This window comes from Mesorhizobium sp. USDA 3734 (assembly GCF_056279665.1).
Map to the genome: position 1 here is coordinate 910625 of NZ_JBWCCW010000001.1, position 115343 is coordinate 1025967.

General features: G+C 56.6%; 86 protein-coding genes and 7 pseudogenes (1 of these 93 cut by a window edge). 68 read left to right on the forward strand and 25 right to left on the reverse strand.

The window, feature by feature from the left end; all coding sequences use genetic code 11:
- Nucleotides 1-502: 502 nt before the first annotated feature.
- From ACZ89F_RS04400 to ACZ89F_RS04460, 13 genes are all read left to right on the forward strand, one after another.
- Nucleotides 503-2068 carry an ABC transporter substrate-binding protein gene (locus tag ACZ89F_RS04400; protein WP_476090567.1) on the forward strand — a complete coding sequence of 522 codons (1566 nt, stop codon included), beginning with the start codon at nt 503-505 and terminating at the stop codon, nt 2066-2068.
- A gap of 36 nt (nt 2069-2104) precedes the next feature.
- Nucleotides 2105-4207: an acetate--CoA ligase family protein gene (locus ACZ89F_RS04405; RefSeq protein ID WP_476090568.1), complete on the forward strand. Its 2103-nt coding sequence runs from the start codon at nt 2105-2107 to the stop codon at nt 4205-4207.
- A gap of 5 nt (nt 4208-4212) precedes the next feature.
- Nucleotides 4213-4692, forward strand: coding sequence for a thioesterase family protein (locus tag ACZ89F_RS04410; RefSeq protein ID WP_476097205.1), 480 nt, complete (start codon nt 4213-4215; stop codon nt 4690-4692).
- A gap of 122 nt (nt 4693-4814) precedes the next feature.
- A complete protein-coding gene (locus tag ACZ89F_RS04415) occupies nt 4815-5732 on the forward strand; it encodes a LysR substrate-binding domain-containing protein (RefSeq protein WP_476090569.1) in 918 nt (305 codons plus the stop codon).
- A 138-nt stretch (nt 5733-5870) separates the two neighbouring features.
- Nucleotides 5871-6788, forward strand: coding sequence for a beta-keto acid cleavage family enzyme (locus tag ACZ89F_RS04420; protein ID WP_476090570.1), 918 nt, complete (start codon nt 5871-5873; stop codon nt 6786-6788).
- A 4-nt stretch (nt 6789-6792) separates the two neighbouring features.
- The gene (locus tag ACZ89F_RS04425) at nt 6793-7797 is read left to right on the forward strand and encodes a 3-hydroxyacyl-CoA dehydrogenase NAD-binding domain-containing protein (RefSeq protein ID WP_476090571.1); all 1005 of its coding nucleotides are present in this window, start codon (nt 6793-6795) and stop codon (nt 7795-7797) included.
- A 101-nt stretch (nt 7798-7898) separates the two neighbouring features.
- Nucleotides 7899-8726: an enoyl-CoA hydratase-related protein gene (locus ACZ89F_RS04430; protein ID WP_476090572.1), complete on the forward strand. Its 828-nt coding sequence runs from the start codon at nt 7899-7901 to the stop codon at nt 8724-8726.
- 81 nt (nt 8727-8807) lie between these two features.
- The gene (locus tag ACZ89F_RS04435) at nt 8808-9764 is read left to right on the forward strand and encodes an ABC transporter permease (RefSeq protein ID WP_476090573.1); all 957 of its coding nucleotides are present in this window, start codon (nt 8808-8810) and stop codon (nt 9762-9764) included.
- Nucleotides 9765-9774: 10 nt separating this feature from the next.
- The gene (locus tag ACZ89F_RS04440) at nt 9775-10599 is read left to right on the forward strand and encodes an ABC transporter permease (protein WP_476090574.1); all 825 of its coding nucleotides are present in this window, start codon (nt 9775-9777) and stop codon (nt 10597-10599) included.
- A complete protein-coding gene (locus ACZ89F_RS04445) occupies nt 10592-12229 on the forward strand; it encodes an ABC transporter ATP-binding protein (RefSeq protein ID WP_476090575.1) in 1638 nt (545 codons plus the stop codon). Before ACZ89F_RS04440 ends, ACZ89F_RS04445 begins: the two co-directional genes overlap by 8 nt.
- Nucleotides 12230-13353: 1124 nt before the next feature.
- The gene (locus ACZ89F_RS04450; RefSeq protein WP_476090576.1) at nt 13354-14421 is read left to right on the forward strand and encodes an ABC transporter substrate-binding protein; all 1068 of its coding nucleotides are present in this window, start codon (nt 13354-13356) and stop codon (nt 14419-14421) included.
- A gap of 293 nt (nt 14422-14714) precedes the next feature.
- On the forward strand, nt 14715-15449 hold the full coding sequence (locus tag ACZ89F_RS04455; protein WP_476090577.1) for an SDR family NAD(P)-dependent oxidoreductase: 735 nt from the start codon (nt 14715-14717) through the stop codon (nt 15447-15449).
- 393 nt (nt 15450-15842) lie between these two features.
- The gene (locus ACZ89F_RS04460; protein ID WP_476090578.1) at nt 15843-16019 is read left to right on the forward strand and encodes a hypothetical protein; all 177 of its coding nucleotides are present in this window, start codon (nt 15843-15845) and stop codon (nt 16017-16019) included.
- 985 nt (nt 16020-17004) lie between these two features.
- On the opposite strand, the gene ACZ89F_RS04465 is transcribed toward ACZ89F_RS04460, so the two are convergent.
- The 4 genes from ACZ89F_RS04465 to ACZ89F_RS04480 form a co-directional block, all read right to left on the reverse strand.
- Nucleotides 17005-19056, reverse strand: coding sequence for a 3-hydroxyacyl-CoA dehydrogenase NAD-binding domain-containing protein (locus ACZ89F_RS04465; protein ID WP_476090579.1), 2052 nt, complete (start codon nt 19054-19056; stop codon nt 17005-17007).
- A 183-nt stretch (nt 19057-19239) separates the two neighbouring features.
- The gene (locus ACZ89F_RS04470) at nt 19240-20349 is read right to left on the reverse strand and encodes an ABC transporter ATP-binding protein (RefSeq protein WP_476090580.1); all 1110 of its coding nucleotides are present in this window, start codon (nt 20347-20349) and stop codon (nt 19240-19242) included.
- Between the two features lie 8 nt (nt 20350-20357).
- Nucleotides 20358-21173 carry an ABC transporter permease gene (locus ACZ89F_RS04475; RefSeq protein ID WP_476090581.1) on the reverse strand — a complete coding sequence of 272 codons (816 nt, stop codon included), beginning with the start codon at nt 21171-21173 and terminating at the stop codon, nt 20358-20360.
- Complete coding sequence (locus tag ACZ89F_RS04480) at nt 21173-22132, reverse strand: ABC transporter permease (protein ID WP_476090582.1); 960 nt, start codon at nt 22130-22132, stop codon at nt 21173-21175. The genes ACZ89F_RS04475 and ACZ89F_RS04480 overlap by 1 nt, the downstream gene beginning before the upstream one ends.
- Before the next feature lie 871 nt (nt 22133-23003).
- Here ACZ89F_RS04480 and ACZ89F_RS04485 point away from each other — a divergent pair.
- Entirely contained in the window at nt 23004-24800 is a 1797-nt protein-coding gene (locus ACZ89F_RS04485; protein WP_476090583.1) for an NAD(P)-binding domain-containing protein, read from the forward strand.
- Nucleotides 24801-24934: 134 nt separating this feature from the next.
- Here ACZ89F_RS04485 and ACZ89F_RS04490 read toward each other — a convergent pair whose 3' ends face one another.
- Complete coding sequence (locus tag ACZ89F_RS04490) at nt 24935-25888, reverse strand: LysR family transcriptional regulator (protein ID WP_476090584.1); 954 nt, start codon at nt 25886-25888, stop codon at nt 24935-24937.
- A gap of 510 nt (nt 25889-26398) precedes the next feature.
- A complete protein-coding gene (locus ACZ89F_RS04495; RefSeq protein WP_476097206.1) occupies nt 26399-27826 on the reverse strand; it encodes an aldehyde dehydrogenase family protein in 1428 nt (475 codons plus the stop codon).
- 799 nt (nt 27827-28625) lie between these two features.
- Between ACZ89F_RS04495 and ACZ89F_RS04500 the strand changes: the two genes are divergently transcribed.
- The 4 genes from ACZ89F_RS04500 (at nt 28626) to ACZ89F_RS04515 (ending at nt 33925) form a co-directional block, all read left to right on the forward strand.
- A complete protein-coding gene (locus ACZ89F_RS04500; RefSeq protein ID WP_476090585.1) occupies nt 28626-29528 on the forward strand; it encodes an amidohydrolase family protein in 903 nt (300 codons plus the stop codon).
- Between the two features lie 83 nt (nt 29529-29611).
- Complete coding sequence (locus ACZ89F_RS04505; RefSeq protein ID WP_476090586.1) at nt 29612-30472, forward strand: SDR family NAD(P)-dependent oxidoreductase; 861 nt, start codon at nt 29612-29614, stop codon at nt 30470-30472.
- A 112-nt stretch (nt 30473-30584) separates the two neighbouring features.
- Complete coding sequence (locus tag ACZ89F_RS04510; RefSeq protein WP_476097207.1) at nt 30585-31763, forward strand: acyl-CoA dehydrogenase family protein; 1179 nt, start codon at nt 30585-30587, stop codon at nt 31761-31763.
- Entirely contained in the window at nt 31760-33925 is a 2166-nt protein-coding gene (locus ACZ89F_RS04515; RefSeq protein WP_476090587.1) for an acetate--CoA ligase family protein, read from the forward strand. The genes ACZ89F_RS04510 and ACZ89F_RS04515 overlap by 4 nt, the downstream gene beginning before the upstream one ends.
- A 90-nt stretch (nt 33926-34015) precedes the next feature.
- Here the strand turns inward: ACZ89F_RS04515 and nikE are convergent, their stop codons facing one another.
- The 4 genes from nikE to ACZ89F_RS04535 form a co-directional block, all read right to left on the reverse strand.
- Nucleotides 34016-35656 carry a nickel ABC transporter ATP-binding protein NikE gene (gene nikE / locus ACZ89F_RS04520; protein ID WP_476090588.1) on the reverse strand — a complete coding sequence of 547 codons (1641 nt, stop codon included), beginning with the start codon at nt 35654-35656 and terminating at the stop codon, nt 34016-34018.
- Complete coding sequence (locus ACZ89F_RS04525) at nt 35653-36330, reverse strand: ABC transporter permease (RefSeq protein WP_476090589.1); 678 nt, start codon at nt 36328-36330, stop codon at nt 35653-35655. The genes nikE and ACZ89F_RS04525 overlap by 4 nt, the downstream gene beginning before the upstream one ends.
- 276 nt (nt 36331-36606) lie before the next feature.
- The gene (locus ACZ89F_RS04530; protein WP_476090590.1) at nt 36607-37557 is read right to left on the reverse strand and encodes an ABC transporter permease; all 951 of its coding nucleotides are present in this window, start codon (nt 37555-37557) and stop codon (nt 36607-36609) included.
- Between the two features lie 37 nt (nt 37558-37594).
- The gene (locus ACZ89F_RS04535) at nt 37595-39169 is read right to left on the reverse strand and encodes an ABC transporter substrate-binding protein (RefSeq protein ID WP_476090591.1); all 1575 of its coding nucleotides are present in this window, start codon (nt 39167-39169) and stop codon (nt 37595-37597) included.
- A 167-nt stretch (nt 39170-39336) separates the two neighbouring features.
- Between ACZ89F_RS04535 and ACZ89F_RS04540 the strand changes: the two genes are divergently transcribed.
- The 5 genes and pseudogenes from ACZ89F_RS04540 to ACZ89F_RS04560 form a co-directional block, all read left to right on the forward strand.
- Nucleotides 39337-40686 (forward strand): aminotransferase-like domain-containing protein, encoded by a 1350-nt coding sequence (locus ACZ89F_RS04540; protein ID WP_476090592.1) that lies wholly within the window; start codon nt 39337-39339, stop codon nt 40684-40686.
- A 592-nt stretch (nt 40687-41278) separates the two neighbouring features.
- Entirely contained in the window at nt 41279-42013 is a 735-nt protein-coding gene (locus tag ACZ89F_RS04545) for an SDR family NAD(P)-dependent oxidoreductase (protein WP_476090593.1), read from the forward strand.
- Between the two features lie 763 nt (nt 42014-42776).
- Nucleotides 42777-44405, forward strand: a complete 1629-nt coding sequence (locus ACZ89F_RS04550) for a class I adenylate-forming enzyme family protein (RefSeq protein WP_476090594.1) — start codon at nt 42777-42779, stop codon at nt 44403-44405.
- 162 nt (nt 44406-44567) lie between these two features.
- A complete protein-coding gene (gene pcaF / locus ACZ89F_RS04555; protein ID WP_476090595.1) occupies nt 44568-45770 on the forward strand; it encodes a 3-oxoadipyl-CoA thiolase in 1203 nt (400 codons plus the stop codon).
- Between the two features lie 231 nt (nt 45771-46001).
- Nucleotides 46002-46557, forward strand: a pseudogene (locus ACZ89F_RS04560) (conjugal transfer protein TrbE); the annotation flags it as partial.
- 208 nt (nt 46558-46765) lie between these two features.
- Here the strand turns inward: ACZ89F_RS04560 and ACZ89F_RS04565 are convergent.
- Nucleotides 46766-47237: pseudogene (locus tag ACZ89F_RS04565) on the reverse strand (DUF2083 domain-containing protein); the annotation flags it as partial.
- A 138-nt stretch (nt 47238-47375) separates the two neighbouring features.
- On the opposite strand from ACZ89F_RS04565, the gene ACZ89F_RS04570 reads away from it, so the two are divergent.
- Entirely contained in the window at nt 47376-48164 is a 789-nt protein-coding gene (locus ACZ89F_RS04570; protein ID WP_476090596.1) for an SDR family NAD(P)-dependent oxidoreductase, read from the forward strand.
- Nucleotides 48165-48321: 157 nt separating this feature from the next.
- Here ACZ89F_RS04570 and ACZ89F_RS04575 read toward each other — a convergent pair whose 3' ends face one another.
- Nucleotides 48322-49047: a GntR family transcriptional regulator gene (locus tag ACZ89F_RS04575; RefSeq protein ID WP_476090597.1), complete on the reverse strand. Its 726-nt coding sequence runs from the start codon at nt 49045-49047 to the stop codon at nt 48322-48324.
- A gap of 305 nt (nt 49048-49352) precedes the next feature.
- On the opposite strand from ACZ89F_RS04575, the gene ACZ89F_RS04580 reads away from it, so the two are divergent.
- The 12 genes and pseudogenes from ACZ89F_RS04580 to ACZ89F_RS04635 all read left to right on the forward strand — a co-directional run.
- Nucleotides 49353-49985 (forward strand): VOC family protein, encoded by a 633-nt coding sequence (locus ACZ89F_RS04580; RefSeq protein ID WP_476090598.1) that lies wholly within the window; start codon nt 49353-49355, stop codon nt 49983-49985.
- Between the two features lie 8 nt (nt 49986-49993).
- The gene (locus ACZ89F_RS04585) at nt 49994-50785 is read left to right on the forward strand and encodes an aspartate/glutamate racemase family protein (RefSeq protein WP_476090599.1); all 792 of its coding nucleotides are present in this window, start codon (nt 49994-49996) and stop codon (nt 50783-50785) included.
- A 36-nt stretch (nt 50786-50821) separates the two neighbouring features.
- Entirely contained in the window at nt 50822-51853 is a 1032-nt protein-coding gene (locus ACZ89F_RS04590) for a quinone oxidoreductase family protein (RefSeq protein ID WP_476090600.1), read from the forward strand.
- Entirely contained in the window at nt 51850-52266 is a 417-nt protein-coding gene (locus ACZ89F_RS04595) for a PaaI family thioesterase (RefSeq protein WP_476090601.1), read from the forward strand. The genes ACZ89F_RS04590 and ACZ89F_RS04595 overlap by 4 nt, the downstream gene beginning before the upstream one ends.
- A gap of 40 nt (nt 52267-52306) precedes the next feature.
- A complete protein-coding gene (locus tag ACZ89F_RS04600) occupies nt 52307-53878 on the forward strand; it encodes a class I adenylate-forming enzyme family protein (RefSeq protein ID WP_476090602.1) in 1572 nt (523 codons plus the stop codon).
- A gap of 792 nt (nt 53879-54670) precedes the next feature.
- Nucleotides 54671-56596 carry a hydantoinase/oxoprolinase family protein gene (locus ACZ89F_RS04605; protein WP_476090603.1) on the forward strand — a complete coding sequence of 642 codons (1926 nt, stop codon included), beginning with the start codon at nt 54671-54673 and terminating at the stop codon, nt 56594-56596.
- Nucleotides 56597-56612: 16 nt separating this feature from the next.
- On the forward strand, nt 56613-57020 hold the full coding sequence (locus ACZ89F_RS04610) for an acetone carboxylase subunit gamma (protein ID WP_476090604.1): 408 nt from the start codon (nt 56613-56615) through the stop codon (nt 57018-57020).
- A 73-nt stretch (nt 57021-57093) separates the two neighbouring features.
- Complete coding sequence (locus ACZ89F_RS04615) at nt 57094-59235, forward strand: hydantoinase/oxoprolinase family protein (RefSeq protein ID WP_476090605.1); 2142 nt, start codon at nt 57094-57096, stop codon at nt 59233-59235.
- A 56-nt stretch (nt 59236-59291) separates the two neighbouring features.
- A complete protein-coding gene (locus tag ACZ89F_RS04620; RefSeq protein WP_476090606.1) occupies nt 59292-61553 on the forward strand; it encodes a hydantoinase B/oxoprolinase family protein in 2262 nt (753 codons plus the stop codon).
- Between the two features lie 101 nt (nt 61554-61654).
- A complete protein-coding gene (kce, locus tag ACZ89F_RS04625; RefSeq protein WP_476090607.1) occupies nt 61655-62587 on the forward strand; it encodes a 3,5-dioxohexanoate:acetyl-CoA acetone transferase in 933 nt (310 codons plus the stop codon).
- A 142-nt stretch (nt 62588-62729) separates the two neighbouring features.
- The gene (locus tag ACZ89F_RS04630; protein WP_476090608.1) at nt 62730-63578 is read left to right on the forward strand and encodes a hypothetical protein; all 849 of its coding nucleotides are present in this window, start codon (nt 62730-62732) and stop codon (nt 63576-63578) included.
- A gap of 160 nt (nt 63579-63738) precedes the next feature.
- Nucleotides 63739-64590 (forward strand): annotated as a pseudogene (locus tag ACZ89F_RS04635) (IS701 family transposase); the annotation flags it as partial.
- A gap of 344 nt (nt 64591-64934) precedes the next feature.
- Here the strand turns inward: ACZ89F_RS04635 and ACZ89F_RS04640 are convergent.
- From ACZ89F_RS04640 to ACZ89F_RS04650, 3 genes and pseudogenes are all read right to left on the reverse strand, one after another.
- Nucleotides 64935-65519: pseudogene (locus ACZ89F_RS04640) on the reverse strand (ABC transporter ATP-binding protein); the annotation flags it as partial.
- Nucleotides 65520-65769: 250 nt separating this feature from the next.
- Nucleotides 65770-66561 carry a creatininase family protein gene (locus tag ACZ89F_RS04645; RefSeq protein WP_476090609.1) on the reverse strand — a complete coding sequence of 264 codons (792 nt, stop codon included), beginning with the start codon at nt 66559-66561 and terminating at the stop codon, nt 65770-65772.
- A gap of 554 nt (nt 66562-67115) precedes the next feature.
- Nucleotides 67116-67808: a DJ-1/PfpI family protein gene (locus ACZ89F_RS04650; protein WP_476090610.1), complete on the reverse strand. Its 693-nt coding sequence runs from the start codon at nt 67806-67808 to the stop codon at nt 67116-67118.
- A 520-nt stretch (nt 67809-68328) separates the two neighbouring features.
- Here ACZ89F_RS04650 and ACZ89F_RS04655 point away from each other — a divergent pair.
- On the forward strand, nt 68329-69276 hold the full coding sequence (locus tag ACZ89F_RS04655; RefSeq protein ID WP_476097208.1) for a GlxA family transcriptional regulator: 948 nt from the start codon (nt 68329-68331) through the stop codon (nt 69274-69276).
- A gap of 220 nt (nt 69277-69496) precedes the next feature.
- On the opposite strand, the pseudogene ACZ89F_RS04660 reads toward ACZ89F_RS04655, so the two are convergent.
- Nucleotides 69497-69595, reverse strand: a pseudogene (locus tag ACZ89F_RS04660) (transposase); the annotation flags it as partial.
- Nucleotides 69596-70074: 479 nt separating this feature from the next.
- Here ACZ89F_RS04660 and ACZ89F_RS04665 point away from each other — a divergent pair.
- From ACZ89F_RS04665 to tdh, 11 genes are all read left to right on the forward strand, one after another.
- Nucleotides 70075-71478: an aldehyde dehydrogenase family protein gene (locus ACZ89F_RS04665; RefSeq protein WP_476090611.1), complete on the forward strand. Its 1404-nt coding sequence runs from the start codon at nt 70075-70077 to the stop codon at nt 71476-71478.
- A 238-nt stretch (nt 71479-71716) separates the two neighbouring features.
- Nucleotides 71717-72979: an urea ABC transporter substrate-binding protein gene (locus ACZ89F_RS04670; protein ID WP_476090612.1), complete on the forward strand. Its 1263-nt coding sequence runs from the start codon at nt 71717-71719 to the stop codon at nt 72977-72979.
- A gap of 47 nt (nt 72980-73026) precedes the next feature.
- Nucleotides 73027-73893 carry a branched-chain amino acid ABC transporter permease gene (locus ACZ89F_RS04675; protein ID WP_476090613.1) on the forward strand — a complete coding sequence of 289 codons (867 nt, stop codon included), beginning with the start codon at nt 73027-73029 and terminating at the stop codon, nt 73891-73893.
- Nucleotides 73893-74933 (forward strand): branched-chain amino acid ABC transporter permease, encoded by a 1041-nt coding sequence (locus ACZ89F_RS04680; protein WP_476090614.1) that lies wholly within the window; start codon nt 73893-73895, stop codon nt 74931-74933. Before ACZ89F_RS04675 ends, ACZ89F_RS04680 begins: the two co-directional genes overlap by 1 nt.
- On the forward strand, nt 74930-75649 hold the full coding sequence (locus ACZ89F_RS04685; RefSeq protein WP_476090615.1) for an ABC transporter ATP-binding protein: 720 nt from the start codon (nt 74930-74932) through the stop codon (nt 75647-75649). The genes ACZ89F_RS04680 and ACZ89F_RS04685 overlap by 4 nt, the downstream gene beginning before the upstream one ends.
- Nucleotides 75642-76325 carry an ABC transporter ATP-binding protein gene (locus ACZ89F_RS04690; RefSeq protein WP_476090616.1) on the forward strand — a complete coding sequence of 228 codons (684 nt, stop codon included), beginning with the start codon at nt 75642-75644 and terminating at the stop codon, nt 76323-76325. The genes ACZ89F_RS04685 and ACZ89F_RS04690 overlap by 8 nt, the downstream gene beginning before the upstream one ends.
- Nucleotides 76326-76548: 223 nt before the next feature.
- Nucleotides 76549-78141, forward strand: a complete 1593-nt coding sequence (locus ACZ89F_RS04695; RefSeq protein ID WP_476090617.1) for a GMC family oxidoreductase — start codon at nt 76549-76551, stop codon at nt 78139-78141.
- A gap of 133 nt (nt 78142-78274) precedes the next feature.
- Entirely contained in the window at nt 78275-79387 is a 1113-nt protein-coding gene (locus ACZ89F_RS04700; protein WP_476097209.1) for a pyridoxal phosphate-dependent aminotransferase, read from the forward strand.
- Nucleotides 79388-79813: 426 nt separating this feature from the next.
- Complete coding sequence (locus ACZ89F_RS04705; RefSeq protein ID WP_476090618.1) at nt 79814-80413, forward strand: helix-turn-helix domain-containing protein; 600 nt, start codon at nt 79814-79816, stop codon at nt 80411-80413.
- Nucleotides 80414-80488: 75 nt separating this feature from the next.
- Entirely contained in the window at nt 80489-81691 is a 1203-nt protein-coding gene (locus tag ACZ89F_RS04710; RefSeq protein WP_476090619.1) for a glycine C-acetyltransferase, read from the forward strand.
- Nucleotides 81691-82743: an L-threonine 3-dehydrogenase gene (tdh, locus tag ACZ89F_RS04715; protein ID WP_476090620.1), complete on the forward strand. Its 1053-nt coding sequence runs from the start codon at nt 81691-81693 to the stop codon at nt 82741-82743. Before ACZ89F_RS04710 ends, tdh begins: the two co-directional genes overlap by 1 nt.
- An 84-nt stretch (nt 82744-82827) precedes the next feature.
- On the opposite strand, the gene ACZ89F_RS04720 is transcribed toward tdh, so the two are convergent.
- Nucleotides 82828-84012 carry a M20 aminoacylase family protein gene (locus ACZ89F_RS04720; protein WP_476090621.1) on the reverse strand — a complete coding sequence of 395 codons (1185 nt, stop codon included), beginning with the start codon at nt 84010-84012 and terminating at the stop codon, nt 82828-82830.
- 273 nt (nt 84013-84285) lie between these two features.
- On the opposite strand from ACZ89F_RS04720, the gene ACZ89F_RS04725 reads away from it, so the two are divergent.
- The 9 genes and pseudogenes from ACZ89F_RS04725 to ACZ89F_RS04765 form a co-directional block, all read left to right on the forward strand.
- A complete protein-coding gene (locus tag ACZ89F_RS04725) occupies nt 84286-85308 on the forward strand; it encodes a helix-turn-helix domain-containing protein (RefSeq protein WP_476090622.1) in 1023 nt (340 codons plus the stop codon).
- 91 nt (nt 85309-85399) lie between these two features.
- Entirely contained in the window at nt 85400-86827 is a 1428-nt protein-coding gene (locus ACZ89F_RS04730; protein ID WP_476090623.1) for an aldehyde dehydrogenase family protein, read from the forward strand.
- A gap of 291 nt (nt 86828-87118) precedes the next feature.
- Nucleotides 87119-87706: a GMC family oxidoreductase N-terminal domain-containing protein gene (locus tag ACZ89F_RS04735; protein WP_476097210.1), complete on the forward strand. Its 588-nt coding sequence runs from the start codon at nt 87119-87121 to the stop codon at nt 87704-87706.
- A 14-nt stretch (nt 87707-87720) separates the two neighbouring features.
- The gene (locus ACZ89F_RS04740; protein WP_476090624.1) at nt 87721-88713 is read left to right on the forward strand and encodes an ABC transporter substrate-binding protein; all 993 of its coding nucleotides are present in this window, start codon (nt 87721-87723) and stop codon (nt 88711-88713) included.
- A complete protein-coding gene (locus tag ACZ89F_RS04745; RefSeq protein ID WP_476090625.1) occupies nt 88643-89287 on the forward strand; it encodes an ABC transporter substrate-binding protein in 645 nt (214 codons plus the stop codon). Before ACZ89F_RS04740 ends, ACZ89F_RS04745 begins: the two co-directional genes overlap by 71 nt.
- Nucleotides 89288-89347: 60 nt before the next feature.
- Nucleotides 89348-90334, forward strand: a complete 987-nt coding sequence (locus tag ACZ89F_RS04750) for an ABC transporter permease (protein ID WP_476097211.1) — start codon at nt 89348-89350, stop codon at nt 90332-90334.
- Entirely contained in the window at nt 90334-91242 is a 909-nt protein-coding gene (locus tag ACZ89F_RS04755) for an ABC transporter permease (protein WP_476090626.1), read from the forward strand. Before ACZ89F_RS04750 ends, ACZ89F_RS04755 begins: the two co-directional genes overlap by 1 nt.
- Complete coding sequence (locus tag ACZ89F_RS04760) at nt 91242-93155, forward strand: dipeptide ABC transporter ATP-binding protein (protein WP_476090627.1); 1914 nt, start codon at nt 91242-91244, stop codon at nt 93153-93155. Before ACZ89F_RS04755 ends, ACZ89F_RS04760 begins: the two co-directional genes overlap by 1 nt.
- A 67-nt stretch (nt 93156-93222) precedes the next feature.
- Nucleotides 93223-94372 (forward strand): annotated as a pseudogene (locus tag ACZ89F_RS04765) (IS3 family transposase); the annotation flags it as partial.
- 476 nt (nt 94373-94848) lie between these two features.
- Here ACZ89F_RS04765 and ACZ89F_RS04770 read toward each other — a convergent pair.
- From ACZ89F_RS04770 to ACZ89F_RS04785, 4 genes are all read right to left on the reverse strand, one after another.
- A complete protein-coding gene (locus ACZ89F_RS04770) occupies nt 94849-95307 on the reverse strand; it encodes a MarR family winged helix-turn-helix transcriptional regulator (protein ID WP_476090628.1) in 459 nt (152 codons plus the stop codon).
- A 298-nt stretch (nt 95308-95605) separates the two neighbouring features.
- The gene (locus tag ACZ89F_RS04775) at nt 95606-96655 is read right to left on the reverse strand and encodes an ABC transporter substrate-binding protein (protein ID WP_476090629.1); all 1050 of its coding nucleotides are present in this window, start codon (nt 96653-96655) and stop codon (nt 95606-95608) included.
- A 67-nt stretch (nt 96656-96722) separates the two neighbouring features.
- Nucleotides 96723-97643: a CobW family GTP-binding protein gene (locus ACZ89F_RS04780; protein ID WP_476090630.1), complete on the reverse strand. Its 921-nt coding sequence runs from the start codon at nt 97641-97643 to the stop codon at nt 96723-96725.
- A complete protein-coding gene (locus ACZ89F_RS04785; protein WP_476090631.1) occupies nt 97633-99273 on the reverse strand; it encodes an amidohydrolase family protein in 1641 nt (546 codons plus the stop codon). The genes ACZ89F_RS04780 and ACZ89F_RS04785 overlap by 11 nt, the downstream gene beginning before the upstream one ends.
- 199 nt (nt 99274-99472) lie before the next feature.
- On the opposite strand from ACZ89F_RS04785, the gene ACZ89F_RS04790 reads away from it, so the two are divergent.
- Genes ACZ89F_RS04790 through ACZ89F_RS04830 form a run of 9 tightly spaced genes read left to right on the forward strand, consistent with a single transcriptional unit; the run spans nt 99473 to nt 109084 of the window.
- Nucleotides 99473-100975, forward strand: coding sequence for an aldehyde dehydrogenase family protein (locus tag ACZ89F_RS04790; RefSeq protein ID WP_476090632.1), 1503 nt, complete (start codon nt 99473-99475; stop codon nt 100973-100975).
- Between the two features lies 1 nt (nt 100976).
- Entirely contained in the window at nt 100977-101513 is a 537-nt protein-coding gene (locus ACZ89F_RS04795) for a hypothetical protein (RefSeq protein WP_476090633.1), read from the forward strand.
- Nucleotides 101510-103147: a GMC family oxidoreductase gene (locus ACZ89F_RS04800; RefSeq protein WP_476090634.1), complete on the forward strand. Its 1638-nt coding sequence runs from the start codon at nt 101510-101512 to the stop codon at nt 103145-103147. Before ACZ89F_RS04795 ends, ACZ89F_RS04800 begins: the two co-directional genes overlap by 4 nt.
- Before the next feature lie 36 nt (nt 103148-103183).
- Nucleotides 103184-104059 carry a branched-chain amino acid ABC transporter permease gene (locus ACZ89F_RS04805; protein ID WP_476090635.1) on the forward strand — a complete coding sequence of 292 codons (876 nt, stop codon included), beginning with the start codon at nt 103184-103186 and terminating at the stop codon, nt 104057-104059.
- Nucleotides 104060-104074: 15 nt separating this feature from the next.
- Nucleotides 104075-105304 (forward strand): substrate-binding protein, encoded by a 1230-nt coding sequence (locus tag ACZ89F_RS04810; protein ID WP_476090636.1) that lies wholly within the window; start codon nt 104075-104077, stop codon nt 105302-105304.
- A complete protein-coding gene (locus ACZ89F_RS04815; protein ID WP_476090637.1) occupies nt 105292-106428 on the forward strand; it encodes a branched-chain amino acid ABC transporter permease in 1137 nt (378 codons plus the stop codon). The genes ACZ89F_RS04810 and ACZ89F_RS04815 overlap by 13 nt, the downstream gene beginning before the upstream one ends.
- A complete protein-coding gene (locus ACZ89F_RS04820; protein WP_476090638.1) occupies nt 106409-107143 on the forward strand; it encodes an ABC transporter ATP-binding protein in 735 nt (244 codons plus the stop codon). The genes ACZ89F_RS04815 and ACZ89F_RS04820 overlap by 20 nt, the downstream gene beginning before the upstream one ends.
- A gap of 4 nt (nt 107144-107147) precedes the next feature.
- Nucleotides 107148-107834, forward strand: coding sequence for an ABC transporter ATP-binding protein (locus ACZ89F_RS04825; protein ID WP_476090639.1), 687 nt, complete (start codon nt 107148-107150; stop codon nt 107832-107834).
- Between the two features lie 35 nt (nt 107835-107869).
- Complete coding sequence (locus ACZ89F_RS04830; protein WP_476090640.1) at nt 107870-109084, forward strand: NAD(P)/FAD-dependent oxidoreductase; 1215 nt, start codon at nt 107870-107872, stop codon at nt 109082-109084.
- Between the two features lie 88 nt (nt 109085-109172).
- Here the strand turns inward: ACZ89F_RS04830 and ACZ89F_RS04835 are convergent, their stop codons facing one another.
- The 4 genes and pseudogenes from ACZ89F_RS04835 to ACZ89F_RS04850 form a co-directional block, all read right to left on the reverse strand.
- Complete coding sequence (locus tag ACZ89F_RS04835) at nt 109173-109649, reverse strand: Lrp/AsnC family transcriptional regulator (protein ID WP_476090641.1); 477 nt, start codon at nt 109647-109649, stop codon at nt 109173-109175.
- A 43-nt stretch (nt 109650-109692) separates the two neighbouring features.
- Nucleotides 109693-109800: pseudogene (locus ACZ89F_RS04840) on the reverse strand (quinolinate synthase NadA); the annotation flags it as partial.
- Nucleotides 109801-109867: 67 nt separating this feature from the next.
- On the reverse strand, nt 109868-110839 hold the full coding sequence (locus tag ACZ89F_RS04845) for an NUDIX hydrolase (RefSeq protein ID WP_476090642.1): 972 nt from the start codon (nt 110837-110839) through the stop codon (nt 109868-109870).
- Nucleotides 110840-111265: 426 nt separating this feature from the next.
- Nucleotides 111266-112678 (reverse strand): helix-turn-helix domain-containing protein, encoded by a 1413-nt coding sequence (locus ACZ89F_RS04850; RefSeq protein WP_476090643.1) that lies wholly within the window; start codon nt 112676-112678, stop codon nt 111266-111268.
- A gap of 213 nt (nt 112679-112891) precedes the next feature.
- Here ACZ89F_RS04850 and ACZ89F_RS04855 point away from each other — a divergent pair, with 213 nt between their 5' ends.
- Nucleotides 112892-114424: an acyl-CoA carboxylase subunit beta gene (locus tag ACZ89F_RS04855; RefSeq protein WP_476090644.1), complete on the forward strand. Its 1533-nt coding sequence runs from the start codon at nt 112892-112894 to the stop codon at nt 114422-114424.
- Nucleotides 114425-114653: 229 nt separating this feature from the next.
- Nucleotides 114654-115343, forward strand: partial view of an acetyl-CoA carboxylase biotin carboxylase subunit gene (locus ACZ89F_RS04860; RefSeq protein WP_476090645.1) — the start only. 1332 nt of this gene lie beyond the right edge of the window; 690 of the gene's 2022 nt are visible here — the first part of the coding sequence; the start codon lies at nt 114654-114656; its stop codon lies off the right edge, out of view.

Consider the following 115343-nt stretch of genomic DNA (forward strand, 5'->3'; position numbering starts at 1 on the left):
TTCGCCCGACATTCCTCGCTCGACACTCAGCACTCGACCGTAGCGCTCGAACTTTTATCGGTTTCCTTCAATGTCGTTGAATGAGTAAAGGGATGCGTCTCATAAGGCAAAGTTATTCAACCATCGTCTCGTGAGCTGCCGTCGCCTTTAAAAGCTTGCTCGGAGAATTCCGCAGTTGCGCCTTGCAGGTGGGTGGCAGGCTTGGCAGCGACGGTGATTCGGCTGCTATTTGAGCGTCGGCATGCCCTGATGTGGCGTGCTCCTCATCGCGAAGATCGGGAGCTTTCGGCTCGTAAACCAGACTTGCCAGGTAGCCGCGCGCCGCCGAAAACTTCCAGTTGTCATCTTGTCTCAAAAACCGCCGGTCGTTCGCTGTAATAGTCACTGCGCCGAATTAGAGTCACATAAAGAAAAGTTATTAAGCGGCAAATATTAACGACTGTACGGGCTGCGCAAACTTATGGTCTCGTTGCGGGAAGAACATAAAAAATCGGAAAAGGGGATGGCTGTGAAACGGTTGACGCTCACTCGCAGAAACGTACTCAATCTTTTGGCCGCTGCTGGAACTGCGGCGGGTATGCAGGCGTTGGCGCCGAACAGGTCATTTGCCAGCACGGGTGGTCTTTGCAAATTCGGAATCGATGGCGCCAATTCGACGGACGATCTCGACGCGGCGAACGCCAGGTGGCCGTTCGTCTACCTGTTGCAGACCGGCATGCGGAATTGCCTTGTCGAAATCGACGGCCAGGGCTCCTTGATACCTGAATTGGCCGAGTCTTGGGAGAGCAACTCCGACGCATCAGTCTGGCGGTTCACCATGAGGAAGGGCGTGGAGTTCCACTCGGGCAAATCCCTCACGGCAGAGGACGTTGTCGCGACGTTCAATCATCACAGGCGCCCGGGATCGACCAGCGCGCAACTCGCAGTCGTCGGGTCCATCGAAGACGTGACGACTGACGGGCAAAATGTTGCGGTCATCAAATTGAAGGACGGCAATGTCAGTTTCCCCGGCCTGCTGACGCACCCGAATTTTGCGATCTGCCCCGCCAAGGACGGCCAGCTTGCCTGGCAGGAGGGCGACGGTACTGGAGGTTACAAACTCGAAGACTTCGCGCCTGGAATTCGCGCAAGCCTGTCGCGGCATAAAAACTACTGGAAGGCGGATCGGGCACATTTCGAAGCCGTGGAAATCCTCGGCATCAACGATGCTCAAAGCAAGCTGTCCGCGCTCCAGTCGGGCCAGGTCCACATCGTCAATCGACTATCGCCAAAACTGGCGAAGCTTATCAGCGCGATGGGAGCCGGACCCGTCAAGCTCGCCGCCACGAAGGGGTCGATGCACTACAATTTTTCGATGAGCATGGGCAGCCCACCCTTCAATGACAACAATCTCCGGCTGGCGATGAAATACCTCATCGACCGGCAGAAAATCATCGATATCGCGCTCCAGGGCTATGGCACGGTGTCCGATGACAATCCGATAGCGGCCTCATATCGCTTTCACAACAACAGTCTGCGCGATCCGCACGTCTACGATCCGGAAAAGGGCAAATTTTACCTGAAGAAGGCCGGCTTGACGTCACTCGACACGACCATCCATGTCTCGGACGTCGGCTTTCCGGGATGCGAGGATGCCGCGACGCTCTTTGCGGAGTCGGCCGCGAAGGGTGGGGTGTCTCTGAGCGTGGTGCGATCTCCGAGCGACGGCTACTACAGCGAGACGTGGGGCAAGGTCCCGCTTTATGCGGAGTGGTGGTCTGGTCGCTCCACCGAGGATTCGCTGCTGACCCAGGGATACTCGAAAGCATCGGCCGAGAATGTCACGGGCTGGTCCAGCGACAGGTTCGAAAGCCTTCTTACGCAGGCGCGGCGGGAACTGAATGAAAAACGGCGACAGGAAATGTATTTCGAGTTGCAGCAAATCCTGCATGACGACAGCGCCACGATCGTGATCGGTTTCGTCGATCATCTGATGGCGACCTCACAGAACGTGGTTTTCGGCCCGCTGGCACCAAGCGGCTACGAGCTTGAAAACTTTCGCGCCATCGAGCGCTGGAGATTTTCCTAAGTCTCGCCTCGGAAATCATACTGGATCAAGTGCAAGATGGACATTTTGAAACGGCTTCTCTCGCCGCGCAGCATTGCAATCGTGGGTGCGTCGCCACGCATTGGGTCGGTCGGCCAGAGAACGCTTGAAATATTGATGGACGGCGGGTTTGACGGCGATATTCATCTGGTCAATCCAAAGTACGACGAAATCGCTGGGAGGGTTTGCGTTGACTCGCTGGACGACATCGGCAAGCCCGTCGACCTCGCTGTCGTTGCCGTTGGAGGCAAAAACATCCCCGGCACGTTCGACCAGATATTCCACACCGGCGCAGGCAGCGCTGTCGTGTTCGACCGCTTCGAACTGGAAGACCCAAGGTTTTCCCGGATCGTGGATGTCGCTAGGGAGAGAAGGCTTTTTATTCTGGGCGGCAATTGCATGGGGTTTCGGAACTTTGACGCCGGAACCTCCGTCACCTTCACGCCAGGTAGACCCCGTCAGCCGGGCGGCATAGCGGCAATCATGCACTCCGGGTCGATATTTACCCACTTTTCGACCAGTTCAGCCCGCCATCACTTCAATATGATGGTGTCCACAGGGCAGGAGGTGAATGGCACTGTCGCGGACTATATCGAGTTCGCGCTGCAGATGCCTTCTACAAGGGTCATCGCGCTGTTCCTTGAAACGGTCCGGGATCCAGTGGCCTTTGAGGCCGCCCTCGAGAAGGCACGCAGCAAGCGTATCCCTATCATCGTGACGCGCGTCGGCAAGACCAGTGAAAGCGCCGCTGCCGCCGCAAGCCATACTGGTGCCATCGCGGGCGATAGCGCGGGCTTTGAAGCGCTGTTCCAGCACTATGGCGTAATGGAAGTCGATTTCCATGACGACCTGCTCGCTTGTGCGGATGTGCTGTCGCATTGCCGGGATTACAGAAGAGGCGACCTGCTTTCGGTCATAGATTCTGGCGGTCTGCGCGAACTGCTTATCGACACGGCGCACGATATGGGCGTGAAGTTCGCGCCGCTTGGGCCGCGTTCTCAGGACATGTTGAGAAAGATACTCCCCCCAAGCCTCAGCCCCGGCAATCCGCTTGATGCGGGAGGGCCTGTCGATGACAACTACACGAGAGCCTTTGAAAGCTGCGTGGATGTTCTCACGGAGGAGCCAAGCGCTGCGATCGCCATGTGCGAATTTGATGAAAACGACTTTTTCTCGATCTTCCCGGATTTGCCGGACGCTGCACGGCGCGCCGGGAACCGCAGCAAGATACCGTTCTTCTTCTCCAACAGTCTGTCCGGCACGCTGAACGAGCAGTTTGCAGTCGCCTCGTCTCGCGCAGGTATACCATGCGTAAATGGGATGCGGTCTTCGCTGCAGGCCGTAAAATGTTTCAACCTCTATCGTGATTTCCGGCTGCGTGAAAAAACGCCCGACGATCTGCCCGTCGACCAGGCAATCGTCAGAAAGTGGAGGACGCGCCTTTCGGCAGGTCACGCTCTCGACGAAAGCGACGGACTGAATCTGCTTGAGGATTTCGGCATTCCGGTGGCGAGGAGTGCGAAGGCCGGCAGTCGCGAGAGCGTGGCCGCAGCGGCGGCGGAACTCGGCTTTCCCCTTGCCTTGAAGACGGCGGAAGTTGGCATCCAGCACAAATCGGACGTCGGCGGCGTGATTTTGAACATCACGGGTCAGGACGAGCTTGAACGAGCCTATCAACGGTTGGAAAGCAAGCTGGGGCCCAATGTCATCGCTCAGCAGATGGTGTCGGGACGGGTCGAGCTTGCCTTGGGCCTGACGCACGATCCCTTGTTTGGACCCCTAATGATGCTCGCTCACGGAGGCGAGTATATCGAAGCGCTTCGAGATCGACGGTTTGCCCTTTCGAAGGCTTCGAATGGCGAGTTCTCCACCATGGTTGAGAATCTAAAGGTAAGCCGTCTTTTCCCGGCCATGCGAGGCAGGGAGGCCATTGATGTTTCGGCAATCGTCGATGTCTGCGGACGGTTCTGCACGATAATCAGAACGCTCGGCGATCTGATCGCAGAATTTGACGTAAATCCTTTGAAGATCGAGGGCGACAGATGCGTGGCAGTGGACGCGCTGGTCGTCGCACGCGACAGCCAGGCAATTTCCATCAACGCTCAGATGGCGGCCCAATGACTGTGATGGATGGGAGCCTGTTTAGATCGCAGCCTCAATCGGTGCCCACGGAGTGGCTGGATGAGAACCGCCACATGAACGTGGCGCGTTATTTGAAAGCCTTTGACGACGCATTCTACGAAGTCCACGATGCCTGGGGCGTAAGGACGCAAGATATTGAAAAGACGGGAAAATCGATATTTGTGGCGGAGTGCCACCTTCGTTATCTGGCCGAAATGGTCGAGGGGGAGACGTTCACGATAACGACCCAACTGATTGGCCATGACAGGAAGCGGATGCATTTCTACAACGAGATGCTCAAGGAAGATGACACTGTCGCTGCAACTTGCGAGTGGCTGATGCTATTTGTCGATCTCCATCAACGCAAAGTCGATACGATGCCGGACGAGCAGTTCGACGCGTTGCGGAAGATCGCAGTCAGTCAAGGCCGTCTTCCCGGGCCAACGCAGATCGGTCGTAGCATCTCGCTTGGAAACCGACGGTAGGCGGACGCTGATATGAGTCAAGAAAAACGGACTGGGTCTTTCGGGAAAGAACCGCTTCTTCGGTAGGATTTGCGCAGCGCGACATGGTCAATTTACGCCACAGTGTGCCATCGGATCGAGCGATGATCGTGTTTGAGGCTGCGTCGCGGTTGCTCAGCTTCACGGAGAGCGCAGCGGAACTCAATGTGACACAGGCTGCCATAAGTCGACAGATAAGGGAGCTTGAAACCTTCCTGGGAGTGAAGCTCTTCAATCGCGGATATCACGCGGTAACGCTCACGGCGGCCGGCCAGGCGCTTAGCGAGGAATTGCCAACATATCTGAAATCCATCGCCTCGCTTTGCGAGAGAATTCGATATAGCGGACGACAAAAAAGCATTGTGATCGGGACGACCGGGGCCTTCAGCACTTACTGGCTTCTTCCTCGCATCGAGGAGTTGAAGCAGATCAACCCCGACGTGAACATAAAGCTGGCGATGGATGACCATCTTGTCGATCTGGCGGAGGAGGGGATCGACGTTTCTGTCCGATACGGTGACGGAGTCTGGCCAAGGGTCTCATCACAGTTTCTGGTCGCTACCGACGTGAAGCCGCTGTGTTCCCCATCTTATTTGAAGGTTAGAAAGAAGAGGCCAAAGTATCCCGAAGATTTGCTAGACGAGAACTTACTTTTTATCGAGGGGCCGACATCGCGAGGAGCGGATTGGCAAGATTGGTTCGGGAGCGTCAATGTTCGCGACATCGATGTCAGAAGTCGTACCACGTTTAATAATTACCATCTCATGATCCAGGCGGCGATTAACGGGGTTGGTGTCTGCCTCGGAGGCTCTCCGCTGCTTGATGACCTGATAGCGAGTGGGGCCTTAACACCGGTTTTTACTGAAGGCTCTTTTCGGGTCAAGGGTGCATATTTTCTCGTAAAGCCCTTAAGGGAAAGACATTCAACGCAGGTAGAGGTATTTTCCCAATGGATATTAAAAAAGATGAACGATGATCTAGGAAATTCCACAAAAGAGTCCCTCCTAGAGGCCGAAGTATAGGCGGGTTTTTTGATGAAATTAGATTCGGGAATTTCGTGGTTGGGATCGCAGCATCAGTAATATTAGCGAATAGTCTCAACGCCTAAGAATGAATGAGTGGATCCTGCGCCAAGATCAGGTGCAAGGTAGGGAGTTGTCATGCCGTTAGAGCCTTCTAGGGAAGTGTTCATCACATGTGCAGTAACCGGTTCTGCTGACACTCAGGACCGCAGCCCGCACGTCCCGAGGTCACCGAAGCAGATTGCGGATGCATCCATCGAAGCCGCCAAGGCTGGTGCGGCGATTGTTCACTGCCACGTTCGTGATCCTGTGACCGGCACACCTTCCCGGGAGCTCTCGCTTTATAGGGAGCTCACCGAGCGGATACGCGAGGCAAGTATCGATGTCATAATCAACTTTACTGGAGGGATGGGTGGGGACCTGGTTTTGGGCGGGGTCGAGAGCCCGTTACCAATAAACACGAGCGAGTCGGACTTGATCGGTGCGTCTGAGCGCGTGGAGCATGTCCGCCAGTGCCTGCCCGAGATCTGCACGCTCGACTGTGGCTCGATGAACTTTTCTGACTCCGGCAACATCATGACGAACACGCCGGGCACGCTGCGCGCCATGGCCCGTTACATGACCGAACTGGGTGTCAGGGCCGAAGTTGAAGTGTTCGATACGGGACACCTTTGGTTCGCCCAACAGCTTGTGGCGGAAGGCATACTTGAGGGGGACCCGCTTGTGCAATTTTGCATGGGGGTTCCATGGGGCGCTCCCAATGATCTGAACACGTTCATGGCAATGATCAACAACGTTCCACCCAAGTGGAACTGGTCCGCTTTCTCCCTCGGTCGACATCAGATGGCGTATGTGGCCGCGGCTGTTCTCGCAGGTGGAAATGTTCGAGTTGGCCTTGAGGACAACCTGTGGCTCGACAAGGGCGTGCCGGCAACCAACGCACAGCTGGTCGAGCGGGCGGCGACGATCGTTTCGAATATGGGCGCTCGCGTGATGTTGCCCAGTGAGGTTCGCACAAAACTCAAGCTGAAAAAGCATGCCATCGGAAAGGAATGACGCAATGAAGATTTCGAAAGTGGCGTGTGTCGGAGGTGGACTGATAGGCGGGGGTTGGGCAGCTCGGTTCGCGTTGCACGGCGTGGATGTTGCGATCGCGGACCCTGACCCGCATGCCCAGCGAAAAGTAGAAAGCGTGGTTGATAACGCCAGGCGTGTTTATCAACGAATGTATCCCGACGCTCTCCAGAAAGAGGGCTCCATCTCATTCACCAAATCTATCCCTGCTGCGGTTGAGGGAGCTGAACTCGTGCAGGAAAATGTGTCTGAGCGTATGGAGCTCAAGCACCGTGTCTTATCTGAGATTGACCAGCACGCGCCACAACGAACCCTGGTCGGATCATCCACATCGAGTTTGAAGCCGACCGCATTGCAGTCCTCGATGAAACGTTATCCGGAGCGATTTCTTGTAAGCCACCCCTTCAATCCGGTTTACCTTCTGCCTGGCATAGAAATTGTGCCTGGACAGCTCACAAGTCCGGCAGTCGTTTCGGACGCCGTCGGCATATATGAAGCCGTTGGCATGAAGTGCATCGTGGTCCGCAAGGAGATAGACGGCTTCATTGCGAACCGCATCATGGAAGCTGCGTGGCGCGAAAGCCTCTGGCTAATCAATGACGGTGTGTGCACCACGGAAGAGCTGGATGACATTGTGCGCTTCTCGGTCGGTCTGAGGCTGGCGCAGATGGGGATATTTCAAACCGTTCATTGCGCGGGCGGGGAGACGGGTATCGACCATGTAATCGAGCAGTTTGGGCCGTGCCTGACATGGCCCCTGACGAAACTGATGGATGTGCCCAAGCTGGATGAAAAGCTTCAGCGTAAAATCAAGAGCCAACTGGAAGCGCAGTCGGCCGGGCACTCCGTGGCCGAACTCGAGCGAATACGCGACGACAACCTGGTCGCCATTGTTGAAGGGCTTTCCAGGCAAATGGGAGGACGGGGCTGGGGAGCTGGGCATCTGCACAATAGGTACAAGGCCGGCCTGCGCGGAACTTCCGATTCATGACAGGCAGGCTTCGTCAAACATCAAACCAGGATAGCTACCAAGCATTGTGAGAAAAAAACGAGCTTGATGCTTGCTGGGCACAGGATCAGAGGAAATTGGCTGTGTATGAACTCGTAAAGACCAAGATAGTTGGAAATGTACTTGAAATTTCGCTGGACAGGCCGCCGGTCAACGCTATCAACCGTCAGTTTGCGCATGAGCTTCACTCGGCGCTTCGGCACCTGCAAGAGACCGACGAGTTGCGGGCCGGAGTGATTACCAGCACAGGGCCGAAAGTGTTTTGCGCAGGATGGGACCTCAAGGAAGTCGCGGCAAGCGAAAGCAACATGGCGGTCGCCGACGACGCCCTGTCGACGCCAGGCGGCTTCGCCGGAATTACCGAGTATTGGGGATTATACAAACCGCTTGTAGCAGCCATGAGCGGCGCCGCTGTTGGTGGCGGGGTGGAAATATTGTTGTGCTGCGATGTGATCGTAGCCAACGACCAGGCCCAGTTCTTCTTACCAGAGATGCAACGTGGGTTTCTTCCGGATGCTGGGGCAGTTCAGAGGCTTCCGCGGAAGATACCTTACAATATTGCGATGGAGCTGATGCTGACGGGCAGAAAAATGGGCGCGGAAGAAGCTCATCGATGGGGTCTGGTGAACGAAGTGGTTTCTGCGGGATGTGAGTTGGCTCGTGCCCACGAAATCGCGGCCGAGATCGGACGCGGCGCACCACTGGCTGTCCAGGCCCTCAAGGAAGTTGTTCCAACGATGATGGCAATCAGTGTCGAGGAAGGCTTCGCACTTACCAGGAAGGCCATCGCGAGCCAGGGTTCAGGCGAGAGCGGTTTGGCAGTCTACGAGAAGCTGTTTCAGTCTGATGACTATCTTGAAGGCTCGCGTGCGTTCGTCGAGAAGCGAGAGCCGAACTTTAAAGGCGCATAATTCAGTCGGCGCCGGTCCCAGAAATAGCGCTGCTGCAGCGTCACACACGGTACGGCGGCTCGCCAGAAGTGGAAGGCTTGAATGTCATCTGTAGCGGCGCTCGTCGGCCAGCGGATGGCCTGGGGAATATTGCTCCTGGTCGCGGTCTCGATTCTGATCTTCGTGGGAATGCAAATACTCCCAGGAGATGTAGCGCAGGCGATTCTGGGGAAAGGCGCAACTCCGCAGGCGCTGGCGGCTCTTCGTGACAAGCTGCATCTCAATGATCCAGCCTACCTTCGTTACCTTCGATGGCTTGGGGGCGTGATTACGGGTGATTTGGGGAGATCAATGTCTAGCGGGCAGGAAATCGCTTCCGTGTTGATGCCGCGGCTTCTGAATACCTTGTTCTTGGCGCTTTGGGCGGCAACCGCGGCAATCCCTATCGCCATTGGTCTGGGTCTTGTTGCCGTGCGCTATCGGTACACGTTCATCGATAAAGCGCTATCCGTCATAGCTCTTACGTCGACGTCATTTCCTGAATTTTTTGTCGGATATGTTCTTGTATACTTCTTTGCAGTCAAATGGCAAATATTTCCAAGCTTGTCTATTGTGTACGACGGGATGCCGTTTGCGGAGCGACTATATGCGATGGCCTTGCCAGCGACAGCGCTGGCGGTGGTAGTGCTTGCGCATATGATGCGAATGACACGGGCGGCGCTTCTCAATGTCATTCAATCCCCATACATCGAAACCGCAGAGCTTAAGGGCATTTCTCCGTCCGCAATCATCCTCAGGCACGCGCTGCCCAATGCGTTGGCTCCGATAATCAATGTCGTCTTTCTAAACCTGGCGTATCTCGTCGTCGGCGTCGTCGTTATAGAAGTCATATTTGCATACCCTGGGCTGGGACAGTTTCTCGTAGATCACGTCTCCAAGCGAGACGTCCCGGTAATACAAGATGTTAGCCTGATCTTTGCGTCGGTCTACATCTTTTTGAATGTAGTAGCCGATATTGCCTCGGTGCTTGTCAATCCGCGCCTCCGCTATAAGAGATAAGGACAATTCGATGTTCGATCGTATCTATCTCAGCACAGCCCTCGGGACATTACTGACTTTTATGTTTCTAATGACTGCGCTGTTGGCGCATTGGATTGCCCCCTATGGTTTAACTGAAATTGTAGGCGGAGTGTGGGAGCCGATGTCATCTCAGCATTTGCTTGGTACGGACAATTTGGGACGAGACCTGCTGTCGAGATTGATCTACGGGGCACAAATCACAATTTTTGTGGCCGTTGTTGCAACCTCTCTTTCCTTCTTTTCTGGAGCAACCTTAGGCTTTGCATCCGCGGTGGTCGGGGGATGGTTCGAAACAATTCTTTCTCGGCTTGTAGATCTGGCTATGGCGGTACCGGCGCTTATTCTGGCATTGGTAGTGTTGTCGGTGCTTTCCCCCTCTCTCACGACTCTGATTTGCGTCATGGGGCTGCTGCATGCCACCCAGATTTTTCGGCTGGCACGTGCTGTGGCAGCAGATATCAACGTTATGGAATTCGTTGAGGCAGCGAAAGTTCGAGGGGAGGGGAAAATTTGGGTGATCTTTGCGGAAATTCTTCCCAATGCCCTGTCTCCACTCGTTTCGGAGTTCGGCCTTCGGCTTGTGTACGCGATACTGTTTCTGTCGGCATTGTCATTCCTGGGGCTCGGCGTCCAACCACCCTTCGCTGATTGGGGTGGCATCGTCCGTGAGAATAAGGAAGGAATAGCATTCGGGGTTCCCGCTGCGCTTATCCCCGCTGGCGCAATTGCGGCGCTTGCAATCTCAGTCAACCTCGTCGCCGACGCGATAGTCAAGGGTACCGCAGACCGGAGGGGAGGCCGTGGGAATGTCTGACGCATTACTTGAAATTCGCAATCTTCGTGTCGAGGCAACCTTGAACAGGCCCGGCACGGCTTCCAGCAGCGTGACCCTCGTAGACGATGTGTCGTTGAGTATCGAAAAAGGCAAGGTTTTGGGGCTGATCGGTGAATCCGGTGCGGGGAAGTCGACGATTAGCCTCTCGGCGCTTGGATACTGGCGCGGCGCCGCGAGGATCACCAGTGGTGAGGTGTGGCTCAACGGCCGAGACGTTCTCAGGCAAAACGTTGCGGCAGTTCGCCAGCTTCGAGGGAAGGAGATTAGTTACGTTGCGCAGTCGGCTGCAGCTGCATTCAATCCCGCACAGCGCCTGATAGACCAAGTGGTGGAATCCAGCCTCGAGCATGGTCTTGCGACGCGGCGCGAGGCAGAGGATCGGGCAAAAGAACTCTTCCGCGCACTTAAGCTTCCCGATCCTGAAAATATCGGATTTCGATATCCCCACCAGGTATCTGGGGGGCAGTTGCAGCGTATTATGACGGCAATGGCGCTTTGCCCGAGGCCTGATCTAATTGTCTTTGACGAGCCAACAACGGCACTGGATGTCACCACACAGGTCGACGTTCTTGCAGCCATAAAGGACTGTATCAAGTCTACCGGTGTAGCAGCTATCTATGTAACACATGATCTTGCCGTCGTAGCGCAGGTTGCTGATGAAATCATGGTGCTAAAGGATGGGAAGTTAGTGGAAAGGGGAACCACGTACGACATACTGAAAACGCCGAAAGAGGAATATACCCGTGCACTTGTTTCAAACCAACATATAGAGGGTGGTGGAAACAGGCCTGAACCAGGCAGGCGGATACTCTCGATCAGGAACGTCACCGCCGGTTATGGATCGGCGACAGTGTTAGACAATGTAAGTGTAGACCTTCACGCTGGCCAGACGCTCGCTGTTGTCGGCGAGTCTGGTTCAGGGAAGTCGACGCTCGCGCGTACCGTAGCCGGTTTGCTCGCCCCTAGCGCAGGTGAGATCGTATTCGACGGCAAGGCTCTGCCTGTCGCCTACCAGGGGCGGAGCCGAGAAGAACTGCGGCAGATGCAAATCATATACCAAATGGCGGACGTCGCAATTAATCCTCGCCATACTGTTGGAACGATCGTCGGACGCCCCCTTACACTCTATTTGGGCCTACGAGGACGTAAGCGTACCGAGCGGGTCGTTGAGCTACTTGAGGAAGTCGAATTGGATGACAGTTTTCTAAACCGTTATCCTGGCGAGTTGTCTGGTGGCCAGAAACAGCGTGTATGTATAGCAAGAGCGCTTGCAGCAAAACCGACGGTTATCATATGCGACGAGGTGACCTCCTCGCTCGACCCGCTCGTTGCGAGCGGTGTCCTCAAATTGTTGCTGAGGCTCCAGAAGCTTGAGCAAGTATCTTATCTTTTTATCACCCACGACATCGCGCTAGTGAGAGTGATCGCGGACACAGTCGCCGTTATGCATCGCGGAAAAGTCGTTCGCTACGGACGGAAAGACGACGTGCTTCTACCGCCATATGACGGTTACACCGGACTATTGCTATCATCCGTTCCCGAGCTGGAGGTTGGGTGGCTTGAAAACGCGCTGATGGAGCGTTCGAGAATGAAAGACAGAACAGTATAATCTTCTGTCATGCTGGACTGGTGAATACTCATTGGCGAAGTGGTTATTTGCTCCCTAGAAAACCACGCTCGTGGAATGGTCAACGCCAGTTTCAAGATCTGGGTGCCTTTTGTCCGATATGCGGCGCGTGATCTACGATCTTTTACTCGAATAGTGATCGATCTTCAGGCGATCGACCCGATTTTCTTTAATTGGGGTCAGATGGTGCTCTTAGCGCGCTGCATTCGACCAAAATGAAGGTGGGCAGGTGAACGGTTCGTATGACGAAAGATGGATGCGACGGCAGGGAGGAGTGGGTGCTGGCATATCTTGCGAGGGCATGGGAGAAGTGCAGGAAGGCATATCATCTCATATTCATTTATGAGGAACAGACGGCGCGCCGTGCTTCACCGAGATTAATTCTTAGCGGCCCATTCACCTGGATTGACGTTTATGAAGCGCCATTGAAATCTGGCTCTGGGCAAGAGTGTCCGCCGGGCGGGCGCTCCTGACGCGCTGGTAAATTCGCCTGCTTCATCGAAACGCCAAATAGTGGGACCGGCGCAGAAGGTGAAGTAAGCTGTACCACGTGCTCTGCCGATTGGAACGTCTGGCGTTCGCCATGAATTCGGTCGTGCAAGATCTTTGGCGCTGTGCCGGACTTGTGGCAGCAGCCCTCTGGGCATCGATGCGGCCATGTGGGTATTGGGAGAAGAGCCCTCTCTCCCCCCGCTGAATAGCGCCACAATCGTTTTTGCCAGCGCCTGATCCGGTTTCTCCGGGATACCGCATTCTCACCATGTCCGTTCCGAGGGCTCGCGCAGGAATGCGACGGCACATGTGCCGTCCAGGTGACACGCCATTTCACCGGCATGCAGAACAATTGCTTATGGGCAGCGTCAAATTTCTCATTTTCGCGCGTATACCCTTTAATATAGAGAGAGGGCGAGACTCAAGGATAATACGGTCTCGGTGGAATTTGTTCCAGGTATTCATCGGGAAAATAAAAACTACGTATGGATTAGTAAGTAAAAATTTGCCGACTTGCCGAGTAGTTACGTCAAATTTGCTGAATAATATCATTTATGCCAAGTAAATAATCATATCATACTGTGAAGCGACCTGAAAAAAATAGGGAGGAACGTATGAACATCACCAATCTTACGAATGCGTCACTTGATCGCCGGTCGTTTCTGAGGGCGAGCCTGGGCACGCTGGCGTTGCCACTTGTCGGAGGTGTATCTGTCGCGCGGGCGTCTGATAAGACCCTCACTATAGCGATGGGGGGTGGCATTCTGGAAGATGCATATAGAAAGGCCTATTTCGACAGTTTCGAGCAGAAGACTGGCTACAAGGTGCTTACGGCGCCCTACGTCGAGTCGGCGCGCTTCAAGGCCATGGTTCAATCAGGCGTTATCGACATCGATATTGCAGAAATTGATGCGAGCGAATCCGTCGTGATGGCGAAGGAGGGGCTCCTGGATGAGATCGACATACCAAGCGTATCGAATACGTCGCTGATACCGGGCTCCGTCGAGCAGTATGCGGTACATGACTACGTTGTTGCCTGCGTTAACTCCTGGAACACCGATGCCGTTGCGAAGCTGGGTGGTCCACCCAAAAACTGGGGCGAATTCTTCGATCCCAAATACAACGCGCGGCGATCGTTCTGGAAGAATGCAGGTCAGACGATCGATCTGGCGGCTCTTGCGACGACGACGAAAGAGAAACTCTATCCGCTGAACGTCGACAAGGCTTTTCGGACGCTGGACGCAATCCGCCCTTCCATAACGTGGTGGAGCGGTGGCGCGCAGAGCGCGCAGTTGCTGGCTGACAATGAAACGGACATTGGTGTCTGCTGGAATGCGCGCATCGACGCCCTAAAGCGCCAGGGTGCGCCCGTCGACTACTCATTCGACAATTCCCTTCTGGTTTTGGGGAATCTTGTCCTGCCCAAGGGCGGGGCAAAGCGAGAGATCGCAATGCAATTCTTTGCACACATGCTCCAGCCTGAATCGCAGTCTATTTTTTGCCAGGCTATCCCCTATGGCCCGGTTAGTACCGAGGCGTTCAACCATCTAACCGAAGAGCAAAAGGCGGTGTTGCCCACAACTCCAGACAACCTGTCGAAAAGCATCTGGTCCGACTATAAATACTGGGCAGATAACGGCAGTGTCAACTATGACCGGTTCAACAAGTGGCTAAGTATCTGATTGACCTTTGGCAATCCCTGTTGCGATTTGTCGACTTGAAGTGCGCGGATGCATTTGTGACTTAGGCCGCTCCCCGGGTCCTCATGCTTCCAACGAAGCCGTCCAGGCGAAAGTCTTCGCCCGGACGCGCCCATTGCGCAACCGCTCCGTCGTCTGAGGTTGAGTCTTGGCCTAGCCTCTCGCGCAGCCCACGGCACGGCTTGTTTCGTTCCGCCGAACAAAGGTGGCGGTCTGCGCGAAATCACGCCTCGGTGCGAGACGTCAGTAATCTGAAATGTAAGGGAATAGTCACGATGACCCAATTGGCCGGAAAAGTGGCGATTATCACGGGAGCGGCCGCGGGCCAAGGTGAGGCCGAGGCTCGGCTTTTCGTCGCGCGAGGCGCCAAGGTGCTGCTTACGGACATTAGCACCAAAGGACAGTCGGTTGCCGACTTGCTCGGTCGAGATGCCGCTTTTGTCCCGCATGATGTGTCAGAGGAAGCTGACTGGAAGACGGTCGTCGACGAGGCGGTCCGTCTTTTCGGCGGAATCGATATCCTGGTCAACAACGCGGCGGTATACGAGCCAATGTCGTTGCAGGACACGACTGCGGATGATCTGCTTTTTACCTACCGGGTCAATGTTCTTGGGCCGTTGCTGGGGATGCAGGCCGTAGTCCCCTACATGCACCAAAGAAAATCGGGTTCGATCGTGAACATCTGTTCGATATCGTCGACCCGGCACAGGAAACACGAGCTGGCCTATGCAACGTCAAAGTGGGCCTTGCGCGGCATGAGCGGGTGTGCGGCGACCGAGCTCGGCAGGATGGGCATCAGGGTCAACGCGGTTCACCCTGGCCTGATCGACACCCCTATGGCAGCAAAGGCATCGCCGGAGGCCATCGAGCGATCCCTTGCACGCAATCCGCTGGGCCGAATGGCAGCGCCATCCGAGGTTGCCGAAGTGGTGGCATTCCTGTCATCCGATGCGGCAAGCTATCTGAACGGCGCCGAGATAGTCGTTGATGCCGGCACCAATTTGGCTTGACGGGCAGCTAGTTGAGGACAAAACAACGCTATCCGCTCCAACGCTGACTTGCCCATCATTGCCTAATGACATTTGCCTCCCAAGGCAGAACCGTGCTCCGCGAACTCGTATCATTTGAGGGCGCGGAGCACTCCAGTGTTGGCTCGTGCAAGGTAACCATTCGGCCAGGGCCGAGAGGCGACCTGATTTCGGGCGATGCAGCCTTCGGTGAAGACGACAATAGGTTGCTTTGAGCATCAATCATTCTGACTTTGGATAGCCTTCGTGTATCGACGAGATGCTGTGAGAATTTGAATATCACGCAGGGAGAAGTTGTTTGTCTACAGAGCGATATCGCGGCTTGGAACTTCCGCTGGCATTCGTCGTGCTTGATTGCTCAAACGGATGACGGACATGGTTGCCGGAGAACCGAATGACGTGCGATTGAAAAACGTCGACAGCCAATGGATTGTCCAGGTCGTCGAAAATGGCAAAGTAACTGGGCATTTATTTAGCGCTCAAGCCGTTGCCGAGAGCTACGCCGGAAAGCCACCAATTTGGGAGGAGAACCCGGTGGATGAAGCGCCCTAAGCACGAAATACCAGACTTCATCATCAACGATGTTCTCGACCTTGCCGAGTTCGCCATTCGACGAACGCGACCGCTACGGGTCGGCACGCAGGAATCGGCGTCGCAGGGGTGGCCGGCGATGCTTGGGAGGTTAGCGTCGGCCAGGCGGAATCAGAGTTCGCCGCAGGCCAAGGAAGCCGGCGCTTAGCGCGATCACGGATATTGTCGATCCCCGCAGCAGGCTGTCCTCAGATCGGTATTCGCCTTACCGGCGCTCCAGAGCGTTGGCAATTCCCCTCGCAAAGCAATTCAGAGGTCACGGCTGTGAGGTGGAGACGAAGGCGAACTCCGTATGCATCTATCAGGGGAGTGACAATACCGCGATCAGAGTCGCCGCCGGCTCACCTTGCGCCGAAGCTAATTCGGATGCGGGATAGTCTTCGTAGGCGCTCAGGCAATCGTCTTCCGAGAGCATCCCGATCGAGCAATCGCCGTCTCGTCGCCGACACGCTCGAAGGCGAATGGAACGAGAGGCCCCGTATTTTGACCAAGGCCCCCGAAGGCGGCTCCGCCGGCGTCGGCGGCGCTGGTAGCGCCGCGGCGACCTCCACTGGGACGAGTTTCGGAATGGAGGGCCCGGGGGATTCCTTGCGCCACCGAAATCACTGGCTCACATAGATACCGGCCGACCGCGTGACCTCGGAAACACTGCCCCCCAGACTCAAACGTCGCCGCGACCACACGCTCCTTCTCCTCGCGAGACCAACACCGACGTCGCTCGGCCAACGTGACCACCTCAATCTGATGTTTCGTCATAGGGCTAGTCGTGGTGCTTGCACTAGGACTTGCAGCCTTCAGCCTACCTCAGCAACCGCAGGGATACCGTGCAAGCACGAAGCGTGGAGTTTGTCGGGCCATGTCTTTGGTCGCATCCGCGACTCTGCGCGGTTGGGGTGCCGAACTCCCAACGATAACGGCTTCGTCCATTGATCCCTCGTGACGGACGTCAGGCAGCCAGCTTTCCGGCCGCTAGTTTCGTGAGGTAGGACGCTGGGAGCAAGGTGTCGTCGCATGTACTTGCCGCAAGTTGCTTGAGGCGCGCTGCGATTTCCGCGTAGCCGCGCCTAGCCGCATAGAACATCGGACCGCCGCAATGACGCGGGAAATTGTAGCCATGCACCCAGATCACGTCGATGTCGCCAGGCTTGGTGGCAATGCCTTCGTCCACAATACGTGCAGCCTCGTTGATCATGGGGAGAAGCAGGCGATCGAGGATCTCATCGCGATCGATTTTCCGTCGCTTGATCCCCATTCCGGCGGCCACGCTTTCGATGATCTGGACGGCCATCGGGTCCGCCGAAGGCGTTCTCCCATCCGATCCGTAACGATAGTAACCGCTGCCCGTCTTCTGTCCGAGCCGGCCGGCTTCCACCAATGCATCGGCTGCGGGAGCCGAGCGTCCCGTGGCTATGCGCATTCGCCAGCTGATGTCGAGGCCGGCCAGATCGCTCATGGCGCACGGACCCAGCTTGAAGCCGAACCCGGTAAGCACAGCATCGATCTCCTCGGGCTTTGCGCCTTCAAGTAGCAATCTGTCGACCTGCTCGCTACGACGCGCTAGCATACGGTTGCCCACAAAGCCGTGGCAATTGCCGACAATGACCGGAAGCTTGCCGATCTTCCTAGCCGCGGCCGCCACCGTCGCCAACGTTTGCCACGACGTCTTCGCGCCCCGTACGACTTCGACCAGCTTCATGACATTTGCCGGACTGAAGAAATGCATTCCGACGACTCGCGACGCGTCCTCGACCACCTCGGCGAGGCGATCAATATCGAGATACGATGTATTGGTGGCCATGATCGCCTCCTGTCGCGTCACAGCAGCCAAGCCCTTGAAGATCTCCCGCTTGACATTGATGTCTTCGAACGCGGCCTCGACGACGAGTTCTACATCGTGAAGCGATCCGAGGTCCTGCGCTGGAACGATGCGCGCCATGATCTCGTCGCGAATGACAGGACTGAGCGACCCCTTCGCAACTGAACGGTTATAGGAGCCAAGGATCCGCGAAACTGCCTGCTGCGCAGCCTCAGCCGTCGTTTCCTTGAGCACGACGGAAATGCCACTGGCCGCGAACGCCATGGCGATCCCGCACCCCATAGTGCCGCCCCCTATCACCCCCACCTTCTGGATATCGGAAGGTACGACCAGACCTGCGGCTTCGGGCAAGCTGGACGCCTGTCTGTCCGCAAAGAACATGTGACGCAGTGCGCGCGACCGGTCGTCGACCATAAGGGCTTCAAAGTGAGACCGCTCGACCTTTAATCCAGTGTCGAAATCTGCCGAAAAACTGGCCCTGACGCTATCGATGAGCGCCTCGATCTGCGGCTCACCGGATCGCGACTTCACCAGCTTTGCGGCGGCCGCGTCGAAAGCCTCGGCGGCTTCGGCGTTCACCACGAGGTCGCGGATTCGTCTCCGATTTCCTCGTGCGAGTTCGAGGGCGCGCGTAGCGGCGGCATTGAGCAGTGCGTCGACATGCACGCATTCATCCGCCAGCCCGCATTTCAAGGCACTGTCCGCCTCCCGAGGCTTCCCGTCAGCCATGAACGCAAGCGCTTCGACCGGCCCGATCAGGCGGGGCAGGCGTTGCGTGCCTCCCGCTCCCGGCAGCAGGCCCAAATTCGTTTCGGGCAGTCCCAGGCGCGCCGCCTGGGTTACGACGCGTTGATCGCAGGCAAGGGCAAGTTCAAGGCCGCCGCCAAGCGCCGCTCCGTCGATCGCCGCGACGACAGGTTTGCTGCCTTCTTCAACGATGGCGATCACGTCGCGGAGTGTCGGAGCAAGCTGCGCTTTGCCCAGATCCTTTATGTCGGCGCCGGCGCTGAAAATCTGGGATCGAGAAGCGAGCACGATCGCCTCTATGGAATGGTCTTTGAGGGCCTGAGCCAAGGCATCGGCCAGTTCCTTTCGCACCTCGAAGCCAAGCGCATTCACCGGTGGATTGTTTATCCGAATAATGGCTACACCCGCCCGCTCTTCAAATTCGACGACAGCCATCCAATCCTCCTTTGCCAAAAGTCCAACCTTTGTCCTTGGCCGCGAAGCATGTCGCGGTCGCTCGCAAGTCGTTTGAAATGCCGGATACCTTGTCGCCATTCGAACGTCGCTCTAGTGACGCGCCATAAGTCACGTCACACTCGGCGTCTGTAACCCTGAAAAACCCGCGAATGTAATCTCGTCCTAGACGTCGAGAACTGTGGCGTCATTTCTCGACCAGCCGATATCGACCAGGTCACCCTTGGCGAATAGCTCAATCTTCGAGGTGGCGGCGACTCGGGCCTTAACAGCGTGTGTTGTGCCCGCAATTTCGAGCCCATAGCGTATGCTGCCGGGTGTATAGACGACGCTTGTTACGACTGCGCGATAGGCATTGTCCAACGCCTTTGCAGCCGATCCGACCGTTACTCGTTCCGGTCGAACGCTTATGAGCCTTGCGTTGTCCGTGGAGTGGGCGGCTTGTATCGATATCCCAAGGTCCGGGCCTAACTCCGCCCTTACCATCCCGTCTTCAACCTTACGGATAGATTGGGCCGTCAGGACCGACGTTTCTCCAAGGAACTCGGCGATAAAGCGGCTGTTGGGATTTTCATAAAGGTAGCGAGCCTCCCCGACCTGAGCGACCCTGCCATCGCGCATGATAGCAATCCGATCGCCGAGAAATGCCGCTTCCTGCTGGTCATGCGTCACATAGATCACCGTCGTACCGAGCTCTTCCTGGAAGCGCTTGATTTCTTCCTGCATCTCATCCCGCAAATTCTTGTCCAGGGCGCCCAGCGGCTCGTCCATCAGAAGCAACGTTGGCTGATAGATGGAGGCCCTCGCCAGAGCCACGCGCTGTTGCTGGCCGCCGGAAAGTTGGGCCGGCAAGCGCGAACCGAGGCTCTCAAGGCGCACCATCGCCATGGCGCGCTCCACGCGTGACCGCATCTCTGCTTTGGTGACGCCTCTTACCTTCAGAGGATAGGCGATGTTCGCTGCGACAGTCAGATGGGGGAACAAGGCGTAGTTCTGGAACACCATTCCAATGCCACGTTGGTAGATGGCTTTCTCGACCAGATCGGTGTCGTCGACAAGAATCTGGCCGTTGCTGGGTTTGATATACCCCGCGATCATCCCGAGAAGCGTCGATTTTCCCGATCCGCTTGGACCGATAATGCAGAAAAACTCGCCACTCGCGATTTTAATGGATGTGGGGTGTAAGGCGGTGTGTCGTCCGTAGTTCTTTTCAAGACCGATCAAGGAGACCGCTGCGCCCCTGCTGCCTTTGAGAGTGTCAATGCCGGAAGTCATGTCTATACTCACTGTTTTTCTTCAAGCATCTTCGGGCGAAGCAGCCTGTTGATGATAATCAGCATAACGACTGCAAATAAAATCAGAATCGTCGCGCCAGCCGCTAACTCTGGAGTGACCTGATATCGGAGTTGCTCCCATAGTTGCAGGGGTAGCGTCCTAGTGCTGGGTCTGCTTAGAAACATTGCCAACACAAGTTCATCCAGGGAGGTGGCAAACGCGAATATAAATCCCGACAGTAGAGCTGGGGCAATCATGGGAAGTGTAACCCACCGGAATGTCTGTAGTGGATTTGCACCAAGCACCATTGACGCCACCTCGAGACGATCGGAGTAGCCTCGGAGAGCGCCGGATACTGTTATGAATGGATAGGGCACGCCAATCACAGCATGAGCTGCGATGACTGCATACAGCGTACCGGTGAGAGATAACGAGGTGGATATCGGGAACAAGCCAATCGCTAGAATGATTGGGGGCAGAATGGCAGGTGCTATGGCCAGAACGGTAATTATCGCGCGGCCAGGTGAGCGCCCATAGCGCACCGTACCGATTGCAGCAAAAGTCCCGACGAGCGTGGCGATGGTGGCGGCTGAAACGCCAATGATCATGCTGTTTACAATAGAGTCGTGATATTTGTAATTCGTCAGAAATAACTGGTACCATTTGATAGAAAAAGATGAGGGCGGGAAGGAAATATAGGATCTGGCGTCGAAGGATAATAAAATAACGGTGACAATCGGAAAGGACATGGCGATGAGCGCTGCCCATACAGCCGATCGCAGAAGATTGTATCCCGCTGTCCAGGCCACTTGACTCTGATTCATCAGGATTGTCCTTCGACCCGTTGACCGACCGCCCGGCTCGCCAACCTCTGAGCGAATTTCAAAAGCACGAAAACGAGTGCGGTAAATCCGAGCAGTACGAACGCCAACGCCGAAGCCAGTGGCCAATTCAGCAACCGGTTTGCTTGATCGCTAATCAGGATCGACATCACGACGCTGCTACCGCCGAGCAAGGACGGGGTGACAAAGAAACCGAGAGACATCACGAAAACAACCGTGGAGGCCACAGCAACGCCCGGCAACGACAGAGGCAGCGTAACGACGAGAAATTGGCGGATTGGGTTGGCGCCTAGCACCGCAGCGGCGTGCTTCAGGTTCACATCAATTGTACGAAGTCCATTGAGAATTGGCATGATCGCAAATGGCAGCATGATGTAGACCATCGCGATTATGAGGCCGATGCCGTTGTCGAGAAATCGTATCGGTTCCGATATCGCACCCAGCGAGACGAGAGAAAGGTTCACGGGCCCGTTCCGCCCGAGGATAAGCATCCAGGCGAAAGACTTAATCACGGCGCTTGTCCAGAAGGGGAGCAATACGAGAAATATCCCGATCCCTAACGCTTTGCGCGACATTTGCGAAAGCAGCAAGGCGCACGGATACCCAATTAAAATCGACAGCAGCGTCGTTATGAAGGCGGTGTAAAACGTGTTGTAAATTACAACTCTGATGCCGGGGTTTGATATGACCTTGAAGTATTCACCATACCAACCGTCCGGGCCGTTAAAACTGTAGTATGCCACTATGGCCAGCGGCGCAAAAAAAAATGGAGCAAAAAGCAGCCAAAACGGCGCATACAAATATGAACTAGGTTTCACAATATTATGCATAACATTAAGCAAGTAACTCTGGCGGTTGTTCGCTGGATTCGCGAATGGATTGTGACATGAGACCGGGTTTTGGCGCAGGAGTATCAGATATGCTCGGATGCCAACCCGCATTCAACACAATCTATCAAGCGAAAAGAATGTTGGAAAATGAGAAATTCGACGTTGTCCATGAGCAAATGTTCCTCTTAGTCGGGCGGTCTGCCCGACTCTTCGCGCCGTGTCCAGCCAGAGATTTACGGGTCTGCTGTCGGGCAATGCAGGGGTAACTCGCGAACGGACTTAGGATAATTGGGTCTCTCCATTGCTGGATCTGAAACTGACGCGGCGGCGTCCCGCCGGTTTTTGGAGCGCGGCCACTCGTCACGCAGGCAAAGCGGGTCAAAACATTGCGTTATACTTCCAGAGGCCGTTCTCATTTGCCAAGCAGACCACGTGCTGGCAATCAAGAAAAAGACATCAAGAAATCGCTAGTAGCGCGTCAGGTTAGTGCTCCATGGCAATGGTATGGGTTTTGCAGGTTGGAACGCCGTGGATCTCGTGGTTCGCCCGCGTGGCGGCGGGTGCGCTGACGTATGTGCGGCTATGCGTGCGGGTTCTCTCTGCGATGATAGGTGCAGGAACGGAGACTGCGTGGCGCCGGCAGCATGGCTCCGGCGTGGCTGCCGGTGAGGCACTTTTCTGCAAGGCGTTCGCCGATGGAGCCTTCAGTTCGAGCTGTGGCGCTGCCTCAGGACGTGGATCGAATTCCCGCCAGAATTGGCAGCCATTGCTGCCTTTGGGAGCATATGTGACCGCAGTTGCTCGCACGAGCGGCGGCGCCCAGGACTTGCGGGCGACAGGTCGTCAATGCAGGCAATGTCCCCATTTGCCGGCGCATGGCAGCCGCCCGAGACAATTATCGTAGATACTGACTGCCTAGATTGCCTCGCTGTCGCACCATCGGGTGCGAACGAGATCATTGGTATGGAAGAAGGAGAGTAAGATGGGGCATGGATCGGCCAAGGCGCGTGTTCAGGAATGGCTCGACGCATTAAACTGTACTCTCACGTCAGGAGACACAAAGGCCGCCTCCGAGTTGTTTGGGGATGAATGCTACTGGCGAGATTTTCTGGCCTTCACCTGGAACATAAAGACCATGGAAGGTCGGGCTGCCATCGTCGCGATGCTCGACGCTACGCTGAACCATACCAAGCCTGGAAACTGGACCGTAGAAGGTGAGCCTGCCGAGGATGCCGGCACAATTCAGGGTTGGTTCAAATTTGAAACCGGGGTTGGCTGGGGAAAGGGCATCGTTCGTCTCAGGAACGGACTTTGCTGGACCCTCCTGACGACCATAGAGGACCTGAAAGGCTTCGAGGAAAAGAAACGCACCACCCGGCCGTTTGGAACTGTTCATGAGGCAGTTTCGAATCGACTGACCTGGGGTGAGGCGCGTGCCAGAGAGCTCAAGGAACTTGGGCATCAGGAGCAGCCCTATTGCCTGATAATCGGCGGAGGCCAGGGCGGCATAATGCTTGGCGCCCGTTTGCGGCATCTAGGCGTGCCTACGCTCGTCATTGACGAGAACAAACGCATCGGCGACTCGTGGCGATTGCGATACAGGTCGCTTGTTCTCCACGACCCCGTTTGGCACAACCATTTCCCATATATCCCCTTTCCCGAGACCTGGCCGATCTACACCCCGAAAGACAAAATGGGCGACTGGCTGGAAGCGTACGCTCTGGCGATGGAACTGACCTGTTGGACTGAAACCCGTTGTGTGTCGGCATCGTTCGATGATGCGACTGCGACATGGCGCGTCAAGTTGGATCGCGCGGGCGAGGTCGTGGAGTTGACTCCCAAGCAACTGGTATTCGCAACCGGGTCCTATGGTCCCGCTCGTCAACCAGATCTGCCCGGCCTGGAAGTGTTTCAGGGGGATGTCATTCACTCAACCCGGTACGATAGTCCTGAAGGATTTGCAGGCAAGAAGGTTGCCATAATCGGCGCAGCCGGCTCCGCGCATGACATTGCCCTGGACCTTTGGGAGGAGGGGGCGGATGTTACCATGATCCAGAGGTCGCCGATCTCCGTGGTACGTGCATCGACCATCAGGAGCACTGGGTTCGGCTCTTATTCGGAGGAGGGAGCGGCGGCCGGAATTACCACCGAGCAGTCCGATATGTTGGCCGCGTCCGTGCCATTTGCTATCATCACCGAGTTGCAAAAAGCGGCGACCGCACAAATTCGGGAGCGTGACGCCGAATTCTACCAAAAACTTGAAAAGTCGGGAATGCTCGTCGATTTCGGGCCAGATGAAACCGGACTGCTGATGAAGGCAATCCGTACTGGAGCCGGATACTACATAGACGTCGGCGCCTCCGATCTTATCATTGATGGCAAGGTCAAAGTGTACAACCAGTCGCCGATCAAGGCGCTCAACAAAACCGGTATCCTGTTCGAGAACGGCGATCACCTGGAGGTGGACGCAATCGTCGTATGCACGGGGTACCACAACATGAGCGAAACCATAGCCGCGACAATCTCGCGCGAAATGGCAGACAAGGTCGGCGATGTCCGCGGCTTGGGTTCGAATGTGAAGGGTGATCCTGGTCCGTGGCTCGGCGAGCCACGCAATCTCTGGAAGCCGACGGCGCATGAGTCCCTGTGGCTTCACGGTGGCAGTCTACAAATGTCCAGGTTCTACTCGAAGTACGTCGCAAGACAGATCAAAGCCAGGATGGAGGGTATTCCGACGCCGGTGTACGGGCGTCCCGAACCCGGGAGCTTGAAAACCTAGTATAGCTTTTCAAGGAATTGGCCGGGGTCTGTAAAGCACATCGAAAACGTAGCTGTCCGGCCACTAGGAGCAATCGAATTGAATGTCTTGATGGCGCTGTCGATGAGGCCGCGCCTGTGCAGGACGATAGGCCACTAATTTGGAGAATTCGCTTTCAGCGCGTGTCGCATGTTCTCCATATCGAATTGTTCACGAGAAAGAACACCCACCGCTTTTCGGACAAGGCCCGTCAGTTGCTCCACCGACCTTGGTCGAGCGACGCCCTTTGGATAAATGATTGCAACCGAGTACTCGACTGTCGGAACTATCTTCTTCACCACGATTGACTTGGTTGCGATGCCGAACGCCGTAAAGGGTTCTAGTATAGCAATTCCGTGCCCCAAAGACGCCAGCGTACACAATGTTTCGGAGGCGCTGGCCTCGCAGACCACATGCGGAGTCCCCCCGACACTTTGAAGCGCACCGGAAAAGCGGCGCCAAATTGTGCTTCGCATGCCGAGCGAGAGAAGGGGAACCTCTCCCAGATCCTCCACAGAGATCTGGTCCTTCGCTGCGAGGGGATGGCTTGCCGGCACAACCGCGACCGCCTGCATGATGGGAAGTTGTTCTATATCCACGCCATGTTGTTCACCCTCGACATGGCAAAGACCTATGTCACTTCGCCTGTGAGCAACGTTCTCTACAATCGCCTGAGAGGTCGAGTTCTCCAGCGTCACATTAGCTTGGGGAAACCTCAACGCATATTCGGTTATCAGAAAGGGTAGAAACCGCGTCATAGGCGCCATGATGGTTGAGATTCGCACTGCCCCCATCTCAGCGCTGCGTATGGCAGCGGCGGCCTGCTCGATCCTATCGAGCCCACCGAATTGCGCTTCGATTTCCCGTATCAGTATGTCGGCCTCGGCGGTGGGGCGTATTGCGTTGCCCTTCCGGGAAAACAAAGTGAAATTTAAGTTCCCTTCCAAGTCGCGGATCGATCGACTTACGCCAGGTTGAGTTAACCCCAACGCTTGAGCGCCTCCTGACATCGAACCTGAGCGCATCACCGCGCGAAAGGTCTCGATCTGGCGAAATGTCACCTTACGCACCGTGCTGCTCCCACTAATTTGTCAGCAGATAAAGGCTATCCCTTTTTTCGCCGTTATCGCTCGCGTCACGCATAGTCTGCTGAAACCAATCGATTCAACAAGACCCTGGGACAAATTGCCCGATCCGACGACCACGTCCTAGCCGGCGTTACGCCTGTCGCCGCCGAATACCGTTCGGTAGCTTGTAGGCTTTATAAGCACGCCAGTCATCGACTTGGCGGCCGCTCGAGCTTGGGCCGACATATCAGCAGGATGTGAGTCCACTTCGATACCGTCGGGCGCCCGGTGGGGGGCAGTCGCATGTGTTCGGAGTCCCGCCATACCCGGCAATGCGCGCCTACTTGTGATGAACGTTCTAGAGGGGGGCTCTACCACATTGGCCCAGACCTCCGTGCGGAGCCCTCGCTGGAAAGGAGCAAGAGGCGCTCGTGAGAATTGCAGCGTAGTCTCTTGGAACTGGAAGATGACGAGCCGCTCATACAGCCGGATTGAGGCCAAACAAACGCGGTTCTACAGTCCCGCGACGCTTTTTGACTCAAGAAACTCCTCGATCCCGAAAATACCGCCTTCCCTAGCGCGCCCCGACCACTTTGTACCGCCAAAAAACGATCCCGGCGCTCGCCGGATCCCATTCATAACGACCATCCCGGATTTAAGCCGACGCGCCACGCGATTGAGTTTGTCCTTGTCCTGACTTTGTACATAATTGGTTAGGCCGTAGACGGTGTCGTTGGCAATCGAGATCGCCTGCTCCTCAGTATCGAAAGGGATAATCGACAACACCGGGCCAAAGATCTCCTCCCTTGCGATGGTCATGTCGCAATCAACATCCGCAAACACAGTCGGTCGAACAAAGTAGCCACGACTCATTCCGCTCGGCATGCCGAGCCCCCCTGAAACCAGACGAGCCCCCTCATCGAGACCTGTTTGGATGTATTTTTGAACTCTGTCGAACTGAGCTCTTGATGCCAATGGTCCGATGTGGGCGCCGGCTTTGTGGGCGGAATCAACGGCGACAGAGTTCGCAACCTCCCCAGCGCGTTCAACAGCGCGCTCGTAGATGGAACGCTGGACAAGCATGCGGGTCGGGGCGTCGCAGCTTTGTCCTGTATTGGAAAAACATTGCAGCGTCCCACGCTTCACCGCCGCTTCATCCGCATCGGCGAATACAATGTTTGCACCCTTGCCGCCGAGTTCAAGAACAACACGCTTCAACGTGTCGGAAGCGGTTTTGGAAATTGCAATTCCGGCTCGGGTGGAGCCGGTGAAGCTGATCATGTCCACGTCAGGATGGGCGCACAGGTGAGCACCGGCGCCTGAACCATCACCATTAATGAGGTTAAAAACACCCGGCGGTATACCGGCATTATTCAGGATCTCCGCAAACAGCGTTGATGATACCGGAGCAATTTCCGAAGGCTTCAGTACGACTGTACACCCTGCGAGCAATGCGGGAATGACCTTGAGGCTGACCTGGTTCATCGGCCAGTTCCATGGCGTGATCAAACCGACAACGCCGATGGGCTCCATTATGATTATGTCGTCGTGATCACGAGAAACCTTTCTCTCGAACTCAAAGCTCTTAAAGGCATTTATGAAATTCGTTATGTGATAGGTGCCCGCTGCGACTTGGCGACCTAACGCCCAATCTGCGGGCGCCCCCATCTCCATGCTGATAGCTGCGGCCAGATCCGCAGCCCGCGCTTTGTAGCCTTCCAGCACTGCCTCAACGAGCTTCAAGCGATCTCCAGCGGTCGTTAGGGACCATGGAGCAAGTGCCCCCTTCGCATTCGCTACCGCTCGATCAACATCATTGTCGCTGCCAAGCGTTATTGTCGCGAACGGTTCATCCGTTGACGGGTCGAACACGTCCTGCTCGATGCCCTGCAGCGGATCAACCCAATGACCACCTATATAGAAACGCCGTTTGTCCAACATATCATCGCCCACGTCAAATGCATCCAGCCAACAGGAGGCCGCCCCGTATCAATGAAGCGCTTATTATTTCTAAAATCACACCTAATCGATATATTTTTCTTCATAAAAATTTGCAGAACGGTCTCCGAGAAAAAGTGTATATTTCAGCAACGGCGCCGCATGTATTTCAAATTCACATTATGCTATTTCCCGACTTCCCTGCGTTCGCGGCGCCGATTTGCGCGTTTTTTTACTGGAAACACGAGGGCAACGAATAGCGTTGAACTTGGCTCTCGAACCTGGGTTCGATACACTGCGTGCTTTTGCGATGTAAAATGAAAATACGCCTTGTAAGCATGCGAATATGTTATGGACGTGCCATATGCGGAATTCTCTGCGGTGACCTCCGCAAATCCTTCAATTCGTACGCGTCTGTCGCGCGAATAATCGCGCAGAGCGAATAATCGCGCAGAGCTTGCGTCGCTCCGAGTTTGCGAGGCGCAGGTGAGAGATTTTTGTGGCAAGTCGGAAGATCTCTGACTGGGACCTCCCGGCGCGAGGCGTGAATAACTTTATATTATGCGCCCCATCCGCTTATTCATTTAGCTGCGATTGTAAGAGCCGCTAAAGTTCACCAAGCAGCCTGCGCGCTCACAACAACAGCACGAGGCCGCTGTGTGAATGCGCTTTCCGGGGTGTCAGTTCCCAAGATCATTTCGGCGGCGGCAAATTGACGAGCAGTATTGCTGGTTGTGACAGTTTTCGATGACGTGGCGTCGAGCATGGACGCGGCTCTGGGAATTATGAGGGACCAAAGGTGATGAAGTCCGACGCTCACTCAGCCGTGAAAGATGAGGTGCAGGCCAGGCGCCGTCTCATTGACTGGTCGTCAAAACCTCCGCTTCAGGAAACGTCCATCATATCCGGACACCTGAAAAATTATGAACGCGTTTACGCCAAGACAATACAACAGCCACGGGACGAGAAAATAGAGCAGGCCCTCGACCGCTACCTCGCCGCCTACGATGCGATTGGGGCGGACCATGTCGTCGTGAAGGCGCGTGACTTGGAGACCACGTTTAACGTTAAGATATCCAATGCTGATGTCGCCGAGTTTTGCGCTCGTCATGGCAAGCGCTTCATTGGTTTCGCGGGGGTCGACCCGCACAAAGGTGAGCAGGCCGTACGTGAGCTGGAGCACGCTGTGGTGGAGCTGGGCCTGAGGGGCCTCAATCTCCAGTGTTTCGAACACAAGCTTGAGATCAACAATCCCCTCCTGTACCCGCTTTATGCGAAATGTGTGGAGCTTGATATCCCAGTCAATATTCATTGCGGGGTCAATTTCTCCACCCAGACTTCCATGTCCTACGGGCGTCCGTATCTGATCGACGATGTGATGATTGCCTTCCCGGGACTGCGTGTCTGTGCGGCCCCGCCAGGCTGGCCTTGGGTGCAGGAGCTTATCGCGGTTGCCATGAAGCATGCCAACCTGATGATAGGCCTCGTCTTCGTACGACCAAAATACTTAATCGTCCCGGAGTCGGGGTACGGACCGCTGTTGCAGTACGGGAAGAAGATGTTGCGCGATCGAATCATCTTCGGTTCCGGCTATCCCACCTTGCCGCTCAATTCCGCATTGGCGGAGATCGACGAGTTGCCTCTCGACGACCATACGAAGGACCTTTGGCTCTATGGGAATGCGGCGCGTCTGTTGCGACTGTAGGAAAATGCGCTCCCTGGAAGCCATCGGAGCTTCGAACTTCATTCGGGGTTTGGTTTATAGGTCTCACGGACGGGAGAGATAAGATGCGGTTCAAAGACAAGGTTGCCATCGTAACCGGTGCAGCGTCGGGCGTCGGGCTTGCCATTGCAAAACGCCTCATTGCGGAGGGAGCTTTGGTTGCCGCCGCCGACACGAACGCTGATGGGTTGGCCCAGCTACAGCAGAGTTGTCCGCAGCAGGTGATGGCATTCCCGACTGAACTGCGCAATGAGAGCGAGGTCGAGGCGCTTGTGGCCGGTGCGTCAAAGCACTTCGGTAACCTCGGCGTGTGTTTTAATGCCGCTGGGCTGAGCCGAAGTGACTACATCTTGGATATGAACGAATCGGATTGGGATCTGACCAATGACGTATGCCTGAAAGGCGTGATGTTTTGCATGAAGCATCAGGCGCGGCAGTTCATCAGACAGAACAAGGGTGGTGCGATCGTCAATATCGCATCGATCTGTACCGACATGCCGATCTTTGGCGGTTCCTCCTACACGTCTTCGAAAGCCGGCGTGGAGATGCTCACAAAGAATGGCGCTCTTGAATTTGCGCAGTTTGGAATAAGGGTGAACGCGGTGTCGCCCGGGCTGGTAAGAACTGCCCTGACCGAGCGCTTTTTTGCCGACGAAAAGATCGTCAATGGCTATTTGGCGCGCATTCCTCTAGGGCGCGTCGCCGAGCCCGACGAGGTTGCCGGTCCTGCGCTTTATCTGGCTACTGATGACGCAAGATACATTTCTGGAGCCTCTCTCCTCGTCGACGGCGCCTGGTCAACAAGCGGTTATCCCGACATGCGCCCCTTCCGTCCGAAGTCCGCTTTCCTTGAGGGTCTAGCAATAGAAGCCATCACAGAAGGGACGCCACGGCTTCATGCTGCATTGGATGGTTCGCTGGCGTAACAATCTTGCGATTATTTAGGGGGCAAGATCATCAATGTTGCCGGCAAACCCGCGCACTAGCAGACGGTTCTTCCAGCTTGGCTAGAGCAACAAATTCAGGAGAGCACCCATTCTGAACTTCTCACTCAGCGACGAGCAGCGCATGATCCGCGACTCGGTCCGTGCCTTCATTCGCAAGGAAATCATGCCCCTTGAGGCACAGGTTCTGCGCAACGAACGTGAGGGACGGCCAGCGCTTGAACCCGGCCAATTACGTGAACTGCAAGATAAGGGAAGGAGTTCAGGCTTCTGGGGAATTGTCACGCCCGAGGAATACGGTGGTGCCAATCTCGGTGCAGTGATCAACGCAATCGTCACTATGGAAGTCAGTCGTACGTTCGTGCCCTTCACGTTCGGCGGATGGGCTGACAACATTCTGTTTGCCTGTAACGAGGAGCAGAAGCACGAGTATTTGATCCCTACCCTGAACGGCGACCGGGTGAGCTGCTTTGCCCTCACGGAACCGAGTGCTGGCTCGGACGCGAGCCAGATCCGCACGCGCGCCGTGCGCGATGGCAACGAATGGATAGTCAACGGCGAGAAGATCTTCATTACGTCGGGGCACGAGGCCGATTTCACGATGATGTTCGCGGTTACCGATCCCGGGAAAGGCGCCAACGGTGGCATTACCTGTTTCCTCGTCGATCGCTCGATGGGGTGGCGCTCCGAACTTATCCAGACGATGGGCGCGCCCGGCCCGGCCTGGCCGGCATCGCTCGTGTTTGAGGATGTGCGCGTACCGCATCGCAACATCTTGGGTGAAGAGGGGCGGGGTTTCGAGCTCGCAATGTCCTGGATCGGCGACGGCCGGTACGTAATCCCTGCCTCCGCCATCGGCGCGTCCGAGCGTTTGCTGGAGATGGCGATTGAGCATGCGAAGAACCGTGTCTCGATGGGGCATCCGATTGCAGACTACCAAGCCATTCAGTGGCAAATCGCCGACTCTCATGTCGAGATCGAGGCGCTCAAATATCTTACGCTCTTCGCAGCGTGGCAGGTGGAGAACGGCAAGGATGCCCGCCATGCAGTAGCTATCGCGAAACTTACCGGTGCGATCACCGCCAATGAGGTGGTTGATCGCGTGATGCAGATCCACGGCGGTATGGGCTATAGCCGGGAATTGCCTATTGAGCGCTGGTACCGCGAACTGCGCCTCTTCCGCATCTACGAAGGCACCGATGAGATCCAGCGTCGCACCATCGCCCGCAATCTCATCAAAGGCCACGTCAAACTCGGCGAAATAGGAGGATGAACGGCCTCCGAGATTTGGTTCACGAAAAGCGGTCTTCCGTCAGCGTCGAGAGTGTCGAGCGGCTCTTCGCCCCCCGTTCGATAGCTCTCATTGGCGCGACGGATCGTTCGGGCTGGTCGTGGGAGACCTTCAACAACCTCGTTCCGGATCGCTTTGACGGCAAGGTATATCTGGTCAACTCGCGCGGCGGCATCGTCCATGGACAGACCGCTTTTGCCAGTGTCGCAGAACTGCCGGACGATATCGATCTCGCCTATGTTCTGGTGGGCACGAATGCCGTGCCCGATGTTCTGAAGCAGATGGCCGCCAAAGGCATCCGCCATGCCGTGATCCTGGCCGCCGGCTTCGGCGAAAGCGGGGAGGATGGTGCCCTGCACGAGCGCCTCCTCCTTGATATTGCAAAGGAACACGGCCTAACGATCCTAGGGCCAAACAGCAGTGGATTTGCCAACGTTACCGGTCGGGTTTCCCCGTTCGGACTTGCGATTGCACGGGAGCCTCAACCCGGCTCGATCGCCATGGTGCTGCAGAGCGGTGGAATTGCGTCAACCATCATGAACCTCGCCGCCGCTCGTAACGTCGGCCTGAGATTGCTCGTATCGATGGGCAACGAATTAACCACCTCGCTGACCGATGTCGTACGCTATCTGGTAAATGACAAGGACACCAAGGTGATCGGGGTATTCGTCGAGAGTATCCGCGACCCACAGGAATTCCGGCGAGTGGCCGCAGCGGCCTTTGTGGCCAAAAAGCCGATTGTGGCGATGAAGGTTGGGCGTAGTGCAGCGAGCGCCCGTGTTGCCAGCGCGCATTCAGGCGCGCTTGTAGGCAACGATCGTGTGATCGACGCTATTTTCGCACAACTAGGCGTGATCCGGGTCAACTCGCTCGAGGAACTTATCGTCACGGCCGAATTGCTTGCCACGGGGCCGATGCTGCATGGACGACGCTTCGCGCTTATATCAGACTCGGGCGGGTGCAATGAGATCATCGCCGATTGTGGCGAGGCTTCTGGCATAGAGTTCCCGGAGTTTGCACCGGAGACCGAGGCGGCGCTGCGCGCGACGCTACCTCCACACGCAAGATATCGCAATCCCGTCGACGTTACTGGACTCACGGTCGTGGAACCCGACCTCGTCGGGCGCGCAATCGCAATAGCTGCGTCGGACGAAAACATCGATGGTGTGATAACCTGGAGCGATTTGCCCAGATACGCGGCCCGAGACGAGAGCGAGCACGCTGCGTTCGTCACGTACTACCGGCATCTGGCTGAGGCTATCACAAAGACAGGGAAGCCCGTCATTGTGCTCGGCACTACTTTCACTGACATTACGGAAGCTGGCATGCAAGTCGCGCGAGAAACCGGATACCCAAACGGGCTCGGCGGTATCCATCACGGTGTTATCGCTCTTGGACATGCGGTTCGGTGGCATGAGTGGCAGCAGGCAAGAACGTTGCGTCCGGTCGAGCACTCGGTTTTGACGCCGATCGAAATTGGTGGTCGGTCCGTCGAGAACTTTGGGGAACACCGCGCCTCCGAATTATTACGCGACTACGGAGTGCCCATGGTTCCTGCATCATACGTCAAGTCGGCGGATGACGCAGTCGTGGCAGCAGAACGTGTCGGCTACCCGGTGGTCGTGAAGCTCGCAGCCGATGAGGTTGAACACAAAAGCGACATCGGGGGCGTGAAGTTGAATCTCACTTATGCCGATGAGGTGCGCAGCGCCTTCGAGGCTGTTGTGGAAGCTGGACGGAAGATCGGAGCAACCGACCCTGCGGCGCTTGTTCAACCCCAGCGCTCCGGCGGGGTGGAATTGATTGTCGGCGTCGTGCGCGACCCGGACTGGGGTCTCGTGCTCGCAGTTGGACTTGGTGGCATTTGGGTCGAAGTCTTCAAGGACTCGGTGTTGTACCCACTGCCCTGCGACCGCATCCAAGTCCGTGAAGGACTAAATAGGCTTCGAGCCGCGGCCCTGCTGAAAGGCTTCAGGGGCGCTAAGCCCGCGGACCTGGGCGCAATCACAGATGCCGTAATGCGTATCGCCGAGGTCGCCCAGCGTTTGGGCGATCGCCTGGACTCCCTCGAGATCAACCCGTTGCTTGTTCGAGGCGACGAAATTGAGGCCTTGGATGCACTGATCACTTGGAGATCGGAATGACCCAAGGCCCTGCCACGATAGGCCCTCAGCGCCAGCTCCTCCGCCGTTCGCGCAGAAATAACGATCAAGCAATGCCATCAACGTGTTGAATTACGCGCGACCCGTAACTTCTTCCAGCCAGCCAACTCGCAATTGGGGAACGGCATTGAAGAGCTGTTCACAATATGGATGGGAAGGGGAAGAAAAAACCTGTGACATCGATCCGCAGGCGATGATACGGCCCTTCTGCAAGACGGCCACACGGTCGGCGATCTCGGCCACCGTCGCGATGTCATGGCTGATGAACAGATAGGCGACGTTGAATTCCCGACGAAGTTCGCGCATCAGATCCATAATCTGATTTGCAACCAATGGATCCAAAGAGGCCAGCGCTTCGTCGCACAGAACGAGCTTCGGCTTTGCAGCGAAAGCGCGAGCCAGGCAGACGCGCTGCCGCTGACCACCAGACAACTCGCTCGGATATCTCGAAGCGAAGCTCGCGGGTAGCTTCACCATGTCAAGCAGCTCAGATATGCGCTTGACGCGGTCGGTGCCTCTCAATCCCAAATAAAACGTCAGTGGGCGACCTATCGCGTCTCCGACCGTGTGACGTGGATGAAGCGACAGCTCGGAACTTTGGAACACCACCTGTATATCTTTCAACGCATCAATCGGTCGGGAGCCTGCTCTCGACGCCAATTCCTGGCCTTCGAGCCAGACTTTCCCGCCGACCTGCGGGTGAAGTCCTGCAATAACTCGTGCGAGTGTGCTCTTGCCAGAGCCGGACTCCCCAACCAGTGCAAGCACTTCGTTACGACAAACTTCAAGGCTGACACCATCCAGTATCCGGGGGACCTTTTTTTTGAAGAGGGCTGGTGGTGCGGCATATTCGGCGACGATGTTCTCGGCGGTGACCAGAGGCAAATGCCCGGTTGCTCGCTCGACCGGTACTTTATCGGCTTCGAGGAAGGGGACTTCCTTCACTGCCGCAAGGAGCTTCCGGGTATAGTCTTGTTTTGGTGCATTGATGATGTCGCTGACCGAACCGTGCTCCACGATCTGTCCATCCTTTAGGACAACAATGCGGTCGGCAATTTGACTTACTACAGCCAAGTCATGGCTGACATAGATCACTGCGCAACGATGCTTCCTTACGAGGTTCTTGATTAGCCACAGGACCTCGATCTGGGTTGTTACGTCGAGCGCGGTAGTCGGCTCGTCGCACACCAGAAGCTTTGGCTGGCATGCCATGGCCATAGCGATCATCACACGCTGCTGCTGCCCACCGCTCAACTGATGGGGATATCGGTTGATAATCTCTTCGGGGAAAGGCAACCCAAGCGAGCCGAGCAAAGCGGGAACTTGCTTACGCCAGTTTAGAGCCTTGCCGTGGAGGTGGAGAACCTCTCTTATCTGCTTGCCAATTGTAATCGCGGGATTGAGCGCCGATTGGGCGCTCTGCGCTATATATGCGACCTGCTCACCACGAACCTTTCGAAGATCACTCGCTCGCAACCTCTCCAAATTCAAGCCGTTCAGGCGGATCTCACCTCCGATAATACGAGTGCCAGCGCGCGCATAGCCCATGCTTGACAACGCGGCAGTAGTTTTGCCGGCTCCAGATTCCCCGATCAAGGCAACCACCTCTCCCGGTTTCACGGAGAACGAAATTTGGTGAACCGTGCGAATTTTGGCTTTGGAGGGCAACTTCGCTTCGACACTGAGGCCGGAAACATTTAGTAGGTCACTCAACTCTTCAGCTCCTCTGGAATCCGCTCGTCGGCACCGCTTGAAAGCCAATCCAGGACCAGGTTGACTCCAACAGAGAACAAACTGACGGCCAGCGCCGGTGCGATGCACGCGACAGCATTTCCGGACGTTAGACCGGACAAGTTCTCGCGGATCATGCTTCCCCAATCGGTGCTCGGGGGCTGCAAGCCCAGTCCCAAAAAGCTGAGGCTGCTGAGCAAAAGCACCGAATGAGTAACCCGAAGCCCGAATTCTGAGGCGAGCGGTTTAATCGACGACGGGAGAATGTCTGCGACGATAATTGTGTAAATAGGCTCGCCACGTGCTCGCGACACCGCCACGTAGTCGAGGACGCCGATTGCGAGACCCAGAGACCGACTAAAGCGAATGAAGCGGGGTGCGAGTACAACCACTATTGCCACGATCAACACCGACAAACTTGTTCCTACCGCAGACACGAGGATGAGCGCAAAAAGGAGCCCTGGAAAAGAAAGCATGGTGTCCGCCAGCCAAGTCGCGAAGACATCGAACAAGCCTCCGAGTTCCGCGGCTAGGAAACCGATCGCGCAACCGATAGCCGCAGCGCCGACCACGGCAACGACTGCGATGCCAAGAGAGTTGGTGGCTCCGCCTAACAGTCGGCCAAGCACATCCCTGCCAATTATGTCGGTACCCAACAAATGATCGAAAGAGGGGGGTAAGGATGGACGTCCCCTCGGCAACGAGATGTCGAAAAGGTGCATTACCAGGCCAGCAATGCACGCGAGGCAACAAACTGAGACGATTGCGATACCCAAGATTGCCCACCCGTCCAGGCGGACCAATAAGCGACGCACGCGCACACCGTCTGCGCCAGCTGCAGACATCTTAGCGGGTTGCCCGCCTTCACCTCGGCCAGCGTCTAGTACCATGCCAAACGATCTCTTCCCATTCCGCGAAGTTCACATTCTCAACTAAGCGGCCCTGTAGCGAAGCCGTGGGTTCGCAAGTATAGTTAAAATATCTGCAAGCGTGTTTAGGAGAACGTACATGCCGCACATTACCAACGCGATTGCTTGAATGACATTGAAATCGCGATACTGAATAGAGTCCACCAGCAAACGGCCAACCCCTGGGTAATTGAAAACCACTTCAGTCAGAACAACACCGCTAATCAGGTATCCGATGTTGAGAACGACTGCGTTTGCAATTGGGCTAATTGCGTTTGGTATCGCATGCCGTGTCATCACCCGCCATTTTCCAGCACCTTTGAGCAATGCCATTTCGGCATATCCGCTGGAAAGCTCGTCAATGATTGCAGCGCGCGTCAGTCGGCTGACGTGAGCCAATAGGCCAAACGTCAACACGAGCATTGGAAGAAAAGTGCGATAGAGCGAGGTGCCCAAATCACCCCAATCTGGCCGGGTGATTGTCGATGGAAACCAACGAAGGCCGATCGCGAAAATTGCAACCAGGAGGACTGCAATTGCGAAATCGGGTATGGATATCAAGAAGATAGTAACGACGGAGATACTGCTGTCGAGATAACTGCCCGGGTATGCCGCGGAAAGAAATCCAAGGAAAAGTGCCAAGGGAATTGAGATCGAGGCAGCATAGAGGGCTAGATACAAAGTGTTCTTGACGCGAAGTGTCAGAAGATCCGCGACCGGCGCGCCGTTTGATACCGACGCGCCGAGATCGCCCTGCAGGGTGGTGGAGATCCATTTCCAATATCGCACCGGGAGAGGCTGGTTTAGTCCCAGCTTTTCCCGCATGTCGTCGACCGCAGTCTGATCCGCGAGATGCCCGAGCTTTTGAGAGGCGGCGTCGCCGGGCAACACGTTGGTGCCCACAAAAATCAAACCCGACAGCACAACGAGTGTCGCGAGTCCAATTACGATGCGCTTTGCGATGAAGGCAAACATCTTCGCCCCTGTGTTCGATGCAATCGGATAGGGCGTGTCAGGCGTCTACCCATACTTCGTCCCAGTAGAAGCCGCCGCCCCAATAGTACGGATGAGGCAGCATTCCCTGAACGCGCGAACTAGTGGCATCGATCCAGTTGTGGAATCCCGCGATGACCACCGAACCATCGTCCACCATAAGCTGGGCAGCCTTACCGTACATCTCCTTTCGGAGCCCAGGCTCCTTGACCGCACGGACATCGATGATGAGCTTGTCATATGCTGGATTCTTCCAGTAACTCTCATTTGCACTCGACGTTGAGAGATACGGCGAAGTCATCACGATGTTAGTGCTCGCATTTCCGTACCACTCCGAGAAGCAGATAGGCGCTTGCATCCAGGTATTGGTGTAGTACCCGTCTGTAGGCACGCGCTTGACCCGAACATTCAAGCCGCCGACCCGCATGGACTCAGCCATCAACTCGGCAGCCATGAAGCCGCCGAAGAAGGCATCTGACGCCGAAATCTCAAAAAGCTGATCGTTGGCCAAGTTAGCTTTTCCAAGGTGGAATTTTACCTTGTCTGGATCTTGAGCTGGGACAGCGATCTGCGATGGAAAAACCTCGTCATGAGGTGGGATGGGATGATCTGCGGACGGGATGCCCAGACCGTGCCAAGCCTGATCGACAAACATCTGTCTGTCGAGAGCTGCCTTCATGGCCAAACGCACGTTCACGTCGGTGAATGGCGCGAGATCGCATCTCGGAACAAGGGGGATGTATCCGCCGCCTGCCGTCGTCAACAGTCTCGCAGTCTGCGAATCCTTGATCGAAGCAGAGTAAATTGGGTCGATTGCGCCGGCGAAGTCAATTTCCCCGGCAACAAGCGCATTTACGCGCGACTGATTGTCCGGAATACCGATCGTTTCGATCTCATCGAGATAGGGCCTTCCGTGCTTGCGATAGTTCTCGTGTCGGACAAGAGTGATCGAGACGCCGGGCTCGTATTGAGGGCCGATCTTAAAAGGACCAGTACCGATGGAGTCACGCGGGAATTCACTGGCGCCTTCAGGAAGGATGCCCAGTTTGAAATAGGTCATGATTTGCGGGATCTCGAAATGAGGCTTCGAGAGCTCTATGACGACGGTATTCGGACCGTCACCCTTTACAGATGAAATCTCCGTAAGCGAAGAGGCGGCGTACGATCCGGTCTTTGGATCGCGGACCCGGTTGATAGAGTAAGCCACGTCGGCGGACGTAAGGGTCTTACCGTTGTGGAACTCAACTCCGCTTTCCAGTTCGAACACCCACCGAGTGCCGTCACTGTTCGATTGCCACTGCTTGGCAAGGCCAGGTATCTGAACGCCCTTAGAATTGATGTGAACCAGACGTTCCCAGACAAGCATGCTGCGCATGATTTCGAGAGGGGTATCGTTAAGCGCCGGATCCATCCGATCGGCTGCTGATGTCACATTACTTGCCGCGACAATCCTGCCGCCGCGCTTTGGGCTCTGCGCCAATGCGCTGCCAAAAGGACTGATCAATCCCGAACCGAGTGCGGCGGATCCCGCCAACCCTTGCAGCACACGCCTGCGTGACACACCACCAAATTGCAGACTATTTAACAAAGCCATGACATCCTCCCAAGTCGGTCACCTCCACAAACTTATCACCGCAAAAATTTGTCTTCGTCAAGGGACTCGTCGATCATAAACTAGTGCAATGTGGAATCTTGGCTGCAAAAATTGCCTAATGAACTAGATTTACAGGGAAACGCCTCACTGCAGGGACGGAGAACGGAATGTGGACCCCTACAATCTCGGTGAACTCGAAGCCGAAATATCTTTCGTTGGTTGAGGCCATCGAGGTCGCCATCTCGTCGGGTGAGTTAGCGCCCGGTGAGAAACTGCCCACCCAGCGGCAACTTGCTTCAAAGATTGGCTTCACCAACGCTACGATGAGTAAGGCCATCGCCGAAGCAATTCGGCGCGGATTGCTGGTTGCAAAGGCAGGTAGCGGGACGTTCGTCAATGCGAACACGTCATCCACTGAGGATTGGCAGGTCTTTGACTTTGGGCTGAACATCGTACCGGATACGATTGCCGCGCCTCATATCCAGCGCGGTCTTGTGGATATGGACAGAGAGGCAATCCAAAATTCTTTTGCCTATTCGCATAACGGGTCGAATCGCCAGAAAGGCGCTTGGGCTGAGTGGCTGAAGTTGCGCGGTCTGGACGTTCGCTTAGACGAGATGCGTCTGACGTATGGAGCGCAGCACGGCCTTCTGTCGTGTTTCATAGCGCTCACCAAGCCTGGCCAAAGTATTCTTTGTGAGCGGTGGATTTACGCGGGTTTGAAGAGATTCGCGCAGATGAGCCAGACGAAACTATTTCCGGTCGATATGGACAATGAGGGCATCTTGCCGGGGGAACTTGAGAAAGGCATAGCCGAAACGAAAGCGGGAATCTTGATCTGCAGCGCTAGCGGACAGAATCCCACCACTGCGCTTATGACAAGCGCACGACGCGCTGAGATTGTTCGTATTTGTCGAGAGGCGAATTGTATCATTATCGAGGATGATGCCGGGGGACACCTCAGCGGAGACACGATCCCGCCGCTCTATGATTTCGACCGCAACAATGTGATCTTTATCTCCAGTCTCTCAAAGAGTCTGATTACGGGATTTCGCCTGGGTGTCGTATGCGCACACGAGCGGTTCCTTTCAGCAATCGGGAATGTCGCTTCCGCTATGCAGTTCCCCGCGCCTACTGCTTATGCGGAGCTCTTCGCGCGTATGGTAGAGGTGGGCTCGGCTGTTGACTGTCTGACAGAGCATCAACGGCTGGCAAAAAGCATACTAGGCACTGTCGAAGGCGTTATCGGTGGCAAACACATACCCAAGCATGTGAGCTACCACCTCTGGCTGCCGGTCGGTCCAAAATGGAATGCACAGGAACTCGCCGCGGAACTTTTGGCGCACCGTGTACGCGCGGCTCCCGGCCAGTTATTTGAACTTTCCGACGAAGGGCGTTCTCCCCAGTTTATACGGCTTTGCTTCGGAGGCATTCCCACCCTGGATGAAATCAAGCGGGGCACGGAGACTTTTCGCCGCGTGCTTACCGGGGAGCCCCGCCTCAGTATCTTGACATGAGTCGTCGTGAACCACGACTTTGCCAAACTTGAGGAAGTTCGGGCCACGATGCGCAGATGGGATTGAGCGCGATGCGCGAGTAGCCGGGTCGGATCGGCCTTTCGATATACTCGATAGTGAACTCGTCGCCGGTTCATGTCTCCAACTACCATTGGGCTCGTCAAGTGATGGGTGCGTCGTACGGGAGAGCTCTTCCCTCTAGCCACCGAGTGAATAACTTTACCGCATGCCAAACGTCGCTTTAGTCATTTAATACACTACGAAAAGCACTTAATACTCATAGTGCTCCGACGGGTCGTACCGGAGGTAGGTGAGCATCCTTTGCCGCTCGAGGGCGTGCAGAATGCGCCCTATTGCAGATTTGCCTGGATAGCAGGCAGCGCAGTGGGTTGCAGGCGCACTCGTCGTGCATTCATCGAGGAGCAAGTGTCAGATCCAGCGATAATCAAGATCGCAAATGGTGAGCAATCATCATAAAAATACTTCATTTGGACTCATGTTTGCGCGCTTGAGGTTAATCCTAAGAATATTTAGAGGTCGTATTGTAGCGATATCACGCGATCAGATATACTAGAAAATTGGAACAGTCCGGATGACACAATTGACCGGGAAAGTCGCGATTATTACGGGTGCAGCCATGGGACAAGGTGAGGCCGAGGCTCGGCTTTTCGTTGCGGGAGGGGCCAAGGTAGTACTTACGGATATTAGCACCAAAGGACAATCAGTTGCCGACTCGCTTGGTCGAGATGCTGCATTTGTTCCCCATGATGTGTCAGAGGAAGCCGGCTGGAAAACTGTCGTCGATGAGGCGATCCGTCTTTTTGGCAGGATCGACATTCTGATCAACAACGCAGCGGTATTCAAACCGGGTTCTCTGCTGGATACGACTGCGGATGATCTGCTTTTTACCTATCGCGTCAACGTTCTTGGACCATTGCTGGGGACGCAAGCCGTTACCCCCTTCATGCGGCAAAGAAAGTCGGGTTCGATCGTGAATATCTGTTCAATATCGTCGATCCGACATAGGAAAGATGAGCTTGCTTATGCAACGTCAAAGTGGGCCTTGCGCGGCATGAGCGGGTGTACGGCAACTGAACTCGGCAGAATGGGGATCAGAGTCAACACAGTCCACCCTGGTCTGATCGACACCGCTATGGGGGCACAGTCGTCACCGGAGGCTATAGAGCGTTCTCTTGCACGCAATCCGCTGGGCCGAATGGCTGCGTCATCGGAAGTCGCAGAAGTCGTGGCGTTTCTTTCATCCGATGCCGCGAGCTACCTAAACGGCGCAGAGATAGTCGTTGATGCGGGTACGAATTTGGCCTGAGGCTTAGTCACGATGAGTGGGACTTTGTGTAGCTGCTGGATTGTTGTGACATTCAGAGTTAATGGCCCACCTAAGATCGAATTCGCCTAGACCAACAACGCCTTGCCTGCATGGCTTCGCCGTTCTCCCAGAACTCGGACCCTTCGCGGGCGGGGAGCAGCGGAATTCAGCGCATGCAGGCATCATGGCCTGCCATATGCCATCGGATGAATCAGCAGTCGTTGGATCATCGTGCTATCTGCCACGAAGGTCGATTTCCAAGGCTACTCCCTCACCCCGTACTGCCCCAGCAAGGCCTTATGGTGAGTTCCCGAGCAGCGAGTGGCTAGACCAATCTCGCAGGTTCTCCCCAGTTGCACTGAGAAAGCTGATTGAAAAAGCGGGAAGTGGCGTCTCAATAACAAATCCGTATGGAACATTGTCGGTTAGTAATTTGATAGCTGAGCCGTCATCCAATAAATCGTCCTAGTCCACTTTGGCCGAGGGCATCACGTTTGGGGGGTCTGTCATCGGGCCGGCGCAGCAAGGCAGAAGCGAGGAAGGCGCGCTTGAGATAGCAACAGAGGTCGAGACGGAAGCACCTCAACGTGTACGTGGCACAGATCGTGTCAAACGACACTTTCTAAATTACTACTGGCTCAATACGCATTCTGACGTCGAGCGTTGTTTATGAAAACCAAAAAAAACTAGAATATAATCCTACGGCGTGTTTAGATATAGTTTGACATTATGAGTTATCATAAACGATGAGGCCGGCATACCGATGGATAACTTGGCGGAATTCCACAAAGCAAAAATTTCTTTTGAAGATTCGCAATTACCCCTCAATATTGGATCCTTTGTCAAGGAAAGGGCTGTGGAACTAAACGACAGGGTTCTCGGCAACTGGTTCGAGAATTCTGATACCTTGACCTATCGTCAATTAGATCAGGCTGCGGACAAGATCGCGTGCTCACTTCTGCGGCGTGGTGTTCGGAAAGGCACGCATGTTGCCGTTATGCTACCGAACGTCGCGGCATTTCCGATTGTCTGGGTAGCTATTGCTCGGCTCGGCGCGGTCATAGTTCCGGTAAACAACTCATATACCAGTGAGGAGCTCCACTATGTCCTTGACGATTCCGATGCTCAGTTCTTGATAATAGACAACTCATTCATTGAAGTATTCGAACGGATTGCTGACAGCCTGCCGCTTATTGTGACGGATCGTGTAATCGTACACGGCGATAAGAATGCTCTGTATCTTAGTTTCGACGATATGGTCCTTGAAGGCGACCGAAATTTCGTTTCACCGTTTTCAATCTCGCGCGACGATCTCATGTGCATTCAGTACACATCGGGGACTACCGGATTCCCAAAAGGATGCATGCTAACACACGACTACTGGCTTCTTATTTCCCACAATGCAGCTATATTTCGCCAGAGCAATGGTCGAGCGATCGAGAATATACTGATATGGGCGCCTTTCTATTATATGGATGCTCTTTGGCAATTTTTGATGGCAATCAAGCTCGGCGCAACCGTGTATATCCCCAAAAAATACAGCTTATCAAGATTCTATGATTGGTTGAAAAAATATAGAATAAACTACTGCAATTTTCCTGAGGTTGCTTACCGCCAAATGCCAGAGTGGGTGAAGGCGGAGGATATTCATCTGATTCATGTCAGTGCTTATTACTGGAGCGCGGAGAATCTTCAAGAAATACAAGAACGGTACAACGTTGTCGCGAGGGAAGCGTTCGGGATGACAGAGTGCGGCACCTGTCTGATTGTACCCACTGAAGCCAAGCAAAAGTCGTTAACTTCTACCTGTGGAATCGAGGCTGCTTTCCGCAGCGTGCGCCTTATTGATGGCGACGGAAACGAAGTTCCAAAAGGTGAAGTTGGTGAGTTGGCGGTTACCGGCCGGGGGCTGTTCTGGGGATACTATAAGAGGCCGGACGTCAACGCTGAGCGATTTCGCGGTTCCTGGTTCAAAACCGGGGATTTGGCTCGCCAGGATCAGGAAGGCTTCTTCTATATTGTTGGTCGTATCAAAGATATGATCAAGCGATCTGGTGAGAATATTGCTGCACAGGAGGTTGAGGCCACGTTGCGGAAGCACGATGGCATTGCCGAAGCGGCCGTCGTAGCTGTGCCGGACGACCTGAGAAAGGAGGAAGTCAAAGCTTATATCATGTTGAAGGATGGTTTTACGCCAGAGTCAGTCACCCCGGGGGACATTATCGAACATTGCCGGAAAACATTGGCCCCATTTAAGTTGCCCCGCTATGTGGCTTATGTCCAGGACTTCCCGCGGTCGCCGACCCGTAAAATACGGAAGGGGGAACTGGTAAAGGATGTGCTCGACCTTCGGATTGGCGCGTGGGACAGGGAACTTCAAAAATGGATCTAGTGGCGACAAAAACGCGATAGTTCCGCGCAATATATCTGCTGCTGCAAGCTCGTGCCACACGAGAGGGCGCCGGATATGGGTTCGAGGAGTTGCAGGCAGTGACCGGCCGGAGCTGGTCGTTGGGCCGAACAATGGCAGATCGCGTCGTGCCGGAGGTTTGACATGGCTGAAGCATTCATCTGCGATTATGTCCGCACGCCGATCGGGCGCTTTGGCGGATTGCTCTCGTCGGTGAGGGCGGATGATCTCGGCGGCATCCCGCTCAAGGCTTTGCTTGAACGTAACGCTGCGGTCGACTGGGCGGCGGTGGATGATGTCGTCTTCGGCTGCGCCAACCAGGCCGGCGAGGACAATCGCAATGTCGCGCGTATGGCTCTTCTGCTTGCCGGCCTTCCAAAGGAAATACCGGGCTCGACGGTCAATCGGCTCTGCGGTTCCGGCATGGATGCCGTGACGATCGCGGCACGCGCGATCAAGGCCGGCGAGGCCGAGTTGATGATTGCCGGCGGCGTCGAATCGATGAGCCGCGCGCCCTTCGTCCTGCCCAAGGCCGACAGCGCGTTCTCTCGTAACGCGGAGATCTATGACACGACGATCGGCTGGCGTTTCGTCAATCCCCTGATGAAGAAGCAGTACGGCATCGATTCCATGCCCGAAACCGGCGAGAATGTTGCCGAGGATTTTTCAGTCTCCCGCGCCGACCAGGACGCCTTCGCCGTGCGCAGCCAGGCGAAAGCTGCTGTTGCGCAGGAGAACGGCAGGCTGGCGAAGGAGATCGTGCCGGTGGCGATCCCGCAGCGCAAGGGTGATCCGGTCGTCGTTTCCAGGGATGAGCATCCCCGCGCCACCAGCATCGAGGCGTTGGCAAAGCTGTCGACGCCGTTCCGCCAGGGCGGCACGGTGACGGCCGGCAACGCGTCGGGCGTCAATGACGGCGCGGCGGCGCTGATCGTCGCCTCCGAGGCTGCGGCCAGGAAATACAGCCTCACGCCGATCGCCCGTATCCTCGGCGGGGCGTCCGCCGGCGTCGAGCCCCGCATCATGGGCATCGGTCCGGTGCCGGCGACTCAGAAGCTCTGCGCCCGGCTTGGCCTTAAACCGAGCGACTTCGACCTAGTCGAACTCAACGAGGCATTTGCCTCTCAAGGCATCGCCGTGCTGCGCCAGCTCGGCATCGCGGAGGATGCTGCTCACGTCAACCCAAATGGCGGCGCCATAGCACTTGGTCATCCGCTAGGCATGTCGGGCGCACGCATTACCGGTACCGCGGTGCTGGAGCTGCGCGAACGCAGCGCGAAACTCGCCCTCGCCACCATGTGCATCGGAGTGGGCCAGGGAATAGCGGTCGTTTTGGAACGATCGTGAGTGGGTTGGGGTAATTGCAAGAGCCGCTACCACGAAGGTGCCATGGGTTCGACGGTGCCTGAAGGCCGTCAGGAGCGCCCCCGAATGAGGAAAGCAAAATCCGGGGCTGGGTGCAAGCGGCGGCCAAGCCGCGGTGGAACGCGCACAGCTTGCCCACCGGCGCCCAATTTGCGCGCAAAACGATCTGGGAGGCGTCGGCATGCCGCGTCCACCTGCCGACTACGGTCCCAGTTCCCCGACAGCAAATTCACCGACAGTGCCTCGGCATTGCTCGATATCGAGCGGCGTGAACAATTCGAGGGCGATGGTCAAGGGTCGCGAAAGTGGAGTGACCGAAGGTCCGACGGGGGGCTGTTCGAGAGCAGCTATTTTCTCACCTTCGTCTGGTTGCCGCAGGCCGAGGAATCCTCGCGGATGGAGAACTGGCTCTATGAGGGCCGCGCCACCGCCGGCGTTTGATCCCTGGGAGCTATTGAAGGGGTTCGTGGACCGCACCGACCGCGTCCTGAATCTGATCGAAGGCTTTGTCCCCGAAGCCGCCTGGACCGACGATGTCGAGCCACTGACCTACCTGCATTCCTGCGTTTCCACCGCGCGCCATCGCGTTCGAGTGCCAGAAACCCCCATGCATCTCGATGCACTTCTTGTCGATCCGCGGCTCGTTGGTGGGCTGGAGCCGAAGCTCGGCGATGACCATCTGCGCACGCTCACCATCATCGCTTTCCCCACCGCGACTTTTCCTGGAATCCTCGACGATCTCAACCGGCTTGCCTTCCCATACCGCTGGTAGACGCGGGCGCTTATGCTCGACAAGATCTGTAGATGAAGCCACAGAGCTGGTTGAAAGCGCGGCGGCCGATGGCGCGCGTCCGCGGCCACGCCGACATGCGTTTCGGGCAGCGAATACATCCGGCAGCGCGACGAGCAGGCAATTGGCCCCGGCTCATTCCACTGACATTCAAGAATGTGGTGGCTCTTAGGCAGGAAGATACCAATCACGAGATTTGATAAGGCAGGACTCCCCGCCGTTGATGATCGATTGTGAGTCTGCTCTTCAAAGGAGGCACCGCCCGTTGCGGACAGCTCGCGCGCTCGCAGATGCGGCATGAAATTCCGATCGGGGCGAATGCCAACCGATTGTTCGGGTCGATACCGTCGGCATAGACGAAGTCTTGCGCATAGGCTACCTCGCAGCCCAGGGCGATGGCATAGCGCCTTTGCGGAGCGTTGAAGCCGCCGCTGCCTTTGGCAATTTCGGTGGCTATGCTGAGATAGCGCGCCATCGGGCGTCTCAGCCAGTTGGCGGATGATGCGGCCCGGCGTTTCAAAGGCCTGATGGACATTCCAGAGCGGGCATGCCGCCCCGAAGCGAGCGAATTGCAGTTTCGCGGCACTATGACGCTTGGTGATGTTTCCCGCGCGATCGATGCGGGCGAAGAACACAGGCACACCCTTGACGCCCGGTCGGTGGCCGGACGCGACGCCCTCAGATCAATAAAATAATCGGGCCTTGACTCAAAATTTCTCAAGAAACTCTTGTAACATAACTACTAGGATGTATACTAGCAAGCGCAACATCGGCGGTTAGCAAAGGAGCAGCACACGATGGCAACGATCCGTTTTCCGATGTTTGAACTTACCGGCCGTACTGCGGTTGTTACCGGCGCCGCGAGTGGAATTGGCACCGCCTGCGCGGAAGCGCTTGCAGCGGCAGGTGCAGAGGTCGTGTGCAGTGACATCGACGAAGAAAGGCTTGAACAGGTCGTTTCAAATATTAAAGGCTCGGGCGGCAGGGCGATTGGCGTCAAGTGCGATGTCACAGATGAAAAGAGCGTAGCGGCCCTGGTTCAGGCCGCCGAGAAGAAGTCCGGTCCGCTCGAAATCATCGTTAATAATGCAGGCGTCACGGACAATGAACCGCGAATGGGTCACGAGGCGCCGACGGACGATTGGTTCCGAGTTATGGCGGTCAATTTGAATGGCGTATTCTTTGGGTGCCGCGAAGCACTGAAAGTTATGATGCCGCGGAAACACGGACGCATCATTAATATTGCGTCCATGTGGGGGTTAACTGGGTCCGCCACGGTGGCGCCCCTTCCAGCCTATACGGCTTCCAAAGGCGCCGTGGTCAATCTGACTCGCGAGTTGGGCCTTCAATATGCTCCCCATGGGATCACCGTGAACGCTGTCTGTCCCGGCCATTTTCATACGAGGATTGGGGATAACCTTTATGAAGATCAGGAGATGTACGAAGCTATGAAATCAACGATCCCGATGCAGAGGATCGCAAGCACGGACGAGTTAAAGGGCATTATCGTCTATCTGTCATCGGATGCTTCGAGCTTTGTGACGGGCTCGATGCTGGTGATTGATGGCGGAACTACTGCCAAATAGCACAAACATCTGTGTGCGCGGCATTGTCGTGGACACCAATAGCTGGTAGTCGGTACCAAGCGCGGTAGGAACGTGGTTGATGTGCAGCGTTTGCCGTCGGGTCGCGATACCTTGCAGCTCCCTTTTAGGAAACGAAAGTACTTCCGACCGACTCAGCTCAGAGCTTGGTGCCCTTCGCAGCCAGGCCGACGCCCGTGACCACGGCGTCTATGACGATTGCATAGCCTTGATCGATATGTTCGCGAGCGAGCCGCTCTGATTCCACTTCGTCGCGCGCTTCCAACGCATCTATGAACTGTCCGTGTTGCTGCTGCATGGTCCAGAATTTGGGATGCCGCATGAGGCCGAAGAAATAAGCGCGGTCGATGTCGCTCAGCACTTTCTCCATTAACGAGATAATCCGTTGATTGCGGCTCGCTCGAACGACAGTCATGTGAAAATCGCGGTTCGCGTCAATCACCATTGCCTCGACTTTCCGGTCAACGGGCACGGGATTTTCGAGCATCAGTTTATCAAGCCGGCGAAGCTCATTGAGATCTGCGCCTTCCATTGCTGCTCTTTGGAAGCAATAAGGCTCGACCAGGCGCCTCAACTCGAACGTCTCGCGTAGATCGGTCACGATTATCGGAGCTATTTCGAAGCCGCGCCGATGAATCGGCGTTACGAGCTTAAGTTGGATCAGACGATCCAACGCGAAACGAATGCTCACCTTTCCCAAACCGAACTGCTCTTCGAGTTGCGGCTCTGACACGATCTCTCCAGGAGCGAGCTCGCAGCGGTTGATAGCTAACCAAAGGATTTCGAACGCTTGATCACTAAGGCGCTGCCCGCCCTCGAACTTGCCGGTCGGGCGCTCTGCGTCACGCTTTTTTCGAATGCCCATCAAGTGCCCCTATGCAGCAGTGTCCCACGTAACACCTCACGATATTGCTTGCAAGAGCGCCTTGTGGCATGCATTGTAGGTATGCTACAACTGACTCGAGAGGGCGTTTGTACGTAGCTTACCGGCTCAAATAATCGCTCATAGCCAAGCGCAAACTAGCAGAAGGCTTACCAAAATTGGCGCTAGGTCGAGCAACAGGTGATAGCGGCCATGGGACTTGCCGAAAAAAAATCCCAACGAATGTCGAGTCGCCCCCGGATTACATGCGGGCGCGACTGACCTTCCACCGTAATGGAGAAAGCTAAATGGTGATGCTGGATCACATCACGGTCGCATCTCTGTCCGTCGAAGCGGGAGTTCGACACGTCGAGGAGGCGCTTGGAGTAAAAACACCGCCCGGCGGTGTACATCCGCTGATGGGAACGCGAAATCATCTCATGCAGCTTGGGGAAGGGCTTTTTCTCGAGATCATCGCCCCCGATCCGGACATACACGCCAAACGCGCCCGATGGTTCGGTCTTGACGATTGGGATTTTCTTTCGCAGCTGGAAGCCTCACCTAGGCTTGCTACCTGGGTGGTTCGCGTTCCCGACATCGCCCAGGCGCTGCCGCTCGTCGACGCCTTGGGTTCGGAAGTCGTAGTCGTCACGCGAGGAAACCTGAGCTGGCGTATTAACGTACGACCTGACGGCTCGATGCCCTTCTACGGGGCTTTTCCCACGTTGATCGAGTGGCCGGAGGGGCCGCATCCATCAGAGAAAATGGCGGATCTCGGTTGTCGACTAGCTGCATTCATGGTCTCGCACCCCGCAGCTGACCGTATCGCAACAGAGATGAACACGCTCGGCCTAGACGACAGCCGTGTAGAGATAACGCGGGGCCCGTTTTCTCTAAGCGCAACTATTCTCACGCCTACAGGCCCACGCACCCTGACTTGAGGTACTTTATGAAAACGCTTGGTCTTATCGGCGGTATGAGCTGGGAGTCCACCGCTCTTTACTATAGCGCTCTCAATAGAGGTGTAGCCGACCGACTTGGTGGCCTCCATTCAGCAAAGATGGTGCTTGGAAATGTGGACTTCCAAGAGATCGTTGATTTTCAGAAAGCCGATCGTTGGCTAGAGGCAGGTGTCCTACTTTCAGACGTAGCCACTCGATTAGTCGATGCGGGTTCGGAAGCACTCGCATTGGCAGTAAATACTATGCACAAGGTCGCACCACAGATTGTGGCAGGTCTGGATGTGCCGTTTCTTGATATACGCGATGCTGTCGCGAAGAGCTTGATGGCCAATGACATTGCAGTCTGCGGTATACTTGGAACCGGCTATGTTATGGAACAATCATTCTACCGCCAACACATCGAGCAGGTGGCTGGTTGCGAAGTCTTAACTCCCAATGAAAAAGGTTCAGCTGATCTGAACCGGATTATATACGGAGAACTGAGCAGGGGCGTCGTTGCAAGCAGCTCCCGCGAAATGGTTCTTCAGTTAATCGGCGCCCTTCAGAACCGCGGGGCGCAAGGCATAATCCTTGGTTGCACAGAGCTACCGATGCTTTCGTTGGCAGAGGACTCTCCGATCCCGCTTTTCGACTCCTCTGCGCTCCACGTTCATTACTGTCTGGATTTTATGTTGGGAAAAGGCGGAAGCGAGCAACACGAAGGCCTGAAAAACATAGGTCGCCGCAGTTCACAAAACGTGGGTGACGGATACGGAGCGCCACCTCTCGTTCTTCCTTGATCCCAAGTACTGCGTCGGTGGCATGGCCACGGCGCAATGAAATTGCTGAAAGGAATTGTGATGCGCGCAGTCGTTTTCGAAAAACATGGCACCGTCGATGATCTGCAATGGTGTCATGATTGGCCAGAGCCAGTGGTCCAGCCAGACAGCGTGAAAATCCGTGTCGCGGCCGCGGCCTTCAACGGTTTCGATCCGATGATCCTACGAGGAATTTCAGGAATCAAGACGCCGTTTCCAATGACCCCAGGTGGAGATATCGCAGGGTCCGTCGTCGAGACTGGATCGGAAGTTACCCCAGGGCAATGGTCGGCGGGTGATCGCGTGCTGGTGCAGCCGCTTCGCCCTGATGGGCTAATGGGGGAAACTCTTCCCGGCGGGTTCTGCGAATACGTTGTCGTCCCGGCCCTTAATCTCGTACGCATCCCCGACAACGTCTCCTTTGTCGACGCGGCGGCCTTACCAATCGCTTATGGCACAGCTCATCGCATGTTAATGACGCGGGCCCAAGTGAAAGCGGGAGATAAGATCCTCATTTTAGGCGCAGCCGGCGGCGTCGGGACCTGCTGTGTGCAGCTGGCGAAGCTGGCGGGAGCCGAAGTCGCAGCCTGCACCAGTTCTGCCACAAAGGGAGAGCGACTTCGCGATCTCGGTGCAGATCACGTGATCAACACGTCCGAGATGGACTTCCTCGAGGCCTCACTTAGGCTCTTCGGAAAGCCCAAAGTTTTCTCGCCCGGGGGCGGTGCCGACATCGTCATCAACTTTATTGGCGGTGCTACCTGGGCGAAGAGCCTTCGGGCGGTGCGGCATCACGGGAGACTTCTTACTTGCGGCGCGACTGATGGTTTCGACCCGCCCACAGACATCCGTTACATCTGGTCGCTGGAACTTAATATCCTTGGATCGAATGTCTGGACAAAAGCAGATCTTGAAGCTTTGCTTTCACTTGTGTCGGAGAACAAGTTGAAACCCATAATCCATTCGGTCCGCCCGATGTCGGAGGTTCGGATATCCATGCAGGAGCTCATCGATCGCAAGGTATTTGGCAAGGCGGTGCTGGTACCATGACGCAGCTCACACGAGACGGACTCGCCTCGCTGATAGGTACGTCGCCGATGATCAGCTTTCTTGGGATCGAGCCCGGAGATGTCGATGCGGGTGCTATGGCCGCTACATTCACCATGCCCATGAGGCCGGAATTCGAGCGTGTGAATTTCTCCGGCCAGTATCACGGCGGAGCAATCCTTGCGTTCGCGGATACTGCAGGAGACTTTGCCGTTGCCAGTCTCGTAGGCGGCATGGTGCCGACTATGAACTTTCGCATGGATTTCTTGCGGCCAGCTAAAGGCGGTGCGTTGTCCGCCACCGCGAAAGTCCGAAAGATCGGGCGTACCGTTTCAGTCGTGGATGTGGACGTCTTCGACACGACGGGCAAGCTGGTCGCAATTGGACGGGGATCCTACGGAGCGAGCCCAGCCTAACCCGGTGGTAATACAACTAAGTGAATTTGAGGAGTTGACCGTGGCGCTGGCGGATTTTCTCGGCAATATGGGATACTGGGCATCCGATGCCGCTGCCGAGCACCCCCAAAGAATCGCGATCATAGATTGGGTCGCGGGCGGTGAGCGCCGACTGACATATTTCGAGCTCGAGCAGAGACTAAACTTCGTTGCCGCGGGGCTTGCCAAGCGGTTGAACTTGGGCGCTCGTGTCGCGATTGGGATCGGAAATCGCGCGGAATACATTGAAGCTTTTTTCGGGACGATGCGGGCGGGACTTGTACCGGTTCCGATGAATCTGCGCCAAGGGCGTGAGCATCTGAGCCACATTCTCCAAGACGCCGAATGTCAGGCGGCGATCATCGAAACGCCAGAGCATAATTCCATCGCGGCGCTCGTTGACGAACTCGGCATCGGACTGCGGGTAAGCTTAGGCGAGGACCGAGAGGGCTGGACGACCTATTCCGCCGTGTTCCAGCAGCTGTCTGAGACCTTCTCGCCACCTGAGTTGCCTCCAGGTCACCCCGCAATGCAGCCCTACACGTCAGGCTCGACCGGAACTCCAAAGGGCGTGGTTCTTTCGCACGAGAGTCAAATTTGGTGGTCGCAGACGTCTCGTCAGCTCTATAAGCCTACGCCAGACGAGATATCGCTCGTCTGTGTGCCGCTCTATCATAAGAATGCGATGGTTGGGGTGGTCAAATCCAAAATGCCCGGCGGCGCATTGATGGTGTTGATGCCTGAGTATCATCCCCGCGTCTTTCTCGAGAACCTAACACGCTTCCGCTGTACCCATGCCACCGGCGTGCCCACCATCTACAGCATGGCGCTGCGAGAGCTGGATCTTATGCGGACGCTTGATTTTTCCGCACTTCGATCTCTAACGGTCGGTTCAGCCCCGGTTCATCCGGAACTGCGGCGGGCGATGGAAGCCACCTTTGGATGCCGGGTTGAAGAGATGTACGGGCTGACGGAGGGTGGGCCGGTTGTTTTCGGCCCTGCTCTTGATGGTCGGCCGACGCCACTAGGGTCTTGCGGGAAACTTTGGCCCGCGTGCGATGCAAAACTTGTGAACGAACGCGGCGAGCAGGCGGCGGCAGGCGAACTTATCCTGCGCAATCCCGGTGTGATGACCACGTATCACAACATGCCGGCGGTCACGGCAGCCCGTCTCAAGGATGGCTGGTTAAGCACGGGCGACTTGTTTGATGTCGACCGAGACGGTTTCTGGTACTTTCGCGGACGCACTGATGACATGTTTGTCTGCGGCGGCGAAAACGTGTTTCCGAAAGAGGTGGAAGATGTCCTGTTGCGGCATCCTGACGTACGCGAAGTTTGTGTCGTGCCTCTCAGGCACGACACAAAAGGACACGCGCCAGTCGCATTGGTTGTCACCAACGCAGGCTCGAGCCTTGATGAGGAGCAGCTCAAACGTTTCGCCCTCGAGCGTGGGCCGATTTACGCGCATCCGCGTCGCGTTGTGTTCACACAGGCCTTGCCGCTGAACGGGGCAGGGAAGATCGATCGCAAGCAAGTTGCCAGCCATGTGCAGGCCACCGTAGGCGACCTGGCGTCAGCGAGACAACCAAGCTAGTCGCGAGGCTCCGCTTGCCTGCACAGAGAGCAACAATAAGAGGGGCGCTGGTACCCCTAGGATCGTGAGCCTACCAGTCGAGAAGCTCAGTCACCGACCGTAGGGTACCAGTAACGCCAGCGTATTCAGCTGCCTGTTCAAGCTCGCAAGGCTTCCTGATATGGGCCATGACCCGCAAGAACGCTCAAACATACGTGCCGTTACTTGCGCGAATTCAAGCTTTGGGATCAGAAAATCGCTCAGATGGGCCTGACGGACAAGCGTCGTGGGAGATGCCCCTTGGTCAGTTGTTCTCTCCGCCAAGGAGGCCAATAAAGCGGGCGTTAAACTCAAATCGTCTTGGAACAATCGCCCGCATTCCGCAGGCGATACAGAGCGGTCAGCGTCTTTTTCCTTCGGAAACCCGCGTTGTCGTCTTGAGGAAGATGTCGGCGAGTTCGAAAAAGCGGAGCCATCTCGCCCAGACGTCAAGTTCGTTCGACGAGTTGTTCGAACTCGCTCAGAAAGCGGTTTTGAACCCAAAGACCACTATTCTGTTCAGGCTGATAGAGCCCTTAGGAAAGAGGCCATGGCGTGCCAGGAATGCTCCGTCGCAGCGCAGACCGCTGCAGTCAGTCGCTGGCAAGCTTTTCCAAGGCAATCGCAGGATACCTCTGCCCATCTAGGCCGCATCACCTGAGTCCTCAATCAATTCCCTTGTCCCAAATCACAGAATCGACTTGACCGATTGTGGCAAGAGTGCTTTGTAGCAAGCGTTGTAGATATCCTACGGTTGTGGGTATGGGGAGAGAGATGGCACTAGAAATCAATATCGATAATGGCGGTACTCTGACCGATATCTGTATCTTGCAGGACGACGACGTCCGTCGTGCGAAGGTGCTGACAACGCCTTACGATCTGAGCAAGTGCTTTTTCGAAGGTCTCAAGAAAGCGTCGGGTTTCGTATACGGCAGCGAGAACCTTCGGCGCCTGCTCGAGGAAGTGGACGTCATCCGGTACTCCACCACTCAGGGCACCAACGCCTTGGTGGAGCGCAAGGGTCCGCGGTTGGGTCTTCTGCTGACGACCGGCTCCACTGTGCCCGACGAAATGAAGGTCGAGGACTCGAAGCTCTTCGAGGCTCTTGTCGGTGACCGCCTGGCGATGATCGATCGCGTGAAGGTAGGCGATGAGGAGTGTGAACTCGAAATCGTCCGCCTCATTAATACTCTAACGTCAGCTGGTGCCAATCGCATCATCGTCAGCCTCGGCGGTGAAGACTTCGAAAGGGACGAGCAGAATCTCTTCAAGATTGTTCTGCGTCGGTTTCCTCGCCACATGCTCGCAGCGGTTCCGATCCTTTGCGGAAGCGACCTCACCAGCGACCATGACCCGGTTCGCAGAACGTGGACGGCGGTCATGAACTCGTTCCTCCATCCGGCGATGGAGAAGTTTCTGTACAACGCCGAGAACAGACTGCGCTCGTTCCGCACCAAACGTCCGCTCCTGATTTTCCGTAACGACGGCGATGCGTCTCGCGTGGCAAAGACCACGGCGATCAAGACGTATTCCTCGGGACCGCGCGGCGGCATGGAGGGTATGCGCAGCTTCGCCGCGACCTACGGCATCGACAATATCGTTGGTATCGATGTCGGCGGCACCACGACGGACATCGGTCAGAGCCGGCACGGCGAGATCAGGACGCTTCGACGAGGCAAAGTTGAAGGCGTCGAGGTGTCATTCCCGCTGACCGACGGTCTTAGCGTTGGGGCCGGCGGCAGCTCGGTGTTTCGCGTTGTCGACGGTCAAGTCACCGTCGGGCCCGATAGCGTCGGCGCCTTGCCCGGCCCGGCCAGTTTCGGCCGTGGCGGCGTCGAGGCCACCATCACCGATGCTAGCGTGTTGATCGGATTGCTCGATCCGGGTTCGTATTTTGGGGGAGATCTGCATCTCGATGTCGATCGCGCCAAGACGGCGGTCTTGCGCAGCATCTCTGAGCCATTGGGCGTGTCTCTCGATCAGGCGCTATCGAAGATGGTCGAAGCATTCGAAAGTAAGATCGCCCATGAGGTTGCGGCATTCACCAAGATTGCGCCCGACACCGTCCTTCTCGCCTTCGGCGGAGCCGGTCCACTTAACGCCTGCGGCGTCGCCGAAGCGTTGGGACTGAAACGGGTCGCGATTCCAAAGATGGCGGCGATCTTCAGTGCGTTCGGCATAGGGTCATGCGCTGTGGCGCAGCACTACGCGGCCGCGCTTCGTGATCGCAGCGCCGCCGGCCTCGACGCGGCGCTCGCCGACCTAGAGGCCAAGGCTGAGCGTGACATGTTCGCCGAGGGCGCAACGGTCGGTGAGTACTTGCTCAGCCGCCGTTTGGTCGCTGCGACGGGCGGTGTTGAAACGGTCATCGATCTGAATGAAGGACGAGACCTCCCCGACGCCGTGGTCAATGCGGGCACGATCGAGGTTGAACTAAGCGCCGCCAAGCACATGGCGAGCCGAATCCATAGCAAAGGAGGTGTGTCGTGCGCCGCTTCGGCCAAACCAGACGGCAGTCGAAATCTGCTTACCGGCGGCGCGTGGCAGGAGGTGCCCCTCTATAAGCTGGGCTCGCTCGCGCCGGGCGACCATGCCGTGGGACCAGCAATTCTTGAGGACGAGTATTTTACGGCAAACGTGTCGGCGGGCTGGGCTTTTATAATCAGCGATCTTGGCGACATCTTTCTAGAGAAGAGGTAATCCAATGAAAGTCCTCATGACCGAATATCTCCGCGTCGACCTCGACAAGGAGACCTGGGAATGCCGCGTCTGTGACCATGAGATTGGTCCTGCGGACAAAAACTACAAGCACGGTATGCTCGTCTACGACCGCGATCCGCGCGATATCCACCAGCCGGTTATTGATCCTCAGCGCTACGAATTCACATTTAGTCCCGATCCGGAATGGGTGCGGATTCTCGAATACTACTGTCCCTCCTGCGGGACGCAGGTTGAGGTCGAATATGCAACCCCGGGCCATCCCCCGATCTACGACATGGAACTCGATTTGCCGGCGCTGAAGGCTCAGTGGTCCAAGCGTGAGGAAGTGAAGGAGCCCGTGGTCGGCCCGGATGTCGATTATGCGGCGTCCGACCACCACCACCATCATAATCACTCGCATTAAGTGGATGAGTTTTTGCTAACGGCCGATGAGACGTTGCAAGTCTCACGCCAAAATCAAGCAAGAGGGGTATAATATGAGAAGAATCTCGGTCGATATTGGAGGAACGTTTACCGATTGCTTCGTCGCCTGGGATGAAAGGTATATCGAGGCGAAGGCGCTCACGACGCATCAAAACCTGGCGTTGGGCTTCAATGAAGCCTTGGGCAAGGCCTGCAAAGAGCTGGACGTTACCCTCGAGCAGATCCTGAAGAGCGTTGATTCCGTTCGCTACGCGACAACGCTTGGCACCAATGCGCTGATCGAGCACAGTGGTCCGCGCATCGGCATGCTGGTCACCGCTGGCTTCGAGGCCACCGTCCCCCTGAGCCGCGGTCGCGGTTACGGAGAAGGCCTCGACATCCTTGGCAAGGCCGATCTTTCGGGCGCCAATCGTCCGGAACCGTTGGTGCTGCCGGAGATGATCGCTGGCGTCCGCGAGCGCCTCGACGCGGCCGGCGACGTTGTGATGGCGCTGGATGAAGACGATGTTCGCATCCAGATCCGCAAGCTGGTCGACAAAGGGGCCCAGGCGCTGGTCGTGGCTCTGGTGAACAGCGTGGTCAACCCGATGCACGAGCAACGCGTCGAGGAAATTTTCCTTCAGGAATATCCGCCGCAGCTCTTGGGCGCGATTCCGGTCATCCTTTCGCATCAGGTTGCCGGTCGAAAGGGAGAGTATGTCCGCGCGAGCTCTGCGATCGTCGACGGCTATCTCCATTCCACCATGTATCACGCGCTCTCGAGCCTTGAGCAGAACCTGCGTGCGCACCAGTATGAGAAGCCGATGCTTGTCATCCACAATTCGGGTGGCATGGCGCAGCTCAATTCGACTGACGCGCTGCAGACGATCCATTCCGGGCCGGTCTCGGGGATCAGCGCCTCCGAACATCTGTCGTTGCAATGCGACCTTGGCAACATCGTCGCGACCGATATGGGCGGCACCAGCTTCGACATCGGCATCGTGGTTGGGGAAGGCGTGAAGCACTATGACTTCAACCCAGTCATCGACCGCTGGATGGTGTCGGTGCCGATGGTGCACCTTGTGAATCTCGGCGCGGGCGGTGGCTCGATCGCTCAGTACGATCGCATGTATAACACCGTCAAAGTCGGTCCGCAGAGCGCCGGCTCCGATCCTGGTCCTGCCTGCTACGATCGCGGCGGGCTTCAGGCGACCGTCACTGACGCTGACCTGCTGCTGGGGTATCTCGATCCCAAGAACTACGCTGGCGGTACGATCCCGCTTAATCCGCGCCGTTCGGTCCAGGCGATCGAGGACACGTTGTGCGATCTACTCGATATGGACGTGATCGAGGCCGCGCTGCTGATCCGCGAGAAGGTCGATGACAACATGGCCAATGGCCTGTTCACCGAACTTCGCACCCGCGGCTACGATCTCAAGGACTTCACGATGCTGGCCTATGGCGGCAATGGCCCGCTCCATGCCTGCGGCATCGCCCGAAACCTCGGCATCAACAGGATCCTGACGCCGCCGTTGAGCTCAGTCTTCTCGGCCTTCGGTGCCGGCAACATGCACCAGCTCCACATTCATGAAAAATCTCTTTTCCTGGTGCTGTACGACTCGAACTCGCGCAAGATCTACAACGACTACAAGCGCTTCAACAAAATCGTTGCGGACCTTCGCGAGGCGGGGACGCAGGATCTGCTTCGCCAGGGCGTTGCGCGCGGCGATATCAAGCACTCCCTGGAGCTTGATATGCGCTACGGCAACCAGTTGGTCCAGACGACAGCCGTCATCGACGCCCACGAAATTCATTCGGCGGCCGACGTGATGAAGATCATTGAGCAATTCTCGAACGACTACGGCAAGCGCTTCGGTCAGGGCAGCCAGGCGCCCGAGGCGGGTATCCGCATCAACACGATCCGGGTCGCGGCCTATGTTCGGCTCGAGACCGTGAAGTTCGATCAGATCAAGCCCCGTCCGGTCGGCGAACGTCTCAAGCCGCCAGCGCCGAGCGCCACCCGCAAGTGCCACTTCATTGAACATCCCGACGCAATCGACACTCCGGTCTGGCAAAAATCGGAGATCCAGTCCGGGGTCGAGATCGAGGGGCCTGCGATCATCTCCTCCGAAGTCACGACCTACCTGGTCAATCCCGGTTGGAAGCTTGTCTCGGCCGATGAAGGCGCGATGTGGTTCCTCCGAGAGGAAGGCTGACGCGACACGCCAGTTAAAGCCAACCATCACGAATCTGAGAATATTGAGGATTGGACATGACTGCTTCCGCAACAGACATTGAAGCCCAGCGCGCCGCCGCAGATCAGGCGCTGATTGATAAGTTCCTGAAGGACACGACTTTGTTCCTGGGGCCTGATCCGGAGATCATGGAGCATCATGATCTCTCGGAGCGCACCCCCGAGGAAGAGGAGGCGCTGAAGCATTTCACCGACCCTCATGCCATGTCTAAGATCCGCGACCGCCTGCAGGCAGGAGCCGATGAAGGCTTCGAGATGGTCGCGCAGATGGGCGCTGCGCCCGGTGCGAAATGGGGTGACATGATCACCGGGATCTACACAGCCTCCGGCGATCTCGCGCTTTGCAGCGTGATGGGCATCCTTTGTTTCTCGGCTGTCGTTCATCATCCGGTTAAGTTCATCATCAAGAACTGGGTCAACGAACCGACCGTCGGCGTTCGCGACGGCGACGGGTTCATCCAAAACGACGCGCGCTACGGCAACGTCCACAACACCGACCAGAGCATGATCATGCCGGTGTTCTGGGAAGGAAAGATCGTCTGCTGGGTGGCCGCCACGGTCCACGAGGGCGAGAACGGTGCGATCGAACCTGGTGGCATGCCTTCGATGGCAGAGACATCTTTCGATGAAGGCTTGAAGATGCCTCCATTCAAGGTGGTCGAGAATTACCAGATCAAGAAGGACTTACTGACGTTCCTTCAGAACTCGGTCCGCGAACCCAAGCTGCAATATGAAGACATGAAGGTTAAGCTTTTTTCTTGCCTTCGCATGAAGCAGCGCGTCGAGGAAGTCCTCAAGACCGATGGTCCCGCAGCGCTTAGCGCGGCACTCCGTGGCACGCTCGAAAATGTCCGCAACGAGGTGAAGCGCCGCATCAGCGTGTGGCCGGACATGACCGTTCGCACCTCCTACACGCAGGATTCCACACTTCGTGAGAACTGCGTGATCAAGATCAACCTCGCGATCACCAAGACCGGTGACCGACTGATCTTCGATTTCCGCGGCTCGAGTCCTGAGTTCACCAACCGCTGCATCAACGCGCAGGTGTCGAGCAGCAAGGGGATGCTTTCGACGCTATTGCTGACCTTCGTCTGGCCCGACCTTCCGCGCAGCCAGGCGTGTTTCGCACCGTGCGAGTTTATCACCGACCCGTATTCGGCGGTGGCATGCTCATACAGCGCCCCGAACTCGCAGAGCCTGATGTCAATCTTCATGGTTCTGTCGAGCGCGCAGCACGCCATCGCGAAGCTCCTCTACAGCAGTCCCGAAAAGTACACGAAGGTGATTGCGCCCTGGTTCACCCAGATCAATACCTTCATCTACGGCGGCCTCACCCAGCATGGCGAGTCGGTCGGCAATCTGTGCGCCGACCTCAATGGGGCGGGCGGTGGCGCGCGATCCGACTCCGACGGCCAGCACGCAATGCAGCCGATTTTCGCCATCATGGCTGATCTTGGCGAACAGGAGCTGAACGAGGAGGAAGTCCCGTTCATGCAGATCGTGTCCAAGAAGATGACGAGGGACACGCAGGCGCCGGGCAAGTTCCGCGGCGGAATGGGCTACCAGATGATGGTTGCCACGAAGGATTCCAAGGAGTGGGGCTTCATGACCTGCGCCGTGGGAGCGAAGGTTCCTCCGCTGCAGGGACTGTTCGGCGGTTATGCCTGCAGCACGCACCCGCTCTGTAAGGTTCTTGGCGTCGATGTGTTTGATGTCATGCGCGACAATCCGGAACAGTTCCACTACTCGATCGAAGAGATCATGAACAATCAGCCGTTCCCGGGTGCGAAATACACAACGCATCACATGGGCATGGGCTTTGAACTCTCGAAGCGCGGCGAACTCTACATGATTTCGCAGGGATCAGGCGGCGGCTACGGCGATCTCCTCGAACGCGATCCGAGCATGGTGATTTCGGATATCGAGCAGGATCTCATCTCCAAGCCGGTCGCGCGCAAGCTTTACAAGATCGAATTCGACGAAGACTCGCTGGCGATTGATGTTGAAGGCACCAAGGCGTTGCGCCAGGCCGAGCGCGAAGATCGCAAGAAGCGCGGCAAGCCGTTCCACGAGTTCGTCAAGACGTGGTCGAAGCCCACGCCCCCGGCCCATCTCCCGTATTACGGAAGCTGGGGCGATGATGTCTCCGTCCTCTATGCCGGCGGCGCCGCCGACAAGCGGGACGCCAATGTCCCGAAGCCGATCTTCATGCCCAACCCCAAGGATGTGAAGATTGCGCAACTTGAGGCCCGGCTGGCGGAATTGACCGGCCAGGGCTGACGGGGCATCGACGGATCGTGAGATGTCAAAGATAGGCCGGCCTGTGATTGAACTCAGGCCGGCCTACGGTAATGCCAACAAGCATCCAAGGAGTTTCCCTGATGCAGCGCTCCAAGAAAGTCATCATCACCTGCGCGATCACGGGCTCCGTCCACACTCCGACGATGTCTCCCCATCTTCCGATCACGCCGGACGATATCGTTCGGCATTCGGTCGACGCGGCTGAAGCTGGAGCGTCGGTCGTCCACCTTCACGCGCGCAATCCCGACGACGGTAGGCCGACCCAGGACCCCAAGGTATTTGCCCAGTTTCTCCCGCGGATAAAGCAACAGACTAATGCCATCCTCAACATCACGACCGGTGGCGGTCTGGGGATGACGCTGGACGAACGACTGGCGCCCGCAAAAGCATTCGCGCCCGAGATCGCCTCCATGAACATGGGATCCTTCAACTTCAACATTTCCGGGCCGGCGGCCAAGATCACGGAATACAAGTATCCGTGGGAGAAGGACTACCTCGAAGGCACCACGAACTTTATCTTGTCGAACACGTTCGCCCAGATTGACCGGGGCATGCGCGAGCTGGGCGACCTCGGTACGAAGTTCGAGTTCGAGTGTTACGATCTAGGGCACATCTACAATCTTGCACACTTCGTTGACCGTGGACTGGTCAAGCCGCCACTGTTCATTCAGTGCGTGTTCGGCATCCTGGGGGGAATGGGAGCGGATCCCGAAAATCTACTCCACATGCGCACGATGGCCGACAAATTGTTCGGCGATGGCTATTACCTTTCGGTTTTGGCGCCCGGCCGCTTTCAGATGCCGATGGTCACCCAGAGCGCACTGATCGGCGGAAATGTTCGCGTCGGCCTGGAAGACAGCCTCTACATTCGAAAGGGGGCCCTCGCGTCGTCGAACGCCGAGCAGGTCGCCAAGATCCGCCACATCCTCGAAGAACTTTCCCTCGAGATCGCTACGCCGGACGAAGCGCGCGAGATGCTTCAAACCAAGGGCGGCAATGCCGTCAAGTTCTGACGGCAGAGTCGCAGTTCGGGGTTCGGGAGCTTATGTCGGCAAGATAAAATAAGGCCTAGAAACGCCGGCCCGCTAGGGCAAAATGACAATCGTCCGGAATGCTTGAGCGATAAACAGGCCACTGCCCAAGAGAGCTAAGTTGATGGCAGAACTACTAGAGAGAATCGTTAAACCGGGCAGTGGCCCATGGCTGGACTATACCAGCTATGCGGGAAAGCTGCTGGCAGGGGGCGATATCCCATGGACCTCGGTAGACGGCGTCCTGGCGTGGGTGCGACAAGCCCAAGGTCTTTTGAGATCGAGCGTCGTCTCAATTCCAGTGGCGCCGATCGTGGATGCTTGGCTTGATGAGCGCCCCACGCTCCGCCGCGCCATGGCGGCTCGTTCGCGGGCTGCCTACCCGATAAAGACATTGCTTGCCGACAGTAGCTTGCGTGCTCACCTGAACAGCCTGTTCGCGGCGGTGGGAGCCAGTCTGTCTTCAGCGCCGCTGGTTGCAACAATCCCGTCACCACGCGTCTGGGTGCTTCAGTGCTTCGGCCAGGCGTTTGGCCAGTCGCAATGTGAACTCGACGACGACGCGACTGACTCGGCCGCGGCTTACATCGCCGACTTTCTGCGCGGCTTTCCGCAGTCCGAACTCGCAGGCCTGCTACTGGACGAAAGCGCCGAAGCTGAGGCACCTTCGGCCGAGACCGTGAAGCTTTACCAGCCGATCTTCAACCTCGGAAACCACTATCGATGGGACGTCGGTATCTATGCGCCGCAATCGGGTGCCACCGCCCTGACCGACCCGTCCACCGACGGTGGCCCAGGGTTTTGGATCATGTCTGATCCCGTTGCTGGAAAGGTTAGCGGCGTGCTAGTGCCCGCCACCTTCTGGTCCGACGGCAAACCGCTCGACCCTCGGCCCGCTCAGTTCAGGTTTGCGACGATCCCGAGCGATGCCGTTCCTGAAGTCGTTCTTCGGAGACTGCCGGACCTCAGATAGTCTTGTGCCAGATGCCAGATCGTGGCGCTCATCTTCAAGGTTGGCGCGACCCGGCGGTTGTGGTCGCCGATTGGTCGACCTGACTGGAGCCTAGACTAGCACTACTTTGGCAGATTTTTGAGGGGACGAGCATTTTTTGGGTTCCCGCGGCGGGGTTTGCGTGATTCGTGGGTGGTCGGCCTATGGAGCGCCGACCATGGACGATAAGTGGAAGTCCGATCTTGAGCGCTGGCTCGCGCCGTTTCTGGGGGCTCTGCGGCATAAGGTCCGGGCGCGGATGTACCCGGCTATGTGGCAGGGCTGATCGGTGCAGGAGATCGCAAGAGCGTTCAACGATGGCGGCGCGCGACGGTGGCGTCGGCTACGACCAGCTTCATCACTTCATCGCCGGCTGGGCTTGGGACGCCGGGCCGCTTAAGAAGGTCCTGCTCGCAGAGGTCGACAGGATGGTTGGTGGCACTGAGGCGTGTCTGATCGTCGACGACACGGCGCTGCCGAAGAAGGGTGGGCGCTCGGTCGGCGTCGCGCCGCAAATACGCCTCCGCCTTAGGCAAGAACGCCAACTGCCAGACCCTAGTGTCGCTGACACTGGCTTCCGGTGAAGTTCCGGTCATGGTGGGGTTGCGGCTGTTTCTGCCCGAGAGCTAGAGGAGCGATGCCGCACGGTTGACGCGCGCCGGTGTGCCGGAGGATCACGGGGTCTATCGGACCAGACCGGAGATACCACTCGCCGAGATCGATCGCGTTCGTGCAGCAGGCGCGCGTTTCGGCTGCGTGCTGCCGATGCCGGCTATGGTCTCTCCGGGCCGTTCCGCCAGGGGCTGAGCGAGCGAGGGCTTGTCTGGGCGGTGGGCATGCCCTTCAAGCAGAAGGTCTATCCGGCCGACGTATCGATGATCTTCCCCCCGTCGCCGGGCGCTGCCGCCCGCGCAAGCGCCATGTCCCGGACATGACGTCGATCAGTGCGCAGGCGATGCTGGAGGAAGCGCCCTGGCGGATGCTGAGTTGGAGGCACTGCACATGCTAGACGCACGCCTCGCCGCAATAAACGGCGCTATGCCGCGTACCGCGCGACGGAGGCCGGTAGCATCAGAACGAGCGATAACCACATTATCTCAGGAAAGTACGACCTAATGCCGAGCAAATGATCTTGCTGGCAAAGAGCCTGCGCAAGTGAACAGATATCTGTGTCGACGATTATACACGGTAGTGCCGCAGCCAGCGCCATCGTCTCCGTCGTGACTACCGGCTTGAAGATGATCCACCACCACGAAAGCGTGACAAGAAACAGCACCGTTCCCAAAAAGAATAGTGGCGTCGCCAACCCTGCCCTAGGCATTTGCGACACAGCTCGAGGAGAAGCTTTCTCCGGAGAGAGATCAGGTCCGCGTCGTCTCTCATGCGCGGAAACGGCTTTTCGATCCGACATTCGTGCACCACGCGGGCGGGACGATCGCTGAACACGATAATGCGGTTTGCAAGCAATAGCGCTTCTTCCACGTCATGCGTCACAAGCATCGCCGTAAAACCCGCTGCTTGCCAAAGCCTTAGCTGCTCCTGTTGGAGATCGAGCCGTGTCAGCGAGTCCAGTTTTCCAAATGGTTCGTCCAGCAGCAGAAGCTTGGGGTCGTTGACGAGCGCGCGCGCTATAGCCACACGTTGAGCCATACCGCCCGACAGCTGGTTGGGATATGCGTTCGCAAATCCATCCAGTTTCACGACCCGCAAAGCTTGGTCGATACGTTCTCTATGGCTTTGAAGAAGTCCACGTGCCTCTAGCCCAGTTGCCACATTCTTGTGGACGTTGCGCCACGGGAAGAGGGTTGGATCCTGAAACACGAGAATTCGCGACGGGTCCGGACCACGAATGACCCGGTCCCCTTCCAGCAAGCGGCCTTGAGCGGGCACATGAAGTCCCGCTGCGAGCCGCAGAAGGGTCGACTAGCCGCAGCGAAATATTCGCTTAGGACGAAGCGCGGGTTCTCGATCTGTTTGGCCCTCTGCAGGTGATCGAATTGGCCAACCAGTTGCCTAAAAAGAGGGGCGATGGCCGGCCCTAAAGATGTTCGGTCGTTTTACCGGAGCGGGGATAAAAGTTGGCAGGCTGAAGGTCGTCACGCAGCCACCGCCAGCCACGGGTGACCAGCGCCTTGCTCTTGATCGTCTCCGGAGGAAACGGATCGAGAGTGGGTTATATTGAAGTGCCGGGAAGCTCCTGGTTGTATATTGACCAAGGTTCACCTCTGCCAAGTCGATTCGCAAGCTCATCGGCACAGGCGCAAAGCAACTTATCACCTTTCTCCTCCGAACTGCGCCTCGCGTCACCCAGAACACCTGTGGTCGTCAATTTGTCAAAGGTGACAAAATGCTTGAGTGTCGGCACGAGAGCCGCTGCGACGTCAAAACTCGAACCATGTGCCTCGCCAAGTTGCGAACGTTTCACGAGCGCCGGGGCTATCGCCATCATCATCGAAGTTTCGGCCTCGCAGGCGTGCATAAGACCTTGCTGGTCTTCGAGAACCTTCGCCATCTCTTCTGAAGCAATCATGAAATAGGTCACTGTGCCGATAGGCAAGCCGAGTTCGCGCGTGAGGTCCGCCGATATGGCCGACAGGCCTGCAATATTTCCAGCGTGCCCGTTGACTAAGACGATCTTTCGGAACCCTGCATTTGAGATTGAGCGGCATAGGTCGCGCAACAGCGCGGCGTACGTCGCAAGAGACAGCGAAAAGGTTCCCCCGAACGGCACATGATGATCAGCTAGGCCGCACCAGACTGTTGGCGCAACTACGATTGGAGTTTTTCCCGATAAAGAGCGAGCGGCGCGCAAACATACTTCTGTCACAAGGAAATCGTCGACTCCCGTCGGGAGATGAGGTCCGTGCTGCTCGGTCGACCCAACCGGCAAAAGCGCAACAGCATTCCTTTCCGCTAAGGTGCAAAGCTCGGCGGCGCTCAATCTATTCCATGCGACTTCATTCATTGATTTTGCCTCGTCTGCCGTAATTGAAAGTTGTTGGCGTTATTGGGATTTCTTACGTGTGTGACCTTTGAGAGAAATGACGACGATCGAGCCGACCGCGACCGCAGTCAACAATGGAACGAGACCGCGATAGGCCGCCCCGCCCAACCAATGAACGCGGCGACCAGTGTCGGCGCGAAGGCTCAGGCCGGAAGTTCACGAGAGTTAGCACTAGAGACAAGAACTTGCTATTGGTTGTGAAAACGATGCGGTCCCGGATGTCGTCGGGGATACGTTTCCAGACGCGAGGGCGCGGATGTTCGATCCTCCAGACCTTCGAAGTTGTAGTCAGGAAACGATTCATACGAGCGATAGGAGGTCAGCCGGGAATGCCACGCTTGTTGAGTGTTTGCGTTGCCGGCAGATGGGATAAAACCTTGCTCAGTCAGCGCTCGAAAGCGTCCCGCACATTCGAGTTAGGCTAGGGATCCTATATCGAGCGACCTTCATCGACTTTCGACGTGCAAAACCGGGATTCCGCCTGGCGGCCCTCAGACCGCCAGGCCAGGTTGCGGTCAATGACGACGCGAAGCCATTGTAGCCTTCATCTGATCATCCATGTCTCCGAGAGCAACCATCGCAGCGGCCACGATCTCAGGACCGGCTTTATCAGGCGAGCCAGCCTGGTACGGAGGTTGCGGATCGTATTCGATTATCAACTGCGTGGTCTTCGCGATCTTCTCGCCCTTTAGCTGGGCGAGAAGCTCAAGGCCAAAATCGATTCCCGCTGTCACGCCGGCGCCGCTTACTCTGTTGCGATCGAAGACGACGCGTTCATGGACAGGAATCGCGCCCGTGGCTTCCAAGGCGCCGTAGCAAGCCCAATGGGTCGTCGCTTTGTAGCCTTGCAGCAGACCGGCCATACCAAGCAGAAGCGATCCTGAACAAACGGAGGTGATGTGCTTTGCCGTTTTTCCGCTTTTAGCCAGGAAGTCGATCACGGCTTTATCTCGCATCGCGCCGTTTGTATCCATTCCACCAGGAACAAACAGGATGTCGAGATTGTCGGGGCAATCGGCGAAAGTTGTCGTGGGGTGTATCAGAAGACCAGTTTCCGTCGGCACGGGGTCCATGTTCTTCCAGAGCAGCAGAGTTTTGCCATACAGGCCCAAGACGCCCTGCGGTCCGACGAGATCGAGAAGTGTGAAGTTCGGGTAGAGAACCATCCCTATCGTTAGTTGGTCCGTGGTTCCTGTGTCGCTGGACATCGCTATAACCCTTTATCTGGCCCCACATCGGGAAGCTCTAAATGAGTGATTTGCACCAGCCTTTTTGACTGCCGGCGGCGAAACCTATCCCCCGTTTAATTTGGTGAAAATGACATACTGGCAGCTATTTCTGCCAACCAGTTCCTTGGCATGTGTGAACCCACTCGATTAGAAGTGGATTAGGCCGCGTCCGCCTCGCGGCCTGCATGATGCTAACGGATCGTCGCAATCATCGACTACCCTGGCAGGTCGCCAATGCGGGAATATCCGTCGCTATGAGAGCCGACCCGTTGCGGATTCCGTTGGCGCACGTATAGTCACAGAGGGTTTGGAGCGATGTGAACAAAAATAAAACAATCGATATCTCTCTCGTTCAAGCTAAATGGGGAGTAGTATGTTGACACAACCCGATACGCTGAAAATTAATGGGATTGATACTGAGGCAGGACAAAATAAACCGGCCTGGAGAGACTGTGAGAATTCTCTAGACGGGAGTAAGGGAGATTTTTCCGCGGCCGTGATGCTGGTCGATATCGTGATATATCCGGGAGCGGCTCTGCTCGATATTGCGGGGCCAGTCCAGGTGCTGGAGCTTGCTAACAGGCGGATATCGTCGGGGAAGCGAGCTTACCAAATTACAGTAAGATCTCCGATGGGTGGTTTAATAACGACATCATCCGGCGTGGAGGTCAATTCGATCGGGTTAGACGGTACTGCCGCAGCCGACACGATAGTCGTAGCTGGCGGCTATGGTTTTAATGAAGCGTCTAAGGATGAGAAACTCATTCAATGGTTGGCTGAGCAGAAGTTGAAAGTCCGACGAATATGCTCCGTCTGCACAGGGGCGTTTGCGTTGGCTGCAGCAGGATTGTTGCAGCGACGTCGTGCGGTAACTCACTGGGAATACTGTGACTTGCTGCAAGAGGAGCATCCCTCTACGATGGTTTTGGCCGATGCAATATATCTTCACGATGATCAAATCTGGACGTCCGCTGGGGTTACGGCGGGAATCGATCTGGCTCTAGCGCTGGTTGAGGAAGACCATGGACGGCGCATGGCGATGGAGGTAGCGCGGGAGCTTGTTGTCTTCCTCAAGCGCTCTGGCGGTCAGATGCAATATAGCGTTCCTCTGCGCCTGCAAACGGAGGGAGATGGCTCGTTTGATTCATTGCATGCTTGGGTACAGGCAAATCTCACCGCCGATCTCAGTGTGGACGCGCTCGCTGCTAAAGCTGGAATGTCGCCACGCACATTCGCTAGAGTGTTTTCGAAGACGACGGGGCGGACACCTGCAAAGTCGGTGGAGTTACTCAGACTGGAGTCGGCCAGACGCTTGCTCGAGGATAGCAATCTTTCGCTAAAGGAAGTGGCTGTTAGATGTGGTTTTCTTGAAGAGGATAGAATGCGACGGTCCTTTTTGAGGAGTTTGGGAGTCAGCCCCCAGGCTTATCGCTCGAGATTTGGGTAACCCGGGTAGGCGCTTTACTGCACGCCCTGTGAACCGCGCCAGGTTTAGGCGCCATGTCTGGATGCCCCGTTTCATGCAAGTGCAATTCGCGTCTTTGAACATGTGACCGGTTGCGGTCATGTGTCAGGCCCAGTCTGCGGCGTCGGAGATGCCGCGGGCCGGCATGGAGATGCGCGGATGAGGCGCCACTCGCTCAACGAGTTTTTCGCTGTCGAAGCCTGACCCCGTGCTTGCGGCACAGATCGGCAACCGATACCCCGGCCTCATGTTCCTTCAAAATTCCGATGATCTGCTCTTCAGAGAAGCGGCTACGTTTGATGTCCTGGTCCTCTCGATGGGCCAGAACGAACTTCAAACCGGATTAGATCAGAGGGGCAAGGTCACCTTTCATGGCGTCACAGCCACCGAGTGCAAGCTTATGCTGCTGCGGTGCCAAGTTCCCTCCCGAGTTTCGAGCCCGCCCGCTGCGAATGGTTTTTCGAGTAAAATCGACTGCCGATGAAATAATTGTAGTTGACATAATTTCGATTGAATGCATTTTAAACGTCAAGGCGGAGGGGAGAGTGACGTGCTCCCAACAATCCGTCCTCGGGAACAAGTGTTTAAGGCAGCTTTGCCGACACGTTAGCTCCACAGCCATACCGGCTGGACGGCGCATCGAAGGGGTGTGGGCAATGGACAATCTTAATCAGAGCGGCTCCGCCGACGTGCCGACGCTTGTCGAAACTGTCGGCAACTATGCGGCAAGTCATCTTGCGTCGATCTGAAATGGTATGTTTATCAATGGGAGTAGCTAGCATGACTGAATACAAATTGTTGATTGGCGGAGAATTTGTCGTTGGCGACAGCACGATGACAATTGTCAATCCTGCGACCGAACAGCCAGTCGCCGAGTGCCCTCGCGGATCCGCAGCCCAACTTAACAAGGCGGTTGCCGCCGCGAAGTCAGCGTTTCCTGCATGGGCGGCAACCGATTTCGAGGAGCGTCGCGCCATCATCAATCGAATGGGTGACATCATCGAGCTCAACGCAGATGCCTTGGCACGTACCTTGACTCAAGAGCAGGGCAAACCGCTGGCGGACGCACTCACTGAAGTCAATGCTATGGCGGCCTTCTTCCGTTATTTCGCGACACTCAAGCTGTCGATGAAAGTTATCGAGGATAGCAGTGAGCGCAAGATCGAGGCGTTCAGAAAGCCTCTTGGCGTGGTCGGGGCGATTGTACCTTGGAATTATCCGCTGCTGTTGCTCGCCTTCAAGATGCCGCCCGCTCTTATCGCGGGTAATACCCTTGTAGTGAAGCCATCTCCCACGACGCCTCTGTCGACGCTTCAGTTCACATCATTGGTTGCTGGCCTTCTTCCGCCCGGAGTCTTCAATGTCGTCACTGACCTGAACGATCTTGGCGAAACGCTGACGGCCCATCCGGACGTCGCGAAGATATCTTTCACCGGATCCAGCGCGACGGGAAAGCGCGTGATGGCAAGCGCCTCGAACACGTTGAAGCGCGTTACGCTCGAGCTCGGCGGAAACGACGCGGGAATCGTTCTAGGGGACGTCAACCCGAAGGAGATTGCTCCGAAAATATTTCACGCGGCCTTCCAAAACAGCGGACAGGTTTGCCTCGCCCTGAAACGCCTTTACGTCCATGAAAGCGTGTATGACGAACTTTGCGATGAACTCGTCGCGATCGCAGAATCGACAATCGTCGGCGACGGCCTAGAGCAGGGAACGGTACTCGGACCGCTCCAGAACAAAATGCAGTATGACCGGGTAAGGGAACTTATTGAAGATGCCCGGAAGTCCGGGAATATTATTGCAGGCGGGAAACCCTCTAAGGGACCTGGCTATTTCGTATCGCCGACGCTCGTCAGGGATATCACTGACGGAGCAAGGCTTGTGGACGAAGAACAGTTCGGACCTGTGCTACCCATTATCAAATTCACAGATGAAAGCGATGCGCTCGAGAGGGCAAATTCCTCTCCGTTCGGCCTTGGGGGCTCAATCTGGGCGTCCGACGTAGATCATGCCTACGGCCTTGCCAAGCGCATGGATAGCGGAACAGTTTGGATCAACAAACACATCGACATCCTGCCATACGTTCCGTTTGGGGGCGCCAAGGCCTCAGGGATCGGTCAGGAACTCGGCGAAGACGGGCTGGCTGAATTCACCCAGCTTCAGGTCATCAGCGCCGCTGTTTGATGCACGGTCTTTTGATCCACTTTTATTGAAAGCTGTAGGGCAGGCCATCAGGTTTCGAAGCGCTCACATGACCGCTTCGAAATACTGGCGACAGTAAGTTCTGCCAAAGCCAGAACCTGGTTACTGAACGCGACCCGTTGGATTGGGATCAGCGAGAATCCCTTTCTGCAAGATCGACCTCTAGTTCCATCAAAGCCGCCAGCGGTAGTCGTCCGGCAGCGCAAACAGGATTTTCAGCATGACCGAAGAAAAGCTTATCGAAAATGTAGCCAGCCGCCCGCTCAGCCGCCGGCGTTTCGTGCAGAGCGCGGTGCTGGCAACCGTCGCAGCTCCGTTCGTTCTGCGTACGGCCCGCGCTGCCTCGACCGTGAAAATGGCGTCGATCCTGGATTTGTCCGGTGGTCTGGACGTCTATGGCAAGCCAATGCAGATGGTCATGGAAATGGCCGTGGAAGAAATCAACGCGTCGGGTGGGTTGAATGGTTCAGAGTTGGAACTGGTTACCTACGACACCCAGTCCAACATGCAGCTCTACGCACAATATGCGCAGAAGGCAGCGCTGCAGGATCGCGTCGTCTTCGTGAACGGTGGGATCACATCCTCGTCGCGTGAGGTAATGCGTCCGATTTTGAAACGGTATCAAACGCTGTATTTCTATTCGACCCAGTACGAGGGTGGCGTCTGCGACCAGAATACCTTCTGCACGGGCATCACTCCCGCAATGCAGGGCAAGAATGCAATCGGCTGGGCCGTAAAGGAGTGGGGCAAGAAGATCTACTCCATTGGTGCCGATTACAATTCGCCGCGCATTATTGGAGACTGGACGCGCAAGTTCGCCAAGGACTTAGGGGCAGAACAGATCGCAAACGAGTTCTTTCCCCTGGATGTTACCGACTTTGGTGCCCTGATCACCAAGATACAGGCTGCCAAGCCGGACTTTATCTGCTCCACCCTCGTCGGTGCGGCACACCTCGGTTTCTATCGTCAGTGGGCGGCGGCTGGCATGGTCGGCAAAATCCCGATTCTGTCCTTCACGTTTGGTGAGGGGAACGAACACATGATGATCCCTCCGAGCGAGAGTGAAGGGATTGTCGCTCCTTACGCCTACATCGAGGAAATCGATACTCCCCTCAACAAGACATTCCTTGCTTCGTATCGCAAGAAATATGGCGACAACGCGGCACCCCAGAACAACGTTTCGATCGGAGCGTATGAGGCGACCTGGCTTTGGGCGACTGCCGTGCGAACGGCGGGCACTCCAGATCGCCAGAAGGTCATCAATGCGCTGGAGGCCGGCGCAACTTGGGACGGACCAGGCGGCACATTGAAAATGGACGGTGCGACACATCATTGCGCGCGCGACATCCGCCTTGCGAAGCTCAAGGGCGGAAAATGGGAAGTCATTACAGAATGGAAAAACCAGCAGCCTGTTGAGACCGATGGTCGCTGCGACCTCCTTAAGGATCCGACCTTGAACGTCGAATTCACGCCCGGGGACTGAGTGTCTTTTCGAGTGGTCGCGATAGCTAGCTGTCTGAAAGGGTAGGCATGGACTTCGCCTTAATTGTCACTATTCAAACTGCGGCCTCGATCGCCACGATCCTGTTGTTCTCTCTCGGGCTCGGTGTTGTCTTCGGCATGATGCGAGTGATCAATCTCGCTCATGGCGAGTTCATTATGATCGGCGCATACGGAGCGCTAAAAAGCTATGAGCTGGGCGCAAACCAATGGCTAGCCATGCTTGTCGTTGCCCCCCTGGTCGCTGGGGCCTTTGGCCTTATCGTCGAACGTGTCCTGATCCGCCACCTCTATGGGCGGCTGATCGACACACTTCTGGCGACCTGGGGCCTAAGCCTGTTCGTTGTGGGAGCGGTAACGATGATGTTCGGGAACACGGCGAAAAGTATCCCGACACCTCTTTCCAACTTCCAATTCGGAAACTACGGCATAGGGCAGTACAACCTTGTTATCGTAGCGCTGACTGCCTTTCTTCTGGCGGCCATCTACATCGTGTTGAAATACACGAGCCTGGGCACGCTCTCGCGCGGAACAATGCAAGACCCCGAAATGGTGGCGGCTTTGGGTTACAATCCCAAGACTGTTTACGCGGCCACTTTCGCGGTAGGCGCTGGCCTTGCAGGGCTGGCGGGGGGGGTGCTCGCCCCTCTCACAGGCATCACTCCCACGATGGGAGCGGCCTTCGTGGCAAAGGCATTCATCACTGTGATCACCGGCGGACCTGCGATAATCCTGGGCACCGGTGCGGCATCGGTGATCTTCGGTGCGATAAACCAGGCGGTGACGTTCGTCTCGACCTCCGTATTGGGCGAGGCCGCACTGTTCGTGGCTGCGATTCTGCTTCTTCGAATGTTGCCAAACGGTGTCTCCGGTCGTTTCTTCAAAGGCGGTGTGTGATGCGCGATATCCTCTCGCGGCTTGGTATGGGAACTTGGGCGACCTCCGCGGCAATTCTCGTAGTTACGATTGTCCTTCCATACATCGCCGATTTGTTCACGATCCTGCAGATAACGATCTTCATCGTCATGGCTATTCTGGCGCTGAGCCTTTCGCTGACGTGGGGATTGGGCGGGATCCTGTGCTTTGGTCAGGCTGCATTTTTTGGGCTTGGTGCGTACACATACGCAGTCGCCGTTACGAACTTCGGCGAGAGTACAGTGCCCGTGATCTTGTCCATTGTGGTTCCAGGCGTATTCGCACTCGTGCTCGGCTGGTTCATGTTCATGGGGCGACTGTCTGAGCTCTATGTCGGCGTCATAACACTGTGCGTTTCGCTGACGCTCTTCAACTTCATCAATTCCACGTCCAGTCCCTGGTACCGAATTGGGAATGCTCAGATAAACGGTTTCAACGGTATGTCGGCCGTACCAACGCTCAACGTTCCATTTGACCCGAATGCCATCCTCACGCCAATCCAAATATATGTGTTGGCAATGGTCTCACTGCTTGCTGTCTACATCTTTTGCAAGGTTCTGGCGGCATCAGCTTGGGGCCGGGTCATCGGTGCAACGCGGCAGAACGAGGTGCGAGCGGAGCTTCTTGGGTACAATACGTCACGCATCAAGCTCGCGGTTTTCGTGCTCGGCAGCGCAGTAGCAGGCTACGCCGGCTGCCTGTTCACCAACTGGAACGCTTTCGTGTCGCCGAACGTATTTTCGCTCTCTATGTCTGCTCAGATTATCATCTGGATGATAGTAGGCGGCCGCGAGACATTCGTAGGACCGATCCTCGGAGCTATCGCGCTGCAGTACCTTTCCACCGCCTTGGGCGATAGCAGCGTCAATGCGAATGTCGTCTTGGGTGCAATCCTCATGTTGTTCGTGGTCTTCGTGCCCCGGGGCCTGGTCCCCACGTTTGGCATGATCTGGTCACGAGCGCTGACCCGAAAAGACGATCGCTCGACCGCGCTGGCGACGGAAGCGGAGGGGTCACGATGAGCTTCCTGGAATCGCAAAACCTAGTCATGCGATTTGGCGGCGTTATCGCAATCGGCGGTGTTAACTTCTCGATGTCGGAGGGAACAATCCATTGCTTAGTTGGGCCCAACGGTGCTGGAAAGAGCACCTTCTTCAAGATGATAACGGGACAGCTTTCTCCAACCTCGGGCAGTGTCAGTTTTTGCGGGCGCGACATCACGGGAATGCGCAGCAACGAGATTGCCAATCTTGGGATCGGCATCAAGACGCAGACCCCGCAGCTTTTCGATGACCTTAGCGTCGAGGAGAACATTTGGCTTGGAGCGCGCAGGCTTCCCGGCAAAGAGTCGGGATCCCGCGTTCGGGAGTTGCTGGCTGATCTCGATATCACATCCATGAAGGGCCGGTTGGTCGGTACGCTGCCGCACGGTTTGCGCCAACGCACCGAGATCGCCACCGTTCTTGCCAGTGACCCAAGGCTCATCCTGCTCGACGAGCCGGCCGCAGGCATGAGCGACAGCGACGTCGAGCACATCGGAAACCTCATCTTGCGCCTGAAGTCATCCCACAGTTTTCTGGTGGTTGAGCACGATATGCGTTTCATCCGGAAAATCGCCGATACGGTGACCGTCTTCCACCAGGGAAAGGTCTTCGTGGAAGGCAGTTGCGACCGCGTTCTCTCAGACAGTGGCGTCAAGGACATTTACTTGGGGAAGGGGGCCGTCGCGCATGCTTGATGTTTCTCATCTACGAAGCGGTTACGGACGCATACCGATCTTGGGCGGTGTCAGCTTTTCGCTCGGCGAAGGCGAGCTGCTCGGAATTCTGGGCCACAATGGGGCCGGCAAAACGACACTTCTCAAGACGATTTCTGGATTCATTCCTATAGATAGCGGTTCGATCAAGCTATCCGGGTCGGAGATGAAGGCTGCTGCACCTCATACGCGGGCGCGCGCAGGAATGGGGTATGTGCCACAGGGAAGACGCATATTCCCCGCTTTGACCGTGAAGGAAAACCTAGAGCTCGCTGCAACTCGATCGGGGAGGGCAATCGCTGAAGTGTTGGAACTTTTCCCGAGGATTGTGCGCCTTCTGGACCGCAAAGGGGGGGCACTTTCCGGTGGGGAACAGCAGCTTCTTGCTCTGGCCCGATGCCTCTGCGCTCGGCCAAAGGTGATCTTGCTTGATGAGCCGACCGAAGGGATCCAGCCGTCCATCATCGAAGAAATAATCGAAACGCTTATAAAAATCCGCAAGACGGAGCGATTGACGGTGCTGCTCGTTGAGCAGAATCTCGAATGTCTTGTCGCCCTGACCGATCGCATTCTCGTTCTCAATCGAGGCACGATCATCAAGGAGATGCGCGGTGCGGAAGCTCACAACCGTGATGCGCTGGCTGAGTTAATGATGTGACCGGCTTTCGGTCCACTCAGTCGCAACTTTGATAGCCACTGCGACCGCGCGAACGGCGCCTTTAGCCTGTGGTGCAACGGGTCATGCGGCTTTGGCTGGAACGCAAGGGAGCGGCTCCAAGAGCTCTTTTTCGTTGGACAGATCGGCCGCGCTCGGTGTGCCCGGTCGATTTCCACACAACAAAATCAAAATAAAACAGAAGCTATGCAGAGTAGGCGCCAAAATGAAATGGGATTATATCGTCGTAGGCAGTGGATCAGCTGGGTCGGTCGTGGCGACTAGATTGTCTGAAAACCCTCTCCTTAAGGTCCTTCTCCTTGAGGCTGGCCCAAAAGATAATTCTCCAACGATCAGGATTCCCGCTGGTGAAATCAAGGCGATACAAAATCCACGGTTCAATTGGCAGTATCTTTCCGACCCGGACCCGACGTTGAACAACCGTGAGATTTTCTGGCCAGCCGGCAAGGTACTTGGCGGTTCCAGCTCAATCAACGGCATGATTTATATTCGTGGGCAGCGAGAGGATTTTGATACGTGGGCCCAGACGCTGGGGAATACGAGCGATTGGAGCTACGATGATGTGCTTCCATTCTTCAAGAAAATGGAAACGAATCCTTTTGGGGCGAGTGAGTACCACGGAGATAAGGGACCGCTGAAAGTCTCGAATATCGCAAAGCCCCATCCGTTGCGCGACGTGTTCGTGCGCGCAGGCCAGGAGCAGGATATTCCTTTCAACGCTGACATCAACGGCGCGAAGCAGGAAGGCATTGGCCCCAATCAGGGCACCATTGATTTTGGGCGACGTAATAGTACCGCGCGCGCTTACCTCACCAAGGCGAAGGGCCGCGGCAATCTCAAGATCGTTACGGGAGCGATCGCTGACAGGGTTCTGATCAAGGACAAGCGGGCGATCGGCGTCAGGTATCTGGTAGATGGCCAGGCGAAGGAGGACTTTGTCAATGGCGAAGTTATCGTGTGCGCGGGTGCACTCGGCTCCCCGGCAGTTCTTATGAGGTCGGGAATTGGACCCGCCAACCACCTCAAGGAGATGAGGATTCCGGTGGTCCACGATTTGCCGGGTGTGGGACAGAACCTTCAGGAACACCCGATGATTTGGGTGAGCGGGTATGTGAACATCAGCACGTACAACGTCGAGACCTCGCCACGGTATATTGTTCAGCATGGACTGAATTGGCTGTTGCGCGGCGTCGGACCGGCGGCGGCGCCGATTTCTCATGGCGTCGCCTTTGTTCGCACTCGTCCGGAGACCGAGACGCGGCCGGACGTCCAAATACATTTTATCCCTGTCGGTTACGAGGTGACTGAAAAAGGTATTACGCTGCTCGACCGACCAGCGATTACGCTGGCTGGCTGTGTTTTGCGTCCACTTAGCCGCTCCGAACTAAGGCTTCGTTCTAGCAATGCGAACGATAAGCCGCGAATCCTCTCTCGAATTCTTTCCGATGAAGACGATGTCGACCGTCTCGTAGACTGCTTCCGGATTTGCCAAAAGATTTTGAAGAGCGCCGCGTTCGGGCCATATTACGAAGGGCCCTCGAAGCCATCGCGAGAGCTTCACTCACGGGAGGAGATCACCGATTTCTTCAAGCACTCTGCCGAAGGAAGCTACCATCCGGCGGGTACTTGCAAGATGGGTATCGGTGACGACGCGGTTGTTTCCAAAGAATTGAAGGTAAAGGGCATCGAGGGGCTGCGCATTGCCGACGCGTCTATCATGCCGATCGTGACAAGCGGAAATACGAATGCGCCGACGATCATGATCGGCGAGAAGGCGGGCGCACTTGGTCCTGAATGACTATCGCGGATAGCGTCCGTCCATAATTCATCACGCGCACAATCGAGGAAACGTCTTGACTTCAATTAATGCGAACAAGGTCCCGATCACGGACCTGTTGGTTCCGTCGATCCGCAGCGACGTTCCGCCATTCATGGTCATGGACGTGAAGGCAGCCGCAGGACGACTGGAGGCGGCAGGTGAACGGGTAATCCACATGGAAGTCGGAGAGCCAGCTGCGGCGGCTCCGGCATCCGCGTTGGCTGCAGCGCAACACGCGATACAACAAGGCAAGATGCAATATACGACAGCGTTGGGCATACTCTCGCTAAGGCAGAGAATTGCGAGGCGTTATCGTGATGTTTATGGCCTATCCATCGATCCCGATCGTGTTGTTGTTACCACTGGATCGTCTGGGGCGTTCCTGCTTGCATTTCTCACGCTGTTCGAACCAAGCGATAGAGTTGCTGTAGCTAACCCTGGATACCCTCCTTACCGTCATATTCTGAAAGCCGTGGGGTGCGAGCCTGTCCTGATCGAGACCACGGCTGACACGCGGTTTGCAATCACACCTGAGGCGCTTCTTCAAGAGCATCGAAAGTCACCGTTGAAGGGATTGCTGATTGCGAGCCCCGCAAATCCCACGGGTACTATGATGACGCGGTCGGCACTTCGAGAGCTTATCACCACAGCTGAAGCGATGGGAATTCGAGTTATCTCGGACGAGATCTATCACGGTCTCGACTACACTATGGAAGCTTCCACCGCGGCGGCTGTCAGTGAACGGACTGTGATTGTAAATTCCTTTTCGAAATATTTCTGCATGACAGGATGGCGGGTAGGCTGGATGGTCGTTCCAAAGTCTCTTGTTAGGACGGTTGAGCGCCTGCAACAGAGCCTCTCGATATCGGTCTCGACAGTTTCACAGATCGCGGCGGAAGCGGCTTTTGACGGGATTGAAGAGATGGAAGCCGTTAAACGTGGCTATGAGCTTAACAGGCAGATACTGATCGACGGCTTGCCCAAGGTCGGCCTCACGAGGTTTCAACCAGCCGACGGCGCGTTCTACCTTTATGCCGACGTCTCGGAGTTCACGAAAGATAGTCTCGTGTTCGCTAGCGAAATGCTGGCGCGGGCCAAAGTAGCTGCAACGCCCGGTTTGGACTTCGACCCGTTGCACGGGCGCTCGTTTATACGGTTCTCTTATGCGGGATCTGCCGCGGAGATGCATGAGGCGGTGGAGAATATCGCTAATTGGCTTCGATAGCAGTGTGGGTGCACATCTCGCAGAAGCTTAGGATGATGGCGGCTTGGCTGTGCCCGCGTCTGCGCGTTTGGGGACGATCGCAACTGGCGTAGACAATCTTTGACCCCAGTTCCAATCACTATATCTGTTATGCGACGGATGGACATATTCACCAGGCCATCCATGGCGCGATGTCTTTCGTCTCAAGGGAATGCCTTTACATGAGGCGAGAGAAACGCACTGACCCTTGCGCTAGATGTTTGAACCCGGCTTTGATGGGGCCTTATCATCCGAATCAAAGGATTCGCTATGGGCCAAGTTCTGGGAGCGCCCCGACGAAAGATCCGGTCTGTCGAGCGATACAGCATAGTCAAGAGAGCCTGAGGATATGGAAGGATTGTTGTTGGACGGTGGTGCGGCGAATGATATCGCAACGGGCGGCCCTGCATGATGGCTACACAGGTTGAACTCCGCGCGATGGACGATCCCGGCACACCCCAAATCGGTCCTATTATTCAACGAGAACGGAAAGCCCGTCGGCTGTCGCTCGAGCAACTTGCGGCGTTGTCTGGCGTTTCCAGATCCATGCTTTCACAAATTGAACGCGGCCAGGCGAACCCAACATTCGCAGTGCTGTGGAGTCTTACGCGCGCCCTCAAGATGGAACTATCGGATCTGGTCGAAGGTACTACCGCGGGATCAGATGGTGTGACGATTGAAGTTGTTACAGCATCACACACGCCCGAGATCAAGAACCCAGATGGTTCCTGTCGTCTACGGATTTTGAGTCCACCACGTCTTGCTGGTTCAACGGAATGGTACGAAGTGGAAATTGCCCCGTCGGGTAGTTTGGAAAGTTCTCCGCATGCTCGAGGGGCGTTCGAACACTTCACGGCGATCACCGAAGGATTTGAAGTGACAAGCGGAAATTCTACCATTGCACTTAATATTGGTGAGACCGCCCGCTATCCGGCCGATGTGTTTCATCGAATCGTGAACACATCAACCAAGACCGCAAAAGGACTGATGGTACTCCTTTATCGATAAGGGGTTTCGCTAAACGCTTGACACATTCCGATATAATGGATCTAGTTCCATTATAAAGGAAAGTGAGATCGTATCGTGGCTACAAACTTTCTCGATCATTTGACTGCGGATCTGGCAGGGATTGAAACCAGCGGGCTCTATAAGCGTGAACGGCAGATCTCGGGGTCACAGGACGGCCGGATCAATGTCGTATCAGCCGAGGGAACCCGCCAAGTCATCAATCTTTGCGCCAACAACTATCTCGGGTTGGCAAACCATCCGAAAATTTTGGCGGCTGCGAGGACAGCGCTCGACGAGTTCGGATTTGGCATGGCGTCTGTGCGCTTTATCTGCGGCACGCAGACTTTGCATCGAGAATTGGAACTGGCGATCGCCAACTATCTTGGCAAGGACGACGCAATTCTGCTTGCTGCCTGTTTCGACGCCAATGGTGGCGTATTCGAGCCGCTTTTCGATTCAGACGATGCCATCCTCTCAGATTCTCTCAATCATGCGTCGATCATCGATGGCGTGCGCCTCAGCAAGGCGAAGCGCTATCGTTTTGAAAACGGCGACATGAATGAGTTAGAGGATCGGCTCAAACAAGCTGAATCCGAAGGCGCCCGTTTCAAGCTGATCGTGACCGACGGCGTGTTCTCGATGGACGGTCATATCGCGAACCTCACAGCAATCTGCGACTTAGCCGAGCGGTATGGCGCGCTCGTGATGGTTGACGATTGTCATGCGACCGGACATCTCGGCGACGAAGGTCGCGGAACGCCGGCACTAACCGGCGTCGGACAGCGGGTTGACATCGTGACCGGAACGTTGGGCAAGAGCCTGGGAGGCGCGATGGGAGGGTTTGTCGCTGCCGCGCAGCCGATCATCGATCTGCTGCGCCAGCGAGCACGACCCTATCTTTTCTCGAATAGTCTCGCTCCGGCAATCGCGGCAGGATCGATGAAGGCGATTGAGATCGCAAGAGAGGCAAACGGTCGGCGTAAGATCCTTGCAGATCATGCCGTCCGGTTCCGCTCTAGGCTCGCCGCTGCCGGCTTTGATCTTCTGCCCGGGGAAACGCCCATCATCCCAGTCATGGTTCACGAGGCGCCGTTAGCCCAGAAGATGGCCGCGGCATTGGATGAGCGTGGCGTCTTTGTCGCAGGGTTTTTCTATCCTGTCGTCCCCAAAGGAAAAGCCCGGATCAGAACACAGATGTCCGCGGCACTCAGCGAGAAGGATGTCGATGTCGCTATCGATGCCTTCAAGGATGCGGGCAAGGCGGTTGGAATAATTTGATGGAAAGGGGTTTTTTGATGCGAGCGATCATAAAGGCAGTGGCCGAACCGGGACTCTGGCTCGACGAACAGCCGGTGCCGCCAATAGGGCCAGACGACGTTCTAATCAAGGTCAAAAAGACGGGTATCTGCGGCACCGATATCCATATCTACGCTTGGGACGAATGGGCGCGTCGGACGGTTCCGGTGCCAATGGTGGTCGGGCATGAATATGCCGGAGAGATTGTCGAGACAGGGTCGAACGTTCTCAATCTCAGGATCGGTCAGCGTGTTTCTGGCGAAGGCCACGTCATCGGAATGAACAGCCGTGCCGCCCGGGGCGGTCGCTTCCATCTTGATCCGGAAACCAAAGGGATAGGCGTCAACATTCCCGGAGCGTTTGCCGAGTATCTGAGGCTGCCGGCCTTCAACGTCGTGCCGCTACCGGATACTATCGATGATGAAATAGGCGCCATCCTCGATCCACTCGGAAATGCAGTACACACGGCACTCTCTTTCGACCTAGTAGGCGAGGATGTACTTATCACCGGAGCAGGCCCAATCGGGATCATGAGTGCGGCGGTAGCCCGCCACGTTGGCGCAAGACACGTGGTAATCACCGACATCAATCCCATCCGCCTTGCGCTTGCGGCCGAGGTTGCAGATGTTGTGCCTGTCGACGTGTCGAAGGAAGATTTGGGCTCGGTCAAGGCGGGGTTGGGCATGAAGGAAGGCTTTGATGTAGGGCTTGAAATGAGCGGCGCGCCGGCGGCTTTCGATCAGATGGTTGATCACCTTGTAATGGGCGGCAAGATCGCAATGCTTGGCATTCCGGCACGGCCGACTCCCGTCGACTGGACCAAGGTCGTCTTCAAAATGCTGACCGTGAAGGGCATCTATGGCCGTGAGATGTTCGAGACTTGGCACAAGATGTTGGCAATGCTCCAGAGTGGCTTGGATGTACGCAAGGTCATTACCCACCGTTTGCCAGTAAGCGAGTACAGGGCCGGCTTCCAGGCCATGCAGTCCGGCAACTCCGGTAAGATCGTTCTTGATTGGACGTCTGATGTCTGAGGCAGCAGCTACGATGTGGCCCGAGCAGTCGGCACCATCGGATGCAAGACGGGGCGCAACGATCGTAGCGCGAACGCGATGAAATCAGTCGGCCTGACTGCGCAGGCGTTCATGGACGAGTGACGTCCAAAGGTCGATGCCAGCAGGGATGACCTCATCGTTGAAATCGAAATTTGGCGAATGAAGGCCGGGATCGTCGGGACCCTTTCCTGAGCCGAGAAAGAGATAAGCTCCCGGTATAACATTCAACATGAACGCGAAGTCTTCTGCTACCATGCTGGGTTCCTCTTCCTGGATGGTCAGGTTAGGCATTACGAGACCTGCGGCACTGATAACAAATTCAGCGGCAGTAGCGTCATTGACAGTTGCAGGGATACGCCGATCGTATCGGACGACTGCCATGCAGCCTAATGACGCCGCGATTGCTTGCGCGATATCGTTGAGCCTGCTCTCAATCAGGTCCCCTGTTTTGTCGTCCAGCCAGCGCGTGGTACCGCGTAAAGTGCACATGTCCGGCAATGTGTTCCATGTAGTGCCTCCATGGATCTGGGTGACCGAGATCACACTCGCTCTGCTCGCCGGCACTGAGCGGCTGACGATCGCTTGGATGGCAGTGTGAATGTGACTCGCGGCTAGCAAAACATCGTCGCCCTGATGCGGCGAAGCGCCGTGGCAACCTCTGCCCGTGATCTCAATCTCGAAAACCGCAAAGGCTGCCATCATGATTCCTGGCCGCACAAAATATGTACCCGCTGGGCTCGATGGCCAGTTATGGAGTGCGTAGATCTCGTCACAGGGAAAAAGGTTGAATACTCCCTCGTTTACCATGCGCTTTCCGCCCCCTTCGTTCTCTTCGGCGGGCTGGAAGATGAAATGGACGGTGCCGTCCAAGTCGGTCAATTGAGTGCAGGCGCGCGCAGCGCCAAGCAGGACAGCCATATGCCCATCATGCCCGCAGGCATGCATTATTCCGGGGACGGTTGACGTGTAGGGGGCCCCGGTCTTCTCAAGGATTGGCAGCGCGTCCATATCGGCACGAATGCCAATCGACTTCGTGCTCGTCCCTCGCGACAGCGTAGCTACGAGACCGGTTCCTGCAAGTCCCCTGTGAACGTTAAGCCCGAACGAGGTAAGCAACGAGGCCACGAAATCACTTGTTTGATGCTCGCCGTAGGCGAGCTCCGGATATCGGTGCAGATGGTGTCGCCATGCAATCGCCTGTTCGTCCGAAGGCAGCATTTCTCTCGGCTTGAACTGACCAAACGACAAACTAGCCTCCTTCCGACTAAGACGTATCGGATCGACAGTTACATCCGCGATGTGACTATTAAGCTGACCGAGCGTTTGGAATTTTTGTTCCGTTGCTCGAATTTCTGGCGATCGGTGGACCGAGCTGATTCCACTGACACTTGACCAATTTCCGGTTTAGTGGAAAGTTTGTCGATTGCGGATCGTCACTTCCGTCGGTCATGGTCAGTGGTCATGGTGTGTGCAGGAGACCAAGACGTCGCTCTTACCCGCACTGCTGAGGCGGAACAAACGATGCATACCTTTGATTACGAAAGCTTGTTCGATCGGCGGGTGGCGGAATCGCTTTACGGCGCGGAGCCCGAACCGGTTGGCCGCTACTATGACGATGAGCGTGGATTGTTCGTAAAAACGAAAGTGGACGGCGGTCCGTTCATTCAGGATCTCATCCAATTCGCACCAGATGCGTTTGCCCTGACGGGCGCAGGTGCTCCAACTCCAACTCCGAGATTGGGGCATCATCGACAGACGATCGGCGATCATGACTGGTTGCATTTTTGCCTGCGTCTTGGTGATGGTGGGCAAGAAGAGATTTCAGACTACGGCACGGTTGGCCAGCCAAGCCGTGTGTGTATGGTCACGCGCTACCCTGCGGATACAGAGATCGAACGTACGTGGAAAGGCAATGACAGTTGGCGTGTGGCGTGTCTTTGGCTCAGGCCAAGCGCCCTTTTGAGGCTACTAGAGACTTCAGCGTCTCGGATCCCCGACCAATTGTCCTGGCTCGCGTCGGAGAAGCGAGACGTTGCGAACCACCTGGCTATCCCTTTAAGCCCTCGTATGCATCTGGCGGTCAACGACGTCCTGTCATGCCAGCACACCGGCGGGGTGCGGCGCGCCTTTATCCTATCAAAATATCTGGAATTGCTCGCGACTATCTATCTGGCTGCGGTTGATCAGTGCCATCGCGATGGCGAGCCGACAATGAGGCTTTCGGAACGAGATACCGCCAAGATGGCCGACGTGGCGGCCATGCTGACCAGCAGGTTAGATCAAATGGAGTCGCTCGCCGAGCTTGCCAAGCGCGTTGGCATCAACCGCACCAAGCTAGTACTCGGTTTTCGCGCGATTTATGGCACTTCCGTCGAAGCCTACTGGCGTGGATGGCGACTTCAGAGAGCCAACGATTTGCTTCGCAGTGGGGGGCTTTCAGTCAATGAGGTTGCCTTCGCAGTCGGCTACTCGGAGGTGTCTTCATTCACGCGTGCCTTTACGCGAAAATTCGGTGTCGTTCCCAAGAGCTTCAAGCAGTATTAGATCGAGCGCTGCGTTCTTGGACCGACTAAAGATCGCCTTGTCAAAAAGCTCGATCCGACGGTCATCGTCGCGCCGGTAAGCCTATCCGATCATGCGCCATCGCTATCGGAATGAGGCTTTTGTCATGACCTATTGCTCGCTTGTCGACGGTGTACTTGTCCGCGAGGGCATTTCAAACGCGATCATAAATCCGGCGACAGAAGCCTCAGCTGGCGAAGTGATAATCCCGCCCGCAAAAACGCTCAACAGAGCGGTCCGATCTGCGGCTCGCGCCTTCGAACAATGGCGTGGCGAGCAATTGACTGTGCGAAGCGGCTTGCTGCTTGCTCTAGCCGATATCATTCGCGCCAACGCAGATGAGCTTTCGAGGCTTCTCACACTCGAACAGGGCAAGCCGGCGCATGAAGCGCGTGACGAGGTCGATTGGAGCGCCTCGCTGCTGGACGAGTATTCCAAGAAGGAACTGGTCCCGAACATTTTCAATGGCTCCGGTCAAGCGCATGTCGAGCAGTTCTTTGTCCCCCTTGGTGTCGTAGCCGGCATTATTCCCTGGAATTTTCCGCTTTTTACCGCAGTGATGAAGATTGCTCCTGCGCTCCTTACAGGCAATGCCATCATCATCAAGCCGGCACCAACTACGCCGCTTACGACATTGCGTTTTGGTGAACTGGTAAAGGATGTTGTCCCTGCCGGCTTGCTTCAAACATTGGCCGACGATGGAAAATTCGGTCCTCGTTTGGTAAGGCACCCGGGGGTTGCCAAGATATCCTTCACTGGCTCGACGGGCAGCGGTAAGGCAGTGATGAAGTCGGCCGCACCATCGTTGAAACGGCTGACCCTGGAATTGGGGGGCAATGATCCAGCTCTCGTCTTCGATGATGTCGATCCGGAAGCCGTTGCTTCCGCCATCTTCTCAAAGGCTTTTCTCAATTGCGGTCAGGTCTGTACTGCCGTCAAGCGCGTGTATGTCGCCAAGCCAATCTACGAAAGAGTCTGCCGGAAACTGTCCGAACTGGCGGACGCTGCAATCGTAGGCGACGGTCTTGAACAGGGCGTGACGATAGGTCCGATCCAGAACGACATGCAGTTTGATAAGCTCCGTGCGCTGCTCGATCACGCCAGAAAAGGCGGACGCATCCTTGCCGGGGGAGGGGTAGTAGACGGAAAGGGCTACTTCATCCAACCCACGATTGTCGTCGACCTGGATGACGATAGCCCGCTCGTGGTGGAGGAGCAATTCGGCCCGATTCTGCCAGTCCTGTCGTTCTACGACGAGGACGAAGTCGTCCACCGCGCCAACGATACAAGATATGGTCTCAGCGCCTCCGTGTGGTCGACCGACCTCATTCGTGCGCAACGGGTCGCGCGCAGATTAAATGCCGGCACCGTCTGGATCAACAAACATCTCGAACTCAATTCGGACTACCCGATGAGTCCTTGCAAGGAGTCTGGGATCGGCACCGAGTTCGGCATCGACGGTCTCCGTGAATTCACCCAGGCCCGCCTATTGAACCAGTGAACTTCCCCCCACCGCAAGCTACTTGGTCGGCGAAATTCGACCGACCAGACAACAAAATGGATCGCAAGGTCAACGTCAGGCCCATCTAAGTTGCATAGCGTTGATGCAAAGGAGTTCGCCGTGCAATGGGACTGCATTGGTAGCGGATCGGCGGGATCAATGATTGCCAGTCGGCTTTCAGAGGATGAACGCAATCGGGTGCTCTTATTGGAAGCCGGACCGCGTGACAACTCGCCTGTGATCTGCATTCCCTGGGGTAAGGTCAAGGCGATCGCAAACCCACGTTACGAGATGGGCCTACGTGGGGGCTTCGATACCTGGGCTCACATGCTCGGTAGCACTGGCGAATGGAGCTACGAAGACGCTCCCTCCTTTTTCAAAAAGATGGAGCCCAACCCGTTCGGTGCCAGGGAATTTCATGGTGATCGTGGCCCATTTAGGGTCTCAAATTTAGCTCGGCCGCATGATCTGCGCGATGTCTTTATCCGAGCTGCCCAAGAAGTCGGTATACCTTTCAATCCTGATATCAACGGCGCGACACATGAGGGCGTCGGGCCCAATCCAGGAACCATTGATTTCGGCAGACGCAAGAGCTCGACTCGTGCGTACCTTCGACAAACTTGGAATAGACCAAACCTGAAGATCGTCACAGGCGCGCGAGTCGTTCGGGTGCTGCTCCGAGGCGCGGGCCGTCGGAGTGCGACTTCGAGTCGCCAACGCATCGATCGTGCCTGTGTCACCTGCAGCAAAACCAATGCCCCGACAGTCATGTTCGGCGAGAAGGCGGCGTCACTCATTGTAAACGAACGAGAAACGACAGCTGAGGGTGTAACCGGCGGACGGCATAGAAATCAACAACGAGCAATAAGCTCTAATTAGCAAAGGGGAACACAATGAAGACAACTAGACGGACTTTTCTGGGCGGACTCGCTCTAACTGGCGCCACACTGTCCAGTGGTGCAGTACTTTCTCTTGGTGGGATCGCAACCGCGCAAGGCGTAAAACGGGTTACGGTCGCCTCTGCTGGGTCGATTACAGGAAACTGGGACACCACGTCGCATACGACGGTCGGACAATGGAATGCTGAGCATTTCATCTTTAATCACCTGACAAAGGCTCCCATGAAGCGCGAGAAGCCGGATGAGCTGCTTCCGGATCTGGCGACGAGTTGGACCCTAGTCGACAGGCATACGATCGAGTTCAAGCTTCGTGATGGTGTCAAGTTCCATGATGGCAAGGAGTTTGGCGCCGAAGATGTAAAGGCGACGTTTGACTACGCATCGGATGCCAAGAGGCCGTCCGCCTCCTTGTATCCAGGCAAAGCAGACATAACCGTCGTCGACAAGCTTACGGTGCGCATAAGTACCGAGAAATACGGCTATCCGGCCGCTGCCTTCTATTATATCGTCAGTTTTCTCCCGATTATGTCGGCAAAGGACATCGCAACCCCATCTGTGCTTCAGGGGAGGCCGAATGGTACGGGGCCATTCGCTTTTTCGTCGACCGAGGGTGACAAGACGACACTAAAGGCCAACGTGGACTATTATGATGGTAGGCCGCAGATCGACGAAGTGGTCTACACCTATGTGCCAAGTGCGAACACTCGCGTTCTCGGTCTTCTTAACGGCGAGTACCAGATAATTGAGCGCCTGGAACCTGAGCAGTTCACGAGTCTTCAGGCTAACGCCGATTTAAAGGTCGACAGCTCCCTCTCGCTTGAGAATAAATACCTCCATTTCCGCTGCAACAAGCCGCCTTTTGATGACATCCGGATCAGGCAAGCCGCCTGTCACCGCCATCGACCGCGCACAGATCTTGGAAGTCGTCGGCGTCGCTGGTCAAGCCTCAAGCAGCTACATCTCGCCGTTGAAGTTTGGCTATGCTGATATTCCCGATTATCCGACCTATGATCCGGAAAAATCTCAAGCCCTGCTAGCAGAAGCCGGTTTTCCAAAGGGAGCGGGACTGCCTGAACTTGAGTACATCACATCGATCGGCTTCTATCCGAAGACACGTGAGTACGGCGAATTGATCACCGCCATGCTTCAGGAGCAGGGGTTTCCAGTGAAACTGACTGTGCTGGAACCAGCTGCATGGGAAGAGCAGGTTTATCGCAAAGCGGACGGCCAGGGTGCCGGTCATCTGGTTGACGTGGGGTGGATGACAGGCTCGCCTGAACCGGATCTGGTTCTTTTCCCGAATTGGTCATCGAAGAGTGCCCTGTTCACCGGTTTTGTCGATGCGGATATCGATGCTGCGCTCGATAGGGAACGAAATGCCGCGAGCCCGGAAGAGCGTAAGAAGGTCCTTGCAGAAGAGACTCTTCCGACGATTGCGCGCAAGCTGCCCAGTTTCTCGCTGTTCACGGCTGTATACTTTCATGCAATGTCGAAGTCTCTCGACGGCGTCGTTTTCGCGCCGAATGGCCCGATCGATCTTTCCAAGGCAACAATGGCCTGATCGATTTCCAATCCGGCGGCACCAAGTGCCGCCGGTCTTCCTGCAGGGATCCGGCATATGATTTTCGCACTTGACTTCTTTTCAAGACGCACCGCGCAAGGAATGATCATCGTTCTTCTCGTGGCATTTCTTGTGTTTACGCTTTTGAGAGTCGTTCCCGGCGACCCGGTGCGCATGATGCTCGGCCCGATGACGTCTCCGTCGGTTATCGAAGAGACCGCTCGTGAACTGGGGTTGAAAGACCCCATTCCAGTTCAATTTATTCGGTATATTCGACAACTCGCTTCCGGCGATTTTGGCCACTCGTTCATCCGCGGCGTGCAAGGCGGAAGCACTGGTGGCTCTCGTGGGGAGGGAACCCATGATGCCGAAAACCGCGCGCCGGTCATTGGTCTCATCTTGAATGCGCTCCCCTACAGCCTCTTGCTGGGGGCATTGGGGATTGCATTCGCGCTTGTGATCTCGGTTCCTGTCGGCCTCTTCGCTGGATTGAATTCGGGGCGCTGGCCGGACCGGGCCGCAGTTTATCTCTCGTCGATCCTGGTTTCATTGCCCAATATCTGGCTGGGCATTGTTTTCATCCTGATTTTTTCGGCGAAAACCGGGTGGCTGCCGGCGATTGGTTATCGAGGCGCGTCCTATGCGATCTTGCCTGCGATGGTCATCGCTTTCGAACTGGCACCTGTGCTCATTCGTTCAATTTCGGTTTCCGTAGCGAGTGGGCTGCATGAGAATTACGTGGATTTCGGGACGGTTCGCGGGCTGAGCCGAAGGACGATCATTGTCAAGCATGTGCTCAGAAATGCGGCGATCCCATTGTTGAATCTCTTTGGCGTCCAAGTTGTTGGCATGCTGCTCGGCGGGCTGTTTGTGGTCGAGTTCATCTTCAGCTATCCCGGTCTCGGTTTGCTGACCATCAACGCAGTTTTCCAGCGGGACTTTCCCATCATTCAGGCCGTCGCGATCCTCTCCGGTGCCGCTCTGGTCGCAGTGAACATGCTGGTCGATTTTACGGCTACTAACATAGACAGAAGGTTGCAGTACTGATGGCTGATGTTGCCATTTCGAGCACGCCCGGCACTCCGCGCGGAGAGACGCTTGGCGGTCGGATATTTCGTCTTGCTTGGCAGTCCTTCGACTTCAAGCTCGGGCTTCTTGTAGCAAGTCTTCTGATTCTGCTTTCAATTACCGGGCCTTATTTAATCCATATTTCGCCAACGGCGATGAACGTGCGCGCCAAGTTCCTGCCGCCTTTCCCGATGGAAGGGTCGCAGCTCATGCACATCGCTGGAACCGACCAACTTGGCCGTGACCTGTTCATGCGCTCAATGGTCGGTCTCCGCAATGCACTTATGATCGGTGTGTTGAGCGTTATAGGGATGTTCTCCCTTGGATCGGCAATTGGGATGATAGCCGGCTATTATGGGAAGTGGGTCGACCTTGTGCTCATGCGGTTAACCGACGTGCAGATGTCTATTCCGGTGGTTATTCTGGCGATTGCAATACTCGGGGTCACCCGCCCAAATGAGATCCTGGTGATCTCCGTTCTTATTCTCGCCGGCTGGCCCGCCTACGCTCGCGTCACACGCAGCGTCGTCCTGGCTGAACGACAGAAGGAATATGTCCGCGGAGCGCAGATTATAGGTGCTTCGAGTCTTCGTATTATGCTTCGCTACATTGCTCCCAATATCCTTCCTACCATCGCATTCGTCGCCGTCCTTGACGTCGCGCGTATGATGATCTTTGAGGCGATCTTCGGGTTCATCGGCATCGGGATTCAGCCACCGACCCCGACGTTCGGCAACATCATAGCCGCAGGCACTCAATACCTCATCAACGCGTGGTGGATCACCGTAGTACCAGGGCTGATCTTGGCCGTAACTCTGGCGAGTATCAACCTCATGGGCAGCGCCCTCGAACGCGCCCGCAATAAAGTCATCAGGGGTATTGATTGATGTCCGAATGCGTCTTGTCAGTTCGCGACCTGACAGTCGATCTTGCCGGGCGCCGCGACCCGCGCACGATCGTCTCTGCCGTATCGTTTGATCTCAATGAGAGGCAGGTGCTGGGCATCATTGGAGAGAGCGGCTCGGGGAAGACGGTGTTGTCTCGTGCAGTTGTCAACTGGATCAGCAGTCCGCTGGAGATCAGGCGTGGCAGCGTATTCTTCCAAAAGCGCGATATCCTGAAGCTGCCTGCAAAGGAGATGCAGAAAATCCGCGGCCGCGAAATCGGTTATGTCGGAGCCAACCCAGGGACTGCACTCGATCCGACAGTTTCGATTGGGGCGCAGATCGTCGAAAAGCTTCACTCGGTCATGCCCGGCATTTCGAAAAGTGATGCCCAGGAACGAGTCGTCAGGCTTCTCGATGCCGTGCGCATGCCATCGTCGCGCCAGAGGTTCAACGATTTTCCATTCCAGTTTAGTGGCGGCATGATGCAGCGGGTCTTGATCGTCGATGCGCTTGTCTCGAACCCAGCGTTTCTTGTGGCGGACAATATCACCCAGCCATTGGATGTAACAGTAAGCGCTCAAATATTGAGGATTCTCAAAGACCTTCAGAAGGACTTTAATACGGCTATTTTGTTCGTCTCGTCATCCCTTGGTGTAGTGCAGGACATAGCCGATGACGTCCTCGTTCTCGCTGCAGGAAAGGTGGTAGAAAACAGCAAGATGAAAACGCTGATCGCGTCGCCGCAGGCCGATTACACCAGACGGCTCATTGAAAAAGTCCCGCGCATATGGACTGCGGAATCGGTCACGCCAAAGACGTTCTCTGGAGAGCAGGACATCGTCTTGGACGTTCGCGACATTTCCAAAGCGTATGCCGTGAAGAATCGCAACGCTTTGTTTCAGCACAAATTGGTGCATGCGGTACGCGATGTTTCATTCTCTGTGTCCAGGGGCGAGAATTTCGGGATCGTCGGTGAATCTGGATGCGGCAAGTCAACCTTGTCGCGACTTCTCAGCCGTTTGGAATCTCCCAATTCGGGACAGATCATGTTCAAAGGGCAGGATATTGCGCATATGTCGTCGGCAGAGCTTCTTAAGCTTCGTCGCGGTTTCCAACTCCTCCTTCAAGATCCATACAACGCGATACCGGCTCATTTTCCGGTGGGTCGAACCGTAATGGAGCCGCTGAAAATACATGGCGGCTTAACGTACAAGCAGATCGACACGCGAGCCCGCGAAGCGATTGCGGAAGTTGGACTGCCGGCGTCCGTCTTTGAAAATCTGCCCATCGGGCTAAGCGCCGGCCAGCGGCAGAGGGTCAACATTGCGCGCGCGCTGGTTCTCGAACCTGAACTGATGATCTTGGACGAGACATTGTCAGCGCTCGATCAGATTGAGCAGGGGAAGCTGTTGGATCTGTTCGAGGCGTTACAGGCGAAGCATGGGATGTCCTATATCTACATATCGCATGATCTGGCCATGGTACGACGGGTCTGCACACGGGTTGCAGTTATGTATCTCGGCCGCGTTGTGGAGTTGGCGGACAACGAGACGTTATTTTTCGATTCTGGACACCCCTACACTCGGGCGCTGCTGAGTGCCGCTCCCGTGATTGAGGAGCGCCGCTATGAAACATCTGAGTACTTGCTTTATGGGGAACCACCGGATCCAATCGACATTCCTCCCGGTTGTAGCTTCCGGACCCGCTGCCCGTTCGCATTTGATCGCTGTGCCACGGTAGACCCTATGCTCTACCGGCGAGATAAGCGAAATCTGAGCGCTTGCCATCTCGTTGACGAAAATGCCTCGCCGATCGAATCTTCCTTGTTTAGGCGAAAGGTTGCAACTCACAGAGAGATCTCGCCTCCACCTGGTGTTCCTCGTGTCGACAATGCTCCAGCGTCGCCAGCGTAGCGCTGACCTTGCCCCTCTGATCTAAGCCGGTTTGAAGTTCGTTCTGGCCCATAGAGAGGACCAGGACATGAAACGTAGCCGCTTCTCTGAAGAGCAGATCATCGGAATTTTGAAGGAACATGAGGCCGGGGTATCGGTTGCCGATCTGTGCCGCAAGCACGGGGTCAGCGACGCCTCGATTTACAACTGGAAGGCCCGCTTCGGCCGGATGGATCTCCGAGGCACGCGACTGAAGGCGCTGGAGGACGAGAACACGCGGCTCAAGCGGCTTCTGGCCGACGCCATGCTCGACAATGCCGCGTTGAAGGATCTTGTGGGAAAGAAATGGTGACGCCCGCGGCCAAGCGGAAAGCTGTCGCTCGCCTGAAGGAAGGCTTCGGGATGGCGAACGGAGGGTGTGTAAAGCCATCGGCAGTTGCCGCATGACGGTTCGCTACGAGACCAGCAGGCCGGACGACCGCGAGGTTCGCGAGCGGATGAAGGCGATCGCGCAGGATCGTCGCCGGTTCGGCTACCGGCGTCTTCTCGTGATGCTGAGGCGGGAGGGCCTGATCGTGAACCACAAGAAGCTGTTCCGGCTCTATCGGGAGGAGAAGCTCGCCGTTCGCCGCCGTGGCGGCCGCAAGCGGGCGATCGGGACCAGGGGCGCCGATGCTGGTGCCGCTGAGGCCCGACGAGCGCTGGTCGCTCGACTTCGTATCGGACCAGTTCACCGACGGGCGCCGCTTCCGCATCCTGGCCGTCGTTGACGACTGCACGAGAGAATGCCTGGCACTCATCGTTGATACGTCTCTCTCGGGCATACGGGTTGCCCGCGAATTGGACCGGCTCATTACCGAATGCGGCCGGCCAGGATGATCGTCAGCGACAATGGCAGCGAGTTCACCTCGAACGCCATCCTCTCCTGGGCGGATCAGAACCGCGTCGAATGGCATTACATTGCGCCCGGCAAGCCGATGTAGAATGGCTTCATCGAGAGCTTCAACGGCCGACTACGCGATGAACTGCTCAACGAGACGCTGTTCACCTCGCTGGCTCAGGCGCGCGTAGCCATCGCCCTGTGGCGCGCCGACTACAACACTGCGCGGCCGCACTCCCAACTCGCCTGGCAGACACCGGCCGAGTTCGCCACCACCTTCAATCCGCGACGGTCGCTCGCGCTGCGCGATGCCAAAGGCTCCGCGCCAGCGCCCGTCGCTTCACCCGCCCAGCAGGGCACCCTCTTGCCGGAAACACCAATAGCGCCAACGCCGTGCTTTCCGTCGGGGCGGTCTCGTATGTTTGAAACTCATTATAGAACGCTGGGAGCAAGCAAGAGAGATTGTCTCGAAGAGACCAACTCCAAAATTGGTTCTGTTGTAAGGCTAGAACGCCTAACGCCCGCGGCATATTGCCGGTAAAATAATGGAAGGTGGTTGATGAGTTCACATAGCCGAGCTTTCGATGGCCGCTCGAACGGTGACCGCCACTGAACTGTCACCCAGCGGCGATTAGAGCCTCAACTATTCTTGTGCGGATAAACATTGTCTGGACCGCCGGAAGGTGGAGTCCTTGCTAGTAGACGCTTCGTTCGGAAGGAGCCGGGGCGAATACGACAACGGCGTCAACAATCAATGGACCGACTGGGCTTGCCGGCAACGTCCCCAGACGCCGAGCTCGACTACGATCCCAACCTGGGCAGCCACAAAGTGACTTAGTTTCGAGCTTCGATGCTGTTGTCCAAGCGACCCAGTACGGCGGTTAAAGCGTCTGCGCTTTCTTCGTCCATCACTGCTTTGAGCGCATCGCGAAATTCGGACTCCTGCTTCGACATCACAGGACGGATCTTCTTCAGCAGAACTTTCCCAGTCGTCGACAATATGATGCGCACCCGCCGTCGATCATGCGGATCGGATGCTCGATATACGTGACCTTCCGCGCACATGCGATCAATGACCTTCGTCAAGGTCGATGCATCAATGACTAGAAGCCTCGATAGCTCCGACATGATCAGCCCGGCCCTTCCGCCCTGTTCATGCAGGACCTGAAGGACGCGAGCCTGATCGAGCGCGATGTTGGCTGGCCGCAACCGCTCTTCGAGTTGTCGTTCCAACTTCCTGTTGATGCTCGCGACGATGAAGCCAAGACTGCCGCTGTAGGTTTCTTCTGGCACTTTATGCGTTCCTCTCCGTCCAATGAAAATGCTGCGGCTGGAGTAGGCACGCTAGCCAGATGCGCGTTGACAGGAGCAACGATACCCGTCCAAGTCCATGTGAGGTCATTAGGCCCTAGTGGCCGCCGCGCCCTATAGAAATATTGGCCAATCGGGCCGACATCGCCGCAGGCGCACGTCATTTTGAGCCGAACGAATCCGCTATAGAACTAGCAGTAGATAGTGGAGAGTGCAAGTATCGTAGACGAAATAAAGGCAAACGACAGCTTTTTTCGGCGGGCCTTCTCGCTGGAGATGTCTAGAACTTCGCTACGATATCGAACGCGAACCCGTTTGCCTCCGCGATATAGACCGGTCGGGGCGTTTTCAGGCTTGCTTGCATCGTATCGTACCTTGCGGATCGGTAGCGGACATTGTCAAATGACGCGTGCACCAGATCCTGTCCAAAGGTCGACTTGGCACTCTGCATCAACCCGATTGAGAAGCTCACGCCCTCGTAGAGCGACTGACCATACGCGTTCGGTACTGGCGCATATTCGCCGAATGCCTCCCAGTATTTTTCCATGAAAGCCATATTTGGGCTAGTACGGGCTGTTGCAAAATAGTGCGCGCAGGCGAAGATGCCTTCGGTCATGTCATGACCTAGAGCGACTAGCACTGTCTCGTCCGTTGAAACCGCACACCGTGGAATCTTCCCAGCAAGTCCTGCCTTGTGAAACGCGCGATAGAACGGGATGCCTTGATCGCCCACCAGGAACACGAGAACGACATCAGGGTTGAGAGCACGGATTTCTTCGATTACGTACGCGTCCCAATCGTCGCTTGCATCAATGGGACGCGCGCGAATGCCGACTACCGTGCCCCCACTGGACTGAATCATTGCGGCAGTCATTGGCATTGTTTGCCGCGCCCATCGATAATCGCTTCCGATGATATAGAAACGCCGTGCGTGAAACCGTCCATCAATCCAGGCAAGGAGTGGTCCTACCAGCTTTTCGTCGGTTGAACTCAGCGAAACGGTATTTTCCAGGCAACGACCTCGCTCGTATGTGGGAGTGTATATGAGCGGAGCGGACTGCTGGATTGCCTCAGAAACGGCATCGCGAGAGTTGGAGCCGATGAGACCGACGATAACCGATGCCTCATCTTCCTCAACCATTCCCCGAGCAGCTTCGACCGTATCAGCGGGAGCCCAACTGGCGTCTCTGGTCACAATATCGATTTCGTGACCGAACAGTCCGCCGTTGGCGTTTCCCTCGGCAACGCCCAAAATAGCTGCGTTCAGACAGGAAGGCGTCCAGACCGCGAGTGGGCCAGTTTGTGCTATCAATAGACCGATTGTAGCCATAAGCACCTGCGCTCCAGCATTGGCTGCAGGAGGATAGTGGATTTGCAGGTGTTGGCAAGCGAGGCGCCTAGCGTGAAAGTTCTCCAAGCCTGCGTAGAACTTCGGCCTCGTTGAAGCGGCCAGCTTCGCCGAACAGGAGGAGCGCAGCGCCTTCGATGTCGTGGTCAAGAGGCGAAAGGACTGCGCGATTGCCTGCCAGCTGAAAGAGCAAGCATCGCTCCGTTGGTCCCGCAACGCGCAAAAGTCCCTTCGCACGGAAAAGAACCGGACTGAGTTCATCGACGAGGGTTTGGAATCGGGGCAGGGAGATCGGTATGTCCGACCTCCATTCAAGCGGAACGATCCTCCCCTGCACACGAGATTCATCTGCGAAGAATCTCCCTTGGCTTGCCTGTTTATTGACGTCGGTGAAGAACATTCCGTTGGAAAGATCTGGCAAATCAGACTCGTAGAAGACCCGTTGGTCTCCTAGGTCGAGCACGGCATTCACGACTGCCTCGTTGAGTTCAGCGGAGGCAGAGGTCTTTGATATATAGATATAATCCGCAGCACGAATTTGCGCTTGCCAAAGGGGATCCGAGCAACGTTCGTGACCTGCATCCACCACCGTCAGAAGCGCCTCAACGACCACTACCTTTGCGATGAAAGGATCATGCAAAGCTGACAGTATCCCTCGCGGATCAGCAAGTCCGCTGGCTTCTATAATGATCCCCTCAGGTGGACAGTCCAGAGAGATGATGTTGCGAAGCGTTCGGATCAAATCGCCTTGCAAGGTGCAACATATGCATCCATTCTCCATGCCGAAGATCGGCTGGCCGGCTTTCGAAAGGATTGCGGCGTCGATATTTATGGAGCCGAAATCATTCACAATTGCTGCAAGCCGGCGACCGCGCTGACGTTGCAGCATCTCATTTATGAAGGTGGTCTTGCCCGCGCCGAGTGCTCCCGAGACGACAAGAACCGGAACTTGCGCGCGCTTACCGAGCATCGGCACTCATTGAAGCACGGAGCTGCCGGCCAGGTCTCGCGGTCGTATCGAGGCGACCGGATGTGATCACAGATTTACCGGCTATGAGGACATGTTGCATGCCTTCGGACGGTTGGTTCATTTCAAAGAAGGTCGCCTTCTCTCGGACAGTCTGAGGATCAAAGACGAGTAAATCAGCGTCGCATCCCTCCTGGACCCTTGCCTTATAACGCATCTCAGGCAAACATTTTTCCAGAATTCTGGCCGGAGCAATCGTGCATTTCGCGATAGCGTCAAGCAGCCCAATCGTCCGCCTCTCGACCACGTGTTCGCGCAGAAATTTGGTGAATGTACCGGAGGATCTCGGATGGGATGACAGATCTGCGGGGAGGGGCCATTCCTCGCCGGTGTAGATCGAACCATCTGGCCGCACCCAAGGCATTGCATCCGAGGCGATGCTGCCGCCGGGATAAAGAACGGAGATGTCGAGGAGATCGCGATGATCGACATTGTTCTCGGTGTCGAGAAAATGCCACTTTACAAGCGCGGACGGGTTTGACGAGCTTGCGGCGAGAAGCTCGTCCCTGTCTTCGAAGACCTCTGCTTCCTGGATCAGTCCGATCTGGCGATAGGTCGATCCGGTTCGTTTCGTAAAGTCAGGATCTGAGAAAAACGGCGCCGAGACGACCGTGGATCCGGTCCCATAAGGGTATGCTTCGACAGTGACAGGCAGCCCCATCGCTTGAGCGTGGCGGAGGAGCGCAGCGCACCGTTCGACGTCCAGGAGAGAGGTCGAATTGAGGTGGCACACATGCATATGCGCGCCTGTGGCCCCTGCATATCCGATGAGCCGGATATAGGATTCTTCCGAACTGTTGGGATCAACGTTCGACATGTAGGGGACATGAGAGAATGTCGGCATACTGGAGGCCGCAGCCAATTCGCAAACCTGTGTCAGTTCGATGACGCCGGCGCCCGCCGCGTAAGCATTTGGCAGACCAATGCCAATCGCCCCTTCGCGGACAGCTTCCTTCAACTGGGCCATAATCTCGGAAATCTGTTCTGGGCCGGCCACGTCGGTTACCCAGCAAGGATTCCCCGCGCCGACGCCCATCATTTCAATCGAGTGGAGTGAGGGATCGGGAGTGATGTCGGCAATCGCCTTCTTGCGCGCGAAAATCCACGCTGCAGATGCCCCATAGTTCAGCACGCGACCCTTCGCGACCTGCCTGTCATACCACGCCCCAACAGGCAGCACGCCCATCTCCAATTCCAGGGAAGTGGTGACGCCGTCGAACACCTGCATCCAATCCGACGATACGTTCTGTCCATGAGCGTGGAGGTCGATGAAGCCCGCACAAACGACTTTTCCACGGGCATCAATGACCTGCGTGCAGTCCTTGACATCAATCGCGCCAATCTTCGCAATCACGCCATTGCTGATGCCGAGATCCGTAACGGCATCGGTTCCAGTTTCAGGGTCGATGACCCGTCCGCCAGTGATGAGTGTGTCAAAACGCTCGTGCAAAGCCATAGCCCTTTGTGCTTTCGAGCCGAGGCCATTGAGGTCGGCAATCTGCGCTACGGAGCCGCAACCAACCTGCGCCGTTACGAACGTGATCGTGTCATTCACATTGGTGGAATATGACATAACTCGATCTCAATCAATAACATGTCCAACGAAATATTTGCAGTTGACATTATTTTGATGGAATGCATCCTTGGCATCAAGACGGAGGGGAGAGTGAAGTGCTCCCAACAATCCGTCCTGGGAACAGTAGAAGGCAGCTTTGCCGTGACGTTCGCTCCACAGCCATACCGGCTGATGACGCAACGAAGGGACGTGGACAATGGACAATCTTAATCGAAGCGGCTCCGCCGATGTGCCGGCGCTTGTAGAAACCGTCGGCAATTACATTGACGGTGCCTGGGAGAACGTCGAATCCGAGACTTTCGATGCGGTCAATCCGGCCACCTTGGAGGTTCTGGCTGCCTTGCCAAAAAGCTCTCGGGCAACCGCACGCAATGCCGTAGACGCGGCCGTGGCGGCACAGCGCGGGTGGGCGCGAACAAGCAATTGGAACCGCGCCGATCTGTGCGCCAAGCTTGGCGACGCCATTAAGGCGAGGGCCGGTGAGCTGGCACGCATCCTCTCCATGGAACAGGGAAAGCCGATTGCCGAAGCAGAGGGGGAAGTCGGCACTGCGGCTCACGGATTCCACATGGCGGCAGAAATGGTTCGCTATTCGACTGGCGAATTCCTCGGCGGCGCCACGCCTGGGCGGCAGGTCATAACGAGGCGGTTTCCGCGTGGCGTATACGCGGTCATTACACCTTGGAATTACCCGGTAAACATCCCGATTGAATATATCGGGCCCGGGCTTGCCACTGGCAACACGATTGTATGGGCGCCGGCACCCACGACCTCGCTCGTGGCAGTCGCAATGATGCGCATCATCGCAGACGCGGGAATACCACCCGGCATACTCAATCTGGTACTTGGCGAGGGGGCGGTTGTCGGCGACGAGATCGTTGCATCGGAGAAGACGAATGCGATCGGCTTCACTGGCTCTCCAGCAACGGGTAAGCGGATCGCCGAGCGTGGTGCCGGCAAGCCAATGGTGCTCGAACTGGGCGGGAATGGCCCTTTCATCGTACGCCGCGACGCAGACCTACGCCGTGCTGCCGAAGCAGCTGCATTTGGCGCGTTCAGCAATTGCGGCCAGATCTGCGCGGCTACGGGACGGGTGCTTGCCGATGCCCAAATAGCCGACGCGCTAGCAAGTGAAATCGCAAGCATCGCCGCCAGTCACCGTGTCGGAAATCCCCTTCATCAAGGCGTGACGATGGGGCCGCTGAACAATCGAAGTGTCGCCCGCAAGGTCGCCGAGCATGTTGAGGACGCGATCGCGAGCGGCGCGAAATGCCTTGCAGGCGGACGCCCGATGCCGGAACTTGGAAGCGATCTTTTCTTTGCACCTACGGTCATCTCCGAAGTGACGCCGCAGATGCGGATCGCCAGAGAAGAAACATTCGGTCCCGTGGTTCCGATCATCTCCCTTTCCGGCGACGACGAGATTCTCCGGGTTGCGAACGATACTGAGTATGGGCTGTCGATGGCCATATTCACCAGCGATATCGAACGTGGGCTCGCCATGTCTTCCGAACTGTCGGCGGGCATCGTGAACATCAACGAATCGACGGTTTGCTGGGAAACGCACATGTCCTTCGGCGGCAGTTCGGGGACAAAGAGCGGCGTCGGAAGAATTGGCGGACGGCATGCCATCGAAGCGATGAGCGAAGTCCGATCAGTCTCCATCCCTTTCCCAAACTATCAGGCGGCTGGACGGTGACATGCATCCCAACACTATAAATATCACCTCGCAAGTCGGGAAGTTAGGCAAATCGCTAACTCTCCTGGTGGATGTTCTGATCCCCGGCGGGGGCGGATGGCCGGCCGCGAGCAGTGTCGGCGTCCAGCACGCAATGCTTATGCGTCTGCTTGATACAGGCGGCGATGTCGCTCTGGCGTCGCTGTCAGATCTTCTGGAAAAGTACGAGTTCAATCGATCGCGCACCAGCGAAGAGCAAATCGAATCCGCATCCAGGATCGAAGCCGACGATCCTAAGGCATTCCTATGGCTACGTTCCTCGGCAAACTACGCCTACTACGAGAGCCCGGTGGTAGTCTCGCTGATCGAGAGCAAGGGAACGCCTTACCGGCTGATGCCTCATCTCGAAGGCTACGATCTGGCGCCGTTCGATGAATCAAGCCAGACGCCAAGGCATGGTCGCGGGCAATGGATCCCGACAGAAGCCGTTAAACCAATCGATATCAGCGGTCTCGATCTGCAGACTCGCACGACTGAAAAATGGGGTCTGGATAGATGAGCTCGCAACAAAAAGTAAAAGACTGCGATGTTCTGATCATCGGGTCCGGTGCGTCGGGTGCGCTTGCCTCGATGGTGCTTGCCCAGGCTGGTTTGAGGGTCATTTGCCTCGAGCAAGGCAACTGGATTGATCGCAAGAGCAGGGCGCACTATCGAGCGGATTGGGCTTGGCAGCGACAAGCCACATGGAACCCCGATATCAATTCTCGCGACAACAGCGATGACTACCCTGTCGACACCGACACCAGCCAGGTGCTGATGTGGAACAGCGTAGGGGGATCGACAAATGTCTACGCAGCGATCTGGCCGCGCTATCGCCCGTCGGATTTCCGCAAGGGTACGGAACACGGCTTGCAGCCGAACTGGCCGATCAGCTACGAGGAAATCGCGCCGTTTTATGAACGAGTCGATCGCATACTCGGGGTCAGCGGCCTTGCCGGCGACGCCGCGATGCCTAAGCGTGATCGGCCTCCGACCCGCCCCCTTCCGTTTTCCAACACAGCGCAAACGCTCGCAAAGGCATTCGACCGTCTTGGCTGGCACTGGTGGCCCGCCGAAGCGGGAGTCATCTCTGAAGATTATGACGGGCGACCGGGATGCAACAGCTGCGGTCTGTGCTGGGGCTGCTCCCGCGCGTCCATGTCTCTCTTCACCTACTCGGTCTGGCCAAAAGCTCTCGCAGCAGGCGCTCAGCTTCAGACCAATGCGCGTGTGCTGCGCATCGAGAAGGGCAAGGATGGTCGCGCGTCGGCGGTTGTCTGGAAGGATCGGGTCAGCGGCAAGGAAAATCGCACCACGGCGAATGTCATCGTCCTCGGCGCGAATGGCGTCGGCACGCCGCGGCTGCTGCTCGCCTCCGACAACTTGGCCAACAGTTCCGACATGGTCGGGCGTAACCTGATGCATCACACCCTGGTTTCGGCGCAGATCCGCGTCGATGAGGCGGTCAATGGGCATATGGGGCACATTGTTTCGGTCATCTCCCGCGAGTTCGCAGAGACCGACGTTTCGCGCGGTTTCGTCAACGGCTTCAACTTCAATTGCCTGACTTCCACCCCTTCGGCGGCGGAACTCAGCAATGGCTGGTTGGGCAGCAAAGCAGGTCCATGGGGGGCTCAACACCACCAATGGTTCCAGCAAAACTTCGGCCACGTCATTACACTGCTCGCGATCGGCGACGATCTTCCGGATCCCGCAAACCGGGTTTCGCTCGATCCGAGAGAGACCGACGAAGACGGTCTGCCGGCTGTGCGCGTTCACTACGCCCCGGGGGAGAACGACAAACGCATGATGAACTTCATGCTCGACCGTCTCCGGGATGTCGGGGAAGCGGCCATGGCCAACGACATACAGCTCAATGACTATCGCGATGCAGAAGGCACCTACAAGACGCCGGCTTGGCATCTCCTGGGCACATGCCGAATGGGCGAGTCGCCGGAGACCTCGGTCGTCAATCGTTGGAATCAGAGCTGGGACGTGCCGAACCTGTTCATCATTGACGGTTCTGCGTTCACCACCGGCGGTGTCGTAAATCCCACGCCGACCGTCTCGGCACTGGCATTGCGGGCAGCGGAGTATATCCGCGACAACTATCGAGAGCTTTCCCGCACCACGAAGGTCGAAGTCGCCGCCTAGCTCCTGGCACTCCAGGAGCAGAACCGGACAGTCGCTATGGAATTTACAAAATTTCTGTTCGATCTCGCGGCTTTCGCGTCGATCATGATCCTGGTGGTGAGCGGCCTCGCCGTCATCGCCAGCCTCATGGGCATTTTCAATATGGCCCATGGTGAATTCGTTCTGCTCGGGGCCTACATCGTCTTTCTCGCCCAGGCGAGCGGTGTTCCTGTCTGGTTGGGGATGATCCTGGCGCCGCTTGTGGTGGCCGCCATCGGTTTGATCATCGAGCTGACGATCGTCAGGCGGCTGTATCGAACGCCGATTACCGCGATGCTGGCCACCTTCGCGATCGGACTGACCCTGCGCGAGGCTGTCCGCTTCGCGATTGCCGGCAAGTACTACGAGATTGCCGCGCCGCTGCCGGGGGTGGTTGCGATAGGAGGCGTGGATTTCTCCATCTGGCGTTTCGTGGTGATCGCGACGACGCTCTGCCTCATGATCGCGTCCGTCTATGTGGTCAGGGGGACGCGTTTCGGCTTGCAGATCCGCGCGTCGCTCGAAAATGCACCACTCGCGAGGGCTTCGGGCCTTTCGACCGACCGCCTCTATTCGACGGCGTTTGCGATCGGGGCAGGGCTCGCTGGTCTTGCGGGCGCATTGATGGTGCCGCTGTTCTCGCTATCGGCCGATCTCGGCCTTCAGTTCCTTGTCCAGGCCTTTCTCGCGGTGATGCTCGGCGGCGTGGGTACGTTCGAGGGGCCAATCCTGGGCGGTGCCCTCATGGGAGGCCTGACGCCGGGCGTCCAGTGGGCGCGCGAGTATCTCGGCGTGGCCGACACTATCAGCCCGATCGTAGGGGAGGTCGTCCTCTACGTCCTTATCCTTCTGACTGTGAAATTGCGCCCACAGGGCATTTTCAGGCGCAGCTAAAAGGGGAACCGAGACATGAACAAACCTACACGTGACACACTTTCAAGACGCAGCTTCCTGACAGGCGCCGGACAACTTGCGGCGGCTGGCTGGATCGCAGGAGCCGGCGGCTGGGTTTTGAAGCCCACTTGGGCAAGCGCGGCCGGTCCCATCAAGGTCGGCATCGCCGCCGATATGTCCGGCGGCCTGGCGGTCTATGGCAACACCCATTGGCAGTCGGCTCAATTCGCGGCAAAGCAGATCAACGATGCCGGCGGCATTCTGGGCCGCCCGATCGAGTTGTATCTTGAGGATACCGTGTCCGATCCCGGCAAGGCCGTCGCGAACGTGCAGCGGCTGATCAGCAAACACAAAGTCGACATGGTGATGGGCGGAGCTCTTTCCTCGACCCGCGAAGCCATGAAGGTGCCGGTTATCCAGCGCGCGAAGAAGCTGTTCGTCTATCCCCAGCACTACGAGGGTGGGGACTGCACCGACGGACTTTTCTGTACGGGAGCGACATCCGCCCATCAGCTCGGGCACATGATCCCGTATCTCATCAAGACGGCGGGCGCCAAGCGCTTCGTGCTGACGGGCGCCAACTATCAATGGCCCCAGGTCACCAACAAAATTGCGCGAGAGCTGATCGAAGCGAACGGCGGCGAGGTCGTATTCGAGGAATATTATCCGATCGATCAGATGGATTATTCCGCGACGGTCGCGAAGATCATGAAAGAAAAGCCGGACCACCTGCTGAATACGCTGATTCCGCCGGGTATGCAGGGCTTCATGAAGCAGCTTTATGAGGCCGGGTTTACGAAGAACGGTGGGTCTCAGTCGATCATCCATCTGGACGAGAACGCTGTGAACTTCGTCCCGCCAGAGGTCCTCGAAGGCGCTTACAGCGCACTCGATTTCTTCCACACCGTCGATGACGCTTACTCGCAGCAGTTGCTGAAGGAATATAACGATATGTTCCCGGGCAGCCCGTACCTGTTCACGGCCGGGATCAGCGCGACCGGCAGCTGGCGTGGACTGAAGTTCTTCGAGCAGGCCGTCATCAAGACGAATGGCGACCTCTCCATCGAAGCGCTTTCAGAAGCTTACGCGAACGCCTCGCTGGACAAGGGTCCCGGAGGACCGTCGAAGATTGTCGCAGCGACCCACGCGGTCGCTCTGAACATCTATTTCGCCCAGATGACCGGTGGGAAATGGAAGATCATCGATAAGCGAGAGATGGTGCCGCCCGGCGCATGCCGGAGCTGACGGTCGTTCGATGGCGGCGGGCCTGGCCCGCCGCTGTCGGATCCGGTCGGACTCACTTTGAAAGATTGCAGATGGCGGTTCAACGAACGCGATTTTCCAAACTCCTGATCGTAGAGGGAGCGGTTCTTGGTGGTCTTATTTTGCTCGGCTCGTTGGTCGGGGGCTATGAGCAAACGATCGTCACCAAGCTTGTTCTCCTTTGCCTTCTGGCGCTCAGCTTCGACCTGTGCTGGGGCTATTCCGGGATCATGGCGTTCGGCCAGGCGCTCTTCTTCGGTTCGGCCGGGTACGCTGCCGCGCTGTCGAACCTGCACTGGGGCGTCGACAACTTTTTCGCGGTCGCGCTCATTGGCGCATGCACCGGCGGTTTTGTGGCGGCTCTTGTCGCTTGGTTTCTGCTTCTGACCCGAAGAAAAGCGGAAATCATTTTCGTGTCGCTCGGGACGCTGAGCTTTGCCTACATCGCGGAGCGCCTTATTGGCGGCTGGCAGGCGATCGGCGCCGCGAACGGCCTGTCCGTTTCCAGCCCGTTGATGTTCGGGTCTTACAAGATGTATTCCGGCCCGGTCTTTTTCTACGTGTCGATGGGTCTGCTGATTGCGACCTACGCCCTTTGTCGTTGGCTGGTACGTTCGCAATTCGGGCTCGTGCTGAGCGGAATTCGCCAGAACGAGGAGCGGTTGGCATTCTTGGGCTATCGAATTCAGGTTTTCAAAGCGATCGTGTTCATCCTCGCGGGCGTTATCGCTGGCGTCGCCGGCGCGCTCTTTACGTTCCACGAAAGCTATATCGGACCGAGCAATATCGGTTTCCTGCAATCGACATACGCCGCGCTCTACGCCCTGTTCGGTGGGCCCGGCACTCTGATCGGTCCGATCCTGGGAGTGTTTGCGATCGAAGGACTCGGCTTTGCCCTGTCCGACGTCGAACTCATTCGGGGTATCTGGCCCGCCTTCATGGGCATGTTGATGCTGACCATCGTTGTCTATCGGCCGTCGGGGCTCATTGGGCTTCTCTTGAATGAGCGCGATCGCGGCTCCCGCCAGTTCTTCAGTGCTGCGCAGGCCGCAGACGCAGAGGAGCGTGATTCCGAGGAGGCGGCCAATGTCTCTGCTCGAGGTTAAGGGTGGCACAAAGAACTACGGCGTCTTCAGTGCGCTGAAGGACGTGAATGTGTCTGTGGAGCGGGGCACCTTTCACGGTCTGATCGGGCCCAACGGCTCGGGCAAGAGCACCCTGCTGAAGGCGATCTCAGGCGCACATCTTCTCAACGCCGGCACCGTCAGTTTCGACGGCCAGGATGTCACCCGGCATCCGGCGTATCGACGGGCGCGGATGGGGATGAGCCTGAAGTTTCAGATCACCTCCGTGCTTCCTGAACTCTCGCTGTTCGACAATTTGCTCCTTGCCAAACAGGCTCAGCAATCGATTTTTGCTCTCGCGCGATCGGCAACAGCCAGCGCGATGAGCACTGGCATCCTGGCGGACCTTGAGCGGTTCGGGTTGGGATCGCGGGCCAATGACAGAGCCAGCATCCTGAGTCATGGCCAACAGCAATGGCTTGAGATCGCGATGGCAATGGCCCAGCAGCCGAAGCTCCTTCTGCTGGACGAGCCGACCGGCGGCATGAGCGTCGAAGAACGGAGGGCGACGGGCGAATTCCTGCAACCGTTTAAGTCGTCAACCACCTTGATCATCGTCGAGCACGACCTCAACTTCATCCGGACGATCTGCGACTTCGTCACCGTGCTCGATCAGGGGCGCGTCGTCTACAACGGCTCCATCGCCGGTCTGGACGCTTCCGAGGACGTCAAACGCGTCTACACAACACGGGCGTAGCATCATGCTGGAAATCAAAGACTTGTCGACCGGGTACGGCAGCAGCCGCGTTCTCTTCGGAATTTCTGCGACGTTTGCGCCGACGGGAGGCACCGCTATCCTCGGACGCAACGGCGCGGGGAAAACCACCTTTCTGAAAGCACTGATTGGCGAATTGCCCGCCACCTCGGGGGAGATCTTTCTGGCGGGGCTGCCTCTGCGCGGCAAGAAGACGGTCGAGCGGGTCGATCTGGGTATCGGCTATGTTCCTCAGGAGCACGCGATTTTCAGTGGAATGACTGTCCGGGAAAACCTGTTGCTCGGGACGATGACCCGTCGAGGCCATGCTGACATCGGTGCGGCACTTGATTTCTTTCCGAAGCTGGGCGGCAGGCTGAAGCAGATTGCCGGCACGATGTCGGGCGGTGAGCGGAAAATGCTGGCGATCGGCCGTGCCCTCATGGGCCGTCCGAAAATCCTGATGCTGGATGAACCGACGGAAGGCGTCTGGTTCGGGGTGATCGAGGAGATCGGCGAGCGCCTCGAGGTGCTCTCGAAAGAAATGGCCGTCATCATCGTCGAACAGCATCTGGAATTGGCGCTCCGCCTCGCAAATCAGGTCCTCGTCATCGATCGAGGCCGCATTGCGATTGCTGGAACCGCCGAGGAGGTTCGTAACGATCCCCTTTTGTACAAGAGTATTGCTGTCTAGCGCTAACGCTGGGCCTCGATTTGTGGTGCTGTTTGATGGCGCAAACAATTGTTCTAGGCGCGGGCATGGTTGGCGTTACCACCGCTCTGGCAATCCAGGAGAGAGGCCACGATTGTATCATCATAGATAGATCATCGCCTGGCCGAGAAACCAGCTACGGCAACGCGGGCCTCATCCAAAGTGAGGCGACAGCGCCATACGCGCTTCCCACCAACGTCTTCGAATTGGTGGGAATGGCGTTTGGCAGGTTCAACGCTGTGAGACTCGACGGCGGCTTCGTCGCGCGAAACAGTTTGCCCCTGCTAAGATACTGGGCAGCTTCGCGACCAGCCCGGTACGCTCAGATTGCGGCAATCTGGAGCCCAATGATCAAGGCGGCGACCCGGTGCCATGGGCTTCTGGCGGAGGCAGCAGGGGCAGATCATCTATTGAAGAAGGATGGATTTTGGGAAGCCTATAGGGATGGACGCCGACTATCGGCCGCCGTCCGTCAGGCGCAGAGGCGCAGCGAGGTTTATGGAACAAACCACCGTTGCCTCGATGCGGCGCAACTGTGTGAAGAGGAGCCAGCCCTCAAACCGGGCTTGGCTGGAGCCATTCATTGGAGCGACACTTGGCGGTGTGTCGATCCGGGCGGTCTGGTCGAGGCTTACGCGCAGCTCTTTCTAAGGCGGGGCGGAGCCATTACCGTCGGGGACGCCACATCGTTGGTCCAGACAAAGACCGGCTGGCGCAGCGCCGGCATGGATGCGGAACGTGTGGTGGTCGCACTCGGGCCTTGGTCGCCAGCGCTTCTGAGCCGCTTCGGCTATCGGGTGCCCATGATACCGAAACGAGGCTATCATGTGCATTTCAAAGGGGACCACGGACTGCGTCGTTCGATGCTGCTCGCGGATGACTCCGTCGTTCTCGCTCCTATGGTAAAAGGCCTGCGCATCGCGACGGCCGCTGAATTGACAATGTCCGCGCCAGCCCCCGCACCAAGACAGATGACAAGGGGGGAGGCTGCTGCACGGTCGCTTCTGAAGTTCCAGGGGCCAGTGGAGGACGCCGCGTGGGACGGCACGAGGCCATGCCTGCCGGGAATGCTGCCGCTTGTGCGCGAAGCCCCGAGACATCGCGGTCTTTGGATGAATTTCGGCCACGGGCATCAAGGCTTTACACTTGGTCCGGTGACCGCGCAAAAAATCGCGAGTGCGATGGAAGGAGATGTCTCGGCTATCGAGGGCTTGGATCGGGGACTAAGCTAAGGTTCGATGCTATTAGACAGCCGCTGCGAATTTCGTAGGTTTGCCCTTCGCCGTCAATCCAAGCTCCTTGCCGACCGCAGGACAGCAATCATTTGGCCGGAATTGGAAGGACTGCCGATCTTTTCACCTGACCCAGTGCAAAACTCGTCTCGATCGAAGAGACGTTCTCAAGCCGCGTCAGCTTTTTCTTGAGAAAAATCTCATACGAGTCGAGATCCTTCGCTACGATTCTCAAAAGGTAGTCACGCTGTCCTGTCATAAGGTAGCAGTCGACGACTTCCGGCCATGCCGATATCACTTCACCGAAACGATCCAGATCCTCCTCGCGCTGCCGCTCAAGCTTTATTGAAGCGAAAGCGCTGATGGAGAGACCTACTCCTTTCTGGTTGACGATCGCGGCATATCCACTGATCACACCCCCAGACTCAAGGATGCGGACACGCCGCGCGCAAGGGGACGCGGTCAAGCCAACTTTTTCGGCCAACTCAGCGACGCTCATTTTTCCGTCAGCCTGGAGCATCTGCAGAATTTTCCGGTCAATAGCGTCGAGCTTCAGTTCTGGCACATTTCACCTTTTACGCAGAGATTGTGGCGATTCCGGCCAGTTTCTCAAGGATGGCCTCGATATCGCCAGCGAAGGCTGGCCACTCGATGGGCGGGATGACGCGCCGCACTCGGTCGTAGAGCGCGGTCGTGCGCGTGAAGGCGTTGAACATGCCTTACCCTCATTATGCTCGTGTTGAGTATAATAGAGGTATATGCTTAACTTGAGCATATTAAATGTCAAGCGCGTGAAAGTGGCAATTTCGTCCCCGCGACAGTTCGCTCCGCCAGAACCGTCTGCCGAAAACGAAAGCGCTTGGCCGGAGGGCCTCGTGTTTCCGACACCGTCTCGCCGGTCTCCTCGACCAGATCCTGCTGTTCGATAAGACGCCGGAAATTCTGCTTGTGCACGAGCCTTCCGGCGAGAGCTTCAACGGTGCGCTGCAGCTGCAGAAGCGTGAATGCCGGCGGCATCAGTTCGAAGACGACGGGGCGGTATTTGATCTTGGTTCGAAGCCTAGCTATTCCCGTCGCCAGGATGCGTCGGTGGTCGGCCTGCATGGCTCTGCCGAAGACCGACAACGGAGTGCCTGGAGCGTGGCGACGGTTTGCCTCCTCCACGAAGGCCGCCTCGTAGAGCAGTTCGTAGCGCTGCAGCACCAGTTCCTCGTTCCAGCTATAGCCATCAAGGCCGAAGGCGATCGCCGCTCGCTGCCAGCGGTCATTGTGCGTTGGGCGATCGTCGGCGGCATCCGCCCAGGCCTTCAGGCGCGGAACGATTACGTCAGGCAATGCAGAGGGGACGCCAGCACGGTGATCTTCCCAGGGGAAATAGTCGTACCAGTTGCGCCAGGCTGCTTTGTCGGCGGGTGCCGCCTGCTCCTCCCGGGTCAAGGCGAGATAGCTGATCGAAACCACACGTTGCGCGCTCCCGTTTGCCGGACGGTCGCGATCGGCGAAGGTGTAGAGCTGCTCGATGTAACCCAAAGGGTGTCTTGTCTGCTGTTCAACCCAGTCCCTCAGGCCAGATTGTAGCGAACGATGTCCGAGCTCGAACGGGCCCGAGGGCAAGGACTGACCATGCTCGATGGTCAGCACCCGCGGCTGACTGGCCGCCACCGCGACCAGCACCGCAATCAGCTCCGCACCAACGGAATGCCGTGGGCCGTTTTTTGGGGTTAGCCTCTTCGTCGATGCCACCTTGTCTTGCATCTCTTCAGTGAGCTCCAAATCTCAACCGCCCGGGCGAACCAAGCCGACTGGGCGAGAGGTGACCGATGCTGGGCGTCTGTGAACGTTTGCGGCCATGTTCGATCTTTTTGCAGCCCTTGCATGTCGCATCAACACAAATCCATGCCGAACGCTTCATTGACGTGAGGTAGGGAGTCGCCGATTTCGAACTACACCCGCAGGCTGGACGACAGGGAAGTCGGACAGTCCTGGCTAAACACATTCAAATATGTCGGCATCGCACGAGCGCGTCCTACCGCCTCAATCAGATCTAATAACGCCGACTGAAATCCACGAGGCGCCTCGCCACCTGACAGAAACTTGGATTGGGTAGCGTCTCTGCCCGTGAGCACTGCGGCGGACCGCCAAAGCGAGCGTGTCGCGACGCCGATCGGTCTTCCTGTCAAATCAGGAGATTTGATAAGGTAGAACTCCCCGCCGCTGGTGGTCGATGGTCAACCTGCTTTTCAGCGGGGGGACTGCCCGCTGCGGACAGCTTCCACGTTCGCAAATACGGCAAGAAATACCAATTGGATCGAATGCGGCGCGATTGAAGAGGTCGAGGCCCTCGGCATAGACGAAGTCCTTTGCGTAGGCGAGTTCGCAACCCAAGGCTATGGCGTAACACCGTTGCGGTGCATTAAATCCGCCGCTGCCCTTTGCAATTTCCGTAGCGACGCTCAAATAGCGCGCGCCATCGGGGGTCTCAGCAAGTTGGCGGATGATGCGCCCTGGTGTTTCGAAAGCCTGATGCGCGTTCCACAGCGGGCAAGCTGCTCCGAAACGCGCGAACTGCAACTTGGCCGCGCTGTGGCGCTTGGTGATGTTGCCGGCGCGGTCGATGCGGGCAAAAAATACAGGCACGCCTTTGAGGCCAGGCCGCTGCAGAGTGGAGAGGCGGTGCGCGACCTGCTCGAGGCTCGCTCCAAACCGCGTTGCCATTAGTTCGAGATCGTGACGGAGCTCTTTTGCCGCGGCCAGAAAGTCTTGGTAGGGCAGCATCAGCGCCCCTGCGAAGTAATTGCGCAAACCAATCTTGCAAATATCGCCCGCTTCCTGTGTCCGAAAGTTCGCCTGCCGGACGATCGCTTCGATCTCGCTTTCCCGTTCCAAGGAGGCGATCTGGAACGCCATCTGGAAGGTTCGCGTGGAAACCGCCGAGTAAGGATTCAGGAAGAGCGCGCGAGAGGCGCCATCGTATCGGCGCAAGATATCCTCGCCGGGTTCCGCACGCATCGTGCGTATCCCGTGCCGATTCTCCAGATGATTTGACAGGACAGAGCCGGCTTCGCGGTCAGGAATATCCAGCTCCTTTGCCAACCGCTCAGCCGCCAGATCGAGATCGGGAATGTAGTTGTCTACGAAATGGAAGAAATCGCGGACTTCCTCGTAAGGCGTCGGATCACTGAACGCATTGGTCCGGACCATATGGTCGTCGAAACTCGCAAGTTGTTCGCTGTTGCGGCGATAAGCTTGGTGGCTGGCAATCAAAGCGTGTGCAAATCCGGGCGCGTTCTGGGTGACCAGCTTCAGTTCCTGGAGGCTTGGCGAATAGGCGTCGAAAACCGGATCGGCAAGAGCTTCGCTGAGCGCTGAGAGCAGCCGATCGCTGTCGCTTCCCGAGATCGATCCAATATCGATCTTGAAATTCTCCGCCAGGGTCAAAAGCACGGCGGCAGATACTGGCCGCTGATTATTTTCGATCTGGTTGAGATAACTTCCAGAGATACCAATGCGCTCGGCAAAGGCAGCCTGGGTCTGCTTGCTGCCTTCGCGCAATTCACGGACTTTTTTGCCGATAAAGAGCTTGCCTGTCGCCATATTTGCAAATTCGCATTTTTCACTTTGCAACTTTCTATACTACGCATACCTACCTGTTCAAATGTTTTCTCGCTCGATCAATTCGCTTAAACGCTGACGGCGGGCGCTTGCGTCCGAACAGGAGAAACCAATGACACTCTTGAGTGCGGTCGTCGAAGAACGCGGGGTAAAAAGGTTCGTCGGCGACGCTGCCACCATAGGGAGCGGGCACTGATGCGCGCTGTTCTCGAGCAACTTGAATCGCGCCGCGCCGAAGCCCGTCTCGGTGGAGGGCAAAAACGTATCGACGCTCACCACGCTAAGGGCAAGCTGACGGCTCGCGAGCGCCTAGATGTGCTGCTCGACGAAGGGTCGTTTGAGGAATACGACATGTACGTCACTCACCGTGCGGTCGATTTCGGCATGGCTGGACAGAAGGTCGCCGGCGATGGCGTTGTGACCGGCTGGGGGACCATCAACGGCCGGCTGGTCTATGTCTTCAGCCAGGATTTCACGGTGCTCGGCGGCTCGCTGTCCGAAACCCACGCGCAGAAGATCTGCAAGATCATGGACATGGCGGTGCGCAACGGGGCGCCGGTAATCGGCTTGAACGATTCAGGTGGTGCACGCATCCAGGAAGGCGTCGCATCGCTTGCCGGCTATGCCGACGTATTCAAGCGCAATGTCGATGCCTCGGGCGTAATCCCGCAGATTTCTGTCATCATGGGGCCGTGCGCCGGCGGTGCGGTCTATTCGCCAGCAATGACGGATTTTATCTTCATGGTGCGCGACAGTTCCTACATGTTTGTGACGGGTCCCGATGTGGTGAAGACCGTCACCAACGAGATCGTTACCGCTGAAGAACTCGGTGGCGCACGCACGCACACGACGAAATCGTCCGTTGCGGATGGTGCCTACGACAATGATGTCGAGACCCTGGAGCAGGTCAGGGCCCTGTTCGACTTCCTGCCCCTCAACAATCGCGAGAAGCCACCGGCGCGTCCCTTCCACGATGACCCGTCGCGGCTCGAGATGCGGCTCGATACGCTGATCCCCGACAGCGCGGCGAAACCCTACGACATGCGGGAACTTATCTTGGCGATCGCCGACGAGGGCGGCTTCTTCGAAATCCAGGCGGCTTTTGCAAAAAACATTGTCACTGGGTTCGTGCGCATTGAGGGCCAGACGGTTGGTGTCGTCGCCAACCAGCCGATGGTGCTGGCAGGCTGCCTCGACATCGATTCCTCGCGAAAAGCCGCGCGCTTCGTCCGCTTCTGCGATGCTTTCTCGATTCCGATCCTGACTCTGGTCGACGTTCCCGGTTTCCTGCCGGGCACGGCGCAGGAATATGGCGGCGTCATTAAGCATGGGGCGAAGCTGTTGTTTGCCTACAGCCAGGCAACCGTGCCGATGGTGACGCTGATAACGCGCAAAGCCTATGGCGGAGCCTATGACGTCATGGCCTCAAAGCACATCGGTGCCGACGTCAACTACGCCTGGCCGACCGCCGAGATCGCCGTGATGGGCGCCAGGGGTGCGACCGAAATCCTTTATCGCTCGGAGCTGCGTGACAAGGGCAAGATCGCGCAGCGCACCAAGGACTATGAGGAGCGTTTCGCCAATCCGTTCGTCGCGGCCGAGCGCGGCTTCATCGACGAGGTGATCATGCCGCATTCCTCGCGCCGGCGCATTGCCCGCGCCTTTGCTGCCTTGCGCGGCAAACGCGTCGATCCGCGCTGGAAGAAACACGACACGATGCCGCTGTAGGGCGAAATGATGTGCACGCATGTGTTCTGCGCGGAAATCGCGTGTGCCACGCCGCGACAACTCGCGAGTTTCATCGGGGGAGCGCAGAAGCTGGTCTGGCTGGCGCATGAGGGCGAAATGGATTGGTGCCTTTGCGTGATCGATGTTCCCGAAACCCTGAGCCGCGCCGGGTTGAGGTGGAGACGTGATCTCGACCCCATGATTTTCCGTGTCGAACGATAGGCAATCCATGTTCAAGAAAATCCTTATAGCCAATCGCGGCGAAATCGCCTGTCGCGTCATCAAGACGGCGCGGCAACTCGGCATCGCCACGGTCGCGGTCTATTCAGATGCCGACCGTGAGGCGCTGCATGTCAAGATGGCCGACGAGGCTGTGCATGTGGGCCCGGCACCCTCCAGCCAGTCCTACATCGCCATAGGCAAAATTGTTGACGCCGCGAAAGCCACCGGCGCGGATGCAGTCCATCCCGGTTACGGCTTCCTTTCAGAAAATTCCAATTTCGCCGAGGCGCTTAAGGCCGCAGGCGTCGTCTTCATCGGCCCACCGCCGGTCGCCATCGAGGCGATGGGCGACAAGATTACCTCGAAGAAGATCGCTGCAACCGCGGGTGTCACGACCGTACCGGGCCATATGGGCCTCATCGCGGATTCCGACGAGGCGGTGAAGATCGCCGGCGAGATCGGCTATCCCGTGATGATCAAAGCCTCAGCTGGCGGCGGCGGCAAGGGCATGAGGATTGCCTGGAACGACGCCGAGGCGCGCGAAGGCTTTCAGTCTTCGAAGAATGAGGCGAAATCCTCTTTTGGCGACGACCGCATCTTCATCGAGAAATTCATCACCCAGCCGCGCCATATCGAAATCCAACTGCTCGGGGATCAGCACGGCAACTTGATCTATCTCGGCGAGCGCGAATGCTCG

Bases quoted from the DNA above. Each gene is read 5' to 3' on its own strand.
- ACZ89F_RS04470 (WP_476090580.1), bottom strand. From the start codon at position 20,349: ATGACTTCCGGCATTGACACTCTCAAAGGCAGCAGGGGCGCAGCGGTC.
- ACZ89F_RS04605 (WP_476090603.1), top strand. From the start codon at position 54,671: ATGGCACTAGAAATCAATATCGATAATGGCGGTACTCTGACCGATATC.
- ACZ89F_RS04590 (WP_476090600.1), top strand. From the start codon at position 50,822: ATGAAATTGCTGAAAGGAATTGTGATGCGCGCAGTCGTTTTCGAAAAA.
- ACZ89F_RS04785 (WP_476090631.1), bottom strand. From the start codon at position 99,273: ATGTCATATTCCACCAATGTGAATGACACGATCACGTTCGTAACGGCG.
- ACZ89F_RS04630 (WP_476090608.1), top strand. From the start codon at position 62,730: ATGGCAGAACTACTAGAGAGAATCGTTAAACCGGGCAGTGGCCCATGG.
- ACZ89F_RS04420 (WP_476090570.1), top strand. From the start codon at position 5,871: ATGCCGTTAGAGCCTTCTAGGGAAGTGTTCATCACATGTGCAGTAACC.
- ACZ89F_RS04485 (WP_476090583.1), top strand. From the start codon at position 23,004: ATGGGGCATGGATCGGCCAAGGCGCGTGTTCAGGAATGGCTCGACGCA.
- ACZ89F_RS04400 (WP_476090567.1), top strand. From the start codon at position 503: ATGGCTGTGAAACGGTTGACGCTCACTCGCAGAAACGTACTCAATCTT.
- ACZ89F_RS04530 (WP_476090590.1), bottom strand. From the start codon at position 37,557: ATGTTTGCCTTCATCGCAAAGCGCATCGTAATTGGACTCGCGACACTC.
- ACZ89F_RS04815 (WP_476090637.1), top strand. From the start codon at position 105,292: ATGCCGGAGCTGACGGTCGTTCGATGGCGGCGGGCCTGGCCCGCCGCT.
- pcaF (WP_476090595.1), top strand. From the start codon at position 44,568: ATGGCTGAAGCATTCATCTGCGATTATGTCCGCACGCCGATCGGGCGC.
- tdh (WP_476090620.1), top strand. From the start codon at position 81,691: ATGGAAAGGGGTTTTTTGATGCGAGCGATCATAAAGGCAGTGGCCGAA.
- ACZ89F_RS04850 (WP_476090643.1), bottom strand. From the start codon at position 112,678: ATGGCGACAGGCAAGCTCTTTATCGGCAAAAAAGTCCGTGAATTGCGC.
- ACZ89F_RS04480 (WP_476090582.1), bottom strand. From the start codon at position 22,132: ATGCGGGTTGGCATCCGAGCATATCTGATACTCCTGCGCCAAAACCCG.
- ACZ89F_RS04685 (WP_476090615.1), top strand. From the start codon at position 74,930: ATGAGCTTCCTGGAATCGCAAAACCTAGTCATGCGATTTGGCGGCGTT.
- ACZ89F_RS04460 (WP_476090578.1), top strand. From the start codon at position 15,843: ATGGTTGCCGGAGAACCGAATGACGTGCGATTGAAAAACGTCGACAGC.
- ACZ89F_RS04610 (WP_476090604.1), top strand. From the start codon at position 56,613: ATGACCGAATATCTCCGCGTCGACCTCGACAAGGAGACCTGGGAATGC.
- ACZ89F_RS04495 (WP_476097206.1), bottom strand. From the start codon at position 27,826: ATGTTGGACAAACGGCGTTTCTATATAGGTGGTCATTGGGTTGATCCG.
- ACZ89F_RS04650 (WP_476090610.1), bottom strand. From the start codon at position 67,808: ATGTCCAGCGACACAGGAACCACGGACCAACTAACGATAGGGATGGTT.
- ACZ89F_RS04665 (WP_476090611.1), top strand. From the start codon at position 70,075: ATGACTGAATACAAATTGTTGATTGGCGGAGAATTTGTCGTTGGCGAC.
- ACZ89F_RS04670 (WP_476090612.1), top strand. From the start codon at position 71,717: ATGACCGAAGAAAAGCTTATCGAAAATGTAGCCAGCCGCCCGCTCAGC.
- ACZ89F_RS04790 (WP_476090632.1), top strand. From the start codon at position 99,473: ATGGACAATCTTAATCGAAGCGGCTCCGCCGATGTGCCGGCGCTTGTA.
- ACZ89F_RS04805 (WP_476090635.1), top strand. From the start codon at position 103,184: ATGGAATTTACAAAATTTCTGTTCGATCTCGCGGCTTTCGCGTCGATC.
- ACZ89F_RS04825 (WP_476090639.1), top strand. From the start codon at position 107,148: ATGCTGGAAATCAAAGACTTGTCGACCGGGTACGGCAGCAGCCGCGTT.
- ACZ89F_RS04680 (WP_476090614.1), top strand. From the start codon at position 73,893: ATGCGCGATATCCTCTCGCGGCTTGGTATGGGAACTTGGGCGACCTCC.
- kce (WP_476090607.1), top strand. From the start codon at position 61,655: ATGCAGCGCTCCAAGAAAGTCATCATCACCTGCGCGATCACGGGCTCC.
- ACZ89F_RS04830 (WP_476090640.1), top strand. From the start codon at position 107,870: ATGGCGCAAACAATTGTTCTAGGCGCGGGCATGGTTGGCGTTACCACC.
- ACZ89F_RS04540 (WP_476090592.1), top strand. From the start codon at position 39,337: ATGTGGACCCCTACAATCTCGGTGAACTCGAAGCCGAAATATCTTTCG.
- ACZ89F_RS04445 (WP_476090575.1), top strand. From the start codon at position 10,592: ATGTCTGACGCATTACTTGAAATTCGCAATCTTCGTGTCGAGGCAACC.
- ACZ89F_RS04800 (WP_476090634.1), top strand. From the start codon at position 101,510: ATGAGCTCGCAACAAAAAGTAAAAGACTGCGATGTTCTGATCATCGGG.
- ACZ89F_RS04795 (WP_476090633.1), top strand. From the start codon at position 100,977: ATGCATCCCAACACTATAAATATCACCTCGCAAGTCGGGAAGTTAGGC.
- ACZ89F_RS04655 (WP_476097208.1), top strand. From the start codon at position 68,329: ATGCTGGTCGATATCGTGATATATCCGGGAGCGGCTCTGCTCGATATT.
- ACZ89F_RS04450 (WP_476090576.1), top strand. From the start codon at position 13,354: ATGAACATCACCAATCTTACGAATGCGTCACTTGATCGCCGGTCGTTT.
- ACZ89F_RS04735 (WP_476097210.1), top strand. From the start codon at position 87,119: ATGGGCCTACGTGGGGGCTTCGATACCTGGGCTCACATGCTCGGTAGC.
- ACZ89F_RS04545 (WP_476090593.1), top strand. From the start codon at position 41,279: ATGACACAATTGACCGGGAAAGTCGCGATTATTACGGGTGCAGCCATG.
- ACZ89F_RS04675 (WP_476090613.1), top strand. From the start codon at position 73,027: ATGGACTTCGCCTTAATTGTCACTATTCAAACTGCGGCCTCGATCGCC.
- ACZ89F_RS04405 (WP_476090568.1), top strand. From the start codon at position 2,105: ATGGACATTTTGAAACGGCTTCTCTCGCCGCGCAGCATTGCAATCGTG.
- ACZ89F_RS04620 (WP_476090606.1), top strand. From the start codon at position 59,292: ATGACTGCTTCCGCAACAGACATTGAAGCCCAGCGCGCCGCCGCAGAT.
- ACZ89F_RS04760 (WP_476090627.1), top strand. From the start codon at position 91,242: ATGTCCGAATGCGTCTTGTCAGTTCGCGACCTGACAGTCGATCTTGCC.
- ACZ89F_RS04775 (WP_476090629.1), bottom strand. From the start codon at position 96,655: ATGGCTACAATCGGTCTATTGATAGCACAAACTGGCCCACTCGCGGTC.
- ACZ89F_RS04410 (WP_476097205.1), top strand. From the start codon at position 4,213: ATGGATGGGAGCCTGTTTAGATCGCAGCCTCAATCGGTGCCCACGGAG.
- ACZ89F_RS04425 (WP_476090571.1), top strand. From the start codon at position 6,793: ATGAAGATTTCGAAAGTGGCGTGTGTCGGAGGTGGACTGATAGGCGGG.
- ACZ89F_RS04820 (WP_476090638.1), top strand. From the start codon at position 106,409: ATGTCTCTGCTCGAGGTTAAGGGTGGCACAAAGAACTACGGCGTCTTC.
- ACZ89F_RS04730 (WP_476090623.1), top strand. From the start codon at position 85,400: ATGCGCCATCGCTATCGGAATGAGGCTTTTGTCATGACCTATTGCTCG.
- ACZ89F_RS04585 (WP_476090599.1), top strand. From the start codon at position 49,994: ATGAAAACGCTTGGTCTTATCGGCGGTATGAGCTGGGAGTCCACCGCT.
- ACZ89F_RS04535 (WP_476090591.1), bottom strand. From the start codon at position 39,169: ATGGCTTTGTTAAATAGTCTGCAATTTGGTGGTGTGTCACGCAGGCGT.
- ACZ89F_RS04435 (WP_476090573.1), top strand. From the start codon at position 8,808: ATGTCATCTGTAGCGGCGCTCGTCGGCCAGCGGATGGCCTGGGGAATA.
- ACZ89F_RS04700 (WP_476097209.1), top strand. From the start codon at position 78,275: ATGGTCATGGACGTGAAGGCAGCCGCAGGACGACTGGAGGCGGCAGGT.
- ACZ89F_RS04695 (WP_476090617.1), top strand. From the start codon at position 76,549: ATGAAATGGGATTATATCGTCGTAGGCAGTGGATCAGCTGGGTCGGTC.
- ACZ89F_RS04780 (WP_476090630.1), bottom strand. From the start codon at position 97,643: ATGCTCGGTAAGCGCGCGCAAGTTCCGGTTCTTGTCGTCTCGGGAGCA.
- ACZ89F_RS04705 (WP_476090618.1), top strand. From the start codon at position 79,814: ATGATGGCTACACAGGTTGAACTCCGCGCGATGGACGATCCCGGCACA.
- ACZ89F_RS04755 (WP_476090626.1), top strand. From the start codon at position 90,334: ATGGCTGATGTTGCCATTTCGAGCACGCCCGGCACTCCGCGCGGAGAG.
- ACZ89F_RS04550 (WP_476090594.1), top strand. From the start codon at position 42,777: ATGGATAACTTGGCGGAATTCCACAAAGCAAAAATTTCTTTTGAAGAT.
- ACZ89F_RS04725 (WP_476090622.1), top strand. From the start codon at position 84,286: ATGCATACCTTTGATTACGAAAGCTTGTTCGATCGGCGGGTGGCGGAA.
- ACZ89F_RS04440 (WP_476090574.1), top strand. From the start codon at position 9,775: ATGTTCGATCGTATCTATCTCAGCACAGCCCTCGGGACATTACTGACT.
- ACZ89F_RS04615 (WP_476090605.1), top strand. From the start codon at position 57,094: ATGAGAAGAATCTCGGTCGATATTGGAGGAACGTTTACCGATTGCTTC.
- ACZ89F_RS04810 (WP_476090636.1), top strand. From the start codon at position 104,075: ATGAACAAACCTACACGTGACACACTTTCAAGACGCAGCTTCCTGACA.
- ACZ89F_RS04575 (WP_476090597.1), bottom strand. From the start codon at position 49,047: ATGGGCATTCGAAAAAAGCGTGACGCAGAGCGCCCGACCGGCAAGTTC.
- ACZ89F_RS04845 (WP_476090642.1), bottom strand. From the start codon at position 110,839: ATGCAAGACAAGGTGGCATCGACGAAGAGGCTAACCCCAAAAAACGGC.
- ACZ89F_RS04595 (WP_476090601.1), top strand. From the start codon at position 51,850: ATGACGCAGCTCACACGAGACGGACTCGCCTCGCTGATAGGTACGTCG.
- ACZ89F_RS04570 (WP_476090596.1), top strand. From the start codon at position 47,376: ATGGCAACGATCCGTTTTCCGATGTTTGAACTTACCGGCCGTACTGCG.
- ACZ89F_RS04465 (WP_476090579.1), bottom strand. From the start codon at position 19,056: ATGGCTGTCGTCGAATTTGAAGAGCGGGCGGGTGTAGCCATTATTCGG.
- ACZ89F_RS04580 (WP_476090598.1), top strand. From the start codon at position 49,353: ATGGTGATGCTGGATCACATCACGGTCGCATCTCTGTCCGTCGAAGCG.
- ACZ89F_RS04855 (WP_476090644.1), top strand. From the start codon at position 112,892: ATGCGCGCTGTTCTCGAGCAACTTGAATCGCGCCGCGCCGAAGCCCGT.
- ACZ89F_RS04415 (WP_476090569.1), top strand. From the start codon at position 4,815: ATGATCGTGTTTGAGGCTGCGTCGCGGTTGCTCAGCTTCACGGAGAGC.
- ACZ89F_RS04645 (WP_476090609.1), bottom strand. From the start codon at position 66,561: ATGAATGAAGTCGCATGGAATAGATTGAGCGCCGCCGAGCTTTGCACC.
- ACZ89F_RS04690 (WP_476090616.1), top strand. From the start codon at position 75,642: ATGCTTGATGTTTCTCATCTACGAAGCGGTTACGGACGCATACCGATC.
- ACZ89F_RS04515 (WP_476090587.1), top strand. From the start codon at position 31,760: ATGAACGGCCTCCGAGATTTGGTTCACGAAAAGCGGTCTTCCGTCAGC.
- ACZ89F_RS04740 (WP_476090624.1), top strand. From the start codon at position 87,721: ATGAAGACAACTAGACGGACTTTTCTGGGCGGACTCGCTCTAACTGGC.
- ACZ89F_RS04475 (WP_476090581.1), bottom strand. From the start codon at position 21,173: ATGAATCAGAGTCAAGTGGCCTGGACAGCGGGATACAATCTTCTGCGA.
- ACZ89F_RS04455 (WP_476090577.1), top strand. From the start codon at position 14,715: ATGACCCAATTGGCCGGAAAAGTGGCGATTATCACGGGAGCGGCCGCG.
- ACZ89F_RS04505 (WP_476090586.1), top strand. From the start codon at position 29,612: ATGCGGTTCAAAGACAAGGTTGCCATCGTAACCGGTGCAGCGTCGGGC.
- ACZ89F_RS04500 (WP_476090585.1), top strand. From the start codon at position 28,626: ATGAAGTCCGACGCTCACTCAGCCGTGAAAGATGAGGTGCAGGCCAGG.